Origin of the sequence: Microbacterium helvum, assembly GCF_014779795.1 — a bacterium.
Lineage (GTDB): Bacteria > Actinomycetota > Actinomycetes > Actinomycetales > Microbacteriaceae > Microbacterium > Microbacterium helvum.
Genome location: NZ_JACXZS010000005.1, coordinates 1 through 114,650 on the forward strand (window position 1 = coordinate 1; position 114,650 = coordinate 114,650).

Consider the following 114,650-nt stretch of genomic DNA (forward strand, 5'->3'; position numbering starts at 1 on the left):
TATGGTGAGACACGTCGAGGTCCTCGTGATGGAACAGCAGTTGGCGCTACTGATCCTCGGGGACCTCGACCCCTACCCGCCGACCATCACCCGGCGAGCCTCACCCCCACCGGATGTCCGAAGAGCCCGATAACGACCCAACGACGACCGTGTGTACGTCGCACTCGTCCAGAAGTCATTTCGTGGGTGCGTTCTCTGCGACCGCACGGAGCAGCCGGCGTTTGTCATCTTTGAGTTCGCTGCGGATTCGGACGAGACGATCTGCGTTCTCAGCGATGAAGTCGATCTGGCGACTCCAATTGGCCTGGTAGAACGCCTCTGACCATCCGCTGCTTTCTGCGCAGTCGGCGTCCGCCGTCGCCATCGCGATCTCGTCCGGCGCTGGAGTGCTCCCCGGTATCCCGACTTGCCATTGCTCCTCCAGCGCGTCGGACGGCCATTCCAGCGGGTTGGTCGGCACTCCGTCGTAACCCTTGCTCGACATGCACGCGGCCCATTCTTTCCCTGGTTGAGCGACAGCCTCGTCCGTCTCGGCCTGTGCACTCAAGGTCAGTGCGGCCTCAGTCGCGTAGTACAACGCCTCATTTGACGGTGTAGGCAGCGCTTTTCGACTTCTTGCCTGGCAATCGTCCATGATCGAACCGAAGTCAGGAGTTGTGTTCGCAATCTCGCTGGCCCGAGCAACGAATTCGCGCCACTCCGATACGCCGTTATAGGTGTTCGGTGCGGTGTGATAACCGAACTCGGTCGCCAGCGTGGAAGTGAAGAGTCGGTGTTCTCCCGCGCTGAATGATGGGCCCGCACCCACATCGGTTGGTTGCCAGGGGACGAGCCATTCGATGCCATGCTCGGCATAGCAGTCTCGCTCCAGCAGCGCCTCAGCATAGTCACGCAGATGGGCATCGTTCGAGACGAACTCGTCGAGCGGCATTGTCCACTCAGATCGGTTCTGCGGCGGCGGCTCTATGGGGCTTTCGGGCTCTGCCGCGCAGGCCGTACTGGTGAGGAGAAGGGGCACCAGCCCGAGGGCTGCGAACATCGTCCGCAGCCCTCGGGTCCCTCGTGTCTGCTGGGTGCTCAATTGAACGAGTGGTAGTAGCCGGACTCGATGTTGTCGCCCTGATTGCCGCCGAGTGCCCAGTTGGAGTTGCCCCTGGGGATGTCGAACAGCAACGTGTCCTTGTTGTCCTCGGCGTACATGTACGCCGTCTCGGTGACGCCGTGGTTGTAGATTGAGGTCGCCGAGTTGTTGGCGTCGTACGACGTGCCCGCGTAGTCCCACGTGGCGTAGTCGGGGATGTACTGCTGGAACTTCACATAGGCGGTTCCGGATCCCGCGGTGGCGAAGCTCGCGTCCTTCCAGATGCAGAGGTAGGACGAGGGGCAGTCGCTCAAGGCGGCCGAGGCGGGGCCGGCGATACCCGCGACGGATGCGGACACGAGAGCGGCCGCGCCGATCGCCGCGACGGTCACGCGCTTGCGCGCCCCGTCGCGGCGGGAGGTGATCTGGTCCATGTATTCCCTTATGCTTCATTGCAGTTGAGGCTCGGGCGACTCGAAGTGAGTGCCGGTAGCCCGTCGTAGAGATATGTCCGGTATCGCCCAGACTGGGACAGGTTCGTTCATGTTCGTTATCTGTTCGTTATGAACGCCCAGGCTGCTGAAACCCTGCTACGAGCAGTTGAGTTTGTCGGTACCCGCCGCCACGGAAGGCGCCCCAGTGTTGGGCGCGAGCGTCGCGACGGTCGCCCAGCCGTCGTACGCGCGGACAGTACCCGAACTACGCGAGTTGGCGAGCGAGCGCACACTGCTGAGGGCGGCTACGGAGTTGCCGGTCGTGCAGCTGAAGAAGGTCAGCTTGTTGCCGGTGTAGCTGACACCGTCGAAGGCGCAGAACGCACCGCTTGGACAGGTGCCGACGGCGAGGGGCTGGGCGCCGTCAGCGGTCAATGTCAAGACGACGGCGCCGTCGTCCCAGGACACCTCGTTGGCTGCGGTCTGCGTACCGCCGAACTCGGCGATGACGGCATCCACCCGCAACTGGAGCGGCTCGTCGGCTGCATTTGCAGGCGTGGCGGAGAGGGCAAGTGCGGCCGCGAGGACGGTCATCCCCAGCAGCGCGAATGACAAGCGGGTCATTGATCTCTTCTTTCGAATGCGTAGTACGACATGACGGACGGGGAAGGGATGTCGGTGCGGTCGTGGCCGACCCACACGGTCTCGGTCGCGAGGACGTGTCCGGAGAGACTCACGAGGATGCGTTCGACGAAGTCGGAGTCGCCCGGCGGGCTCTCGAAGACGTACGCCTCGCGACCGAGGCGGTCGGTCGTCGTGCCGGCGAGCTCGAGGTCGAGGCCGGCGATCACTTCGAGCAGCGCCGCCTCTTCGGCGGGGCGGAGCACCCGCTCCATCAGCAGCGCCTCCACCTGCGACAACCAGTCGCTGACTGTCGAGTCCTCGGAGAGCCCTGCGTCGAGCATCAACTGTCGCAGCTCGCCGGCGTCTTCGGGTACCGGATCGGGGAACAGGTAGGTGTGCTGGCCCGCTTCTTCGTCGAACCGGTACAGCTCGGTGCCCGGCGGCGTCGCCTTCGGATCGTCCACGGGCTTGCCCTGCGTGTCGTACGGCGTGCCGGCGACCGCGACCTGCGACCACACGCCATCTGGGTAGCGGGTCAGCGTCAGGTTCTCGGGCGCGATATACGGCGGGGGAACGTCCTCGCCCTCGGCGCCCACCGTCGTCACGAGTCCCCAGGTCTGCAGGTCGATCTGCTGCGGTTGCCCGGGCGGGGCGGGATCGGGCGCATCGGAGGCCCGCAGCTGCTCAGCGAGGTCGGCGAGCAGCTCGGCCGCGTCGCCGGTTCCGGTCTGCGCCGCCGTGATCTGCAGCATCGGCGGCGTCGCCGCGTAACTCGGTGTGGGGGCCGCGAGCATCGACACCGTGATCGCCACGACCGCGACGACAGCCGCGGTGGCGGACGTGATGATCGACCACCCCGGAACCCCGAGCCGGCGACGCCGGCGGGTGCGATCGGCGCGCAGATCGTCGCGCATCTGCGCGATGACGAGGTTCTCCATTGCGTCGCCACGGGGCATCGGGCGCTGATCGCTCATGATTCGCCCTCGACGGTGTGAGGAGCGTGGTGGGCGAGCGTCTTGCGCAGCCGCTCCTTCGCGCGGGTGAGGCGCTTGCGCACCGTGGATTCGGAGGCTCCGATGACGACCGCGGCATCGCGCGGCGGCATCCCTTCGAGAAGGCACAGCGCGATGACCTGGGCGTCCGCGGCGCTCGCCGTGCGGAGCGCTGTCTCGATGTCGTGCGACAGCGAGGTGCGGTCGACGTGGCGCGCGACCTCGTCGGCGTGGTCGGGCACCTCTTCTGCTGCAGGGACGCTTGCGATCAGCCGCTCATACCGGCGCTGGCCCCGCAGCTGGTTCTTTGCGGCCAGGGCGACCGTCTTCAGCAACCAGGGCAGGAGCGAACCGTCCACGCCGCGCACCTCGTCGCGCTTGCGCCACAGCGCCAGCTGCGTGATGCCGACCGCGTCCTCGGCATCGGCCGCGTTGCGCGTCATCGTCAGCGCGAGCGCGTACATCTTCTTCTCGTGCCGGCGCAGGAGCGTGCGCATCGCGGACTCGTCGCCCTCGCGGGCATGCCGAAGCAGCGTCTCGTCCGAGACGCTCGACTCAGAGGCCGCGGCGATCGGGATGTCGCCGTCCAGCGGGGCGGGCACCACGGCATCATAAGCGGGCCCCTGCGCGTATCCCGAACTGCGCCCGGTGGCCGCAGCGACCGGGCCGAGTGATCAAGGCTCACGTAGAGATATGTCCGGCATCAGGGTTTTTGGGACAGGTTCCGGCGTTTCTCTTCCGGATCAGTGGATGCCGGCGGTCTGGCGACCAGCAGGTGGTGGTGGGCGAGGCGCCGGAGTGCGAGCATGACGGGCTCGTAGAGGGCAGTCCCGAGCACGGCGTACGTCACGGCCTCGTCGAGGCGCATCCCGGGCAAGAGAGCGAGCTCTGCGCTCGCGACCTGGAGCATCGCATCGCCGTACCGACGCAGCGCGGCGGGTGAGGCATCCAATCCCGCCGCTTCGAGCGCGCGCAGCGCCTCTTCGAGTTGCGCGACCGCGGTGAAATCTGCGTCGTAGGTGAGGCCGAGCTCGGCGATCGCGGCGCGGGCGAGGGGATGGTCGCCGCGCAGTTCGTCGACGTAGGGCGGCAGGGCGCCGACGGCGCGACCGAGGATCTCGACGGGATCGCCGGTGGGGGCGTCGATGAGGGCCAGGATGTCGCGCACCCGCGCGAGCGGAAGGCCACGCACGCCGGTCAGGGCGGCGATCACGCGCAGGCGGGCGAGGTGCCCTTCGTCGTACTCGGCTCGTGTCGCCGACACCGTCTCGCCGCGGGGGAGCATTCCCTCGCGGATGTAGAACTTCACGGTCGCCACCGGGACGCCGCTGCGCTCCGACAGTTCCGAGATCTTCATCGCGGCCTCCTGTCTCTTGTCATTGGATACTATAACTATCTAACATTGGAGAGTTGAACTATCCAATCCTCGAGCCCGGGAGGCAAGAATGGACCCGATCCTCACGATCGTCGCGGGCGCGACGATCCTCACCGTCATCGGCATCATGTCGGGCGGCACGTTCCTGTTGCGGATCGCGTCGCGCGGACTGCCGTTCAACGGGCTGCAGAAGTCGTTCTTCCGCGCCGGTCACGCACACGCAGGCGCGCTCGTGCTGCTCGGACTCGTGAGCCTGCTGCTCGTCTCGGCGGTCGGAGTGCCCACACCGTGGCAGTGGGCGGCCGTCGGCGTTCTGGCGAGCGCGCTCCTGATCCCCGGCGGCTTCTTCCTGTCGGTGCTCGGTCATGACCCGCAGCGGCCCGGCCGTGCGATCGCCCTGCTGTGGACGGGAGTGGTCGTGCTGGCGGCATCCCTTCTCGCCGTCGGCGTCGGGGTGATCCTGGCGGGCGTCACCGCGCTGGGGTGAGGTTAGTCTCGAGCAATGGCATTGTTCTCGCGCCGTCCGAAGAAGCCCGCCGAGCCGTCGGGTGACGCCGTCGACACCCCGGCCGACGCGACGGCGGCCGACGCGACGGCGGCCGGGGACGCTCCGGCCGCGCAGGCGACGGCGGACGCGACGGGAGAAGTGGATGCCGCAGCCGCCCCGTCCGTGTCGATCTCGGTGTCGTCGTACGGAGGTCTCGGGGCGGCTCCCGCGCCCGCGCGCCCGGACGCCGACCGCGCGCCGGCGGCCGATGCGGAGCCGCCGGCCACGCTGCCGCGCATGGGCGGACGAGAATGGATGCACACGGCGCCCGAGCAGACCGAGACGATCCCCGGCCTGCGCGACAACGCGCTGCTGCGCGACGCACTGGGCCGGGTGGGCGACGCACCCGCATCGCAGGCACTGCTCGACGTCGCGCGTCAGCTGATGCAGGGCCATGTATTCCTGCGTGTGAAGGGTGACGCCCGCACGCTGCTCGCCGAGGGCAAGCCGCTGCCGCTCGGCGTCGCGAACCTGGGCGACCGGGTGTTCGCCCTCGCCTTCTCGAGCGGCGCCGCGCTGCAGGCGAGCCTCAAGGCCGACGGCGACGCCGACACCTCGGCCATGGGGCAGCCGGTGCTCACGGTGCTGCAGCATGTGTTCGCGAGCAACTACGACGGCATCGTGCTCGACCCCGCTTCGACGCCCTCGCGCGCCGTGCTTCCGGCCGAGCTGCTCAAGCGTGCGGTCGAGCAGGCCGACCCCGAACTGACCGTCAAGACCCTGCTCGCCGCCGAGCGCACGCCCGAGATCTCGGCGCAGGTCGCCGACGCGCTCACGCGCGTGCCGCTGTGGGTGGCCGCGGGGCTCGCCGAAGGCGGAGTGCCCGGTCTCGCCGAAGGGCGCACGCCCGACGGCTCGCGGTTCCTCGAGGTGTACTCGCACCCGCTCGAGGTCGCCGTCATGGGACGCGGCGACAACGCCGTGCCGATCACGGCGGTGCAGCTGGCGAAGGCGCTGCGGTCGGACGACGCCATCACCGGCGTCGTCGTGGACCCGGCGGGTCCCTGGATCCGCCTGACGCGCGACGAGCTCGCGCCGGTGCTCGCGCTCGGGCAGTAGCGCGCATCCTGGCCGCGGCGGAGTTCGCGAGAAGCCGCACTTTCGCGTGGGACGCCGCAGCGTGTGCGCCGGAGTGTGGCGTGTCGGACACGAGCGCGGCGGCTCGCGCGCCGAGACGACGGCGGCGATGGCGTGCGCGGGGTGACGGATGTCGTGGCCGCCCGCTAGCGTCGGAACATGGCGTCGGAGCGCATCACCCTCACCGTTCCCGGTCCCGACGGCGACCGCGAGGTCGGCCTGTCGAGCCCCAACCGTGTGATCTGGCCCGAGCTCGGCATCACGAAGCACGAGCTCGCCGAGTACCTCATCGCGGTGCAGGGACCGTTCCTCGCCGCGAACGGCGATCGGCCGGTGTCGCTCGAGCGCTTCCCCGAGGGCGTCGACGGCGAGCGGTTCTATTCGAAGAACCCGCCCAAGGGGGCCCCGGCCTTCGTCGAAGCGCGCACTGTCACGTACAACAGCGGCCGGCGGCATCCTCAGCTCGTCCTCACCGAGATCGCGGCGGCGGTCTGGGCGGTGCAGATGAACACCGTCGTCTTCCACCCGTGGGCGTCGTTGACGGCGAACACCGACAACCCCGTCGAGCTGCGGATCGATCTCGACCCGCAGCCGGGAACGGATTTCGCGGATGCCGCAGCCGTCGCTCCCGCGCTGCGAGATGTGCTGGCCGAGGCGGGGCTGACGGCGTTCCTCAAGACCAGCGGCAATCGGGGCATCCACGTGTTCTGCCCGATCGAGCCGGAGTGGGAGTTCCTCGACGTGCGGCACGCGGTCATCGCGGCGGGGCGCGAGCTGGAGCGCCGCATGCCCGACAAGGTCACGATGAGCTGGTGGAAGGAGGAGCGGGGCGAGCGCATCTTCATCGACTTCAACCAGGCGAACCGCGACCGCACGATGGCGGGCGCGTACAGCCCGCGCGCGCTGCCGACGGCGACCGTGTCGACGCCGCTCACGTGGGACGAGCTGGCCGCGGGCGTCGACCCGGCGGCGTTCACCGTGCGCACGGTGCCCGGGCGTCTCGCCGACGCCGGCGATCCGTGGGCGACGCTGCTCGAGAAGCCGGGACGCATCGACACCCTGCTGGAGTGGTGGCAGCGCGACCTCGACGCGGGACTGGGCGAGCTGAACTTCCCGCCCGACTTCCCCAAGATGCCGGGGGAGCCGCCGCGTGTGCAGCCGAGCCGCATCAACCCCGAGAACTGGCCCAAGGACGACGAATGAGGCGGGGGACATGACCGAGTCGGCGACCGATCCCTGGCGCGTCGTTCCGTCCGAGCCGCGGCCGCGCCGCGCCGGCCTTCTCGACCGACTGATCGAGAAGGTGCTGCGCACGCAGTGGATCGTCCGGGCACCGATCGCGCTGTACCGCGCGGGACTCGGATGGATGTTCGGAGAGCGGCTCGTGATGATCGAGCACCTCGGCCGCGTGTCGCACGATAGGCGGTTCGTGGTCGTCGAGGTCGTCGATCGTCAGCGCAACGTGATCCGCGTGGCCTCGGGGTTCGGCACGCGGGCCCAGTGGTACCGCAACCTGAAGGCGAACGGCGTGGCGTATCTCAGCACCGGCGGCGCCCGGCACGTGCGCGCCGCGGTGCGGCTGCTCGATCGCGCCGAGTCCGAGGCGCATCTGGCTGTCTACGCCGCGCGCTACCCGCGGGCGTGGCGGCACCTCAAGGCCGCGATGGACGACGCGGCCGGCGGCGACGCGTACATCCCGATCGTGGAGTTCATCCCGCCGCCACGCTGACCAAGAGCGGATCTTCAGATCAGGACGTCGGCCAGATCGTAGGCGGCGACGACCTCCAACTGCTCGTAGGTGCACGAGGCGGGGTCGCGGTCGGGACGCCAGCGCTCGAACTGCACGGTGTGGCGGAAGCGCCAGCCTTCGAGCTGGTCGTAGCGCACCTCGAGCACGCGCTCGGGCCGCAGCTTCACGAATGAGGAATCCGCACGCCCGGCCTGGAACCGCGACTTCTCGCCGTCGCCGCGCACGGCCTCGCCGTCGGCATCGCGCACGACCAGCGGCGCGAGCTCGTCGATCAGCTCGAGCCGGCGCTCGTTGCTCCACGCCGCGACGCCGCCGACGGGGTACAGCGTGCCGTCCTCTCCGTACAGGCCGACGAGGAGGGATCCGACGCCCTGGCCAGACTTGTGGATGCGGTAGCCGAGCGCCACGACGTCGGCGGTGCGGGAGTGCTTGATCTTGAACATCGTGCGCTTGCCCGGTGCGTACGGCTGGTCGAGCGGCTTGGCGACGACGCCGTCGAGCCCGGCGCCCTCGAATTCGGCGAGCCAGCGGCGCCCGAGGTCGGGGTCGTCCGTCGTGCGCGTGACATGGACGGGATCGGGTACGTCGCGCAGCAGCTCCACGAGTGCGGCCCGCCGGGTCGCGAACGGCTCGCCCTGCAGGTCACGGTCGCCGACCGCGAGCACGTCGAACGCGATGAACATCGCGGGTGTCTGCTCGGACAGCATGTTGACCCGCGACGCCGCGGGGTGGATGCGCTGCGACAGCGACTCCCAGTCGAGTCGGCGCCGGCCGTCGCGCTCGATCGGCACCACGATCTCGCCATCGAGCAGGCACGGCCCGGGCAGCAGCCGCGCGAAGGCCTCGACGAGCTCGGGGAAGTACCGGGTCAGCGGCTTCGCTCCGCGCGAGCCGATGACCACCTCGGCGCCGTCCCACGACACCAGTGCGCGGAAGCCGTCCCACTTGGGCTCGTAGCTGAGCCCGCCCGGCACCTTGGCGGGGTCGGGCACGTCGGGCACGGACTTCGCCAGCATCGGCGCGGGGATCTCGTACGGCATGCGCCCATCCTGCCGTGCCCTGCCGACACCCGACACCCCGGCACCCTCTGTACCGGACACCGACCGCCGGGTCGCGAGTACGAGAGGGCAAGAGCGCGAGAAGGGGGCGGAGCCCCCCAGGCTCCGCCCCTGACGATCCGACTGCACAGGTCCGGGTCGTCCATCCCCGCAGGAGGGAGCGGGTCAGTGACTCGAGGCCACCGTGGCGGCGCGGGATCCCGACGGAGTGCCACGGCGTCCGACCGCGCGGGCCAGGGCGATGAGCGAGAAACCGCGGTGCGACGCGACGGGAGCGCGGTCGCTGCGGTCGCGCTGCGCGACGACGATCCGGTTCTCGCGGGCGAGGGTCGCGGCGCGCTGCGAAGCGGTGAGCTGGGCGGTGTAGAGGTTGGTGTCCATCGGTCTCTCCTGTCGGGAGCGGAGCCTCGGTCGAGGTTCCGATTCGTGCTGACAGGAACGACTTTCGTCTCTAAGGGGGGTGCTTCTCATCGGGCGGATGCCTCGTCTTGGGGCGGGATCGATGCCTTAGGCGGCAGCGATCGGCGCCTAAGGCGCACTCAGAACCGGCGGCGGACGCCTAAGCCGACTCAGGCACGCCGGCGGCGTATTGCGCAGCGGCCTCCGCACGATTTGCGGCGCCGATCTTGCCCAGGATCGCCGACACGTGCACGGATGCCGTCTTCGGCGAGATGAACAGGCGCTCGCCGATCTGCGGATTCGTCAGGCCTTCGGCGACGAGCGCCAGCACCTGCAGCTCGCGAGGCGTCAGCGCGGTGACGCCCGATCCCGACGCGGTACCGCGGCCGCCGGCATCCATCCCCTCCCACGCGATCCCCGCGCGCGCCGCGAGTTCCCGCGCCCACCGGGCGATCAGCGCGGCGCCCTGGCCCGGCGCCTCATCGACGATGAGGCTCAGCAGATCGGATGCCGCCTCGCGCTGCCCGTCGACGATCAGCGACTGCGCGAGTCCGAGCCGGGACGTGTGCACGTAGCGGTTCGGGATGCTGCCGGCCTCGGCGTGCGCCAGCGCCGCCGTCCACGAGGCCACGTCGTCGTCGAGGTACGCCCGGGTCACCGCGAGGATCGCCGGCGCGGAGCCGTCGACGCTGCGCCGGCTGAGCCGCTCGATCGCCGGCAGCAGAGTGTCGCCGGCCTCGGGCGAAAGCCGGCACAGCCACGCGGCGACGGGGAGCATGCGCTGGCTCAACCCCGGATAGTCGCCCTCGAGCAGCTCTGCCGTGCGCGGCGCGAGCGCGATCAGTCCGGTGGCGGCCGCCCCGTCACAGACCTCGCGGGCGGCGGCCACGCCGGCGACGAGGGCCCAGCCGATCTGCTCGTCGGGATCCGCGTCGATGCGCGAGAGCAGTGACTCGGCGCGTTCGCGGTAGCCCGCCGCCGTCGCAGGATCGTCGTCGTACAGTGCGGCGAGGGCCAGCAGGCGCAGCGTGAAGCTCTGGAAGAACGGATTCGCCGGAAAGAGCGAGAGGCACCGCTGCGCGCGCGCCACACCGGCGGACGCGTGACCGAGGTGCATGTCGATCTCGGCGACGTTCGCGTTGATGTGGGCGCCGAGCCCGCGTTCGCGCCCGGCCAGCACCGTCTCGTCGAACGCGGCGCGCCCGAGCTCGAGCGCCTCGTCGTACCGGCCCAGTCGTCCCAGCAGGTCGACGAGGTTGTTGACCGCGGTGTGATGCGTGCTGATGTCGGCGCTGACGTCGACGGCGCGCCGCAGATCCTCGACGGCGGCCTCCAGTCGGCCGTGGTCGGAGACGAACCACGCGCGCAGATACAGCGTCTGTGCCAGGGCGTCATCGTCACCCGATCCCTCGGCGAGCGTCACGGCACGGTCGAGCAGGGCTTCGGACTCGGCCGCCGGCTCGGCGACGGCCAGGATCGCGTCGATCTTCGCGAGGAGCGCGCGCTCGCCGGCGTCGCCGGAGTCGTCCAGCAGCGTCCGGGCGGCACGGAAGGTCTCGGCCGCGGCGTCGTCGCGCCCCGCAGTGCGCTGTCGCGCGCCGACCAGTCGCAGCAGCTCGGCGCGCAGGAGTCGCTCCTCCGGGCGCGCGAAGCGGGCGCCGGCCTCAGCGGACCGCAGCGAGCGCTCGTTCTCGCCGATGCCGAAGTAATCCTCGGCGATCCCGCGCGACAACGCTGCACGCGACAGCCCCACACGCTCGTCCGCGTCCGGCACCTGGCCCCACAGCTCGAGGAGCTGCTCGCCGAGCTTGACCGACGCCGCGGGCGCGTTCGCGGCGTTCGACCACTCCCGCGCGACCGCAGTCGCATCGAAGGCGCGGATCAGGTCGCGTGCGGCGAGCCAGTGCACCGCGGCTTCAGCCGCGAGCGTCGCATCGCCGTCGTCGACGCGCCGCTGCAGCGCCTCGGCGTAGGCCCGGTGCGCTTCGACGCGGTCGTTCGGCAGCAGGTCGTCGTGCACCGCCTCTTGGATCAACGCGTGCCGGAACGTGTAGCCGTGCTCGTCGCTCACGAGCACGGAGCCGGCCACCGCCTCGCGCAACCCTTCGCGCAGATCGCGCGGGTCGCCGTCATGCACCTCGTTCAGCAGGTCGTCGTCGACGTGGACCCCGCCCACTGCAACCAGACCGACGACCTCCTGGGCGTGCGGGGTCAGGCGCTCGAATCGCGCGAGCACCACGTCGCGCAGCGTGTCGGGCAGTTCGCCGTCCTTCAGGTCGACGAGTTCCTCGACGAAGAACGGCACGCCTTCGCTGCGGGCGGTCACGGCCTCGAGGTGATCGGTCGACACGGCTCCGCCGGTGAGCGAACGGATGTGCTCGGCGACATCCTCCGGGCGCAGGCGCGTGATCTCGACGCCGGTGACGACGCGACTGCGGTCCAGCTCGGCGAGCACCGCGCGCAACGGATGCCCGCGGCCGACGTCGTCGGAGCGGTAGGTACAGATGAGTGTCACGTGCCGGCCTCGGAGCGTCACGGCCAGCGTCTTCAAGAGCGCGAGGGTGGCAGCATCCGCCCAATGCAGGTCTTCGATGACGATCAGCAGGTGGACTTCTGCCGACAGGTTCTCGATGATCCGCTCGATGGCCTCGGCCACATAGTCCCCGCCGCTCGAGGGGACGAGCGAGGCGTCGGCGAGTTCGGGGATGAGCGACGCCAGCGTGGCCACCACGGCCGGGCTGCCGGCCGCCGCACGGAACCTCTCGTCGCCGACGGCGGTGTAGATCTCGTGCAGGACCCGCCGGATCGGCGTGAACGGCGCGCCGATCGGACCGAGGTCGACGCACTGGCCGCACGCGGCGACGACCTGTGGGCCCGGTCGCGAGGAGCGGAGCGCGGCCGCGCGGAACTCTTCGAGCAGCCGCGTCTTGCCGATGCCGGCCTCGCCGCGGATGACGACGGCTCGCGGACTGCCGGCACGCCCGGCCGCATACGCCTCGAGCAGCACCTGCAGCTCGGCCTCGCGGCCCACCATCGGTGCCACCGTCGCCGGAGTCATCGCGCTCCTCTCGCGCGGGCGCCCGCTCCCCAGCGGCTGGCGCCTCGTGACCATCGTGGCATCAGGCGCCGACGGTGCGCCACTCTACTGCCCGTCGCGAGGGTTCCTCGACGACATGCAGGGACCGCGGCAGATGGTGAACAACATCATCGTGGCGCCGTCCGGAACGCTGCGCACGCAGGGTGCCGAGTACCGCACCAACGCGTACTTCGGGGGGATCCAGCCGCCGGCGACCGAGACCGGTGCCGTCGTCGCCGACACCCTGCTCGTCGCCGGCGGCAGCGGTCAGGCCGGTGCGGACCTGGCCGGCTACCGGCTGCGGGCGGGATCGCCCGCGCTCGGTGCGGGCACGGCGCTGCCGCAGCTCGGCGACCGCGACTGCTTCGGCAACGCGGTCCCGGCCGCGGCCCCGAACATCGGCGCGTACCAGGGCCCGGACGCCCTGGCGCGGGTCGAGATCGCGGTCGAACGCGGGCTGCGGGTGCCCGACGACCTCGCCATCGTCGCCTACGACGACGAGATCGCCGCGCTGGCGCACATCCCGTTGACGGCCGTCGCGCCGCCCAAGACGGAGCTGGGCGAGACCGCCGTGAGGAAGTGCCTGGAACGCCTGCGCCGACCCGCCGGTGACGCGCGCGGTCTGGCGCGGGCGACGCTGCTGCCGACGCTCGTGGAGCGCTCGTCGACGCGCGGCGCGTGAACAGCTGCGGCGGGCGTGCCGCGCGGGGGTGCCACGTGCGTCGCGAGCTGATCCCGCGCGTCTCGCATGATCGTGCTAGGTTGTAAAACCGACCAGCCGGTATGTAGCCGGACGGTGCGCAAGGAGGCGCCATGACCCACGATCCCGCCCGCCGCTTCGACGGCACGGTCACACTCGTCACGGGCGCCAGCCGCGGCATCGGCTTCGCGATCGCGCAGCGACTGGTGGCCGAAGGCGGTTCCGTCGTGATCACCGGCCGCAAGCAGGACTCGCTCGACGCGGCGGTGGCCGAACTCGGCGAGGCAGCCAGCGCGGTCGCCGGCCGTGCCGACGACGCCGAGCATCGCGCCGCCGTCTACGCGCACATCGCCGGGCGCCACGGGCGTCTCGACCACCTCGTCAACAACACCGGCATCAATCCCGTCTACGGGCCGATCGTCGACGTCGACGCCGAGGCCGCCCGCAAGATCCTCGAGGTGAACGTCGTCGCCGCGCTCGAGTGGACCCGCGCCGCCGTCGCCGCCGGGCTGTCGCGGTCGGTCGTGAACATCGCCTCCGTCGCGGGGCTCGGCGCGAGCCCCGGCATCGCGTTCTACGGGATCTCGAAGGCCGCGCTCATCAACCTCACCGCACAGCTCGCGTACGAGCTCGCCCCGGCCATCCGCGTCAACGCGGTGGCGCCGGCGGTGGTGAAGACCGCGTTCGCCCGCGCCTTGTACGAAGGTCACGAGGACGAAGCCTCCGCCGCGTACCCGCTGCACCGCCTGGGCGAACCGGACGACGTCGCCGGGCCCGTCGCGTTCCTGCTCTCGCAGGACGCCGCCTGGATCACGGGTCAGACGCTGCCGATCGACGGCGGTGCCGGCATCCGTCCCCTCGTCTGAACCTGCTCACGACAGGATGAGGGTATGAAGGATTCCCACGTCGCAGACGACGTCGCCCGCGCCGCCGTCGAGCTGTTCGCCCGGCAGGGCTACGCCAACACCAGCGTGCAGCAGATCGTCGACGCCGCGGGCGTCACCAAGGGCGCGATGTACCACTACTTCGAGTCCAAGGACGACCTGCTCTTCGGTATCTACGAGCGGCTGCTCACGCTCCAGAAGACGCACCTCGACGAGATCATCGCCCGCGGCGGAGCGACCGAGGATGTGCTGCGAGCCGTGTGCGTCGACGTCCTCGAGACCTCGATCGACCACATGGAGGAGGGGGCGGTGTTCTTCCGCAGCCTCAACATGCTGTCGGCGCCGCGCGCCCAGGAGGTCACCCGCCGGCGCCGTGCGTACCACGACGAGTTCGCCGAGCTGATCTCGCGCGGGCAGACCGAGGGGCGCTTCCGCACCGACATCCCGCTCGCGATGCTCGTCGCCCACTTCTTCAGCGACGTGCACTACCTGTCGCACTGGTACTCGCCCGAGGGCCCCGAAGACAAGACGCTCGTCGCAGAACAGCTCACCGACCTGTTCCTGACCAGTCTGAGGAGAGTGGATGCCGCACCCTGACGCCCCCGCGAACGCCGAGGCCGCCGCGCCCGCCGTCGCGACCCCCGCCGCCTTACCGGACTCGATGCGCGCGTGGCGCGTGACGGAGCTGGGCGAGCCGGCTGACGCCCTGTCGCTCGACACGGTGCCGACGCCCGAACCCGGCGAGGGCGAGGTGCTCGTGCGCATGCGCGCGGTGGCCGCGAACTTCCCCGACGTGCTGCTGTGTCGCGGGGAATACCAGGTCAAGCCCGAGCTGCCGTTCTCGCCCGGCATCGAGCTCGTCGGCACAGTCGCAGGGCTCGGCGCCGGCGTCACGGGCTTCGCGCTCGGCGACCGCGTCGTCGGGTCGAAGATCGGCGTGCTCTCGGAATACGCCGTGCTTCCGGCATCCGATGTCTGGGCGGCGCCGGACGCGCTCACCGATGCCGAGGCCGCAGGCCTGACGGTCGCCTATCAGACGGCATGGTTCGGGCTGCACCGGCGAGCCGCGCTGCAGGCGGGGGAGTGGCTGCTCGTGCACGCCGCCGCCGGCGGTGTGGGACTCGCGGCCGTGCAGCTGGGGGCCGCCGCAGGTGCGCGGGTGATCGGCGTCGTGGGTTCCGAGGCCAAGGCGGCGGTGGCCCGTTCGGCGGGTGCCGAGGTCGTGCTGATCCGCGGAGTCGACGACACCGTCGCCGGCGTGAAGGCCGCCACCGGCGGGCACGGCGCCGACGTGGTGTTCGACCCGGTCGGCGGCGCGGCCTTCGACGCGTCGACGAAATGCATCGCGTTCGAGGGACGCATCGTCGTGGTCGGCTTCGCGGGCGGTGCGATCCAGGCCCTGCCGGCGGGGCACGTGCTCGTCAAGAACTACTCGGTGCTCGGCCTGCACTGGGGGCTGTACCCGCGGGTGCGCCCCGATCTCATCGACGACGCACGAGCGGAGCTGACACGGTCGGCCGCGGCCGGCGGCATCCATCCCGTCGTCGACCACGTCGTGCCGTTCGAGCGCGCGCCCGAAGCGCTCACCGCGCTCGCGTCGGGCTCGACCGTGGGCCGCGTCGTGATCGAGGTGGCGTCGTGAGCCGGGTGTGTCGAGAACGTGCGGTCTCGCCGAGCACGCACGATATCCACGTCGATGACATGCGGTCTCGGCGACAAACCGCGTACTCGACAGGGTGGGCATGGACCAGGGAGATGGGCGAGTGAACCCGTTCGACCTCGAGGGCAAGGTCGCGTTCGTCACCGGCGGCGCCCGCGGCATCGGTGAGGCGTATGCGCGGGCGCTGCACGACGCGGGCGGACGGGTCGTCATCGCCGACATCCTCGACGACGAGGGAACCGCGCTCGCCGAAGAACTCGGCGCCCGCGCGCGCTACGTCCACCTCGACGTGACGAACGAGGGGGAATGGGATGCGGCGGTGCAGGCATCCCTCGACGCCTTCGGAGCGCTGGACGTCCTCGTGAACAACGCGGGCATCGCGAACGCCGCGCCCATCGAGCACTTCACGACCGAGAAGTGGAACGCCGTCATCGCCGTGAACCTCACCGGCGTCTTCTTCGGCTGTCGCGCCGTCGTGCCCGTCATGAAGGCGCAGGGTCGCGGCTCGATCATCAACATCTCGTCGGTCGAAGGCATGCGCGGCAGTCCCGGACTGCACGGCTACACCGCCGCCAAGTTCGGCGTGCGCGGGCTGTCGCAATCGCTCGCCGTCGAGCTCGGCCCCTCAGGAATCCGGGTCAACTCGGTGCATCCCGGCTTCATCAGCACGTCGATGACCACGCGGATCGATCCCGCGCACCTCGACATCCCACTCGGCCGCCCGGGCGAGCCGTCCGACCTCGCCGGCACGATCGTCTTCCTCGCTTCCGACGCGTCGGCGTTCACCAGCGGCGCAGAGTTCGTCGTCGACGGCGGCATGATCGCCGGCATCCCGCACCGGTAGGCCGAGTTCGCGACCCGCGCCGCGCGCTGTGCGCGGCGCGGCGCGGCGCCCAGCGCGCAGCGCGCAGCGCACTGTGCGCTGCCCGGTCTGGTCCCGGTCTTGGCGGCGGGTGCTCGCGGGCATTCCGCGGCCAACGGTGCGGGTCCGAATATCGGATGATCGCGCCGTTTCCGGAGCGGCGGCGCCCGATCCTCCGGAAAACGCGGGATTGTCCGATATTCGGAGCGCGAGGATGCCGGCGGCCGGGGTGTTCACAGCGTCAGGGATCCGCGGGTCGGGGCAGCATCCGTTCGCCGACGTCGTGGGGACCGCGCTCGCCTTGGGTGCGGGGCCGAATATCGGACGATCGCGACGTTTCCGGAGCGAGCGCCGCCACATTCTCCGGAAAACGCGCGAATCTCCGATATTCGGACCGCGGAGTTGGGGTGGATGCCGCACGCACGGCCCGTCCGGGCGAGGCCGCATCACGATCATGCAACAGGGACATACCGCCCGGTCGGTTTCTGCGCTAGGGTGAGGACACCCGACACGAAGAGGTGCCGATGTCTGCACGAACCACCGCCCCCGAGGGCTCCGCCGCCCGGCTCGAACTGCGCTCCGTGAGCGTCGCGTTCGGTGGGCTCACTGCGCTCGACGATGTGTCGTTCGACGTGCAGCCGGGCGAGATCGTGGCGCTGATCGGCCCGAACGGAGCCGGCAAGACCACGGTGTTCAACGCGGTGTGCGGGCTCGTCCGCCACCGCGGCGCGGTGCGCATCGACGGTGCGCCCGCACCGCGGCGCACGGCGGACCTGACCGCGCGGGGCGTCTCGCGCACGCTGCAGGGACTGGGGCTCTTCGCCGGCCTCACCGTGCGCGAGAACGTGCTGCTTCCGGTCGCCGGGCGTCGCGACGCCGCTGACCGGGTCGCCGCGCAGCTGCGGGCGCTCGACCTGGAACCGCCGGCGGATCGTCCGGTCGCGGCGCTGCCCTACCCCGACCGCAAGCGCGTCGCACTCGCGCGCGCCCTGGTCACCGACCCGCGACTGCTGCTGCTCGACGAGCCCGCGGGCGGGCTGGGCTCGGACGACATCGCCGCCCTCGGCGACGTCGTGCGCGCCGCGACCTCGACGGGGTGTGCGGTCCTGCTGGTCGAGCATCACGTCGATTTCGTCATGGGACTCTCCGACCGCATCGTCGTGCTCGACTTCGGCCGCGTGATCGCGCACGGCGCTCCGGACGAAGTGCGTGACGACCCGCGCGTCGAAGAGGCCTACCTCGGTGTGAAGGCGACGGCATGACCGCGCCCGCGGTCACCGGCACGCGCGGCGGTGCGCTCGCGATCGATGCTCTCACCGTCGGCTACGGCGGCGCGCCCGTGCTCCACGGCGTCGGCTTCGACCTCGCACCCGGCGAGGTCGTCGCACTGCTCGGCGCGAACGGCGCCGGCAAGACGACGCTGCTGCGGACGATCGCGGGGCTGGTGGCCCCGGCATCCGGCGACATCCGTCTCGACGGCCGCGACCTCACCGCACTGCGCACCGAGGACCGTGCCCGACGCGGACTCGCCCTGGTGCCGGAGGGGCAGAGCGTCGTCGCCGAGCTCACCGTCGACGAGAACCTGCACCTGGGTGCCCTGTGGCGTCATCGCGGGGCCGCCCGCGAGCGCGCCGTCGCCGACGTGTACGAGATGTTCGAGCCGCTCGCCCGCCGCCGCACCAGCGCCGGGCACCAGCTGTCCGGCGGCGAGCGGCAGATGCTGGCCCTCGGCCGCGCGCTCGTCGCCGACCCTGTGCTGCTGGCGCTCGACGAGCCGTCGCTCGGGCTCGCGCCGCTCGTCGTCGCGCACCTCATGTCGACCCTCCGCGACGCCGCCTCGAGCCGCGGGCTGACCGTGCTGCTCGCCGAGCAGAACGTGACGAGCGCGCTGTCGATCGCCGACCGCGGGATCGTGCTCGACCTCGGCCGCGTCGTCGCCGATGCGTCCGCGGCGGCCCTCGCCGCCGACGACACCCTCCGCCACGCCTACCTGGGATTCTGATGGACCGACTGCTCTTCCTCTTCGCGACGGGCCTCGCGCGCGGCGCGATCTTCGCGCTGTTCGCGCTGTCACTCGCGCTGATCTGGCGCGCCGCGCGCATCGTCAACTTCGCACAGGGCGCGATGGCGCTCGTCGCCGCGTACATCGCCTTCGCCGTCACCGGCCTCACCGGCTCGTACTGGGTGGGCCTGGTCTCGGGGATCCTCGCAGGCGCGGCGATCGGCTTCTGTGTCGAGCGGGGGCTCATGCGCTTCGCCCCGCACAGCAGCCCGCTCGCCGGAGTGATCGTGGCGATCGGGCTCGTGATGGTGCTGCAATCGCTGCTGGGCGTCCTCTTCGGCGCGCAGTACCGCCCGATGCGCGCGCCCTTCGACGACAGCCCGATCATGGTGAGCGGCGTCCCGCTGCTCTCGCCGTACGACGTGTTCGTGCTCGTCGTCGCGCTCGTCGTGATGGCCGCGCTGGCGCTGCTGTTCACCCGCACGTCGCTCGGCCTGCAGCTGCGGGGTGCCGCCTTCGCTCCCGAGGTCTCGCGGGTGCTGGGCGTGCGCGTGGACCGCATGGTGACGATCGGATGGATGCTGTCGGCCGCGGTCGCCGCGCTCGCCGCGCTGCTGCTGGTCCCCACCGAGCTCGGCCTCAACCCGCACGCCACCGACATGCTCTTCGTGTACGCGTTCGCGGTGGCGGTGGTGGGCGGGCTCGATTCACCCGTCGGTGCGCTGCTCGGCGGACTCGTGGTCGGCGTCGCGATGACGCTCGTCACCGGCTACCTCGGTGCGACGGTCGCGCCGATCGGCGTCCTGGTGCTGCTCGTGGCGGTGCTGCTGCTGCGCCCGGGCGGGCTGTTCTCGCTGCGAGAGGCGCGCAGCGCATGAGCGGGCGGATGAGGCCGCTGCGCGGCATCCCTCGCATCCTCGTCCTCGGCGCGGGGCTCACCGTCCTCGCGATCGGCGGCACCTTCCTGCTGGACCCGTACCGCAACTTCCAGCTCGCGACGATCGCCGCGTACTTCTGCGCGACCGCGGGGCTCACCGTCCTCATCGGCCGCTCGGGCCAGCTCTCGCTCGGTCATGCCGCGCTCATGGCCGCGGGCGGCTACGGCTTCGCGCTGACGGCCAATGCGATGACGGATGCCGGGGCCACCGGCATCCCGCGATTCCTGGTCTCTCTGCTCGTGGCCGCGCTGGTCGCCGGCGTGATCGGCTGGCTGCTGGGTCTTGCGGCAGCGCGGCTGCGGGGACCCTACCTCGCCGGGGTCACGCTCGCGCTCGTGATCGCGCTGCCCGCGGTCGCGGCGGTGTTCTCGGGCGTGCTGCGCGGAGATCAGGGCGTGCAGATCGCCTACGACGGCGTGTCCCCGCTGCTGGAACGGCTGATCGCGGTCGAGCAGTGGCAGGCGTGGGTCGCGATCCTCGTGACCGGTGTCGTGGTGACCGCGCTCGTCGTGCTCACGAAGGGCCCCACCGGACTGCGCATGCGGGCCGTGCGCGACGACGAGACCGCGGCGCGGCTGAACGGCGTGCGGCCGGGGCGCGTCAAGGTCGGCGCGTTCACGGCGAGCTCTCTCGCCGCCGGTGCGGGCGGCGCCGTGCTGTGCTTCGTGACGCAGTCGGTCAGCCCCGGCGCGTACACGCTCGCCTTCTCGCTGCTGCTCGTCGTGGCCGTCGTGCTCGGTGGCCTCAGCAGCATCGGGGGAGCGGCGATCGGCTCGGCGCTCATCGTGATGCTGCCGTGGATGCTGGGCGTCGCCGCCGATGCGCTGCCCCTTCCCGCCGAGGTCGAGCAGCGTCTCTCGGGCAACCTCTCGATCCTCGTCTTCGGGCTGCTGCTGATCGTCGTGACGCTCGCCCGGCCGGGCGGGCTGGCGGGCATCGGCCGGCAGTGGCGGCGGCGCAGGAGCGGCGCCGGGGCGCGGCATCCCGAACCCCCGCGTGAAGCCGCGCCGCCCGAACCCGCACCTGAGCTCGAAACCGCACCACCCACATCACACAGAAAGAGGTGACCATGTCACAGCACACCCTCACCCGCCGCCTCGCGGCGACCGTCGGCGCCGCCGCCGTCGCCGTTGCGCTCGCGGGATGCAGCACACCCGCTGCCACGAGCGCCGGCGACGAGGACGTCCCCGGCGTCAGCGACGACACCGTGACGATCGGCACGCACACTCCGCTGACCGGTCCGGCCGCGGCCGGGTACTCGTCGATCTCGGCGGCGGCGACCGCGTACTTCGCGTACCTGAACGAGAAGGGCGGCATCCACGGCCGCTCGATCGACTACATCGTGAAGGACGACGGCTACAACCCGGCGACCACGCAGACCGTGGTGCGCGAGCTCGTGCAGGAGGACGACGTCTTCGCGATCGTCAACGGGCTCGGCACCCCGACCCACACGGCGGTGCTCGAGTACCTGAACCAGAACAAGGTGCCCGACCTGTTCGTCGCCTCCGGCTCGACCAGCTGGAACCAGCCGGAGACGTACCCGTACACGTTCGGGTTCAACGCCGACTACATGGTCGAGGGCGCGGCGCTCGCGCAGTACGCGGCCGACGAGCACCCCGACAAGGTCGTGTGCCTGCTCGGGCAGGACGACGACTTCGGCGACGAGATGATCGAGGGTGCAGAGCTGGCGCTCGGCGCCGACGGGCTCGCCCACGTGGAGCGGTACTCGGTGTCGAACCAGGACGTGTCGGCGCAGATCGGCGCGCTCAAGGCGGCCGGCTGCGAGATCAACATCCTCGGCACCATCAACGGGTTCACCGCACTGGCCCTCGGGACCGCGGCCAAGATGGGGTGGTTCCCGATGTGGTTCTCGTCGTCGTCGGGCGCGGACTACCCCACGCTCGTCGGGTACCTCGGCGAGGACGTCGGCCCCAAGCTGCTGCAGGGCCTCGTCGGCACCAACTACCTGCCGTCGCTCGGCGGGGACTCCGACTGGGTGTCGCTGTTCCGCCAGGTGAACGACGACTACAACGACGGCGCGCCCTTCGACGGCAACACGATCTACGGCATGAGCGTCGCGTACCTGTTCGCCGAGGCACTGGAGGCCGCCGGCGAGAACCCGACGCGGGAATCGCTGGTTTCGGCCGTGACCTCGGGCGACCTCGCCGGCAACGGCATCCTTCCGCTCTCGTTCGGCGAAGACAGCCACGCCGCCTACCTCGGCGTCGGCATCACCGCCGTCGACCAGGGTGTGCAGGACTACGTCGGCGCCACCTACGCCGTCGACGGCGGCAGCGTGACCTCCGTCGACCCGGCGCCCGTCGACCTGTCGGGCGAGGGCATCCCCGGCAGCTGATCCCCCCCGGCGACACGGCCCGGACCCCGCGGGGTCCGGGCCGTGTCGTTGTGCGGAGGAGGGACGAAACGTCGCAAGCCGCCCATCGGACCAGGCTGCGCCCGCGCTGGGCCGGGTTGTCGAGGGCGGCTTGCGGCGTTTCGTCTTCGCTCGTTCCTCGCTTCGCTCAACGACCACGTTCTGGTCGTTGAGCGAGCGGAGCGAGTCGAAACGCCGCACACCGCTCGTCGGACCCTGCCACGTCTGCGACGTCGGCGTCGGCGTGGGTTCGCGAGAGCGTCTCGCCGCGTTTCGTCTTCGCTCGTTCCTCGCGTCGCTCAACGACCGAGTTCTGGTCGTTGAGCGAGCGGAGCGAGTCGAAACGCCGCGAGCCGCCGATCGGACGATCGCGCGGCGACCACTGCTGGCCGAGTCCATGAGAGTGGCTCCAGGCGGCGTGAACTCGAACTCGCGTCAGCGCACCGGGGTGAACTGCGTCACGAGGTCGCGCTTGAGCACCTTGCCGCTGGCGCCGAGTGGCAGCGACGGCACGATGTGGACGACGCGCGGGTACTTGTACGCGGCGATGCGGTCGCGGGCGAAGGCGACCACCTCGTCGGCGTCGAGGGTGACGCCCTCATGCGGCACGACGGCGGCGTGCACCTCTTGTCCGCGTACGTCGTCGGCCACGCCGAAGACGGCCGCGACGGCGACACCGGGGTGCCGCGCCAGCACGGCCTCGACCTCGGTGGGGTACACGTTGTAGCCGGAGCGGACGATCATGTCCTTCTTGCGGTCGACGATCGTGAGCACGCCGTCGACGTAGGTGCCGAGATCGCCCGTGCGGAACCACCCGTCGACGACGGCGTCGGCGGAGGCGTCGGCTCGTCCGAGGTATCCCTTGAACAGGTTGTGGCCGCGCACCACGATCTCGCCGAGCGCGTCCGGCGCGTCGAGCAGCGCCACGGCGCCCTCGTCGTCGGGGTCGGCGATCGCGACGTCGACGCCCCACAGTGTGCGCCCGACGGTGCCGGGCCGGATCGGCCGCCCGAGCGGGTTGGACGACACGGTCGGCGCGGTCTCGGTGAGGCCGTACCCCTCGTGCACATCGGCGCCGAACGTGTCGCGGAACGCCTCGAGCACGGCGACGGGCAGTGCCGCGCCGCCCGAGACCGCGTAGCGGAGGGGCGGGCGGGCCGCGGACCGCCGGGAAGCCTCGAGCATGCCGACGTACATCGTCGGCACTGCCGTGAACACGGTCGCCTCGAGCGATGTCATGAGCGCGAGCGCCTCGTCGGCGTCGAAGCGGGGGAGCAGGATGACGGATGCCCCCACCCGCAGCGCGATGTTCATGACGGCCGTCTGCCCGAACGTGTGGAACAGCGGCAGCCCTCCGAACACGATGTCGTCCGCGCGCAGGTCGAACGCGTCGATGAGCGTCGTGTGCACCTGTTCGACGATCGACAGGTGCGAGCCGACGGCGCCCTTGGGTGTGCCGGTGGTGCCGCTCGTGTACAGGATCGTGGCGGCGTCCAGCGGGCCCACCGATTCGTGCCGGGCGATCGGGGTTGCAGCGGCCGCCTCGGCTTCCAAGCGCGGGAGCCCGGCGTCCGACGACACCGGCAGCAGCACCGTCACGAGTGGCACGCCGGCCGCGGCCGCGGCCGGAACGGCCTCGCCGAGCAGCGGCGCCGCGACCACCAGCAGGTCGGCGTCGGCGTCGCTCAGCACGTACGAGATCTCGTCGGACTTGAAGAGCAGGTGCACGGGCACGACGATCGCGCCCAGCGACAGCACGGCGTAGTAGACGCGCGCGAAGTCCGGCACGTTCGGCATGAGCATCGCCACGCGGTCGCCGCGCCCGATGCCGCGCTCCCGCAGCGCGCCGGCGTACGCGCGCGTCTGGTCCCACAGTTCGCGGTAGCTCGTCGTCCCACCCGCGAAGTGGAAGGCGACGCGGTCGGCGTGGCGCTCGGCCGATTCGGCCAGGATGCTCGCGACCGACATCGTCGCGAATCCGGGCCCGTCGATCGCGGGGTCGGTGGGGTGGGTCATCACGGTCTCCTTCGACCTCTGAGTGGGGGAGGTGGATGCCGGCGCCCGGGGCCGTCGGTCATGCCCGGGTGGCGGCATCCGTCGTCATGAGCGCAGCTGCGCCCGGCCGAGGCTCGCGAGATGCACCTCGTCGGGACCGTCGGCGATGCGCAGCGACCGGATGCCGGCGTAGAGCTCGGCGAGCGGGGTGTCGGACGAGACACCCGCGCCGCCGTGCAGCTGGATCGCCCGGTCGATGATCTGCTGCACCGCCCGCGGCACGGCGATCTTGATCGCCTGGATCTCGGTCATCGCGTGGCGATTGCCGACGGTGTCCATCAGCCACGCCGTCTTGAGCACGAGCAGGCGAAGCGACTCCAGCTGGATGCGCGCTTCGGCGATCCACTCGCGCACGACGCCCTGTTCCGACAGCGACCCGCCGAACGCGTGGCGCTCGCCGGCGCGCGCGACCATGAGCGCGAGCGCCCTCTCGCCCATGCCGAGCGCGCGCATGCAGTGATGGATGCGGCCGGGGCCCAGGCGCGCCTGCGCGATCGCGAAGCCCTCGCCCTCGCCGGCGATCAGGTTGCTCGCCGGCACGCGCACCTCGTCGAAGGCGATCTCGGCGTGCCCGCCGTGATCGCGGTCGTCGTAGCCGAACACGGTGAGGGGTCGCACGATGCGCACACCCGGCGTGTCGCGGGGAACCAGGATCATGGACTGCTGACGGTGGCGTGCGGCATCCGGATCCGTCTTCCCCATCACGATGAAGACCGCGGCGTCCGGGTTCATCGCGCCCGTCGACCACCACTTGCGGCCGGTGATCACGTAATGGTCGCCGTCGCGGCGGATCCGGGTGCCGATGTTCGTGGCGTCCGACGAGGCGACGTCGGGCTCGGTCATGCAGAACGCCGAGCGGATGCGGGCCTCCAGCAGCGGCTGGAGCCACTGCTCCTGCTGGGCGGGCGTGCCGAAGTCGTTCAGCACCTCCATGTTGCCGGTGTCGGGCGCGGCGCAGTTGAACGCCGGCGGCGCCAGGCGGGGACTCCACCCGGTGACCTCGGCCACGGGCGCGTACTGCAGGTTGCTGAGGCCGGCGCCGCGCTCGCCGGGCAGGAACAGGTTCCACAGGCCTCGGGTGCGGGCCTCGCTCTGCAGCTCGCGCACGATGGGGCGCACACCCCATTCGTCGGGCGTCGCGGTCAGCTGCGCGTCCAGCACCGGCTCGGCGGGCAGGACCCGCTCGTCGACGAAGGCGCGGGCGCGCTCGGTGTGGTCCTGGGCTGTGGCGTCGGGGGCGAAGTCCATCAGTGCACCTCTCTGCGGGGCTCGGCAGTGCGTGTGTCGGGTGTGCGGGCGTCGAGCGTGCGGCGGCCGAGCCCCGCGAGCGGCTCGACCAGGGCTCCCATCCGCTCGAACCCCTCGCCGACGGTCGCGCCGGCCTGGTAGCGGAAGTGGATGCCCTCGAGGATCACGGCGAGCTTGTACGCGGCGAAGGCGCGGTACCACCGCAGGTCGGGCACGGCGATGCCTGCCTGCTCGGCGTACGCGTCGACGAGCTCGTCGAAGGTCGCATAGCCCGCGTCCGGGTCGACGGCGCTCGGCACGGCGCCGTCGCCGCCGGGGAGCTCCGCGATGTTCCAGTACAGCGCGAGGATGCCGAGGTCCACGAGCGGGTCGCCGAGCGTCGCCATCTCCCAGTCGAGGATGGCCGAGATGCGCGGGCCGTCGGCGTCGTCCACGACGAGCGCGTTGTCGAGGCGGTAGTCGCCATGCACGATCCCCGTGCGCGTGGAAGAAGGGATGCCGCCGGCCAGGCTCTCTTGCAGGGCATCGAGCTGAGGCGTCTCGCGCGAGCGCGACGCCTCCAGCTGTCGGCGCCAGGTGGCGAGCTGGCGGTCGAGGTAGCCGTCGGGGCGGCCGAAGTCGGCGAGGCCCACTGCGGCGGGGTCGACCGCGTGCAGGTCGGCGAGGTGACGCGCGAGGTCGAGGCTCAGCCGCCGCAGGGCTTCTGGCGGGTACGCGGCGTTCTGCGCGCGGTGGGCGAGCACGCGCCCGGGCGCCCGCTCCATCACGAAGAACACCGTGCCCGTGACGCGGGCTTCGGCGGTGTCGTCGACGACGTCGATCACGCGGGGGACCGGGACGGCGGTCTGGGCGAGGGCGGAGATCACGCGGTGCTCGCGCCGCATGTCGTGCGCGCTCGAGAGCACATGGCCGAGCGGCGGCCGGCGCACGATGAGCGGCATCGTCGCTCCGTCGACGGCGTACGTGAGGTTGCTGCGGCCGCCGGCGATCACGGTCGCGATGAGCTCGTCCCGCGCCAGGTCGGGGTGCGCCTCGGCCAGCCAGGCGCTCAGGCCGCCGGCATCCAATCCCGGAACTGCGGTCATCGTCGACTCTCTCCACGTCCCGTCGGCGGGCCGTGGATAACAGCATACCGGATGGTCGGTTTGTTTGTCGCGGCCGCGAGGCCGCCCGCGTCAGCCGGCGAGGCCGCGCGTCGCGAGCGCGCGGCGGATGGATGCCGGCACCGCCCTCGGACGCCGGGTCGCGGCATCCACGAACACGTGCACGAAGCGTCCGGCAGCGATCTGGTCGTCGGTCCCGGCGCGCAGGATCGCGAGCGCCCAGGTGATGCTCGTGGTGCCCAGGCGCTCGACGCCGATGCCGACCTCGAGCGGCTCGGGGAAGCCGGCCGAGGCGCGGAACTCGCACGACGAGGCCGCGCACAGCGCGATGGCGTCGCCGCCCACGGGTTCCAGGCCGCCCTCGCGGATCATGAACGCGTTGACGGCGGTGTCCATCGCGGCGTAGTAGACGGTGTTGTTGAGGTGGCCGTACTGGTCGTTGTCGTTCCAGCGCGTCGCGAACGGGACCCGCACGGCGGCGCTCATGCGTCCGCCCGCAGCAGCAGGCGGAAGGCGACCCTCGCCCGCTCGGCGCTCGGCACGTCACCCGAGATCAGATCGGCGTAGGTGAACGACTCCGACAGGCGCACCAGGATGTACGCGAGGTCGGCCGGGGCGATGGCGCCGTCGAGCGGTTCGTCGCCGAGATCCCGGCGCACCAGCCACTCGGCGGTCGCGACGTAGCGACGCTGGATCGGGCTCTCTTTCGTCGTGAGCAGACGCAGGGCGCGGGCGGGCTCCCGGCGCAGGAACGCGCGGAAGTACTCGGCCGTGTTGAGGTCGTCGACGAAGTGCGTGAGGATCGCGGCGATGCGGTCCGCGCCGCTCGTGCCGGCGGCCGCATGCTCGGCCTGCACCAGCGTCGGGATCGCGAGAGACCACAGCACCTCTCCCAGCAGCGCGTCACGGTTGCCGACCCAGCGGAACAGCGAGGTGCGATCCACACCGAGGGTCGCCGCGAGCGCGGTCATATCGATGCGTCGCCCTGCGATGAACGTCTCGCGAGCCGTGTCGAACGCGCGCTGCGCGTCGGAATGGATGCCGTCGGCCAGGCGCTCCGAGAGCCACGAGGGGGCGGCATCCGTCCCCACTGTCGCAATCGTCGCGCGGGCGGTGTCGGTCGCCGTCCGGGTCATGCCGGAACTCTACCCGCGATCGCCCACCGAGATGCAACAGATTCGAAAGTGTTGCATACTCGTTCGCACAACCCCTGACATCGAGGAGAGACGATGACGTTCACCTTGACCCCGACCACCCTCCCCGAGTCGCATGCTGCGCCGGCCGACGTCCTCGACGCGGACTTCTACGGCTTCCAGACACTGCTGTCGGACGCCGAGCAGCGGGCGCTGCGCGGGATCCGCGACTTCCTCGAGACCGAGGTGCGCCCGTTCGCCGACGACCACTGGGATCGCGCCGAGAGCCCGCGGCACCTCGTGCCGCGGATCGCGGAGCTCGGCCTGTACGGCAACGCGTTCGACGAGACCCGCGAGTTCGAGAACAGCAACGTCTTCCGCGGGTGGGTCGCGATGGAGATCTCGCGCGCCGATCCGTCCACCGCGACCTTCATCGGAGTCCACTCCGGGCTCGCGATGACCTCGATCGCCGTCGGCGGGTCGGATGAGCAGCGCGCGGAATGGCTGCCGGTGCTCGCCCGCGGCGAGCAGATCGCGTGCTTCGGGCTCACCGAGCCCGGCCACGGCTCCGACACGGCGAAGGGACTGGAGACCACCGCCGAGCGCCGCACGCGTGCCGACGGTGCGGACGAATGGGTGCTCAACGGCGCCAAGCGCTGGATCGGCAACGGCGCGTTCGCCGACCTCGTCGTCATCTGGGCACGCGACGTCGCCGACCAGCAGGTCAAGGGGTTCCTGGTGCGCACGCCCACGCCCGGCTTCACCGCGACCAAGATCGAGCGCAAGCAGTCGCTGCGCACCGTCGAGAACGCCGACATCGTGCTGCAGGACGTGGTGGTGCCCGAGAGCGACCGCCTGCAGCGCATCGACGGCTTCCGCGACCTCGCCGTCGTGCTGCGCCTGACCCGCGCGCAGGTGGCGTGGCAGGCGCTCGGCGTCGCCGTCGGCGCCTACGAGTGCGCCCTCGCGTACGCTGCGGCGCGGGTGCAGTTCGGCAAGCCCATCGCCTCGTTCCAGCTCGTGCAGCAGAAGCTCGCCGATGCGCTCGCGAACATCACGGCCTGCATCGGCATGTGCGTGCGGGTGTCGCAGCTGCAGGACGCGGGGGAGCAGCAGGACCACCACTCGGCGATGGCCAAGGCGTTCGTGAGCGCGCGCGTGCGCGAGACCGTGGCCCTGTGCCGCGAGATCTGCGGCGGCAACGGCGTGCAGCTGGGCGGTCAGGAGCAGCTCGGCATCCCTGCCGGGTACGGCATCGCCCGCTACTTCGCCGACGCCGAGGCCGTCTACACGTTCGAGGGCACGTACGACATGAACTCGCTCATCGTCGGCCGCGCCATCACCGGCATCCCCGCGTTCGTCTGACCCCCGGCATCCACCCCGCCCACCTCGTCGACACCGCGGTTACTCGCCGAACGACCACGTCCTCCCCGTCGAGAACGGGGTCGTTCGACGAGTACGCGGTTGCTCGACACCAGAAGAGAGGGAACGAAACCCATGACCGAGGCCTACATCGTGGCCACCGCGCGCTCGCCGATCGGGCGCGCGCGCAAGGGATCGCTCGCAGACGTGCGACCCGACGACCTCGCCGCGCGCATGGTGCGCGCCGCGCTCGACCGCGTGCCCTGGCTGGACCCCGCGCGCATCGATGACCTGCTGGTCGGGTGCGGCCAGCCCGCCGGCGAGCAGGGCTTCAACCTGGCGCGCATCGTCGCGGTGCTGCTCGGCTTCGACACCGTGCCGGGCACCACCGTCAACCGGTACTGCTCGTCGTCGCTGCAGACGACGCGCATGGCCTTCCACGCCATCAAGGCGGGCGAGGGCGACGTGTTCGTGTCGGCGGGTGTCGAGTCCGTGTCGAGATACGGCGCGGGCCTCTCGGATGTGGTGGATGCCGTCAACCCGGCGTTCGCCGGCGCGCTGCAGCGGACGGCGGCGCGGGCCGGCGGCGGCACGCCGCCGTGGACAGACCCGCGCGCCGACGGGGCGCTGCCCGACCCATACATCGCGATGGGACAGACGGCCGAGAACGTCGCGCAGCTGCGCGGCATCACGCGCGACGAGCAGGACGCGTTCGCCGTGCGCTCGCAGCAGCGGGCCGAGACGGCGATCGCGTCGGGGTTCTGGGCGAGCGACATCACCCCCGTGACACTCGCCGACGGGACGGTGGTCGACGCCGACGACGGCCCGCGCCCGGGCGTCACGGTCGAAGCACTGGCCGCCCTGGACCCGGTCTTCCGGCCGGACGGCACCGTGACCGCCGGCAACTGCTGCCCGCTCAACGACGGCGCTGCGGCGGTCGTCGTGGTGTCGGATCGCGTCGTCGACGAACTCGGGCTGCAGCCGCTCGCCCGCATCGTGTCGACGGGAGTGTCAGGACTCTCGCCCGAGATCATGGGCCTCGGGCCCGTCGAGGCGTCGCGCCGTGCGCTCGCGCTCGCCGGCTTGTCGATCGACGACATGGACCTCGTCGAGATCAACGAGGCGTTCGCCGCGCAGGTGATCCCGTCCGCACGCGAGCTCGGCGTCGACCCCGACCGGCTCAACGTGCACGGCGGCGCGATCGCGGTGGGGCATCCCTTCGGCATGACCGGGGCCCGCATCACCTCGACGCTCATCAACGGCCTCGCGTCCATCGGTGGCCGCTACGGCCTGGAGACGATGTGCGTCGGCGGCGGTCAGGGCATGGCAATGGTGCTCGAGCGCGTGTGACCTCGGGTCCGGATGCTCGCCGGCGCCATGATGCCTTCGCCCGCCTGGCGGCTGGGGCGAATCCTCAGCCCTGTGGATGCCGGCGGCCGCGGCCGCCGGCATCCATCGGTCCTATCCCTCGGGGACGAAGAGCGCGAGCGTCTCGGCGACGAGCGCCGGGCGTGATGCGCCCTCGAGCTCGACCGTCGTGCGCAGGCCCGCCCGCCAGCCCTGCGGCGTCGGCTCGACCGAGGCGATCTCGGTCACCGCGCGCACGCGCGAACCGGCCGTCACCGGCTGCAGGAAGCGCACCTTGTCGAGGCCGTAGTTGACGACCATCCCGGTGCCGCCGACCTCGAGCAGCCCCTGGGTCAGACGGGGCAGCAGCGACAGCGTCAGGTAGCCGTGCGCGATCGTGGCGCCGAACGGGCCGGCGGCGGCGCGTTCGGCATCGAGGTGGATCCACTGCCAATCCTCGGTGGCGTCGGCGAACGCGGCGATGCGGTCCTGGTCGATGGCGAACCACTCGCCGGTCGCGGACGCGCCGACGGCCTCGCGCAGCGCTTCGGGGGAGGCGACGGCGATGCTCATGCGCGCGGTCCGCCCGCCACATACAGCACCTGTCCGGACACGAACCCCGCCTCTTCGGAGCAGAAGTACGAGGCGGCCGCCGCGATGTCGTCCGGGGTTCCGGCGCGCTGGACCGGGATCTCGGCGGCCGCGTGCTGGACGAAGTCCTCGAACGGCACGCCCATGCGCTCGGCGGTCGACCGCGTCATGTCGGTCACGATGAAACCCGGTGCGATCGCGTTCGCGGTGATCCCGTAGCGACCGAGCTCGATCGCGAGCGTCTTGGTGAAGCCCTGCATCCCCGCCTTGGCCGCGGCGTAGTTCGCCTGCCCCCGGTTGCCGAGTGCCGACGTGCTCGACAGGTTGACGATCCGGCCCCAGCGGGCGGCGACCTGGTGCTCCTGCACGGCGCGTGACATGAGGAAGGCTCCGCGCAGGTGCACGGCCAGCACCGCGTCCCAGTCGTCCTCGGTCATCTTGAACAGCAGGTTGTCGCGGATGATCCCGGCGTTGTTCACCAGCACGGTGGGTGCGCCGAGCTCGTCGACGACGCGCGCGACGGCGCGTTCGACCGACGCCGCGTCGGCGACGTTCGCGCCGACGGCGATCGCCCGGCCGCCGGCATCCAGGATCGACCCGACAGTGGCCGCGCACGCGGCGTCGTCGAGGTCGAGCACGGCGACGGCGAACCCGTCGGAGGCGAGACGCTGGGCGGTGGCGGCGCCGATGCCGCGGGCGGCGCCGGTGACGATGGCGGTTCTGGTCATGCGAGGTTCCTCTCGGGGGTGGGGTGGTCGAAGACGATGAGCTGCCGCAGCTCGCCGCCGGCGGCGAGACGGTCCATGGCGGCGTCGAGTTCGTCGAGTCCGATGCGCGACGACACCAGGCGCTCCAGGGGCAGCCGGCCGGCACGCCACAGCTCGACGTAGCGGGGGATGTCGCGGCCCGGCACCGCCGAGCCGAGGTAGCTGCCGACGATCGTGCGAGCCTCGGCGGTCAGCTGCAGGGGCGACACGCTCGCGCGCGCGTCGGGTGCGGGCAGCCCCACGGTCACGGTGGTGCCGCCGGGAGAGGTGAGAGCGAGGGCGGTCTCGAACGCGCGGGCGGAGCCGGCCGCCTCGACGACGAGCGGAGCGTGGATGCCGTCGCGCAGCGCGTGCTCGGGCGTCAGGGCCGCCGCAGCACCGGATTCCCGCGCGGACGCCAGCTTCGCCGGTACCGGGTCGACGCCCACGACCTCGTGCCCGAGCGCCACGGCGACCAGCAATGCCGCCATTCCGACACCGCCGAGGCCCACCACGACGATGCGGTCGGCGGGGGCCGGGCGACCGGCGTTGATGACGGCGCCGCCGCCGGTGAGCACCGCGCAGCCGAGCAGCGCGGCGATGTCGGGCGGCACATCCGGGTCGACGCGCACCACCGAGGCGCGGTTCACGACAGCGTGCGTTGCGAACGCCGAGACGCCGAGGTGGTGGTGCACGTCCTGCGGCGCGCCTGCGGCGGCGGCCGAGGCATCCGGATCCTGCCGATGAATGCGGATGCCGCCGCCCAGCAGCGTCCCGGCGCTGTTCGCGGCCGAACCGGGAGCGCACGGCAGCCGGCCGTCGGTGCGGCATCCTTCGCAATCGCCGCAGCGGGGGAGGAAGGTCATGACGACGCGATCGCCGGGCTGGAGGTCGTCGACGCCGTCGCCGGTCTGCTCGACGATGCCCGCGGCCTCGTGGCCGAGGAGCATCGGGACGGGGCGCACCCGGTTGCCGTCGACCACGCTGAGGTCGGAATGGCAGACACCGGCCGCTTCGATGCGCACCAGCAGCTCGCCGCGCCGCGGCGGGTCGAGGTCGACCTCGCCGACGGTGAACGGCCGCGATGTCTCGAACGGCGGCTGGGCGCCCGAGACCTCGAGCACGGCTCCGGTGATCCTCATCCGACCTCCTCGTCGTGATGTGCCCGCCCGGTCGGCGGATTCCCATCCTGTCGCGCATCGTGCGACATCACATCGCTGATGTGTGCGGGTGGTGACAAGCATACCGACCGCGCGGTATGTTCAAGCAATCCGACGAACGGATGCCCAGCGGACCGTTCGTGCCACACCAGTCGAAGGAGACGGGATGACCATCGAGGCCGCAGGCATGACGACCGTGCAGGGCGAGGCCGACGAGCGCTTCGCCGGGCTCATCGGGGCGTTCCGCTCGAACCTCGCGGACGGGCAGGAGCTCGGCGGCTCGCTGTGCGTGCTCGTCGACGGCCGTCCCGCGGTCGACGTGTGGGGCGGATGGAGCGACGCCGCCCGCACCGCTCCGTGGGGGCGCGACACCCTCACGAACGTGTGGTCGCTGTCCAAGACGGTGTCGTCGCTCGCGCTTCTGCTGCTGATCGACCGGGGTCTCGTGGACCCCGATGCTCCTGTCGCCACGTACTGGCCCGAGTTCGCCGCCGCCGGCAAGCAGGACGTGCTCGTGCGTCACGTGATGACTCATTCGTCCGGGGTGTCAGGCTGGGATCAACCCGTCACCCCCGACGACATCCTCGCTGTGGATGCCGCGACCGACCGGCTCGCGGCGCAGGCGCCCTGGTGGCCTGCCGGCGCCGCGTCCGGCTACCACCTGCTCGACTACGGGCATCTCGTGCACGGCATCGTCCGTGCGGTGACCGGTCTCAGCCTCGGCGCATTCGTCGCCGACGAGCTCGCCGGTCCCCTCGGCGCCGACTTCTGGCTGGGCCTTCCGGCCGCCGAAGACGCTCGGGTGTCGCCCGTCGTGCCGCCGCCGCCGTCGCGGCTCGACCTGTCGGCCTTGCCGCCCGAGTCGCCCGCGGTGCGCACCTTCGCGGGGCCGGTGCTCGGGGCCGAGATCACCTGGACGCGCGCCTGGCGCGCCGCCGGCGTGGGCGGCGCAGGTGGTCAGGGCAACGCGCGCTCGGTCGCGCGGCTCAACGCGCTCGTGTCGGGTCGCGGCGTCGTCGACGGCAAGCGGATGCTGTCGGCCGAGACCGTCGACCGCGTCTTCGCCGCGCCGATCGAGGGGACCGATCTCGTCCTCGGCCTGCCGCTGCGGTGGGGCCTCGGGTGGGGACTGCGTCACGAGCTGTCGACCGCGTACATCCCGGAGGGGCGCGTCGCGTTCTGGGGCGGGTGGGGCGGATCGCTCGTCACCGCCGACGTCGACCGGGGCGTCACCTTCGCGTACGTCATGAACCGGATGTCTGATGGCATCCTCGCGTCCGAACGGGGCCGCACCTACCTGCGGGCCGTGTACGACGCCCTCTGAGGCCGCGTTCACCGTTGGGGTCGCGGATTGGGAGAACGTGCCGAGATTCTCCTTGTCAGTGTCGTATCTCTGTTCTAGACTGGGGGGAGATCGAACTCGTGCCCACGTTTCGTTTGATCCTTCGTCGCGCTGACGCGCGTTTCGACGGGAGACAGGGTGGGGCACCAGATCGGCACCGGCGAGAGCACCTGGGGTGCGCTGGAGCGTGTGGTCTCGGGGGTGCAGGCGACGCGCGAGCGGATCGCGCGGCTGCAGGCGGAAGAGGCTCGGCTGTTGGCGGATGCCGCCGATATCGTGCGGGCTCGCGAGGGTGAACGGCGCGTGATGGGCCGCAGTGTCGTGCATGATCTGGCGTTGCGGGAGGTGTCGAGCGAGCTGGGTGCGGTGATGCGGCTGAGTGACCGGTCGGTGCAGGCGCGGATGTCGGCCTCCAGTCGTCTGGTCGGCGGGTTCGCTGAGACGCATCGGGCGTTCGCTGAGGGGCGGATCGATCAGGCGCATGCGGCGGCGATCGTGGAGTGTGGGACGGGGTTGCTCGACGATGCGGTTCGCGCCGAGTATGAGCGGATCCTGCTTGAGGCGGCCGGATTCGAGACACCGCCGCGGCTGCGGGCGATCGCCCGCGTGGTCGCGGCGCGTATCGACCCCGAGATGGCGGCCGAACTGCAGCAGCGTGCTGCGGGGGAGCGCCGGATCCGCGTGGTCGATCTGGGGGATGGCATGGCGCGGCTGCTCGCCGACCTTCCGGCCGTGCTTGCGTACGCGATCTTCGATCGGCTGACGCAGATGGCGCAGATCGAGCAGGCCGCCCAGCGCGACGCTACCGCGGAGGAAGAACCGGTGGATGCCGCGGCGAAGGGTGAGCCCGGGACCGGAGCCGGAGCCGGAGCCGGCACCGGGACCGGCGCCGGAGCCGGGGCCGCGGCCGAAAGGGCTGCCGCTGCCGACGGCGCTGCCGCTGCCGCTGCTGACCGCGCCCATGCTGACGGCGTTGCTGACGGTTCGGCCGGTTCCGGAATCCCACGGCCTGATCTGTCGACCGGGCCGTGCGGGGAGCAGCGATCGCTCGATGAACTGCGGGCCGACCTGTTCGCCGACCTCGTCCTCACCGGCGCGCCCGCCGCGCACGGCGTAGGCGACACGCTCGCCGCGATCCGCGCACAGGTGCAGATCACGATCCCCGTGCTCACCGCCGCCGGGGTGGGTGACGAGCCCGCACTGCTCGCCGGCTACGGTCCCATCGACGCGGAGACCGCGCGCCGGCTCGCGGCGGACGCGCCCGGGTGGGACCGGGTGATGTACCACCCGTACTCGGGGCTGCCGCTCGCAGTGGACCGGTACCGCCCGACCGCGCACCTTCAGAGATTTCTTCGAGCACGCGATGAGCGGTGCCGGTTCCCGGGCTGCACGCGTTCGCCGATCCGCTGCGACATCGACCATACGCACGACCACGCGAAAGGCGGCCGCACCGAGGACGGAAACCTGGCTCACTTCTGTCCCCGGCACCACACCCTCAAGCACGCGTCCGCGTGGCGCGTCCGCCAACGCGGGAACGGTGTACTCGAGTGGACCAGCCCCACCGGGCGCCGCTACCTCGACAAACCGCCCGCGACAGTCCAGTTCGTGCCATCGTCGGTGTTCACCCTGTATCTGGACGCGGAGTACACCGGAGGCGCCCCGTTCTGAGACGGAGTCCATCGGGGCGCAGCGGTCGTCAGGAGTCCAGCTGCTCGCGAAGCAGGCGCGTCAGCTCGGCGGTCGGGGTCGAGCGCGGGAACACCGCGATCACCACGTCGTCGTCGCGCGCCGTGGCGTCTTCGCCGGGCAGCACGCCGAAGCGGCGACGCGCGTCGTCGAGCGCCGTGCGCAGCACCGACGCCGGCACCTTCTTCGCGCTGCGGATGAGGCGGCGCAGCACGTGATTGTGGATCGCCGTCACGAGCGCCGAGAAGCCGACCGCGTCGAGCGGATCGAGGCCCGGCAGTGACGCGCGCAGGTACTCGTCGAACAGGCGCTCGTAGCGGAACACCGTGACGATCTCGCGGTCGCGCAGTGCGGGGACCTGCCGCACCACCTGATAGCGGCGACGGGCGAGCTCGGGGTCGGCGGCGAAGTGCGCATAGACCAGGACCGATGCCTCGCACACCGCTGCCCACGGGTCGCGGTGCTGCTGCGCGAGGAAGTCGCGCAGCATGTCGAGCAGTTCTTCGTGGTCGGTGAAGACGACGTCGTCCTTGCCGCCGAACTGGCGGAAGAACGTCGAGCGCGAGACGCCGGCCGCCTGCGCGATCTGCTCGACCGAGGTCTGATCGAACCCCTGCTCGGCGAACAGCTCGAGTGCGGCGGCCACCACCGCGGCGCGCGAAGCGGCCTGGGCGGCGGTGAGGCCCTGGGCGGCGGTGGTGTCGGACATCTTGAAGAGAGCCTAGTCCGACGCGCCGCGCTGCGAATCCGGCGTCCTCGCACCCGCGTCGGCTGCGCTGTCAAGCGGGTCGACGCGACTCTGATCATCGGCTTGCGTGGAGCGATGACGCCGATCTGGAAGCGGGACGCCGAGACCCTGGCGGGAACGCCCTTCGAACCCGGCCGCCGGCGTGACGTCGTGGTCGTGGGAGCGGGGCTGACGGGTCTGAGCACGGCGCTCATGCTCGCCCGCGAAGGACACGACGTCTCCGTCCTCGAGGCCGGGGAGGTGGGCGAGCTCGCGTCGGGGGCGAACACCGGCAAGCTGACGGTGCTGCAGGGGTCGGTGCTGTCGACGCTGCGCCGTCATCACCCTGCGCGGCTCGCCCGCGCCTATGTCGAGGCCAACCTCGACGGCGCGCGCTGGCTGACCGGCATCGCCGATGAGCTCGGCGTGCCGTACTCGCGGCGCACCGCCTACTCGTACGCGCAGACTCCCGAGGGCGCTGCGTGCGTCGACGCGGAGCTGCGCGCCGCGTCCGAGGCGGGCCTCGCCGTGCGTCGGGTGTCGGCGCAGGAGCTCGCGCTCTCGCCTTTCCCGATGGTGGATGCCGTCGCACTCGACGGTCAGGTCGCGATAGACCCGCAGCGCCTGCTCCTGGCCCTCGGGCGGGCCTTCCTGGCAGCCGGGGGCGTGCTGCACACGGGCGTGCGGGTGACGCGGGTGCACGCGGTGCCCAAGGCAGGGGTGGAGACGACGGCGGGCTACGCCGAGGCGGGCCAGGTGGTGCTCGCCACTGCCACGCCCATCGTGGATCGAGGGCTGTACTTCGCGAAAGTCCGTGGCCTGCGTTCGTCGTGCGTCGCGTTCGAGCTGGATGCACCGCCGCCGTCGGGCCTCTACATCTCGGTCGACGGCCGGACGAAGTCGGTGCGATCGGTGACCGCCGACGACGGCCCGGTCGATCTCGCCCAGCTGATCGTCGCGGGCAATGGATTCGCGGTGGGCCGCAGCGATTCGGTGCGCGCCGAGATCGACGATCTGGTCTCGTGGACGCAGCGGCACTTCCCGGGCGCGCGCACGGTCGCGTCGTGGTCGGCCCAGGATTACGAGTCCCACGACCTGGTGCCGTTCGTCGGCGCGATGCCGCGCGGGCTCGGCCGCATCCGCTTCGCCACCGGGTACGCGAAGTGGGGACTCTCCAATGCCCCGGCCGCCGCACTGCGCATGACCGCCGAGATCGGGAAGGTTCCGCACAAGGAGCGTCCGGAGTGGATGAACGTGATCGCGACGCGGTTCACGGTGCCCGCCGACCTCGCCCGCGGCGGCGTCGAGAACCTGCGGGTGGGGTGGGAAGCCGCGTCCGGCTGGATCGGTGCGCAGGCCGCCGCGACGCCGGTGCGCCGGCCGGCAGAAGGCCAGGGGGTGGTCGCGAACCGCGGCGGGCACCCGGTCGGCATCGCCACCGTCGAGGGGCGCACCTGCGCGGTGAGCGCGGTCTGCACGCACCTCGGAGGCGTGCTGCGGTGGAACGACGCCGACTCCTCGTGGGACTGCCCGCTGCATGCGTCGCGGTTCACCGCGGACGGGTGTCGCATCGAGGGACCGGCGCTGTGCGATCTCGCGCGCCTGCCGCGCGTGCCGGGCGAGGAGATCCCCGATCCCGCAGGAGCATGATCACCCCGGCGCGTCGCTCACGTCAGAACCGGACAGCAAGCGGTAGTAGGCTGGGGGATTGGTCGATATCTCGACGTCGAGACGCTTTTGAGCGTCATCCCCACCCCATTCGCCACCTGCGAAGGAAACAACTGTGGATCTGTACGAGTACCAGGCACGAGACCTTTTCGAGAAGTACGAGGTGCCGGTGCTCGCCGGCATCGTCGCGGACACGCCGGAGGAGGTGCGTGCCGCAGCCGAGAAGATCGGCGGTGTCGTTGTCGTCAAGGCTCAGGTCAAGACCGGCGGTCGCGGCAAGGCCGGCGGTGTGAAGGTCGCCAAGACGCCCGATGAGGCCTACGAGGCCGCGAAGGCGATCCTCGGCCTCGACATCAAGGGCCACGTCGTCAAGCGCGTGATGGTCGCCCAGGGTGCCCGCATCGACAAGGAGTACTACTTCTCGGTGCTGCTGGACCGGGCCAACCGCTCCTACCTGTCGCTCGCGTCGGTCGAGGGCGGCATGGAGATCGAGGAGCTCGCCGTCGAGCGCCCCGAGGCCCTCGCCCGCGTCGCCGTCGACCCGCTGCAGGGCATCGACAAGCAGAAGGCCGTCGAGATCGCACAGGCCGCCGGCTTCGGCGAGGACCTCGTCGACAAGGTGAGCGACGTCTTCGTCAAGCTCTTCAACGTCTACAAGGGCGAGGACGCGACGCTCGTCGAGGTGAACCCCCTCGTGCTGACCGAGGAGGGCGACATCATCGCCCTCGACGGCAAGGTCTCGCTCGACGAGAACGCCGACTTCCGCCACCCGGGCCACGAGCTGCTCGAAGACAAGGCCGCGGCCGACCCGCTCGAGGCCAAGGCCAAGGCGAACGACCTCAACTACGTCAAGCTGGACGGAGAGGTCGGCGTCATCGGCAACGGTGCGGGCCTGGTCATGTCGACGCTCGACGTCGTCGCGTACGCCGGCGAGAACCACGGCGGCGTGAAGCCCGCCAACTTCCTCGACATCGGCGGCGGCGCCTCGGCCGAGGTCATGGCCGCGGGCCTCGACGTCATCCTGGGCGACCCGCAGGTCAAGAGCGTGTTCGTGAACGTCTTCGGCGGCATCACCGCGTGCGACGCGGTCGCCAAGGGCATCGTCGGCGCGCTGGCCGAGCTCGGCTCGAGCGCCTCCAAGCCGCTCGTCGTGCGCCTCGACGGCAACAAGGTCGAAGAGGGTCGCGCGATCCTCCGCGACGCGAACCACCCGCTCGTGACCCTGGCAGAGACGATGGACGAGGGCGCCGACAAGGCCGCCGAGCTCGCCAACGCCTGACCCCTCAGCATCCGGAACTAGGAAAGAACAGACATGTCGATCTTCCTCAACAAGGACTCCAAGGTCATCGTCCAGGGCATCACCGGCGGCGAGGGCACCAAGCACACCGCGCTCATGCTGAAGGCGGGCACGCAGGTCGTCGGCGGCGTGAACGCGCGCAAGGCCGGCACCACGGTGCTGCACACCGACGCCGACGGCAACCCCGTCGAGCTGCCCGTCTTCGCATCGGTCGCTGAGGCGATCGAGAAGACCGGCGCCGACGTCTCGATTGCGTTCGTGCCGCCGGCGTTCACGAAGGATGCCATGGTCGAGGCCATCGACGCCGAGATCCCGCTGCTCGTCGTGATCACCGAGGGCGTTCCCGTGGGCGACACCGCCGAGGCGTGGGCCTACGCCCAGTCGAAGGGTGACAAGACCCGCATCATCGGCCCGAACTGCCCCGGCATCATCACGCCCGGCGAGTCGCTGGTCGGCATCACTCCCGCCAACATCACCGGCAAGGGCCCCATCGGCCTCGTGTCGAAGTCGGGCACGCTGACCTACCAGATGATGTACGAGCTGCGCGAGATCGGCTTCTCGACGGCCATCGGCATCGGCGGCGACCCGATCATCGGCACCACGCACATCGACGCGCTCGCCGCGTTCGAGGCCGACCCCGAGACCAAGGCCATCGTCATGATCGGCGAGATCGGCGGCGACGCCGAGGAGCGCGCGGCCGACTTCATCAAGGCGAACGTGACCAAGCCGGTCGTCGGCTACGTCGCGGGCTTCACCGCCCCCGAGGGCAAGACCATGGGCCACGCCGGCGCCATCGTGTCGGGCTCGGCGGGCACCGCGCAGGCGAAGAAGGAGGCCCTCGAGGCCGCCGGCGTCAAGGTCGGCAAGACGCCGTCCGAGACCGCGTCGCTGATGCGCGAGATCATCGCGGGCCTGTAAGGGCCGAAAAAGAGGGGTGGATGCCGGCGGCCGAGGCCGCCGGCATCCACCCCTCTTCGTTCTCACTGGCCGGACGGCACGCGCTGGTCGCCCTCTCCGAAGGGTTCGCCGAAGACCGGAGCTCCGTCCTTCCAGGTGAACCGCTGCGCGTTCATCACCCGGTCCCAGCCAGCGCCGGAGTAGCGGGCAGAGTGATAGACCATCCAGCTCTCCGTGCCGTCGGGCGACGTGGTGAATGATCCGTGTCCTGGCCCGAACACCTCGCCGGTCCGCTCGAAGACGGGGCCGGGGGACTTGGTCCATGCGGACGGATCCAGCAGGTCCTTCCCCGCGCCGGTGAGCAGCCCGTACGCGTAGTCGTCGGTCCAGCTCGCGCTCGCCGAGTAGACGAGGAAGACGCGGTCCTCCGTGACGAGCGCTTGCGGCCCCTCGTTGATGGGCATGGTGTGTCGCTCGAAATCGAGCGTGGGCTCAGAGATCAGGACCCCGGTGCCGGCAAGAGTGGTGGGGCTCGTCATCTCGGCGATGTACAGGTTCTGCTGTCCGTCGGCGGTTCCCGGCCAACCGGACCAGGCGAAGTACGCGCGGTCCTGGAACTCGAACCGTGTGCCGTCGATCGCCCAGCGATCGGCGGCATCGGTGATCTTGCCGAGATCGGTGTAGGGCCCGAGCGGGTCGTCGCCCGCGCTCTCCAGGACGAACATCCGATGACCGGCGTTGTCTTCGTCGCACGTGGTCGCCGCGTAGTAGACGTACCACCTGGTGTCGATGTGATGGAGCTCGGGTGCCCACACGTCGCGACAGTTCGGTCCGTCACTCGGAGCGGTCCAGACCTTCGTGCGGACACCCTGCGCGATGTCGGTCAGGTTCTTCTCCGGCGAGGCGGTCACCCAGATCCCATCCTCGGCGCTCTCGATCAGCAGGTAGTGCGAGCCGTCCTTGACGACGTACGGGTCGTTGGCGACGTCTTTGATCGGGTTGTTGAACGTGGGGGCGCAGCCGGCAAGGGCAGCGGCCGTCAGAGCGGTCGCGGTCAGAGCGGTCACACCGAGCCAGAAGGAGCGCATGGGCTCTCCGGCTCAGGAGGAAGCACCGGCGGCGCCGGACATGATGGCGCGCAGGCGCTCCAGCGGCAGCTTGGGCGTGCGGTCGGCACCGACGAGTCCGTTGGTCTCTTGCAGGGTGTCGGTGAGCTGCGTGTAGCAGAAGCCGGCCAGCGCGCGGCTGTCGTGGACAGCAGCCATGAGGGCGCTCAGGCGCGCGTCGAAGTCCGACGCCGAGGACGCGGACGAGTAGCCCCACGCATCGGCGGCCGAGTCCACGTCGAACGAGATGCCCCCGAACTCGGTGAGCATCACGGGTGCGTCGTCCACGTCGCCGCTCAGCACGAGGACGCGTCCGGCCGGGCCCACGCCGTCGACCAGCTCGTCGATCGCGGCACGGGTGCGGTACCGGTCGCCGACGACGCCGGCATCAGCCTCGTAGTCGTGGATGGCGACGATGTCGGTGTCGACCTGCTCCCACCCGTCGTTCGAGACGACCGGCCGCGTGCCGTCGAGCGCCTTCGTGAGCGACACGAGAGCGCGCGCGTAGTGCTGCATGCGGGCGTCCGTCGCGATGTGCTGCACGCCCCAGCTCTCGTTGAGCGGCACCCAGGTCACGATCGACGGGTGCGAGAAGTCGCGGCGCACGATGTCGAGCCATTCCCGGACGGTGCGCTCGACGGCGACGGGCGTGAACGTGAAGCTCGCAGGGGCCTCGCCCCACACCAGCAGTCCCAGGCGGTCGGCCCAGTAGAGGAACCGAGGGTCCTCGAACTTCTGGTGCACGCGGGTGGCGTTGAAGCCGAGGTCCTTGATGAGCTGCGCCTCGTCGCGCAGCGCCTGCGCCGAGGGCGCCGCCAGGTGCGACTGCGGCCAGTAGCCCTGGTTCAGCACCGAGCGCACGTAGTACGGCCGGTCGTTGAGGAAGAAGCGGCCGCGGGCGACGTGCGCCGTGCGGATGCCCAGGTAGGAGCGGGCCAGATCGTCGCCGACGCGGATCTCGGCGTCGATGAGGCGCGGGTGCTCGGGCGACCACAGCAGCTCTTCGTATGCCTGCCCGTTGGCGAGGGCGGCGACCGGGATGACGAGGGATGCCTCGTCGTCGTCGATCATCGTCTTCACGGTGCCCAGCTGCCGGCCCTGGTACGACAGGTCGACGCGGACCTCGACGGGCTGGACGGGCACAGCCGAGAGCTCCAGTCCGGCCGTGACGAGGCCGGTGCGCGGATCGGCCATCCACCGGACACCGGTCGTCGAGATCGCGGGGACCGCCTCCAGCCACACGGGCTGCCAGATGCCGCTCGTGCGGTGGTACCAGATGACGTGCGGCTGCTCGCGCCAGTCCTGCTTGCCGCGCGGCTGGCCGATGTCGTGGGGGTCGTCCTCGGCGCGGACGACGACGGTGTGCTCATCGCCGGGCGCGAGCGCGTCCGTGACGTCGAACGCGAACGGCGTGTGCCCGCCCTCGTGGCCGCCGACGGCGCGCCCGTCCACCCACACGCGGCAGCGGTAGTCGACGGCACCGAAGCGCAGCATGAGGCGCGTGCCGTCGCCGTGGCCGGCGCTCTCCAGCTCGGCCGCGCCGAAGCCGCGGGCGTACCAGACGATGCGGTGGTGCGCGGTGTCGGCCACGCCCGATGCCTCCGACTCGGGCGGGAACGGGACCAGGATCTCGCGATCGAACGCACGCCGCTCGTGCCAGCCCTCGCCCAGCCCAGCATCGGCGTCGTCGAACGCGAACGTCCACGTGCCGGACAGGTCGGTCCACGAGGGCCGGACGAGCTGCGGGCGGGGGTAGGTGCCGTCCTGGTCGCTCGCGGACCAGAGGGCGCTGTCGTCGTCGATCATGCCGACTAGCATGCCCGACAAATACAGCGCTGTAAATTCCTGATTCAGAATCCAGCGCTGCAACCGGTCGTCACGTCGATGCGGCCGGCGCGCTCTCGCGCGTCACGATGCGGTGCGGCACGATCTCATGGCGCCCCACGCCGTCGTAGCCCTCGATACGCTCGATCAGCAGCTCCAGGGCGCGGCCGACCAGCGCGGGCAGATCCGGGCTCACCGTCGTCAGGCTCGGGAAGGTCACCGCGCTCAGCCGGGTGTCGTCCCACCCGGTCACCGCCACGTCGAGGGGCACGCGGATGCCGCGCTCCTGCAGGGCGCGCAGCGTTCCGAGCGCCGCGAGATCGTCGCGGCACACGATGCCGTCGGCGTCGAGCCCGTCATCCAGCGCGCGGCGCACGGCATCGACGGCGTCGGCGGCCGACACCGAGTCGGTGGCCACCAGCAGACCGGGATCCGGCGTGATGCCGGCATCCTGCAGCGCCTCCTGGTAGCCGAGGATGCGCTGGCGCGAGGTCTCGCTGAGGGCTCTGGCCTCGTGGCCGACGAACGCGATGCGCCGCCGACCCGGCTCGATCATGTGCCGCGTGATCTCGCGGGCCGCAGCCACGTTGTCGATCATCACGCGGTCGATGGTCAGGGGTGCCGGCGTCTCGCCGAGCAGGACGATGGGGATGTCGGAGCGGTGCTGTGCGATCTCGCTGGAGGACATCGCGCTCGGCTGGAACAGCATCCCGTCCACCAGTCCCGCCTCGGAGCTCGCCATCAGGGCGCGCTCGCCGTCAAGGGTTGCGTCCGTCTCTTCGAGCAGCACGCGGTAGCCGTACGACTGCGCCGCGCGCGAGGCCACGCGCGCGAGCTCGGCGAAATACGGGATCCCCACGTCGGCGAATGCGAGCGCGATGAGGCCGGTGCGCCCGGTGGCCAGGCGCCGCGCCATCACGTTCGGCTTGTAGCCGAGCTCGTCGATCGCCCTCTGCACCCGTTCGCGCATCTGCGGCGACACGTGGGCGTAGTTACGCACCACGTTCGACACCGTCTTCATCGAGACGCCGGCCCGCTCGGCCACATCCTGCAGTCGCGGTCCGCGCATCGAAGCTCCTCCTGTCGGTGTCGGACAGCCTCAGACTAGCGCTCGTCGAGGCGGTTGACATCGAATTTCTAGCGCTGTACATTCGACCGCACTTGCACAAGTCGACGCCCGGACGGCTCCGGGCGGGCTTCACCTCAAAGGAGAGCGATCACATGAAGAAGGCAATCGCGCGCGGGTTGGGAGTGGGTCTCGCGGCAACCGTCGCACTGGCCCTCGCCGGCTGCGCGGGTTCGAACGGAGGCGGCGGGTCGGTCTCGGGCGACGACTACGACGGACCCAAGGTCGAGATCACCTTCTGGCACGGGTGGACCGGCGGCGCCGCGCCGACGATCGTGCCCAAGCTCATCGAGGAGTTCAACTCCGAGCACGACAACATCGTCGTCAAGAACGTCCCGCAGGAGTGGGCCGACATCGCGGCCAAGATGCCGCTGGCGATCAAAGCCGGGAAGGGTCCGGATGTCGCGGTGCTGCACGGCGACGACCTGGCGACCTACGCCGCCCAGAAGCTGCTGCTCCCCGCGGACGACATCGTCGACAACCTCGGATACAGCGCCGACGACTTCCCGCCCGGTGTCTACGACAAGGGCAACTACGACGGGTCGCAGTACGCGGTGCCGTGGAGCGTCACGCCGCTGGGCCTGTTCGTGAACAAGGAGGTGCTCTCGAAGGCGGGCATCACCGACATCCCCGCCGACAAGGACGGCTACGTCGCCGCCCTCGACGCGCTCAAGGGCGCCGGCGTGCAGGGCGAGTGGGTCGACGGCTACGTCTTCACCGGCACGTTCGAGTTCGAGAGCCTGGTGTGGCAGTTCGGCGGCGACCTCTACAACAAGGACGTCACCGAGGCGACGTTCAACTCGGATGCCGGCGTCCAGGCCCTCACCTGGATGACAGACCTCGTCAAGAACGGCTACAGCCCGGCGAACGTGGCGCAGGACGGAAACATCAAGGCGCTGCTGGCCGGTGAGACCGCGTTCAACTGGAACGGCGTGTGGCAGACGACGAACTCGGCGTTCGGCGACCTCGACTGGGCTGCCGCTCCGGTGCCCCAGATCGGCACCGAGAAGGCCGTGTGGTCGAGCTCGACGCACTGGGTGTTCCCGGCGAACAAGGGGCAGGACGACGACAAGACGGCCGCCGCGGCCACGTTCGTGAAGTGGATGAACGACCACTCGCTCGGCTGGGCCGAGACCGGCGAGCTCCCCGCCGCCAACACGGTGCGCGAGGACCCCGACCTGCTGTCTACGTACCCGGCTCTGGAGCCCTTCATCGACGAGCTGGACTACGCGCACTACGAGACCGTGTCGCCCGGCATCAACGAGGCCAACGCGCTGATCACCACGGCGATCAACGAGGCCCTCACCGGCAAGAAGACGCCGAAGGAGGCTCTGGACGACGCCAAGAAGAAGGCCGACGCCATCCTCGAGCAGAACCAGGCCAAGTATGGCGGCTGACATCGCCGGCACGGTGGCCGTCCCGACCGAGCGCGCGAGCGCCCGGTCGGGCGGCCGCCCCGCGTCCGGGCGTCACGCCGCGCGACGGCGACGCACGCTCGTCGCCTACCTGTTCCTCGCGCCCTTCCTGATCCTGTTCGGCACGTTCGTCATCGCCCCGGCGATCTTCGGCCTGTGGATCAGCGTCACCGACTGGAGCCCGTTCCGCGACACGCAGAACTTCGTGGGGCTCACCAACTACCTGAACCTCTTCACCCCCGGCAGCACGACCTTCGACGACTTCTGGCAGTCGATGGGGGCGACGGCGATCTTCGTCGTGGCGAGCGTGCCGTTCCTCGTGGTGATCCCGCTGTTCGTGGCCGTGCTGCTCAACCGCAGGCTGAAGGGCGCGACGGTGTTCCGCACCGTGTTCTTCGCGCCGTACGTGCTCGGCGTCGCGATCGTCGGCGTGATCTGGAGCTACATCTTCGACACGCAGTCCGGAATCCTCAACCACGTCCTCGGGCTGCTGGGCCTTCCCGACGACATCCCGTGGGTCGTCGACGTGCCGTGGGTGTGGGTGTCGCTCGTGGGTGTCACCGTCTGGTGGACGGCGGGCCTGAACACCGTCATCTTCCTCGCCGGCATGAAGGGCATCAACGGCGACCTCTACGAGGCGGCCTCGCTCGACGGCGCCGGCGCCTGGCGCTCGTTCTGGAGCGTCACCATCCCGGGCCTGCGCCCGGTCATGCTCTTCATCACGACCACGACGATCCTGGCGTCGGCGAACATGTTCGGGCAGTCCTACCTGCTCACGGCGGGCGGGCCGGGCAACGCGACCCGCACCGCGATCATGTACATCGCCGACCAGGGCCTGTCGCAGAACAACATGGCGCCGGCCGCCGCGATGAGCTACATCCTCTTCGCCATCCTCGCGGTCATCAGCGTCATCAACTTCCGGCTGCAGCGCGAGCGCTCCGAGAAGGGAGCTTCATGACCACCTCGCTCGCGGCCGCGCGCCGGCCATCGCCCCGCCGCACCGCCTCCCGCACGCTGCTGTACGCGGTGCTCGGGTTCCTGACGCTCGTCGTGGTGTTCCCGCTCGTGTGGATGGTGCTGACCTCGTTCAAGACCGACGCCGATGCCGTGCGCAATCCGTACTCGCTGCCGAACCCCTTCTCGACCGAGGCGTACCAGACGCTGCTGCTGAGCGGTCAGCAGCCGATCTTCCTGTGGCTGTGGAACAGCTTCGCCGCCGCGACGATCCAGACGGTGCTGATCCTCGCGACCGCGTCGATGGCCGCCTACGCCCTGGCACGCCTGGACTTCGCCGGCAAGAAGGTCGTGTTCGGGCTCATCATCGCGACGCTGCTGGTGCCGCCGGTTGTCTTCCTGATCCCGAACTACCTCATCGTCGAGAACTTCGGCTGGCTCGACACCATCCTCGCGATCACGGTGCCCGGCGCCGCCGGCGCCTTCGGTGTCTTCTTCCTGCGACAGTTCTTCCTCGGGCTGCCGGTCGAGGTCGAAGAGGCGGCGCGCATCGACGGCGCGGGCGAGTTCCGCATCTTCTTCCAGGTCGCCCTGCCCCTGGCCAAACCGGCCCTCGCCACCCTCGCGGTGCTGTCGTTCCTCGGCAACTGGAACGACTTCCTGTGGCCGGTGTACGTGCTGCTCTCTCCCGAGAACATGACGCTCCAGCCGGGCCTCGCGATGCTGCAGGGCGCCTACCGCACCCACTTCGCCATCGTGATGGCGGGCGCGGTGATCGCGTCGGTCCCGGTCCTCGTGCTGTTCGCATTCGCACAGCGCCAGATCGTCGACTCGGTCGCCGGCGCCGCCGTCAAGGGGTGATGGACGGGTGGATGCCGGCGGCCGAGGCCGGCGGCATCCACCATCCAGCGTCGTCAGCCGTGGAAGCGGGCGACCTGGCCGGCGCGGTCGGTGTCTTCGCTGGCGAGCACGCCGCCGTTCGCGACGAAGTCGGCGGCGACCTCCTCGAACATGATGCGGACGTCCTGACGCCGGGCGCCGAGAGCCTCGACGGCCGCGTCCGTCACGAGTTCGGCGAAGCGGCGGCGCTGATCGACGGTGCGCCCGGGCAGAAGTTCGACTCTCATGTTCGGCATACCTCGACGATAGGGGAGCGGCCCGGACCCCGCCGCGGCGCCTTTACGCTGGGGGCATGCCGTTGACCGGGGAGTATCAGCCGTCCACATCCGAATGGGCACGCACGCAGGCCGAGAAGTACGAGGCCTCCGGCGGTGCCGAGGCGAACACGCTGCGCGGCGTGCCGATCATCGTGCTCACGACCGTCGGCGCCAAGACCGGCGGGCTGCGCAAGACGGCCCTCATGCGCGTCGAGCACGACGGCCGCTACGCCGTCGTCGCGTCGAAGGGCGGCGCGCCCGACGAGCCGAAGTGGGCCGAGAACATGCGCCGTCACCCGCATGTCGAGCTGCAGGACGGCGACGTCAGGCGCGACTACGACGCCCGCGAGCTGTCGGGCGACGAGCGCGCCGAGTGGTGGGAGCGTGCGACCGCCGTGTGGCCGGACTACGCGAACTACCAGACGAAGACCGATCGGCTGATCGCGGTCTTCGTGCTCGAGCCGCGCGAGGCGTGACCGACATCGACCTCGCCCGCATCGCGGGCGGGACGGTGACGCTCCACGACGCGCGGCGCAAGGTGCGCTGGGACGTGGAGCTCGAGCCGTACGAGCTCGGTGTCTACGCGGTGACCGAGGAGCAGCTCGCCGAACTGTTGGGCGAGTCCGCCCGTCACCCACGGCGACCCGCCGTCGATGTCAGCTGGCTGCGGGCGGTCCGCTTCTGCAACGCAGCCTCGGAGTGGGAGGGCCTCGACCCCGCGTACACCTTCGAGGGCGAGGACGTCACGTGGCACGTCGACGCCGACGGCTACCGCCTCCCCACCGAGGCCGAGTGGGAGCACGCGTGCCGCGCCGGTTCGACCGGTCCGCACTACGGTCCGCTCGCCGAGGTCGCCTGGACGAGCGCCGACGGACTCACCGCTCCTGCCGAGGTCGGCGGACGCCTGCCCAATCTCAACGGCCTGTTCGACACCCTCGGCAACGTGTGGGAATGGTGCTGGGACCTGCTGGACCCCGCACGGTACGCCGACTACCGCGTCTTCCGCGGCGGCGGCTTCGCCGACGACGCGTGGAGCGTGCGCGCCTCGACCCGCCGCGGCGGCCCGCCCCGCTCGCACCACGACGACGTCGGCTTCCGCGTCGCGCGGGGCGGCTTCGACGCCGAGGGCGCCGCACAGGGCTGGTCAGCGCGGGCCGACGCCGAGCGTGCCGACCCCGACGGCCCGCTGCCGCTCGGCTGGACGCCGCTGCGCTGACCCCTAGAACAGGTGGATGCCGGCGGCCGAGGCCGCCGGCATCCACCGTCATCTCGGTCTCAGCTCGCAGGCGGAGCGAACAGCATCTCGATCGGACCGCGCGCGAAGTACAGCAGGAAGCCGGCGGCCACCACCCACAGCAGCGGGTGGATCGTCTTCGCCTTGCCCGAGAACGCGTTCACCACGACCCACGAGATGAAGCCCGCGCCGATGCCGTTGGCGATCGAGTAGGTCATCGGCATGACGGTGGCCGTCAGGAACACCGGCAGCAGCACGCGGAAGTCGCTGAGGTCGATGTTCTTGATCTGGGTGAGCATCATGGCCCCGACGAGCACCAGGGCGGCGCCGGCGACCGATCCGGGCACGAGCGAGGCCAGCGGCGTGAAGAACATCGCCAGCAGGAACAGCACGCCGGTCACCACGTTCGCGAGGCCCGTGCGTGCGCCCTCGCCGATGCCCGCGCCCGACTCGACGAACACCGTCGCGGACGACGACGAGGTCGCACCGCCCGCGATGGCGCCGACACCCTCGACGATCAGCGCCGACTTGATGCGCGGGAAGTCGCCCTTGCTGTCAGCCAGGCCCGCTTCTTCCGACAGGCCGGTCATCGTCCCCATCGCGTCGAAGAAGTTCGAGAACACGAGGGTGAAGATGAACATGATGAGGGTGAGCGCACCCACCTTCTCCCAGTCGAACACGAAGTCGACATTGCCGATCAGGCTCAGATCGGGCAGGGCGAACACGCTGCCCGAGAAGCCGAAGTCGAGTCCGAACGGCCAGATCGCGTTGACGATCGCTGCGAGCACGGTGCCGCCGATGAGGGCGATCAGGATCGCGCCCTTGAGCTTGAGCGCCATCAGGATGCCGCCCAGCAGCAGCGTGATGACGAACATCAGGGTGCCGAGCTCGGTGATCGAGCCGCCGACGCCCAAACCCACCGGCGGGTCTTCGCTCGAGGTCACGAAGCCGGCGTTGACGAACCCGATGAACGCGATGAACAGACCGATACCGACGGTGATCGCCAGCTTGAGCTGGTACGGCACGGCGTCGAACACCATCTTGCGCAGGCCGGTGGCCGACAGCAGCACGATGATGACACCGTTGATGATGACGAGCGCCATCGCCTCGGGCCAGGTCACTGATCCGACGATGGTGAACGCGAGGAGCGCGTTGATGCCCAGACCCGCGGCGAACGCGAAGGGCAGTCGCACCACCAGGCCGAACAGCAGCGTCATGACGCCGGCGGTCAGCGCCGTGGCCGCGGCCACGGCGGGACCGGGAAGCGTCGTGCCGTCGATGTCGGGGGTGGAGAGGATGATCGGGTTCAGGATCACGATGTAGGCCATCGTGACGAACGTCACGATGCCGCCGCGCACCTCGGTGCCGACGGTCGAGCCGCGCTTGGTGATCTCGAAGAACCGGTCGAGGCCGTTCTTCGGCTCGGGCGTCGGCGCGCCGGACGCGGGGGCGGATTCGGGCGCGGTGACGCTCTCGGATGCGGGCGAGTCTGTGCTCATCTGTGGGGACCTCCGACCAGAAACGTTAGTCGCTCGCGCGGCAAGCTGGGTATTGGCTGAATGGATGCCGCCCCCTTCCGCGCGGGCGACGCAGGCCCGCAGGCGCGGCGGTTAGGGTCGACTGCGCATGCATCGCCTCATCGTCGCCCTCCTCTCCGCCGTCGACGCCGCCATCGCGGTCGCCGTCGGCCTTGCGGCGACCCTCGCGCCGCTCACGCTGCTGTGGGTGTTCGGGTTCGGCGGGGGAGCGGACTGGGGAGTGCTGTGGCCGGCGGCGGTGTCGGCGTGGCAGCTGGGCAACCTCGTGCCGCTGCACATCACGCTGCCGCCCGAGTATCTCGCCGCGACGGGGATCGACGCGTCGGCGGCATCCTTCGTCCTCTCGCTCGCGCCGCTCGCATTCGCGACGTTCACCGCGATCTTCGCCGCGCGCTCGGGTGCGCGCGCTTCGCACGCCGACGCCTGGATCGTCGGCGTCGTGACCTCGACTGCGGTGTTCGCCGCCCTGGCCACCGCGGCCGCGTTCACCGGCGAGAACGAGGTCGCCGCCGTCGCGCGGTGGCAGGCGATCCTGATCCCCACGCTCGTCTTCGCGCTGCCGGCGCTCGTCGCGGCGGTCGTCACCGAATGGCGTGAGGCGGGCTCCGGCGTGGTCGCCCAGGTGCGCGACCGCGTCGAGGGGCAGCCCCACGGCTGGAGCGAAGCGCCCGCGCTGATCGCGCGCGGTGTCGCGGTGAGCGTCGTCGCCCTCATCGGCGCCGGCGCACTGGTACTGGGCGTGTCGCTGTTCGCGCGCGCCGGTCAGATCGTGGCGCTCTTCCAGGCGTCGAGCGTCGACCCTGCCGGCTCCGTGGTCATCACGCTCGGTCAGCTGGCGTATCTGCCGACGCTGGTGGTGTGGGCGCTCTCGTTCGTCGCCGGCCCGGGCTTCGCCGTCGGCACCGGCACCGCCGTGTCGCCCGCCGGCACCCAGGTGGGTGTGCTGCCGGGCATTCCCGTGCTGGGTGTCGTGCCCGAGACCACCACGACCTGGCTGCTGCTGCTCGCCCTGATCCCGGTCGGCATCGGCGCGCTCGCCGGGTGGGTCGCACGCTCGCGCCTGGTCCGCTCTGCGGGCGTGCCGGTGGTCGCCCGCACCGAGCCCGCGTCGTCGCGGTTCGACGACGACCGCACCGCTACGCTGTCGGGCCTGGTCGGGACCTCGGGCGGAGAAGACGAGGCCCCTGATGCGGACGGCGTCGATCAGGATGCCGGCGGCCATGGCCACGGCGATGAGCCGATGGGCGCACGTCTGGTGATCGCGCTCGGGATCGCGGTGGTCAGCGCGGCCGCGGCCGCGCTCCTCGCGTTCGCGGCCTCGGGGTCGCTCGGCCCGGGGCGCCTCGCGGAGTTCGGCCCCGCGCCCGGCCCCGTCGCGCTCGCCGTCGGCCTGGAGGTGCTGATCGGCGCCGCGATCCTGCTGCTCGCGCCGGTCGGGCGTCGCAGTGTGCACGGGAGCGGCTGGGAGGCGGCATCCACATCTCCGCAAGAGGGACGCGGCGACGAGACGGGCACGCCGCTCGCGGCGACGGGGCGGGCCGATGACGCGGCCGACGAGCCGCCGCGGATCCCCGACCTCGACGACACCGCCGATCTCGCCGCGATCGCCGCCGCCTGGAGCGGAGTGCGCGCGACATCCGCGCGAGCTGCGGCGGAACGTGACGGCGAGGCAGAGCGGGGCGAGTCCTCCGGCGACGCCACGACCGAGCCGATCGACCTGCCCCCGTCGGCCTGACGGGCCGGTCGGTCGCGCCGGCCGCAGCACCTGACGAACGGAAGACCCGGACGAGGGTCGGGTCCATGCGCGGGCGGCGCCGACACACGCCGTAGCCGCACCTGGCGGGTCACGTAGACTGACCGGGTGCTCACGGTCGCCGTCCTCATCTCGGGCACAGGGTCGAATCTGCGCGCTCTGCTCGACGCGGCGGCCGACCCCGAGTTCCCCGCCCGCATCGTCGTCGTCGGCGCCGATCGCGAAGCCGAGGGCTTCGCGCACGCCGAGGAGTACGGCATCCCCACCTTCATGGTGCCGTTCGCGCGCTTCGACACCCGCGAGGAGTGGGGCGCCGAACTGGGTGAGCAGCTGTCGGTCTGGCAGCCCGACCTCGTCGTGCTTAGCGGCCTCATGCGGTTGTTGCCCGCGGGCCTAGTCGACGCGTGGTCGCCGCGCATCGTCAACACCCACCCGGCCTACCTGCCCGAGTTCCCCGGTGCCCACGGGGTGCGCGACGCGCTCGCCGCCGGCGCCGCGCAGACCGGCGCCAGCGTCATCATCGTCGACAACGGGGTCGACTCGGGGCCGATCCTCGCCCAGGAGCGCGTGCCCGTGCTCCCCGGCGACGACGAGCACGCCCTGCACGAGCGCATCAAGCCCGTCGAACGGCGCCTGTTGATCGACGTGGTCCGCCGCGTCGCGACGGGCGACCTCGACCTCGCAGCGGCGTCCGCGGACGCCCAGCTCTGACCCCCCACCCCGCGATCTGACGCCCACAAGGAGAACCGACATGGCCGGACCGAGCCACGACCCCGCCCTGTATCGTCCCCGCGATGTCGTCCCGGTGCGCCGGGCGCTCGTGTCGGTGAGCGACAAGACCGATCTGCTCGCGCTGGGCGAGGCGCTCGCCGCCGCCGGTGTCGAGATCGTGTCGACGGGCGGCTCGGCCTCGCTGCTGCGCGACGCGGGCTATGAGGTCACCGACGTGGCGGCGGTCACCGGCTTCCCCGAGTCCCTCGATGGGCGTGTCAAGACGCTGCACCCCGGCGTGCACGCCGGCCTCCTCGCCGACCTGCGCCTCGAAGACCACGAGCGCCAGCTCGCCGACCTCGACATCGCACCGTTCGAGCTCGTCGTGGTGAACCTGTACCCGTTCGTCGAGACCGTGGCCTCCGGCGCCCAGGGCGACGACGTCGTCGAGCAGATCGACATCGGCGGCCCCGCCATGGTGCGCGCGTCGGCCAAGAACTTCGCCAACGTCGCGATCGTCGTGTCGCCCTCGTCGTACCCGGCCGTCATCGACGCGGTGAAGAACGGCGGCACCACGCTCGTGCAGCGCCGCGAGCTCGCCGCCCGCGCCTTCGCCCACACCGCCGAGTACGACCGCGCGGTCGCGACCTGGTTCTCGGAGGGCACGCTCCTCGAAGAGGACCTGCCCGCCCACCTCACCATCAAGGCCGAGCGGCTGGCGACGCTGCGCTACGGCGAGAACTCGCACCAGCGCGCCGCGATCTACACCCGCAACGGCGGCCACGGCATCGCCCAGGCCACGCAGCTGCAGGGCAAGGAGATGTCGTACAACAACTACGTCGACGCCGATGCCGCCCTTCGGGCCGCGTTCGACATGGTCAAGCCGGCCGTCGCGATCATCAAGCACGCGAACCCCTGCGGCATCGCGGTGACCGCACCCAACGCGCTCGACCCGATCGCCAGCGCTCACCTGCGTGCACACGAATGCGACCCGGTCTCGGCCTACGGCGGCGTCATCGCCGCGAACGGCACCGTCACGCTCAAGATGGCCGAGAACCTCAAGGACATCTTCACCGAGGTCATCGTGGCCCCCTCGTTCGAGCCGGCGGCGCTGGAGGTCTTCAAGTCGAAGAAGAACCTGCGGCTGCTGCAGCTGCCCGAGGACTGGCAGCAGGAGCGCATGGACGTGCGCCTGGTGTCGGGCGGACTGCTGCTGCAGGACGCGGACCGCTTCCCCGACGACATCGAGTCGGTCGCGAAGGACTGGCAGCTCGTCTCCGGCGAGCAGCCCGCTCCCGAGCAGATGGAGAACTTCATCTTCGCGTGGAAGTCGTGCCGCGCCGTGAAGTCCAACGCCATCGTGCTGGCCAAGGGCTCGGCGACGGTCGGCATCGGCATGGGCCAGGTCAACCGCGTGGACTCGTGCCGGCTCGCAGTCGAGCGGGCCGGCGACCGCGCCGCGGGATCGGTCGCCGCGTCCGACGCGTTCTTCCCCTTCGCGGACGGTCCGCAGGTGCTGATCGACGCCGGCATCACCGCGATCATCCAGCCTGGCGGCTCGGTGCGCGATGACGAGGTCATCGCCGCGGCGAAGGCCGCCAACGTCACGATGTTCTTCACGGGCGAGCGCCACTTCTTCCACTGAGCTCATCGAAGTGTGACGGCCGCGAGGGCTCGGCCGCCGGCATCCCACAGCCATGTCCGATTTCCGCGAGTCGATGTCGGGGGAGCGTGTCAGGCTAGGGGCATGAGCCTGGCGATGACGTTCGACGAGAGGTACCGCGCGATCGACTCGCGCGACGCGCGCTTCGACGGCCAGTTCGTGACGGCGGTGCGCTCCACAGGCATCTACTGCCGGCCGAGCTGCCCCGCACGCACGCCCAAGCCGTCCAACGTCACCTTCTACCCGACGAGCGCCGCGGCGCACGAGGCGGGGTATCGGGCGTGCAAGCGGTGCCTGCCCGAGGCGGCGCCCGGCTCGCCGCAGTGGAACCTCCGCGGCGACACCGCCGGCCGCGCCATGCGGCTCATCGCCGACGGCGTGGTCGAGCGCGAGGGCGTGCCAGGGCTCGCCGGTCGTCTCGGCTACTCGCCGCGGCACCTGACCAGACTTCTGACGGCCGAGCTCGGCGCCGGTCCGCTGGCACTCAGCCGCGCGCACCGCGCCCAGACCGCGCGGATGCTGCTCGTCGGCACCGACCTCTCGGCCGCCGACGTCGCCTTCTCGTCGGGGTTCGCGAGCATCCGTCAGTTCAACGACACGATCCGTGAAGTGTTCGGGATGCCGCCGACCGAGCTTCGCGCCCGACGTCCTGCTTCGCACCACCAGGCCACGCTCGCGCCGGGGGTCACGATCGACCTCGCCCTGCCCCACCGCGGGCCCCTGGACGCGGACGGCCTCTTCGCGTGGATGGCCGCCCGTGCGGTCGCCGGCGCCGAGGTCGCGACGTCGACGACGTTCGCTCGCACGCTGCGGCTCGCCCATGGGCCGGTGTGGTTCGAGCTCAGGGTGGACGACGCCGGACGTGTGCGCCTGCGCGCGGCCCTGGCGAATCTGGCCGACCTGTCGACGCTCGTCACCCGCGCCCGGCGGCTGTTCGACCTCGACGCCGATCCTGTCGCCGTGGACGAGTCGCTGTCCCGGCAGGTCGAGCTGGCGCCGCTCGTCGCCGGGCTGCCCGGCATCCGCGTGCCGGGCGCGGCCGATCCGCACGAGATGCTGATCCGGGCGATGATCGGACAGCAGATCACGGTGGGTGCCGCGCGCACGGCGCTGACGGCGCTCACGGCCGCGCTCGGCGAGCAGGTGCCGGCATTCGCGGGCATGATCGACGACGGCGCGGGCCCGGCGCCGCTGCTGTTCCCCACGATGGCCGCCATCGCGGAGCACGGCCATGAGGTGCTGCGCGGCCCGGCCGCCCGCATCCGTGCCGTCACCGGTGCCGCCGCCGCCCTCGCCGACGGCACGCTCACGCTGACTCCCGGCGACGATGCGGCGGAGCAGCGCGCGGCGCTGCTGGCGATGCCCGGCATCGGCCCGTGGACCGCCGACTACGTGCGCATGCGCGTGCTCGCCGATCCCGACGTGTTCCTGCCCGGCGACGTCGCGGTGCGCGCGGGAGCAGCGGCGGCCGGGCTGCCGTCCGAGCCTCGCGCCCTCACCGACTGGGCCGTGCGCACCGCGCCCTGGCGCAGCTACCTCACCGCGCATCTCTGGCGCGCGGTCCCGCCGAAGCCGAAGCCGATGCCCGGGCGCCGGGCTGCGGCATCCTCCATCCGAACTCTCGCAACCACCGGAGGCCTCTCATGAGCACCGCGACCATCCAGACCCTCGACACTCCTGACGGCGTCTTCACGCTGCTCGCCGACGAGCGCGGACACGTGCTCGCCTCGGGGTGGACCGCCGACCGCGACGCGATCCTCGCGCGGCTTTCGCCGGGCGCGCGCCCGACCGACGTCCGCGAGGGAGAGACGGATGCCGCCACCGCCGTCGCCGCCTACTACGCGGGGGACCTCGCCGCGATCGACGAAGTGCCTGTCGCACAGCACGGCACCGCCATGCAGCTCGCCGGCTGGGCGGCGCTGCGGAGGATCGAACCTGGACGCCCGCTGACCTACACCGAGTTCGCCACGCTGCTGGGCTCGCCGAGCGCGGTCCGGGCCGCGGCATCCATCTGCGCGCGCAACGCGCCCGCGCTGTTCATCCCCTGTCATCGGGTCCTGCGCACCGATGGGACGCTCGGCGGCTTCGCATGGGGGCTGCCGGTCAAGCAGCGCCTCCTCGATCGCGAGGCGGGGGTGCCCGCACTCGTGTGAGACCTGGAGGGCTGGGCGCAACGGACTTTCCGGGGGAGCGGAAAGCGCTTGTTGCGCTCAGCCTTTTCTCAGGTATACCCTGGAGGGCTGGCGTGTCGTTTCGGCGGCACCCAGCCCTTATCCCACGATCCGAGGAGGAAGCCATGTCTCAGGCCGTCGTCACCACGAAGCCGATTGTCTTCCTCCCTGCCATCGCCGGGACGACGCGCGTCGACTACGCCGGGTAACCCCCGAGCCGACCTCCGCAGATCGGCCGCCCACCGCGGCGCCGCCGCTTGGCGACAAGCAGACGGCATACGATCGCCCGTCCTCGCGTTCTGGCCCTCCAGGACGACGCATCAGCGCCCCCACTGACGTGTTCTCGGCGCGCCCATTCCGCGGCATCCGCTCGCATCTCCGCACCACCACCCACACAAGGATCATGACCTCGTCTTCCGCTGAGAGACTCTCGACCCCGCGGGCGCTCGCCCGCCTCTACCCGTTCGTCAAACCCGCACTGCCGCGGATGATCGGCGGGTTCTTCACCGCGCTCGGCGCCGCGGTGATGACCCTCATCATCCCGCTGGTGCTGCAGGCCGTCGTCGACGGCCCGATCCAGTCCGGCGACCTCACGCTCATCGTGTGGGCGTCGGTCGGCGTGCTCGTCCTGGGCGCTCTCGAGGCGCTGTTCATCTTCTTGCGCCGCGCGTTCGTGCTCACCCCGGGCACCGCCGTCGAGTACGAGATCCGGCAGCAGTTCTACCGGCGCCTGCAGCGCCTGCCCGTCGCGTTCCACGACAAGTGGCAGTCGGGCCAGCTGCTGAGCCGCATGATGCAGGACATCAACCTGATCCGCCGCTGGCTGATCTTCGGTCTCATCCTGCTGGTCGTCAACGTGCTGACGATCATCGTCGGTTCGGCCCTGCTGTTCCGCTGGCACTGGGCTCTGGGCGCCACGTTCCTGGTCGTGTCGATCCCGCTGTGGTTCTTCGGCTACCGGTTCGAGCGCAACTACGGTGTGCTCGCGCGGCAGAGCCAGGACCAGGCCGGCGACCTCGCGACCTCGGTCGAAGAGAGCGTCCACGGCATCCGCGTGCTCAAGGCCTTCGGCCGCGGCAAGCACGCGCTGCAGAAGTTCCAGCGCCAGGTCGAGACCCTGCGCGGCACCGAGCTGCGCAAGGCGCGCGAGGTCGGCGTGCTGTGGTTCTGGCTCGAGGTGATCCCGATGATCGCCTTCGCGCTGTGCCTGCTGCTGGGCATCTGGCTGACCAGCGAGGGCCAGCTCACGGTCGGCGAGCTGTTCGCGTTCTTCGCGATGGCGACCGCGATGCGCTGGCCGCTGGAGTCCCTCGGCTTCCTGTTCTCGTTCCTCGTCGACGCTCGCACCGCGACGGACCGCGTGTTCGAGGTGCTCGATGAAGAGAACACGATCGTCGACCCTGCCGAGCCGAAGACGATCGCCGCTCCGAAGGGCGAGCTCGCGTTCCGCGGCGTGCACTTCCGGTACCAGGATGCCGCCGACACCGAGCGCGACCTGCTCGACGGCGTGGACCTGGTGCTGCGCCCCGGCGAGACCATGGCGCTCGTCGGCCTGACCGGCTCGGGCAAGACGACGCTCACGACCCTGCCCGGACGCCTGTACGACGTCACCGGCGGCGCGGTCGAGCTCGACGGCGTCGACGTGCGCGAGCTGGGGCTCGAAGAGCTGCGGACGCACATCTCGATGGCGTTCGAGGACGCGACGCTGTTCTCGGCCACGGTGCGTGAGAACGTGCTGCTCGGCCGCGACGACCTCGATCCGAAGAGCCCCGAGGCGCAGGCCGTCCTCGACGAGGCGCTGCAGATCGCGCAGGCGCAGTTCGCGTACGAGCTGCCCGACGGCGTCGACACCACCGTCGGCGAAGAGGGGCTGTCGCTCTCGGGCGGTCAGCGCCAGCGTCTGGCCCTGGCCCGCGCCGTCGCCGCGAAGCCCGCCGTGCTCGTGCTCGACGACCCGCTGTCGGCGCTCGACGTCGACACCGAGGCGCTCGTCGAGGCCGCGCTGCGTCGGGTGCTGGCCACCACGACCGCGCTCATCGTCGCGCACCGCCCGTCCACGGTGGCGCTCGCCGACCGCGTCGCGGTGCTCGAGGGCGGGCGCATCACGGCCGTCGGCACGCACACCGACCTGCTGCGCGAGAGCGAGCACTACCGCCACGTCATCTCGAGCCTCGAGGCCGCTGCGGCGGAGCACGCGGCCGATCAGGCGGCCGAGCAGGCGGCGGACCAGCTGGAGCAGGACCGCGCCACCGAGCGCGCAGAGCGCGAGGCGGAGCTGCTGCTGGTCGATCAGGAGCAGGGAGAGCAGACCCATGCGCGAGAACGCGTCGCGACCGAAGAAGCGGAGGTGAACCGATGAGCACCGTCACCGGAACCCAGGGCGAGGACCGCCACGACTACACGAAGGCCGAGAGCCGGGCGATCCGCCAGCGCTCGCTGCGCCTGCTCGTCTCGCTGCTGAAGCCGAAGCGGCCGCTGGTGGTCCTCACCGCTGTGGTGATCGTCGCATCGACTGCGCTGCGCGTGCTCGGCCCGTGGCTCATCAGCTACGGCATCAACGAGGCCCTGCCGGTCGCCGTCGAGATGTCCGATTGGATGCCGGCGATCGGCGTGACCGCCGTCTACATCGTGTCGGGTGTCTCGGGCGCGGCCCTCATCGGCTGGTTCGTCGTGCTCTCGGCCAAGCTCACCCAGGCCGTGCTGATGGACCTGCGGCTGCGGATCTTCCGCCACACCCAGCGGCTCAGCCTCGAGTTCCACGAGACGTACACGTCAGGTCGCATCATCTCGCGCCAGACGAGCGACCTGGAGTCGATCCGCGAGCTCATGGACGGCGGCCTCAACCAGCTCGTCCAAGGCACCCTGTTCGGCGTCTTCACGCTGGTGATGCTGCTGCTCACCGATCCGCTGAGCGCGCTGGTCATCCTGGTGATGGTCATCCCGCTGTCGTTCCTGATGCGCTGGTTCTACATCCAGTCGCAGAAGGGCTTCCGTGAGTCGCGAGTGGTCAGCGCCCGCCTGATCGTCCAGTTCGTCGAGACCATGACGGGCATCCGCGCGGTCAAGGCGTTCCGCAAAGAGAAGCGCAACGACGTCGAGTTCGGAGAGGTGTCGGCGGACTACCGCCGCGTGAACCTGCGGCTGGTGAAGCTGTACGGCATCTTCGACCCGGGCCTCATCCTGCTCGCCAACATCACGATGGCCGTCGTGCTGCTCTGGGGCGCGTTCCGGGTGGTCGACGGCACGCTCCTCATCGGAACGCTCCTGGCATCCGTGCTCTATGTGCGCAACTTCTTCAGCCCGCTGGAAGAGGTCGCGATGTTCCTGAACTCCTACCAGTCGGCCACGGCCGCGCTGGAGAAGGTCTCGGGCGTGCTGGAGGAGGAGCCCACGGTTCCCGACCCGCAGCAGCCGGTCGACCTGTGGGAGGCGAAGGGGCATCTGAGCTTCGACGAGGTCGAGTTCGGGTACGGCAACGGCAAGGTGATCCTGCCGGACTTCTCGCTCGACATCCCCGCGGGGCAGACGATCGCACTCGTCGGAACGACAGGTGCCGGAAAGTCGACTCTGGCCAAGCTGGTTTCGCGGTTCTACGACCCGACGAAGGGCGCGGTGACGCTGGACGGCGTCGACCTGCGGTCGCTGCACCCCAAGGACCTCCGCCGCGCGATCGTCATGGTCACGCAGGAGGCGTACCTGTTCAGCGGGACCGTCGCCGACAACATCGCGCTGGGCAAGCCCGACGCGACGCTCGACGAGATCAAGGCGGCGGCTCGCGCGGTGGGGGCGGATGCCTTCATCGAGGACCTTCCCGACGGCTACGACACCGACGTGAACAAGCGCGGCGGCCGCGTGTCGGCGGGTCAGCGTCAGCTGATCTCGTTCGCACGCGCGTTCCTGGCGAACCCGGCGGTGCTGATCCTCGACGAGGCGACGGCGTCGCTCGACATGCCGTCCGAGCGGCAGATCCAGGACGCCCTGCAGACGCTGCTCGCCGACCGCACCGCGATCATCATCGCGCACCGCCTGTCGACGGTGGCGATCGCCGACCGCGTGCTGGTCATGGAGCACGGCCGCATCATCGAGGACGACGCTCCCGACGTGCTCATCAGCGGCACCGGCAAGTTCGCGCAGCTGCATGCCGCGTGGCGCGAGTCGCTCGTGTAGCCCAGCCCCGACCGCGGATGCCCCGGCCCTTCTGTCCACAACACAGGGCCGGGGCATCCGTCCTTCCACGGCGGCGTGCGTCAGAACGAGGCGGAGTGGATGCCGGCGGCCCGACCCGCTCCTTCTGCAGATGCCGCACTCATTGCGCGAGGTGTGCGCCCGCCGCGATCGCGCGGGCGATCGTCCGCTCGACCGTCTCCCAGTCGTGCATCACCTGGAGTCGGGCGGAGTACTCCGGAAAACGTGCGATCGTCCGATATTCGGATCGCGCAGAAGGGGGGTCGCGCTGCCGCGGCGAGCCGAGCCGGCGCCGCACCGCGGGCCCCGGCGAGCCGAGGACCCGCGCGGGTCAGGCGCTGGCGCGCCACACGGCGGGAGCGAGGGGATGCCGGGGGCCGAGGTCGGCGAGGGCCACAGCGCCGTCGATGCCGTGGCCGCGGGGCTCGACGAGCGCGACGTCGAAGTCGCTCGCGGCGATGTGCGACGCGAAGGCCTCATGCAGCTGCGGGGAGCGGAAGACGCCGCCGATCGCGCACACCGAGAAGTGCTCCGACGGGTCGGTGCGCACGCGTCGCAGCGCCGTCTCGACGCTGTGGGCGAGCTCGCCGCCGGCGCGCACCGTGATGTGCTGCGACACGGCGTCGCCCTCGGCCGCGAGGCGTGCGACGTGCGCGGCGAACGACGCCACGACGCGCACGCGGTCGTGGTCGGCCTGCAGGTCGATGTACGCCTGCGTGAGGTCGGGCCAGCGCTCCTCGGCGACCTGGCGCAGCGCGGTGGCCGGTCCGCGTCCGTCGAACTCGCGCATGACGGCGTCGAGCGCTTCGCGGCCGATCCAGTAGCCGCTGCCCGCGTCGCCCATGAGGTACCCCCAGCCGTCGACGCGCGCGACCTGCGTCGCGCCGACGGCCAGGGTGACCACTCCGGTGCCGGCGGCGACGACCGCGCCGTGCACGTCGCCGAGTGCACCGAGGAACGAGGTCGTCGAGTCGTGCGCGAGGATGACCTCATGCACGCGCGGCTCGTCGATCCTGGTGAGCAGGGCGGCGGCATCCGCCTCGCGCGTCGTCAGCCCCGAGACGCCTGCCGTCACCACCGATGCCGGTGTGCCGGTGCCGTCGAGGGCGGCACGCGCGACGGCGGCCAACTGCGGCAGCAGCTCCTCGTGCGTGTCGATGCCGGGGAACACGAGGTCCTGCCCGCCCGCGCGCACCTTGATCCCGGTCTGCCCGGCATCGATCGCCAGAACTGTGCTCATTCGGCTGTCGCCCTTTCTTCCCCCCGAGCCTCGCGCAGTGCCGGTGCTAACGCACCGAGACGGCGTCGAGCTCGTGGTGTCCTTCGTTGAGATAGACGTTGATCCCGCGCACGTCGCCGAGCAGCGCCCGGCAGTCGGCGCTCAGCGTCGTGAGGTCGATCACCACCGCGTCGGCGCCGGTGTGCGCCCCCGAGACCCAGCCGGCCTGCGCGGTCTCGCACCAGGTCCAGTCCGGTCCGAGCTGCAGTGCGGCCTTCGTGTCGAATCCGGTGGTCGCCGGCACGTCCAGCAGCAGCTGCGTGCGTCCGCTCAGGTCGAGGCCGCCCGACCAGCTGACCCAGTTGCCCCCGGCGCCCGGGTCGACGACCAGCCTTCCGTCCGCCGCGGCGGCGACGCCCCCGTTGGTCTCCCATGAGGCGATGTTCCACCCGTCGGCGCCCGACGTGAAGTTCGAGATCACGACGGGCGCCGTGTCGACGCGCACGGCGTCGGCCATGAACAGGGATCGGGCGAGTTCCGCGCGGTCGACCCGCGACGACGCACCGAAGCGCGCGGCGGACGCGGGGGCCATGACGGCGGAGTCGACGGCCCACGAGACGGCGGCGGTGGCGGCATCCGGAACATCCCGGTACGCATGCGCAGCGCCGGTCGCCGGCGACCCGGCCAGCTGCCACAGCGCGACGGCGAGGTCGAGCCGAGACGTGCCAGAGGGGGCGGCGGCCGAGGCGTCGTACGCGGCGAACACCGCGCGCAGGTCTGCGGCCGACACCGCACGCGTCGGGTGGAACCGGCCGTTCTTGTCGCCGAGGTCGTGCACACCGTGCAGCCACTCGATCGCGGCGTAGTCGGGGTGGTCGCGCGACACATCCGCGTACGTCGTGGGCGGCGGAGTGCCGGGCACGGCGCGAAGCTCGTCGAGCGAGACGGAACCGGATGCCGCACCTCCGTCGACCGCGTTGACGAAGATGTTGAACGCCGTGACCTTGGCGAGCGTCTCGGGCGTGAGGCGCCGGTCGGCGTGAGCGGTGTCCCACGGCGCCGGACGCCAGTCCGCGAACGGGATGGTCGCGAGGTACGGGTCGTCGCCGGCCAGCGAAGGGTAGGCCTCGAACGAGACGCCGTCGGCGACGAGCTGCAGCACGAGCTTGTTGTTCGACGCGTCGGGATCGACCCACAGCTGGAAGTCCCAGAACCCCGACCAATCCCCGGCGACCTGCTTGCCGATGCCGGTGTAGCTCTGGGTCGCGAACGAGTAGTCGAACCGCAGCGCCTGCTCGCCGCCGCCGACGGCCGCGCCGTCCGTGGCACGGGCGAGGCCGATCGTGTTGGCGCCGATCTGCGTGTACTCGCTGCGCAGCGCCGTGTCATCGCCGTAGCCCTCGAAGTCGTCGACGGTGCCGGGTTCCAGCTGCGGTCGCTCGCCGGTCACGACCGTGGACGTGCGGGTGGCGACCTCGACCTCGCCCGCGATCACGTGCACCGTCAGCGTGTGCGTGGAGTTGTCGAGCAGCTCGGCCGGCACCGGCCACGTGCCGGTCCACCACAGGCCGCCCGCCGTGGGCGCGGTCAGCTCGATGCCCGCGCCGGCCCCGTCGACCGTGACGTAGACGCGGTCGGCGTCGTAGCCGCGCACCGAGGCTCGCAGCGTGGTCGGGCTGGTCGCGACGCGCGCGCCGTCGGCAGGGCTCGCCAGGTGCACGGTCGGGGCCGCTGCGACGGCATCCGTCGATCCGCCGTACACGTCGGGCAGATCCGACGCGAACAGCGTCCGCGGGTCGTCGAAGTACGCGAGGAAGTCGGGCAGCATCTCGCCGTCGGTGGGGGTGTACGGCGTGGTCGACTCGCCGAAGTTGGCCCACGTGAGCATGTAGGCGGAACGGGATGCCTCGGGGTCGGCCATGATGGCGTCCAGAACGTCGGTGTACCACGACGTGTTCTGGTTCTGCCCGTCGGGCTGCACGCCGCCGGTGATGCCGAATTCGGTGAACGCGCTGATCTTGCCGCGCGCGTCGGCGAGCTCGGCGATCATGCCGAGATCGGCGACGAGTCCGGTGAGGAACGCGGGCGACGCGCCGGCGTCGTACGTGTCGTAGCCAAGGACGTCGATGAAGTCGTCGCCGGGGTAGGTCCGCAGGTACAGCGACGCGTCGCCGCCGAACCCGCCGCCGGGCGAGAACGCGTAGAGCAGGTTGTGCACGTCCTTGACGTCGCGCAGGTACTCGACGGTGTAGCGGTAGAGCTCGGCGTACTCGCCCGGGGTGCCGAACGCGGCTCCCCACCAGAACCACGAGCCGGCGTTCTCGTGCCACGGCCGGAACACGATCGGGATCGGCGTGCCGTCGGAGTCGACCGCGTTCGTCGCAGCCAGTGCGACCAGGTCGAGGTAGGCGGTGAGCTCGGCGTTCTTCGCGCCGCCCGGCAGCACCGCGCGCAGCGTGTCGCCCGAGGTGTCGTAGAAGTCGCCGCTGGTGACGAAGTTCTCGATGTGGGCGCTCAGCGTCGAGATGCCGCCCAGGTCGTGCGCTTCGCGGATCGACTGCGCGAGAGTGAGAGCGTTCTGCTCACGGGTGGCGTCCGCGACGCCCGGCCGTTCGCGACCCTCGATGATGAGGGTGTCGAAGCCGAACAGGGCCGGGTAGTCGCCGGTCGCCGCCTTGACGTCGCTGGCGACGCCGTCGCGTACGGCGAAGCTCTCGCCGTAGTCGGTGGTGTGCTGGTGGCCGAACAGCATGCCCGTGCCGCGCACATCGCGCAGGTACGCGAAGAGGCTGCGCGTCTCGGGGGTCGCGGCGTCGTCGACGAGGTCGACGGGGGCCGTGGTGGCGGCCGCGGGAGCTGCGGCCGGGACGAGCCCGGCCGCGCCCGCTGCGGGCGCGAGTCCGCCGAGCACGAGCGCGGCGGCGGTCACCGTGGCGGCGGCGGTGGTGGTCAACGTGCGTACAGACAACAGGGGGCGGTTCATCGTCGAATCCCTCTCGGTCGGCAGTGCATGGATGGGAAGGTGAGTGAGGCGGACAGGGAAGGGCGCCGATGGATGCCGGAGCCCAGGGCCGGGCGGGCGGCTCAGGCGCCGCCGGCCCGGCGCCGGTAGGCGTCGCGGAGGTACGCGCCGGCGGGCTTTCCGTAGGGGCAGTAGTCGTCGTTGGAATCGGCGTCGGAAGCGGAGTACAGGTGCGGCGGCCAGTCCCACAGCATGAACCCGCGCATCCAGGGCCGCTCGTCGCACGCGGCGAACATGGCTTCGTAGTACCGCAGCTGCTCTGCGCCGGACGGGCCGCCGGGCAGCGCCCAGTCGTTCGGCCGGTCGGGCGATCCCTCACGTGACGGGCATCCCGCCTCCATGAAGAAGAACGGCTTGCCCGAGTCGACCACGACCCGCTCGATCCGGTCGAGCTGCTCGCTCCACGAGTCGATCGGGTAGTACCCGCTCGACGTGATGACGTCGACCGCGTCCCACCAGGTGAGGCGGTCCTCCTGGTACTTGTCGCAGTTGTACGTGACGATGCCCGAGTACACGGCGCGGATGTCGGCGATCAGCGCGCGCCACTCGGCCTCGCGGGCGTCGGCGCGCACCATCTCGCACCCGATGCAGAGCATCTCGCACGCCTCGGCCTCGGCGATGCGCGCCGCGTCCAGCAGGAACTCGCGGTACGACGCGAACCACTCGTCCCACGTCGGTTCGCCGGGCACGTCCTGGTCGAAGAACCCGATGTGGGCGCGCCACGTGCCGTCCGCGACGTTGACGACAGGCTTCAGGCACACCTTCAGCCCGAGCGAGCGGGCCTCGCGGATCGCCCAGACGATCTCGTCGTCGGTGACGGTCGGCGCTTCGCGGAACCGCACCTCGGTCGACTGAGCCGTGTCTTGCAGGGCCGAGTACGCCAGGGCCGTCCAGTTGACGCCGTGGTCGGCCATGAGGCGCATAGACTCGGCCGCGGCCTCGGTCGCCCAGGTTCCGCGCACGCCGGTCCACCCCCAGGTCATTCCGGCCACGTAGGGCCCGAGTGCCTGGGGGAGCGGGACGGTCACGAGACGACCAGTTCGTTGGCGGTCCGCAGCACGCGCGGATCGGAGAGGGTGGATGCCGCCAGCACAGGTCCGTCGTGCCGCACAAGCACTGTCGTGCTCTCGCCGGGCAGCAGCGTCACGAGGGCATCGGACGCGACCGCGTCGGGGTCAACCTTGTCGACGAGGAGCGTCAGCTCGCGCACCAGGGTCTGCGCGGTGAGGGTGGCGAGCGTGCCGCCGTCGCCCGCGGTCGTGCTGACCTCGACCTGCGCGGCGCCGAGCGCGGAGTCCCGCGGCTCGGCGAAGAACCAGAACCCGCGCACCTCCCCGACGCCCGCGACCACCAGCTCGCCGGCGACGTCCTGCGCCTGCGCCACGCCCGCGGGCAGCGCGACCACGACGGTCTCGCGCGGCGCGAGCGAGAGCTCGGCGGTGAAGGCGTCAAGCTCCGCGCCGTCGAACGAGAGTCGCCGCGCCACGAGCTCGCCGCTCCAGGCCTCGGCGGTGTCATTCGACAGCACCGCGGCGAGGCCGCCGTCACGCGGCTGGATCGTCACCGTGCGCGGCGCGAACGCGTTCTTGAGGCCGTAGTACAGCGGCTTCGGTCGCTCGTCGCCGTCGATCGCGGCCCACGACGTGACCGGCCAGCAGTCGTTCAGCTGCCACACGATCGCGCCTTGCGTGCGCGGCGCCCACGAGCGGAAGTGCTCCAGGGCGGTGCGCACCGCGAGGGCCTGATTGAGCTGCATCGCCCAGTGCCAGGTCTCCATGTCTTCGGGCAGGCGGAAGTGCGGGATGAGCCCGTTCGTGAGCTTGGTGTTGCCCTCCATCGCCTTCTGGTGCACGATCATGCCCGGCGACTCGGGGGTCAGCGGCGTGTCCGACACCGACCGCACGAGCGTCGACCACGCCGGCGGACCCTGCCAGCCGAACTCGGCCACGAAGCGCGGCGTGTGCTCGCGGTAGGTCGTCCAGTCCCGCCGGTTCCACTGCTCCCACAGGTGCATCGACCCGTGCAACTCGTCGTTGGGGTGCGGACCGGTCTGCTGCCGGCCGTCCCAGCCCATGCCGGGGCTGAACGGGCTGCCCGGCGCGTACGGCACGTGCGGTGCGAGCTCGGCGACGAGCGCCGGGAAGAGCTCGTAGTAGTAGTGCGCACCCCAGGTCTTGCCGTCCAGGCGCAGCTTCCAGCCCCAGTCCTCGTAGCCCCAGAGGTTCTCGTTGTTGCCGGTGAGCAGCACGAGCGAGGCGTGGTGACCGAGCCGCGTGATGTTCTCGCGGGCCTCGGCCTCGATCTCGGAGCGCAGCGGGTCCTCTTCGGCGTACGCCGCGCAGGCGAACAGGAAGTCCTGCCACACCAGCAGGCCCAGCTCGTCGGCGAGCTCGTAGAAGTCGTCGGATTCGTACAGTCCGCCGCCCCAGACGCGGATCAGGTTGAGGTTCGCGTCGAGCGCCTGCGCGAACCGCCGCCGCAGCCGGTCGCGGGTCACCCGCACGGTCAGGGCGTCGTCGGGGATCCAGTTCACGCCCTTCACGAAGATCGGCTGGTCGTTCACGACGAGCGTGAACGGCGTGCCCGACTCGTCGGGGGTGAGGTCCCACCGCACGTCGCGGAACCCGACTCTGCGCGTGGTGCGGTCGAGCACGGACCCGTTGGATGCCGCAAGCTCGACCTCCACGTCGTACAGCGGCTGCGCGCCGTACCCCGCAGGCCACCAGCGCTTGACGTCGGCGAGGTCGAGTGCGACCCGTGCACGGTCGCCGGAGGCGATGACGGTGGATGCCTCGGCCCCGGCCGCACGAACTGTCAGAGTGACGGCATCCATTCCCGCTCTCTCGACGGTGACGTCGACCGTGACCGTGCCGCCGTCACCCGAGGGCGTCGCGACGACGCGCGTCTCGGCGAGGCGGGCGACCGACCACGACTCCAGGCCGACCGGCTTCACGATGCCGCTCGTGTAGGTCGCGATGCCCCAGTCCCAGCCGAAGCTGCAAGCGGACTTGCGGATCGCGTCGTAGGGGAGCGGGTAGGGGCGCTGGCGCACCCCGAGAGCGACGCTCTGCTCGTTGGCGTACTTGATCGGTGAGCGGAACGCGACGACGAGCTCGTTCTCGCCTTCGACGAGCACGCCCTGCACGTCGAACCGGTACGAGCGATGCTGGTTGGCGGTCGCCCCGATCTCGCGGCCGTTCAGGCGGATGGTCGTCACGGTGTCGAGACCCTGGAAGACGAGATCCGTGCGGTCGGCGGCATCCTGATTCCAGGCGAACGTCGTCGAGTACGTCCAGTCGACGAGGCCGATCCAGGCCAGCGCCGACTCGTTGTCGTCGAGGAACGGGTCCGGGATGAGTCCCGCCGACAGCAGGTCGGTGTGCACGCAGCCGGGCACCGCCGCGGGGATGGCGCCGTCGAAGCCGGTCGGCGCGGGACCGGCGGACGCGCGCAGCGTCCACCCGGTGTCGATCGGACGGAACGTGAGGGCGGTGGTCACTTGACGGCTCCTGAGGTGAGGCCCTTGTAGATCCAGCGCTGCAGCAGCAGGAACGCGATGAGGGTGGGGATGATGACGAGGACGGTGCCCGCCGAGATGACCTCCCATTGCGCGCCGAACGGTCCCTTGAACCGGAACAGCGACGTGGAGATGAGACCTTCGGACGGCAGGTAGAGGAACGGTGCGTAGAACTCGTTGTACACCGCGATGCCCTTGATGATGACGACGGTCGCGATGGCGGGCTTCAGCAGCGGGAGGACGATGCGCCAGTAGATGGTCCACCGGTTCGCGCCGTCGATCATCGCGGCTTCGTCGAGTGAGACGGGGATCGACTGCATGAACTGGATGAACAGGTAGATCGCGATGATGTCGGTGCCCATGAAGAGCAGGATCAGCGCGGCCTTCGTGTCGTACAGACCGAGTCCGTTGATGAGCTGGAACGTCGCGACCTGGCTCGTCACGCTCGGGATCAGCGTCGCGACGAGGAACAGGCCGAACACGAGCTTCTTGCCGCGGAACGCGAACCGGTCGAGGGCATAGGCAGCCATCGTGCCGATGAAGATGGTCCCGGCAAGCGACACCACGAGGACGATCGCCGTGTTGACGAAGCCTTCGAGCATCTTGCCGCTCGTGAACGCCGTGACGAAGTTGTCGAAGTTCAGCCAGTTCGACGGCGGGTCGAAGGGGCCGGACTGCGCGTACTCCGGCGCGGTCTTGAGGCTCGCGAACAACAGCACCGACAGCGGCAGCAGCGTCACCACCGACGCGATGATCAGGCTGAGGTACTTCGCGGTCGTCGCGCTCACGCCGCGCAGGCGCTGCCACGGCGTGAGTCCGCGGATCGGGCGGGCCGGGGTCGTGCGCAGCGGCATCGTGCGCAGGGGCCCGGTGGCGTGCGGGTCGGTGCGGGCCGGATCGGTGGTGGTCATGTCAGATCGACCTTCTCGTCGGGGAACACCTTGCGCTGGATCCAGGTCACGATGAGCACGATGGCCAGCAGCACCACCGCCATGGCCGACGCCAGGCCGACCTGCCGGAAGGTGAACGCGGTCTGCAGGGTCTGGATGACGAACGTCGCCGAGCCGTTGGCGCCGCCGGTCATGATGAACGGGATCTCGAAGACGCTCAGGCTGCCCGAGATCGCGAGGATGAACGACAGTCCGACGACACGCCGGATGCCGGGGAAGATGATCGCCCAGAACTGCTGCCAACGGCTCGCGCCGTCGAGGTCGGCGGCCTCGTACAGCTCGTGCGGGATCGACTGGATCGCTCCGAGGAACAGCACGAAGTTCATGCCCGTGTACCGCCAGACCGAGGTGCCCGCGAGCGACCAGTTCACGACGTCGGGGTTTCCCAGCCACTGCGGCGGATCTGCCACGCCGAACCAACCGAGCACGGTGTCGAGCGTGCCGCCGGGCTGGAAGAGGTAGAGGAAGACGAAGCCGATCGCGACGCCGTTGATGAGGTAGGGGAAGAACAGGATGCCGCGGAACAGGTTCGAGAACCGCGTGGAGAAGCTCAGGATCGTCGCGAAGTACAAGGCGATCGCCATCTGCGCGAACGAGGCGAAGAAGTAGTACAGGCTGACGAAGAACACCGAGAAGATGCGCGGATCCGTGAACACCTCGACGTAGTTGTCGAGGCCGACGAAGTTCTTCTGCAGGTCGATGCCGTCCCAGTCGGTGACGCTGAAGTAGAACAGGTTCAGCGCCGGCCAGTACGTGAACAGCAGGAGCAGGCCCACGGCGGCGGCGAGGAACAGCCACGGCGTGAGGCGCTTCATGACTCCGCGGCCGGCGGGGCCGCCGCGGCGGCCCCGCCGGCCGGCCCGCCGGGTGATCCCGACGAGCCGGCCGCGGGCCGGGGAGGAGAGGGCGGCAGGGGCATCCGCCGGAGCCGCGCCTGGTGTTGCGATGGCCATGTCTCTGTCGCCCCCTCCGTCAGTTCGCGAGCTTCTCGACCGAGGCGCCCCAGCGCTCGTTCAGCTCGGCGAAGTAGCTCGCCTTGTCGCCCTCGGCCGCGCCGCGCGCGATGTCGACGAGCTTCTGACGGTAGATCGGGCCGTAGAGGTCGATCTGCGAGTCGCTGGAGACCTCGTTGAGCAGGCCCTCCTTGCCCGCGGGAGCGGGGTTGATCTCCATGAGCTGCACGCCGGCATCCTCGAAGTCGGTGAGCGAGTCGGGCAGGGGTGCATCCTTGAGCGGCGACACCATGCCCTGGGTCTCGGTGTAGCCCGAGTCCGCGACGACCCACTGGATCCACGCCCACGCCGCGGCCTTCGCCTTGGAGTGCTTGCTGACGGCAAGGTTGTAGTCGCCGCCGATGACCGCGAGCTGTGTGCCGTCGACGTTCGCCGGGAACGCCATGAAGCCGATGTCGTCCGCCGACGCGCCGTTGTCTTCGGCGGCCGCCTGCATCTGCGAGATCGCCCATGAGCCGAGCGGCATGGTCGCGATCTTGCCGGTGCCGAGGTCGACCTTCGACTGCTCCCAGTTCGTGGTGAGCGGGTCGTCCTCGGTCAGGCCGGCTGCCACGGTGTCGTACAGCAGCCCGTCGATCGCGTAGACGTCCGATCCCTCGGTCCAGGGCGCAGGGTCCTCGGCCATCGTGATGGGCGCGTCCGGGTCGTTCGTGATCGCGCCGAGGTTGCCGAAGCTCTGCGTCAGCGGCCAGCCGTCTTTGTAGTTCGTGTACATCGGGATGGCGTCGGTGTTGTCCTTGACCTTCTGCAGGGCGGCCAGCCACTCCTCCTCGGTTGTGGGAAGCGCGGTGACACCGGCCTCTTCGAAGACCTTCTTGTTGTAGACGATGCCGTTCGCGTTGCCGCCGAAGGCGATCCCGTACTGGGTGCCGTCGTAGCTGGCGGCGGGGAGGAACCGATACGTGTCCTCGAAGTCGGCGGTCTCGCCGAGCGGCTCGAGGAACTGCTCGTACTGGTCGGGCTGGATCGCCGGGATGCCGATGACATCGCCGTAGTTGGTCGTCGACATGCGCGTCAGCATCTCGCCCGCGTAGTCGGTGATGCCCTCGAACGTCACCTTCACGTCGGGGTACTTCTTGTTGAACTCGGCGGCGTACTTGTCGAACGTGCCGTCCTCGACCAGGTCGGTGCGCCAGGTCACGACCTTGATGTCGCCCGTGACGTCGCCGTCGATGGTGTTGCTCGCGTCGTCCGATCCGCCGCCGCCTGCGCAGCCGCTCATCGCGACCGCGGCGGTCGCCAGCACCGCGAGGGACGCGATTGCCTTCTTCGCCATGTGATTCTCCTTGTCAGGTTCGCCCTTGAACTGCCGGTGCGGGTCATCGCACCGTCGCGTGGTTCGTCGCGCCGTCAGAGTAGAGCGTTTCGAAACGGTTCCGCAAGTGGGCGATGTCAGCGCTGTCTTATCGTGTCCGTGCGGGAATCGTCACCAAGAAAAGGCACTTGATCAGCCTATTAACACGCAGAGAAGTGGCCAGAAGAATCCTGATGTCCAGCGAATGTCTTACGTAGACATTTCGTCACGATCACTGCTAGCGTGAACCCCGCCCGGCAAGGAGGCCACCGATGAACGTTCAACAGCGCGCTACCCTCGAGGACGTCGCGCGACTCGCCGGCGTGAGCTCGAAGACTGTGTCGCGTGTGTTCACGCACCGTGATCTGGTCGCGCCCGAGACCGTCGAACGCGTGCTGCAGGCGGCGAAGCGTCTGCGGTTCCGCCCGAACCCGCTCGCGCGCAACCTGCGCCGCGGCGGCCCGACCGACACCATCGGGTTCATCATGGGCGAGCTGAACAACCCGTTCTACTACAAGCTCGCCGCCGGGATCGAGCGCGAGCTGTCGGCGCACGGCTTCTCGCTCGTCGTGGCGACCACCGACGACACCGCCGAGGGCGAGGAGCGTGTCGCCGACGCCCTGCTCGGCCAGCGGCTCGGTGCCCTGCTGCTGATCCCGGTCGCCGACGACCAGTCCTACCTCGAGGGCGAGCGGCACCTCGGCACGCCGATCATCGCGATCGACCGCCCGGCACGCAATCTCGTCGCCGATTCGATCGTCCTGGAGAACCATCGCGGGGTCTTCGAGGCGACGACGCGGCTCCTCGAACGCGGCCACCGCCGCATCGGCTACATCTGCAACCCCGCATCGGTGTACACGCAGGCCGAGCGTCTGCGCGGATACCGCGACGCGCTCGTCGCCTACGGCATCGAGGACTCCTCGCCGTGGGAACGGCTGGCCGACGACCTCTCGCGCCCTGCCGACGGGCTGATCGCCGATCTGCTGGACCGCGCCGACGCGCCGACCGCGATCATCACGGGCAACAACCGCGTCACGATCGACGCGCTGCGTGCGCTGCGCGACCTCGACGACGACGGCCGCACGGCGCTCATCGGCTTCGACGACTTCGACACCGCCGACGTTCTGGGGGTGTCGGTCATCAACTACGACCCACTGGCCCTCGGCAAAGCCGCCGCGACGCTCGCGATCGAGCGGATGCAGGACCCGGCAGGCTTCACCCGACAGCTCGAGATGCCCACGTGGCTCGTGGAGCGCGGCACCGGCGAACGACCCCCCGCAGAGAGGACCACGGCATGATCCCCGGTTTCGTCCACCTGGAACGCGACGGCATCGGCATCATCGTCGATAGCCGCGGGCCTGGCCTGCCGTGCGTGCTGCACTGGGGCGCGGCGACCGGTCCGCTCACCGACGCCGATGCCGCCGCACTCGCTCGGGCGCTCAGCCGCCAGAGTCCGCCGGGCACCCTCGACGCCGCCTGGCAGGTGTCGCTGTCGCCACAGGAGGGCGACGGCTGGACGGGACGGCCGGGCATGCAGCTGCGCGCCGCGGGTATCGTGCACCACCCGCGCTGGGTGCTCGACGGCGTCGAGTCGGATGACCGTCGAGCCACGTTCCGAGCCAGGGATGCGGCTGGGACCGCTCTGCTTCTCACCATCGAGATCTCGATCGAGGCGGGCGGCGTGGTCTGGGTGCAGCATGCGCTGCGCCACGAGGGCGGGCTGGATGCGTCGCCCGTCGATGTCGACTGGCTCGAGGCCGCGCTTCCGGTGCCGACGACGACCGACACGCTGCTGACCTTCGACGGGCGCTGGACGCGCGAGAAGCGCCCCGTCGTGACCGCGATGCCCGCCGGTGCGACCGTCCGACAGTCCCGTCGCGGCCGGCCGGGTCACGACAACCCGGTGGCCGCGATCGCCGGCATCGGCGCGCCGCGCTGGCGCGATGGCGAGCTGTGGGGGGTGCATCTGGCGTGGTCGAGCGACCTCACGACCCGCGTCGACCGGGTCACCGACGCGGTCACGCTCATCGGTGCGGGCGAGCTGCTGCGGCCGGGTGAGATCCGACTCTCACCGGGCGACGAGTACGTCGCGCCGCGAGCGGCGTTCGTGCACAGCGGTGCGGGGCTCGACGGCTTCGCCGATCGTGTGCACACCTGGATGCGCGGGCGGCCGCAGCATCCGGCATCCCCTCGTCCCCTCGTGCTGAACACGTGGGAGGCGGTGTACTTCGACCACGACCCGGCACGGCTTGCGGCGCTCGCCGAGCGGGCTGCCGAGGTGGGGGTCGAGCGGTTCGTGCTCGATGACGGCTGGTTCCAGGGACGCCGGGACGACACCACGAGCCTCGGCGACTGGATCGTCGACCGCACCGTGTGGCCGGACGGGCTCGGGCCGCTCGCGGCCCAGGTGCACGGGCTCGGCATGCAGTTCGGGCTGTGGTTCGAGCCTGAGATGGTGAGCCTCGATTCCGACGTCGCGCGCGCTCACCCGGATTGGCTGCTGCACGACGCGGGCCACCTCGACCATGATCCGGGCCTGTCGTGGCGCGGGCAGTACGTCATGGATCTCGCGAACCCCGACGCGCACGCGCATGTGCTCGGCCAGATGGACTCCCTGGTAGGCGAGCTCGGCATCGACTTCATCAAGTGGGACCACAACCGCGATCTCGTCGAGAGCGTGCACGCGGGCCGCCCCGGCGGGCACGCCCAGATGCTCGCGGTATACGAGCTGATGGCCGAGCTCAAGCGGCGGCATCCCGGACTCGAGATCGAGTCGTGCTCCAGCGGTGGCGCGCGCACCGACCTCGGTGTGCTCGAGGTCGCCGACCGGGTCTGGGCGAGCGACTCGAACGACCCCGTCGAACGGCAGGACATCCAGCGCTGGACCGGTCTGCTGCTGCCGCCCGAGCTCGTCGGCGCGCATGTCGGCCCGACGATGTCGCACTCGTCCGGGCGCACGACCGCGCTGTCGTTTCGCATGGCGACCAGCCTCATGGGCTCGGCCGGCTTCGAATGGGACATCCTCTCGTGCGACGCCGACGAGACCGCCGCGATCGCCCGCTTCGCCGCGCTGTACAAAGAGCTGCGCCCCATCGTGCACCGCGGGCGGGTCGTGCACCCCGATCTGCGCGACCCGGCGTGGCGCGTGACCGGGTACGTCGCAGATGACGCGGCCGTGTTCGTGGTCGCCACGGTGGCGAGCCTCGAGGATGCTCGCGCCGAGCGCCTGCGGATGCCCGGGCTCGACCGCGACCGGCGCTACCGGGTCCGGGTGCGCGACGAGATCGGCTCTGCCGAGTACGGCTGGATCGCGCCGGAGTGGTTCACCGCCGGGGGGATCGAGCTTCCCGGCGCGCTGCTGGCCGACGTGGGCCTGCAGCTGCCGACGCTGTGGCCCGTGCAGGCCTTCGTGCTGCACCTCGAGGTGGCCTGACACGCGGCGAGCGGAGCGCGCTCCGGCGTCTGGTCGTTGAGCGAGCGAGGAACGAGCGAGACGAAACGTCGCGAGACGCTCTCGAGAACCTGGGTCGCGCACGAGTCGCGATGTGGCCGGGTCCGATCAGCAGCTCACGGCGTTTCGTCTCGCTGAGCTCGCTCAACGACCAGGTGGTGCGGTTCGGGTGGCGCAGATCGTTGCTTCGCGAGGGAGGATGCCGCAACCGGCGACACCCGAAGGTTGCGTGCGCGCTTCACGAAGGCGTCCAGCCCCGACGGACGAGGGCGGCGCGCACGATTGCCACAGCGGTAGGTCGCGCGCCCCGGATCTGCTTCGAGGTGAGACGCACGACCTCCCAGCCCTCGGCTGCGTAGGAGGCGTACTTGTCGATGTCACGTTCCCACTGCGCGCGCGACGTCCGGTGGTGGTCGCCTTCGACCTCGACGCCCACGCGCTGATCGCGGTAGACGACTTCGGTGATCCCGAGAAGGGTGCCCGCGGCATCCCGGATCTCGACGTCGAGTGCGGGCTCGGGTAGTCCGCCGGCGGCGGCATCGATCCGGAATTCGGTCTCGAGCGGCGACGAGCTTCCGACCCGGATCAGCGGCAAAGCGTCGCGGAGCTTCGCGACGCCCACGCGCCTGCCGGCTTCGACGGCGCGCTCCAAATGGTCGATGGTCGCGAGCTGCAGCCCGGGCTGCAGTCGGCCTCGCTCGTCGCGCGGGACGCGCACGAACCAGTCGCCGAGGGCGACGAGCTCACGTGTGCTCAACTCCGCGCCGAGCATCGCCCACGTCGAGGCAGGGGTGGTCATTCGCAGCCCGTCGTGCGTGTGCACGAAGGCGAGCTTGGATGCGACCTTGACCCCTCGGACGCCCGTCGCGCGCGGCGCACGGTCGGGTGCGAGAACGCCTACCACGATCTGGTCGCCAGGATCGATCGGGGCGCCCTGCAGGACTGCCGCCGTGCGGCCGGCGAAGAACATCTGCGGCGGCATCACCGTCGCGAACGCCTGGGCCTTCAACTTCTCGACGGCCCGGGCGGCGTCCCACCGGGTCGGCGCCGGCTCGTCGTCGCGCCGATCGTCGGTCTTCGGCGCGGGAGGGCGTCCACGCACGCCGTGGAACGGTCGATCGAGATCCGTCGCCCTCATGCGGCCCCGAGACACCCCGGCGTCGCGCGCTGCGCCCACCGAGAAGACGGCGCCGAGCGAATCTGGAAGCGGACGCGGACGAGGCGGCATCCATCGACCATCTCGCAGCCGTCGCCATCGGCGGCGCCTCGCCGGCCGGATTGTGGACAAGCTCGCGGACGCTGCGCTTGTGGGGGAACCTCGCGCGCTGTTCCGCGCCCGTTCGGGTGGCAGATACGGCGGCTTAGCGTCGATGGATGCCGCAACCTCCGCCACCTGAACGACCGGGGAGCGCGGACGCGTCGTTCAGGTGGCGCGATCGGCTGCCGTGGGGCGCGGGATGCCGCACCATGCGCCACTCGAACGGAGGGTGTGCGCGGGGTCCCGAGGCTCGGGTGGCGCGAATGGCGGCTTGGCGGGGGCGGATGCCGCACCCTGCGCCACCCGAACGGGCCCGGCGTGCAGCAGGCGTCAGACGAGCGCCGAGAGGAAGCGGGCCTGCTTCAGGAACTGGAAGGCCTGGCCGCCCTCGTGGCCGTTGTGCGTGTAGACCTCGATCTGCTTCGTGTCGGTCGTGTGGCGGTTGTACGCCGCGTAGACCGTCGACGGCGGGCAGATCGTGTCCATCAGCGCGACCGAGTAGAGGGCGGCGGCATTTGCGCGCTTGGCCATGTTGACGCCGTCGAAGTACGAGAGCGTCTCGAACACGCGGTCGTCGAGTCCGCGGTGCACCGCGAGGTACCGCACGACCTCCTGGTACGGGTCGTCGCCGGTGAAGCCGACGGCGCGCTCGAAGTGGCACAGGAACGGCACGTCGGGCATGGCGGCGACGAGTCCCTCCGACAGACCGGCGGCGGCGATCGCGATGCCGCCGCCCTGGCTCCCGCCGCAGACCGCGACGCGGTCGGCATCGACCTGCGGCAGCGACCGCACCGCGTCGACAGCGCGCACCGCATCGGTGAACACGCGGCGGTAGTAGTAGTCCGCGGGATCCTCGATGCCCCGCGTCATGAATCCGGATGAGGACGGACCCGTGCCGTGCGGATCGGGGGTGTCGCCGCCGGAGCCCCACATCGAGCCCTGCCCGCGGGTGTCCATGAGCAGATGCGCGTAGCCGGCGGCCGCCCAGCCGAGGCGCTCGCCGGGAAGACCCCGGCCACCGCCGTACCCCTGGTACTCGACGACGGCGGGCAGCGGGTCTTCGGCGCCGGCGGGGAGCGTCAGCCATGCCTTCACCGGGTCTCCGGCGAAGCCGGGGAACGTGACGTCGAACACCTCGAGCGCGCTGAACGGGGTGTCTGCGCGCACCACCTCGGGTGCGGCATCCCATCGGCGCGCCTCGCTGAGCGTCGTCGCCCAGAAGTCGTCGAAGTCGGCGGGTTCGCGGACGTCGGGCGCATACGCCTCGAGCTCCGCGGGGGACAGGTCGAATCTCGGCACGCGCCTACCCTAGCGCCTCGCAGAGAAGCGCTTCGACAGTTCTTTGTGAGAAGGCGACGAGGCCTCGATGGGGGAGGGGTATTCGAGGCCCCGCCGCCGGTCTCAGGAGCACCCGGAGGTGCTGATCGTCCGCTCCCCAGATCGGACGCCGGTGCGCCGGATCAGAGTCTGATCTCGGCGATGACTTCACCGTACTCGGTCTCACCGACCGGCGTGAAGCCCACACGCTCGAAGAATGCCTGCGGACCGCCTTCGCCGGCCTCGTAGATGACGTTGACGTGGTCCATGCCGCGGTTGCGCGCCTCTTCGATGAGGCCCTCGACGGCGAAGCGGCCGATGCCCTTGCCCTGGTCGTCGGCGTCGACGTTGATCCGCCACAGGACCGACCGGAAGTGCTCCTGCGGGTCTTCGAGGTCGAAGTTGCCGCTGATGAAGGCGACCACCTGCTCGCCGTCGAGGACGACGCGCTGCCACGTCGTCTGCGGGTTCACGACGGTCGCCGCGATGCCGTAGCTGACGGGCGAGAGGAACTCCTCCTGCCCGGGCTTGAGCGACATATTGTTGACCGCCACGATGGTCGAGGCGGACAGTTCGACGAGTCGCAGATCACCCATGCGCCCCAGGCTAGCCCGGATGGCGGCATCCGGCATCGTGGATTTCGCATGGAAACACAATGTTCACGTGCCGAGATATCTTGACGTCGAGATATCTCACCAGGTGCTTGCGATAGGCTGTGGGCGACCCGTCCGCAGCACCGACAGGACCGATTCAGGTGACCGACTCCACCATCATCTACACCTACACCGACGAGGCTCCGGCTCTCGCGACCGCATCATTCCTCCCGATCGTGCAGGCCGTCGCGGGCCAGGCCGGGGTCGCGATCGAGACGCGCGACATCTCGCTGGCCGGCCGCATCCTCGCCGCGTTCCCGCAGAACCTCACGCCCGAGCAGCAGGTCGGTGACGCGCTCGCCGAACTCGGCGGCCTCGCGACGCTGCCCGAGGCGAACATCATCAAGCTGCCGAACATCTCGGCGTCGATCCCGCAGCTGAAGGCCGCGATCGCGGAGCTGCAGTCGCAGGGCTATGACATCCCGGACTACCCGGACGACGCCGACACCCTCGAGCAGAAGGACGTGCGCGCCCGCTACGACCGCATCAAGGGCTCCGCCGTCAACCCGGTGCTGCGCGAGGGCAACAGCGACCGCCGCGCGCCGCTCTCGGTCAAGAACTATGCGCGCAAGCACCCGCACCGCAACAAGGCGTTCGGCGAGGGCTCGAAGACCCGGGTCGCGACGCTCGGCCACGACGACTTCAAGTCGAACGAGAAGTCCACGGTGATCCCTGCCGACGATGTGCTGACGATCCAGCACGTCGCCGCCGACGGCACCACTACGGCGCTCAAGACCGGTCTCAAGGTGCTGCCGGGCGAGATCGTCGACGCCACGTTCCTCTCGGCCGCGGCGCTCGACGCCTTCCTCGCCGAGACGCTCGAGACCGCCAAGGCCGAGGACGTGCTCTACTCCGTGCACCTCAAGGCCACGATGATGAAGGTCAGCGACCCCATCATCTTCGGTCATGTCGTCAAGGCCTACTACGCCGACGTGTTCGACAAGTACGGCGACAAGATCGCCGAAGCGGGCCTGACCCCCAACGACGGCCTCGGCGCCATCCTCGCCGGTCTCGCCCAGCTCGAGGGCGGCGACGAGATCGCTGCAGCCTTCGCCGCGGCCACGGACTCGCCGCGCCTGTCGTACGTCAACTCCGACAAGGGCATCACCAACCTGCACGTGCCGTCCGACGTGATCGTGGATGCCTCGATGCCGGCGCTCATCCGCAACGGCGGAAAGCTGTGGGGCGCAGACGGCGGCGAGGACGACACCCTCGCCGTCATCCCCGACTCGTCGTACGCGGGCGTGTACCAGACCGTGATCGAGGACGTCATCGCGCACGGTCCGCTCGACCCCGCCACGATCGGCACCGTGCCCAACGTCGGCCTGATGGCCCAGGCCGCTGAAGAGTACGGCAGCCACGACAAGACGTTCGAGATCGCCGCCGCCGGCACCGTCCAGGTCGTGAACCAGGCGGGCGACGTGCTGCTCGAGCACGCCGTGCAGCCGGGGGACGTGTGGCGTGCCACGCAGACCAAGGACGTCGCGATCCGCGACTGGGTGAAGCTGGCCGTCAGCCGCGCCCGCGCCACCGGAGCGCCTGCGGTGTTCTGGCTCGACGAGACCCGCTCGCACGACGCCGCCCTCATCGCCAAGGTGCGCGAGTACCTGCAGAGCCACGACACCGCGGGGCTCACGCTCGAGATCCTCGCTCCCGCCGCCGCGACCCAGTACTCGCTGGACCGCCTGCGCAAGGGCGAAGACACCATCTCGGTCACCGGCAACGTGCTGCGCGACTACCTGACCGACCTGTTCCCGATCCTCGAGGTCGGCACGAGCGCCAAGATGCTCTCGATCGTGCCGCTCCTCGCCGGTGGCGGACTGTTCGAGACCGGCGCGGGCGGCTCGGCCCCCAAGCACGTGCAGCAGCTCCTCGCCGAGGACTACCTGCGCTGGGACTCGCTGGGCGAGTTCTTCGCGCTGGCCGCCTCCTTCGAGCACTTCGCCGACTTCACCGGCAACGCCAAGGCGAAGGTGCTCGCCGACACGCTGGATGCCGCGACCGGCACGTTCCTCGAGAACGACAAGTCGCCCGGGCGCGCGCTCGGCACGATCGACAACCGCGGCAGCCACTTCTACCTGGCGCTGTACTGGACGCAGGAGCTCGCGAAGCAGGCCGACGACGCCGACCTCGCTGCCGCGTTCGCGCCGGTCGCCGAGGCGCTCGCCGCCGCCGAGCAGCAGATCGTCGAGGAACTGATCGCGGTGCAGGGCGCGCCGGTCGAGATCGGCGGGTACTACCGTCCCGACGCCGAGCTCGTCGCCGGCGTCATGCGCCCGTCGGCCACGTTCAACGCGGTGATCGACGCGCTGTAAGGCCGCAGCGACGAAAGAGCGGAGTGGATGCCTCGGGCCGAGGCATCCACTCCGCTCTTCGTCATCGGTCGTCGAGCGGAGCGACGAAGGAGCGAAGACGAAACGTCGCGAGCCGATCTCTGGACTGCGGGAGGCTTCGATCCAGACGCATCAATAGTGGACGGAGACCTCGGTGCCGACGCGTGACCAGTCGTAGATGAACTTCGCGGCGTCGTCCCACATGTTGACGCAGCCGTGGCTCTGCGGGTACCCGAGCGAGGAGCGGAACGCGCTGGCCCCGTGGAACGCGATGTCCGGGTAGAACCAGGTGACCCACGGCACGTCGGGTGTGCAGTAGCTGCCCACGGCGTTCGGGTTATAGCAGAGCGCGCCCATGTCGGTGATCTGCGTGAACGCGTAGATCGTGAAGTTCCCCGTCGGGGTGCCGGTGCCGGCGGCGCCCGACGAGATCACGAAGCTCTGCACGACCTGGTCGTTCTCGAAGAGGGTCGCCTGCTGTGTGCTCAGGTTGACATCGATCCGCCGGGCGAGGGTCGTCGTGGTGAACGGGGCGGCGGTGACCGGAAGCTCGAAGACGCCGTCGCCGTCGGCGAGCTGATCGGCGAACGTGGCCGCAAGGCCGTCGGTGCTGTCGAGCGTGCGGCCCTCGACGCCGGTGGAGACCGGGTTCGGCAGGGCCTTGCCCGCACTGTTCGTCACGACCGTCGCGTTGACGGCCTCACGGTTCACGAGGCCGGGCAGCGTGTCGACGACGCTCTGGATCTTCTGCTGGTCGACGTCGACGGCGATCGCGCCGTCGGTCCCGGGTCCGACGGTGATCCACGATGCCGCCACCGCGCGGTCCACCGGCACGGTGCGCTCGTCACCGACGTAGAAGCCGACGTTCGAGAGCACGCCGTTGAGCTTCGTCGCGGTGTCGGCTGCGGTCTCGGTCGAGATCGTCGCGGGGACCTCGATGATGACGGGATCGACGCTCACGCGGGTCTTTCCCGCTTCGAAGGCGGACTGCAGAGCCTGCTGCACGGTGGCGACGTCGATGCCGCTGCCGGCGGTCGCGGGCGTGGAGACGTAGGAGGCCGAGTCGGCGTCGTAAGCGACCGTGGCGTCGACCGGGTCGGTGAACAGCTCCGGGGCCGCGTCGTGCAGCGCCGCGGTCGCCGCGGCGGTGTCGAGCCGGATCTCGGCGCCTGTCTCGGCGAACCACGCCGTCGGGTTCCACATCGGGTGCTCCGCGAACGCGGCGTCGGCGAGGGCCTGTGCGTCGACCGATGCGCCCAGATCTGCGCCCGTCAGCTCAGCGTCGCCGCCGTCGCCGGTGAGGACGACCGTCGTCTCGGCCAGCCGCTGCTCGATGGCGCCGGCGGCCGCGCCGGGAGTCATCCACCCCACGGGAACACCGGCGACCGTCGTGCCCGGGGCGATCAGCACCAGCGACGACACGACGAGCCCCACTACCGCGACGCCCGCCGCGATGCCGAGCCACAGGCCGGTGCGCTTCTTGCGGGGCGTGGGTTCGGCCTCGGCCCACGCGTACACCGAACCGTCCGGCCCCGACGGCGGCGTTGCGGCCGCGGCTTCGGGGATCTCGGGCAGGGCGGGCGCAGCGGTCGGTGCGTCGTCCACGGCGGCAGGCTCGGCGGCGGGGGAGAGGACGGCGGTCGCGACGGCGACGGTGGCGGCATCGTCGGTGACGGCGGCCGTGCTGTCGTCATCGATCGAGTCGTCCGTGACGACAGCGGCCGCTTCGGCGGCGTCGTCGTCTTCGCCGACCGTTGCGTCGGTCGCCGGTTCGGCGTCCTCAGACGGGGTGCCGGCGTCCAGCGTGCCCGCGTCCTCGGTCGCTGCGGCCTCGGCAGCATCGCCCGCCTCGGCATCGACCGCATCCGCTTCCGGGTCGGCGGACTCGACTGCTTCGTCCTCGCGAGCTGCGGCATCTGCTTCAGCGGTGTCTTCCGCACTGCCGTTCGCCTCGGCATCGGCGTCATCGCCTGCCTCGGTATCGGCGGTGTCGGCCGCATCCTCAGACTCGGCGACGCCCTCGACGTCGTCCTCGGCCTCGATGGGCTCGGCGTCCGTCGGGTCGCCGGCATCCGCGTCAGTCGTTGCCGTCGCGTGCTCGGTCTCTGCCGCGTCGGCCGACGAATCGTCGGCCGGGGAGCCTTCGGCGCCGGCGTCGGCCGCGCGCTCCGCGGTCTCGTCGATCTCGACGTCGTCCTGTGCGGACGCCTTGTCGGCCTGTGGCTGGGTCGCCAGATCCGTCACGCCTTCACCCCCGAATGTGATTCACGCTTCCCCCAATGGTAAGCGACGCACGCGCGCGCGTGGGTCACGGGCTGATCACGCATGAATCGCCGGTCACAGGCTGAAAGCGGTGAGCCCGCAGGCGCCGGTTCGGCGGGCGCGCATCACGGTTTTGTAAACAACCCTCCGAAGATGCCCCGAGGACTTGCGAAAAGTTTGTTCGTAAGGTCTACTAACAAACATGCCTACTTCGGAAGCGCGACGCGGCCCTTCCATTATCGACACGCCGCAGAGTCCCACCGCGAATGCCCGCGCGTTCGCCCCTGGTCGCACCCTGCGCCAGGGTGCGAAGGTGCTCCCCGAGCACGCCCGCGGTCACAACCGCTCGCTGGTGCTGCAGACGTTGTTCCACCAGGGAGCCATGAGCCGCGCCGACCTCTCCCGCGAGACCGGGCTCACCCGCGTCACGATCTCGGACCTCGTCGCCGAGCTCATCGCAGACGGCTTCGTCGCCGAGATCGGCGTGCGTGAGGCATCCGGTCCCGGAAAGCCCGCGATCCTCGTCGATCTCGACCACGCCGGGCACCGCATCGTCGGTCTCGACCTGTCGGGCAGCGACACGTTCATCGGCGCCGTGCTGACGCTCGACGGCAGCATCGTCGCCCGGCACGAGGTGCCGCTTCCCGCAGACGAGGACGTCGTGACGACCGTCGTCGACCTCGCACGCCGGCTCGTGGCCGAGGCGCACGCACCGGTGCTGGGCGTCGGCGTGGGCACCCCCGGTGTGATCGACGACCGCGGTGTGATCCTCACGGCCCCCAACTTCGGCTGGGCCGGATTCGACCTCGAGGGCGCGCTGCGGAGCGCCCTCGAGCTCCCGGTGCTCGTCGCCAACGACGCCAACGCGGCGGTCCTCGCCGAGTACACGTTCGGCGGCGCCCCCGATGACGTGCTGCTCGTCAAGGTCGGCCGCGGTGTGGGCTCCGGCCTGCTGCTGGCCGGCCAGCCGATGCGCGGCAGCCGGTTCGCTGCGGGCGAGATCGGCCACGTGACCGTCGGCACCGACGGCGGTCCGCAGTGCGCGTGCGGGAAGGTGGGATGCCTCGAAGCGTGGCTGTCCGTTCCGTCGCTCACGAAGCGCCTGGCCGAGGCATCCGATCCCGACGCTCACGAGGGGATCCTCCGCGATGCGGGGGAGCGGCTGGGCATCGCCCTCGCACCCGTCGTGGGCACCCTCGACGTCTCGGAGATCGTGCTCTCCGGCCCTGCTGAACTTCTCGGCGGTCCCCTCGCGGACCAGGCCGTCGAGGCTCTCCGCGCGCGCACGCTCGCGCCGTCCAACGACGACGAAGGCGTGCGGGTGCGGATGACGGAGCAAGGCCAGGACATCGTCCTGCGCGGCGCGGCCGTCATGGTCCTGTCCGGACAACTGGGGGTGTCCTAGGCCTCGGCCCGGACCCCGCACCCACTCCGTCGGCCTCCGCGTCGCCGGATCCCCCTGGATGGGCCACCCGGCCCACCCGAACACCAAGAGAACACGAAGGAACACACCATGAAGAAGACGCTTGGAGCGGTGGCGCTCATCGGCGCCTCGGCACTGGTGCTCGCCGGCTGCGCCGGCAGCGGCAACGCGGGCGGCGGTTCGACCGACGACGCTTCCGGGTTCGACCCCGAAGGCGCCAAGGGCCAGAACATCACGTTCTGGGTCATGGGCGGCGACACTCCCGACGAGCTGCGCCAGTACCTGAAGGACGAGTACAAGGCGGCCACCGGCGGCACGCTCACGATCGAGCAGCAGGACTGGACCGACGCGGTCACCAAGCTCGCGAACCAGCTCCCCGACGCCAACAACACCCCGGATGTCACCGAGATCGGCAACACCTGGTCGCCGACCTTCACGACGGCCGGCTCGTTCAGCGACCTGAGCGACATCTACGACGAGCTGGGCGGCGACGACCTGCTGCAGTCGTTCGTCGACGTGGGCACGGTCGACGGTGCGCAGTACGCGCTGCCGTACTACTTCGGCTCGCGCTACATCACCTACCGCAAGGACATCTGGAGCGCCGCGGGCCTCGACCAGCCGAAGACGCTGACCGAGTTCAACGACGACGTGAAGAAGCTCCGCACCGACAGCCAGTCCGGCTTCTACATCGGCGGCGAGGACTGGCGCAACGGCGTCTCGTGGATCTTCGCGAACGGCGGCGACCTGGCCAAGAAGGACGGCGACAAGTGGGTCTCGACGCTGAGCGACGAGAAGACCGTCAAGGGCCTCGAGCAGTTCCAGGACCTGTTCCAGAACGCCTCGAACGCGCCGGCCACCGAGGACGACAGCACCCCGTGGGTCAACATCAACAACGACAAGAACGGCAACCCGCCGACCGCCGCCACGATCATCGCACCCGGCTGGGCGCACTGGTCGATCGGTGACTTCGTCGAGGAGAAGACCGGCGACGACGGCAAGGTGACCGAGGTCCGCGAGTGGAACGACGACACGTTCGGCGTCTTCCCGCTGCCCGGCAACACGGCAGGCGAGGCCGCTCCGGTCTTCGCCGGCGGCTCGAACATCGGCATCTCGGCCAAGAGCAAGAACCAGGCCGGCGCCAAGGAGCTGCTGCGCATCATCTTCTCGGACGAGTACCAGCAGATGCTCGGCGAGAACGGCCTGGGCCCGGCGAACACCAAGTTCGTCGACTCGCTCGGTGACGACATCTTCGCCTCGGCTCTCATCGAGTCGGCCCTGAACTCGAAGCTCACGCCGGCCGCGCCGGGCTGGGCCGCCGTCGAGGGTCAGAAGATCCTCGAGGAGTTCTTCGGCAAGGTGGCCGCCGGTGGCGACATCGAGGCACTGGCCAAGGAGTACGACGAGAAGATCGACGCCATCATCAACGGCTGAGATCCTCTTGACCTGCCGGGGTCGCGGGCAGCGCCCGCGACCCCGGTCCCCTGCGAGACCCCCTGAAGGAGGCGGGCATGGCTGTTCCTGCCCCCACCACCGCCCCACTTGATAGCAAGCTCCGCGGCGGGCACGACCGGAAGCCCGACGAGTCCGTCGGCGCCCGCCGCCGCTCGCCCGTTCCCTACTTCCTGCTGATCCCGGCGATCGCCATCCTGCTGTTCGGCATGGGCTATCCGGTCGTGTGGCAGGTCATCACGTCCTTCCAGAAGTACGGCGCCCTGCAGCAGCTCGGCGGCAAGCCGCCCGAGTTCGTCGGACTCGAGAACTACATCGCTGTCGCGACCAGCCCCACCTTCTGGGAGGTGGCGGTGCGCTCGGTGATCTTCTGCATCGTCACCGCGTTCATCACCGTCGTCATCGGCATGGCGCTGGCCGTCCTCATGACCCGGGTCTTCGGGTGGGTGCGCATCACGCTCCAGATCGCCCTTCTGCTGGCCTGGGCGATGCCCGTGGTCGCCGCCATGACGGTGTGGATCTGGCTCTTCGACCGCCGCCGCGGCGTCGTCAACTACCTTCTCGACCTCATCCCGGGCGTCGACATGAACCAGTACAACTGGATCGGCGGCGACCCGTTCGTCTTCTTCCTCGTGGCGTCGATCATCGTCACGTGGATGTCGGTGCCGTTCGTGGCGTTCTCGGCCTACGCCGGCCTCACACAGGTCTCGACCGAGATGGTCGAGGCGAGCCAGCTCGACGGCGCCACCGGCTGGCAGCGCTTCCGGTTCATCGTGCTGCCCATCATCCGTCCGGTGATCATGATCGTCCTGCTCCTGAACCTCATCTGGGACCTGCGCGTCTTCACGCAGATCACGATGCTGCAGGATGCCGGTTCCAAGACGACCAGCTACGACCTGCTCGGCACCTACATCTACAAGATGGGTGTGGCAGGCCTGAACTTCGGTCAGGGCGCCGCGATGGCGATCTTCGTGCTCGCGCTGACGATCGTCCTCAGCTGGTTCTACATCCGCAGTCTCCTGAAGGAGGACCAGGCCTGATGTCCGCCTCTGCACAGCTCACGCCCACGCCCACCCGCGTGTCGCGGTCGTCCCAGACCTCCGGCGCACCGGCGAACCGGCGGCCCCGCGGCCGCGGCGCCAAGTGGGGGTGGAGCATCCTCGCGATCGTGCTCGCCGTCGCCTGGGTGTTCCCGGTCTACTGGATGGTCAACTCGTCGATGCTCTCGTCGGCGACGCTCGAGTCCACCACCCCCACGTTCCTCCCCTTCGGCGGCGATTTCAGCAACTTCGGCGCCGTCGTCAACGCGGAGTTCTTCAGCGCGCTGGGGATCAGCCTCTCGGTGACCCTGATCGCGGTGTTCTGCTGCCTGCTGTTCGCATTCCTGGCGTCGGTCGCGATCAGCCGCTTCCGCTTCCGCGGGCGCACGACGTTCATCCTCGCGATCCTCATCATCCAGATGCTGCCCGCCGAGGGCCTGTTCATCGCGCAGTACAAGATGATGAGCGAGCTCGGCTTGCTGTCGAACATCTTCGGTCTGAGCCTCCTCTACATCGCGGCGGTCGTGCCGTTCACGGTGTGGATGCTCCGCGGCTTCGTCGCCGGTGTCCCGGCCGAACTCGAAGAGGCCGCGATGGTCGACGGGCTCAGCCGCACCCAGGCCTTCATGCGCATCACGCTGCCGCTGCTCGCACCCGGGCTCGTGGCATCCGGAGTCTTCGCCTTCCTGCAGTGCTGGAACGAGTTCACGGTCGCGCTGGTGATCATGAACGCCGAGAACCAGACCCTCCCGCTGTGGCTGCGCGGCTTCGTGCAGCAGAGTTCGACCCAGGCGATCGACTGGGGCGAGGTGATGGCCGCCTCGACCATCGTGGCGATCCCCGTGATCATCTTCTTCGTGATCGTCCAGGGCCGCATGACCAGTGGTCTCGTCGCGGGTGCGGTCAAGGGCTGATGGGCGGGGTCAGAGACGCCGCCTTCCGCGGGGAGGTCGGCCGATGAAGGTCGGGCTCGACGTCGGCGGCACCAAGACCGATGCGGTGGCGGTCGACGACACCGGCGCGGTCGTCGGCCGGCTCCGCGTGCCCACGGGCTGGGGTCCGGATGCCGTCGGCCAGACGATCGTGGACGCCGTGCGCGCCCTCGGCGCCGAGGCCGGGGTGGACCTCGCCGCGGTCCGCTCGGTCGGTGTCGGCATCCCGGGACAGATCGAGCCCGGCACCGGACGCGTCGTGCACGCGGTGAACCTCGGTGTCGAGTCGCTCGACCTGGTCTCGCTGGTCGCCCCTCAGCTCGGCGTGCCGGTGCACGTCGAGAACGACGTGAAGGCGGCCGCGCTCGGTGCGCACGCGCTGCACACGCGGGACGGCGCCGCCGCGCCAGGCTCGATGGCGTACCTCAACCTCGGCACCGGGATCGCGGCGGGCATCGTGTCGGACGGCGTGCTGTGGCGCGGCGCCCGCGGCACGGCCGGCGAGGTCGGCCACATCTCGGTCGACCCGAACGGGCCGCTGTGCCGCTGCGGTCAGCGCGGCTGCATCGAGTCGTTCGCGGGCGGCGGCGCCGTCGCCGAACGCTGGGGGCGCAAGTCCGCGCTGCCGGTGCGCGACGTGTTCGACGCCGCCGATGCCGGCGACCCCGAGGCGCAGGCGCTGCGCGGCGGACTGGCTCGCGGCGTGGCCGCGGCGATCCGGGTACTGGTGCTGACGGCGGACGTCGATATCGTGGTGCTCGGAGGGGGTGTGACGGCGTTGGGCGATCGACTGATGACTGATGTCGCAGCCGAACTGGCGGCCAGCGCAGAAGCGTCCCCCTTCATGCGCTCGCTGCGCCTGCAGGAGCGGGTCGAGCTGCTGCCGCCGGGTTCGCCGGCCGCCGCTCTCGGCGCCGCGATCGTCGGCGCGCAGGGCGACACCGCACACGACACCGAGGGTGCCCTGATTCATGGTTGAGGAGCTGTTCCATGGCTGAGATCGTCATCGTCCGCGACAAGGCGGAGGCGGGGGCGCTCGTCGCCGACCACATCGCCGCTCTCGTGCGCGACAACCCCGAGACCGTCCTCGGTCTCGCGACCGGTTCGACCCCGCTTCCGGTGTACGAGGCACTGCGCACCCGCCTGGACGGCGTGGACGTGTCGCGCGTGCGCGGGTTCGCCCTCGACGAGTACGTGGGGATCGATCCGGCGCACCCCGAGAGCTACCGCTCCGTGATCACGCGCGAAGTCGTGGAGCCGCTGGGCCTGAACCCGGCGCTGATCCGCACCCCGGACGGCACGCCCGAGGGCATCGAGCATCACGGCGAGGAGTACGACGAGGCCATCCGCGAGGCGGGCGGCATCGACCTGCAGATCCTCGGCATCGGCACCGACGGTCACATCGGCTTCAACGAGCCGGGTTCGTCGTTCGCGTCGATCACGCGTGTCAAGACGCTCACCGAGCAGACCCGCAAAGACAACGCGCGCTTCTTCGACAGCGTCGACGACGTGCCCATGCACTGCATCACGCAGGGCCTCGGCACGATTCTGCGCGCGCGTCACCTCGTGCTGCTCGCGTTCGGCGAGGGCAAGGCGGCCGCGGTCGCCGGCGCCGTCGAGGGGCCGCTGTCGGCGTCTCTTCCCGGTTCGGCGATCCAGCTGCACGCACGTGCCACGGTGGTCGTCGACGAGGCCGCCGCGTCGCAGCTGAAGCGCGCCGACTACTACCGCTACGCATACGCGAACAAGCCTGACTGGCAGGGAATCTGACCCGTATGCTGACGGCATGACACTGCCGTCCGAGACGCCGGCGGCGGGGGATGCCTCATCCTCCGCCGCCGCGTCGTCCGGCGCTGCCGGGGCCGAGCCCACGGCACCCGGACCCGCCGTTCCCGACGTGCCCGCAACGCCTGGCGCCGATGCGGGAGCCGCCGTGCGCGACGCGCGCCTGGCGTGGCTCATCGGCGGGTCGCTGTCCATCGCGTACGCGGTGCTGGTCCTCGTGTCGACCGGCAACCCGCTGCTCTCGTTCACCGGCGGCGGGATCGTGCGGTACGCCCTGTGGGCCGCCGCCCTGCTCGTCTTCGCGTTCGGGGTGCGGCGTCGGGGGAGCGTCGTCGCACGCCGCCCGCTCGGCATCGTGGCGCTCGTGATCGCGGCCGCGGTGCCGCTGCTGTCGTACCTGTGGGGTGCGTTCGCTCCCCTCGGCGCCATGGACACTCTCACGATCGACACCGTGGGGATGGACGCGGCAGCGGCGGACGCCGCGGCGACGGCTGCGATGGTCGGCAACGCGACCACGGTGGTCGCGCTCGGCGCCCTGATCGTGGGCACCGTCGTGATCGCCCGCGCCGGCGCTGTTCCGCGGCGGATCCGGTGGGTGCCGCTGATCGTCCTGGCTGTCGTGGCGGGCGCGCAGATCGCGCTCATGATCGTCGCGGTGTCACTCACGGACGACCTCATCCGCCCCGACATGACGGCTGCGTACTTCGCCGTGACCCTGCTCGGCCCGCTCGGCGTGCTGCTGCTCGGCATCCTCGCGATCGTGTCCGCCCCGCGCGAGGCGCCGCGGCCCGCACCGCCGACGCAGGTCTACCCGCCGGCATCCTGACGCCGTAGTCCCCGCCGTCCCCGCCGTCCCCGTCGTCCCCGTCGTCCCCGTCGTCCCCGTCGTCCCCCACCTGAGACTCTGTTCACTTGCGCTGTTTGTACGCGAAATCCTGCGAAACGCGTACGAACAGCGCAAGTGAACCGATTCAGGGATGCCGGCGGCCGAGCCGTGCGGCAGCGACGAGGGGAGTCAGCGGCCGAAGATCTTGCCGGGGTTGAGGATGCCCTGCGGGTCGAACGCGCGCATGATGGTGCGCTGCAGCTCCCACTGGTCGTCGCCGAGCTCGTCGGCGAGCCAGCGACGTTTGAGCACGCCGACGCCGTGCTCACCGGTGAGCGTGCCGCCGAGGCGCAGCGCCGCGCGGAAGAGGTCGTCGGCTGCGGCCCAGATGTACTCGGGCGCCTCGACGACGCCGAACTCGTCGGGCTGCGCGTCGAAGATGAAGTTGGGATGCAGGTTGCCGTCGCCGGCGTGCGCGACAGTGGGGATCACGACGCCGTGCTCGCGCTCGACGCGCGCGATCTCGTCGAACATGGCGGGGAGGGCGCTGCGGGGGACCGACACGTCCTCGATGAGGGCGGTGCCGAGCGTCTCCATCGCGGGATGCATCGACCGGCGGATCACCAGCAGCCGCTCGCCCTCTTCGGGATCGTGCGACAGGGCGACGGTGCCGCCGGCACCGCGCAGCACCTCCGCGATCGCGTCGGCCTCCGCGGCAGCAGCCGGTCCGTCGGTCTGGATCGTGAGCTGGGCGGCGCCGGGCGTCGGCAGCGGAAGAGACAGCAGCGCGTGCACCGCGGTGAGGGACGCGGCATCCATCAGCTCCATGATCGCGGGCTGGATGCCGGACGCGGTCACGGCGGCAGACGCCTCGGCGGCTGTTCGCACATCGGGGAACGTGGCGGCGATGGTGCACACCTCGCCCGGCACGAGCCGGCGGAGCTTGAGGGTGGCGCCGACGACGACACCGAGCGTCCCTTCGGAGCCGATCACCAGCGAGGTCAGATCGAGGCCCGTGACGCCTTTCACGGTGCGATGCCCGAGGCGCAGCAGTCGTCCGTCGGCGAGGACGAGGTCGACCCCGAGCACCGCGTCTCGCACGACGCCGTACTTGGCGCACAGCAGTCCGCCGGCGCCCGTGGCGATGTTTCCGCCGACGGTCGAGATGGCCCGGCTCGCCGGGTCGGGCGCCCACCACAGGCCGTGCTCGGCGAGGGCCGCGTTGAGGTCGGCGTTGAGGATGCCCGGCTCGACGACGGCCAGCAGGTCGTCGGGGCGCACCTCGAGGATGCGGTCCATCTCACGCAGCGAGAGTGCGATCTCGCCCGTTCCGGCGTTGGCGCCGCCGGCGAGGCCCGTGCCGGCGCCACGGGTCACGACGGGGGTGCCGGTGGCTGTCGCGATGCGCAAGGTCTGCTGCACGTCCTCGACGCTGCGGGCGTGGACGACCGCGAGGGGAACGCCGGCCGCGGCATGACCGGACTTGTCCGCGCGCGCGGCGTGCAGCGCGGCGGGGGAGGTGTCGACCCGGTCGCCGAGGGCGTCGCGCAGCAGCGCCAGTGCGTCGGGGGCGGTCACGCGATGCGCCGGCGACCCGCGATGACGCCGACGGTGACCGCGACCACGCCGAACGCGAGGCCGATCCAGGCGTTGCCCATCAGCCACCACGCGACGGTCGCCGACGCGTAGACCAGCAGCTCGACGATCGCGCGCACGAACGGGTGCACGGCGAAAACTGCGCGCGGCGACACGAACAGCGCCCACACCAGGATCGCGAGCGCGGGCGCGCCGAGACCAGTGAGGATGTTCCACGCGAACGGGAACGCGGTGAAGCCCCACAGCGCCAGCGTCAGGATGGCGAAGATCTCGCACACGAACGCGATGACGTCGATCGCCGACAGCGGGGTCCGCATTCCGGGCGCCGGTTCGGCGGGGCGAGAAGGCGTGACGTGCGGCGTGTCGGACATGGCCTCCAGTCTACGTCGAGTGGATGCCTCGCCCCCGGGCCGCGGGATGCCCGGCGAACCGCGCCCGGTCAGCGCTGCCTGCCGGCCGGCGCCGGCTTGTCGCCGCGTCCGTGGCCGGGCTCGTCGTCCGTCGAGGTCGAGGTCGGCTCGGCGGTCGGGGGCATTGGCGGTTCCGTCGCCGCAGCGGGCGGGGACGTGAGATCGGGCCCCTGCGGCTTGCCGGCGTTGCCGTTGCCGTTGCCGTTGCCCTTCGCCGGCTCACCGTTGCCAGTGGAGCCATCGTTCCCGCCGTTGCCGTTTCCGCCACCGTTCGCGGGGGCGCCGTTGCTGCTGCCGTTGCCGTTCGTGGGGCCGTTGCCAGTGGAGCCGTCGTTGCCGTTGGCCACACCGTTGCCGTTCCCGTTGGCTACACCGTTGCCGTTGCCGTTGCCGTTGCCGTTGCCGTGGTTGCCGTTGCCGCTGGCGACCGCGTCCGTGCCGGTCGGCTCTGCGTCCGGCGCCGTGCTCGCCTCATCGGCGGGGACGACCTCGGTCGACACGACGGCCGTCGCCACGACGAGGCTCTGCGGTACGTTGAGCGCGCCCTTCGCCTTGCCCTTGCTCGTGTTGCCGTTCGCAGCGCCGTTCCCCGTGCCGGTGTTGCCGCCGTTGCCGTTGCCCGTGCCGTTGGTGGGTTGCCCGTTGCCCGTGGAGCCGCCGTTGCCGGTGTCGCCGCCGTTGCCGCTGCCGGTGCCGTTCGTGGGGACGCCGGCGCCCGAGTCGCCGGTGTTGCCGTTGCCGTTGCCGTTGTTGTCGGTGTTCCCGTTCCCGGAGTTGCCCGTGCTCCCGTTGCCCACACCGTTGTTGTCGGTGTTGCCGTTCCCGGAGTTGCCGTTGCCGTTGCCGGAGTTCCCGGAGTTCCCGGAGTTCCCGGAGTTGCCGGTGGCGCCGTCGCCGTCGACGTCGGAGTCGTCCGTGCCGCCAGTGCCTTCATCGTCCTTGCCCTGGCCGCCGTTGCTGCCGGTGCTTCCCTTGCCACCGCCGTTGTTCGAGGTGGCGCCGTCGCCTTGGCTGCCGCCGTTGCTCTGACCATCGTCGCCTTCGTCGTCTTCGCTGCCGGTCGAACCGTCGCCCGAACCGGAGTCCGCGCCCTGGGCGCCGCCACCAGCGGTGTCACCGTCGCCGGCGGTCGCGGTGCCGTCTCCTGTGCCGACGACCCCGCCGTCGGATGCGGACGGGCCCGAGGCCGAGCCGCCGGCTGTGCCGTCACCCGTCGCGGGAGCGACGCTGTAGCCACCTGCCGGCGGGGCCACCGGCAGGTCGGCAGGGTCGGGTCCGGACGCCGTCGGCAACTGCAGTGTGGTGTCGGAGGCATCCGCTTCGGGAACAAGAGCGGGCGAGACCGGAGCGACATCCGACACGGCCGACTGCTCCGCGGGAGCGGGGTCGGCCGACACGGGCGGCATCGCGACCGCGGCGGCGACGACTCCGCCGACCACGACGATGCTCGCCGCCGCGAGGCTCGAAGCCGCCCCGATGCCGACGAGCGCCGTTCCGCCGGCGGCGACGGTCGTGACAGCGGCGGCGCCGGCCGTCGCTCCCGCACCGGCGGCCAGACCCGTTCCCACCCCTGCGGCCGCGCCCGTCCCGGTCGCGGCTCCTGCGCCTGCTGCTGCTCCGGATCCGACCGCCGCGCCGGAGCCGACCGCGGCGCCGCCGCCGGCGGCTCCCGAGCCGGCCGCACTGCCTGTGACGGCGCCCTTCACTACGGATGACGGCATCGCGGCGAGGGCCACGATCGGGGCGCTGCCGCCCTGCAGGGTGGCGAGGTAGCCCGCCGTGCCGACGGCGCCCAGTGCGAGGGGCAGCAGCACGAGTGCGAGCCGGCTCGAGACCTCTTTCGCCTCGCTGGCGACGATCGAGCAGCGCACGCAGGCGGCGAGGTGGGCTTCGACCTTCGCGTGATCGCGGCGGCCCAGGTTGCGGCGCGAATAGGCGCCGAGGCGCTCGATCGTCCACTGGCAGTCCGAGCCGTCCTCGACCGACTGCAGATGTGCCTGGATCCAGGCCTCGCGCAGTCCCTCGCGGGCCCGGAAGGTCAGCTGGGCGACGGCGGTCGCCTTCATGCCGAGCAGCGGTGCGATCTCGGCCGGCTTCATCTGCTCGATCTCGGAGTACCAGAGCACCTCCTGCCAGCGGGTGGGCAGGCTGCGGAAGGCGCGATGGGTGAGGCCGCGGTCGAGGGCGGCCTCGCTGGCGTGCTCGCCGGACGCCGGGTCCTCGACGCCGTCGAGTTCGTCGTAGGGCGTCTCGCGTCGCGCACGACCCCAGGCCGCTGCGGTGTTCCGGATGCTGGTGAAAAGGTACGCGCGGAACGAGCCGGTCGGTCCGCCGCCCGCCGCGATCGATTGGTAGATGCGGGTGTACGCCTCTTGCACGAGGTCGTCGGGGTCGAGGCTCGACGTCATGTTGCGGGCGACGGTGATGCCCGCACGATAGTGCCGGCGCCACAGCTCTCCGAACGCGCCGGAGTCGCCGGAGCGCGTGCGCAGCACGAGATCGGCGTCGCCGAGCGCGACGGGCTCCTGCTGCTCGCGCACGTCGTCGTGGTCCATGTGATTTCCCCAGTTCGCGGGCACCCCGCCCGCTCCGAACTCCCCGGTGCGACGCCCGTGGGCGGCGCGACGACATCCATTCTCGCCGCCGTCGGGGCTTTTGACCAGGGTGGATGCCGCAAGCGCCGCTGAAGGGTCGCCGAAGAAATTCTCAGAACTCGCGTAATAGACCGTGGATCGTGCCGTCTCTTACGTCAGAGTGGCACGCCGCCCGACGTGTGGGGCACGACGGCGGCAGCGCCCCCGCGGTTCGCCCGCGGATCAGGCGGGGCTCGGAAGGATCTCGGGGGAGGGACTTCCGGCCCCGCCTTCGCATGCCCGGTCAGGCGGGACGGCCGTCGATCCACACGCCCTGCACGGCGAGGTCGGCGTCCAGCAGGACGGCGTCGGCGACCGAGCCGATGTCGAGGCGGCCGAGGTCGGGGCGGCCGATCGCGAGCGCGGGGGCCTCGCTCACCGCCCGCAGCGCCACGGCGAGCGGCACCCCGGCGCCGACGACATGACGGACCGCGGCGTCCTGCGTCAGGGTCGAGCCGGCGATCGCGCCGCCCTCGACGAGACGTGCGACGCCGTCGGTCACCTGCACGGCGAGTCCGCCGAGTTCGTATGCGCCGTCGGCCGAGCCGGCCGCGGCCATGGCGTCCGTGACCAGCACGATGCGGTCGCCCGCCGCGGCGAAGAGGGCCGCCACCAGATCGAGGTCGACGTGCACGCCGTCCGCGATGACCTCGAGCCGGACGCGCTCGTCCCGCAGCGCCGCCACGACCGGGCCCGGGGCCCGGTGGTGGATGCCGGGCATCGCGTTGAAGGCGTGCGTGAGCAGCGTCGCACCGGCGTCGAAGGCGCGGCGTGCGGTCGCGGCGTCGGCGTCGGTGTGGCCGACTGCCACCGTGACGCCGGCCGAGGTCAGCCGCCGGATCGCGTCGAACGCGCCGGCCCGCTCGGGGGCGAGCGTCACCTGGCGGATCGTGCCGCGGCCGGCCTCGAGCAGCCGGTCGATCGATGCCTCGTCGGGGGCGCGCAGCAGGGATTCGGTGTGCGCGCCCTTGTGGCCGGGGTCGAGGAAGGGCCCCTCCAGGTGCGAGCCGAGGATCGTCGGGTCGGCCTCCGCGAGGTCGGCGACCATCGCGACGCGCGCCGCGAGATCATCGATCGTCGCGGTGATGAGCGAGAGCACGGCGCGGGTCGTGCCGTGGCGCCGATGCACCTCGCGCGCCGTGCGCACGGCCGACGTCCCGTCGTCGAAGCTCGCTCCGGCGCCGCCGTGGACGTGGATGTCGATGAACCCGGGCGCGAGGCATCCACCTCTTCCATCGACCGTGTCGTCGGCCGCGGGGTGCCCGTCGCCCAGACCGGCCGCCACGACGCGACCGCCGTCGAAGAGCGCCCACCCGTCGGGGGCGTCGCTGTCGACGGCCGCGGAGCCGAACAGGCGGACGGAGTGGACGAGAGTTCTCATACGGTGCTCCGGATCAGGCGGACGGGGTCACTCGGTGACCCACGGGATCTCTTCGGACGGGTGGAACCCGATCCCCATGCTGGTCCACAGCGGGCCGAGCGCGCCCACACGCGCGCGGAAGGACTCCCGCGTGCGCAGGTCGCTCGTGCCGGTACGCGGAGACCAGCCGGCCTCGGCGGCCGCGGCGGCGCGCGGGAAGGCCATCGTGTCGATGTCGGCGGCGGTGCGGATGGTCTCGGTCCACAGCGGCGCCTCGACGCCGAGGATGCCCTCGTCGCCCACACCCGGAACGACCTCGGCGGGCTCCCATGAGTAGGCATCCTGCACGCTCGTCGGCCCGTTCGCCCAGGTCAGGCCCAGCTCTGGCCCGCTCGGGTATTTCATGTCGAGGTAGATCGCGTCGGCCGGCGAGAGGATGAGGCTCGCGCCGTTGTCGACGAACGTCTGCGCCTTCTCGGCGAAGCCCTCCAGCGGCGTCACGTAGCCCCAGTACTGGCCGATCGTGGTGTCGGCGATGTCTTTCGCCGATCCCGCTTCGTGCCAGGCGACCGGCGTCTTGCCGAGGTCGGCGACGAGGGCGCTCACCCGCGTCACGAAGTACGCGAAGTCGTCATCCTGGGTCGCGAGCGACTCGTCGCCGCCGAAGTGCAGGTACGGGCCGGGGGTCATCGCGGCGAGCTCGCCGAACACGTCGGCCACGAACTCGTACGTCGCCTCGTCGTGGATCTTCAGCGACGAGAACCCGACCGCGAGGGCCTCGTACGGCACGCCCGGCACCGGGAGCTCCCCGCCGTACTGGTCGATGACGTCGCGCATGTGGTCCTGGATGACCGGGTCCTCGGCCAGTTCGGGATACGCGAGCCCCACGGCATGGGTGTGGCCGGGCATGTCGACCTCGGGCACCACGATCATGTGGCGGGATGCCGCGTACTCGACGATCTCGCGGTAGTCGTCCTTCGTGTAGAAGCCGCCGGGATCGCCGCCGATCGCGGTGCCCGACGCCTTCACGGTGAGCTCCGGGCGCGAGTCGAGCTGGATGCGCCAGCCCTGATCGTCGGTGAGGTGCAGGTGCAGCGCGTTGAACTTGAGCGACGACGCGCGGTCGATGTAGCCCTTCACGGTGTCGACGCCGTGGAAGTGCCGCGCGACGTCGAGCATGACGCCGCGGTAGGCGAAGCGGGGTGCATCCTCTATCGCGACGGCCGGGATGATCCACTCGCCGGCGTCGCGGGTCAGCAGCTGGCCGAGCGTCTGCACGCCGTAGAACAGCCCCGTCGCGTCCGCGCCGGTGACGGAGACGGATGCCTCGTCCACGGCGATCCGGTACGACTCGGCCGCGCCGCTGGCCCCTGAGCCCGTCGAAGGGTCGATCCGCAGCTCGATGTCGGCCGAAGCCTCGGCGGCCACCGGCGTCAGGCCCGCGCGCGCCGTGAGGATCGAGGCGAGGGCGGTGGCGGCATCCGGTTCTCCCGACACGGTCGTGGCGGACGTGAGCCGGAACGGCGCACCGGAGCCCGCCTCGATCGAGGCGGGCGCGGGGACGACGGCAGGAAGCGACACGGTGTCTCCATTCTGTGCGACCGGGGTGCAGCCGGCCAAGAGCACGGCGGCCAGAACAGCCGCGGCGGCGGTCCGTCCTCGTCGACGGGGCATGTAAAGAGTCCTAACAAAAGGGGTGGGGTCCAGCCTAGCGGGTCGAGTTCCGTTATGCTCGGAGGGTCGCGACTGGCGTTGAGGTGGGACACCACCGGGGAGCGACCGACTACGGCATTCGACCGCACGCCTGGGCCGATGCGGGACCTCTTTTCCGAAAGCCGTGAGTCAGGAGATCGCATGACCGATCAGTTCTTCAACGCCCCCCTCTCGGAGGTCGATCCCGAGATCGCCCAGGTGCTCGAGCGCGAGCTCGAGCGTCAGCGCGGCTACCTCGAGATGATCGCCTCCGAGAACTTCGTGCCCGTGTCGGTGCTGCAGTCGCAGGGTTCGGTGCTCACCAACAAGTACGCCGAGGGCTACCCCGGCCGCCGCTACTACGGCGGCTGCGAAGAGGTCGATGTCGCAGAGGAGCTCGCGATCGAGCGGGCCAAGTCGCTGTTCGGCGCCGAGTTCGCCAACGTCCAGCCGCACTCCGGCGCGACCGCGAACGCCGCCGTGCTGCACGCGATCGCCCGCCCCGGCGACACCCTGCTCGGCCTGTCGCTCGACCAGGGCGGCCACCTGACGCACGGCATGAAGATCAACTTCTCGGGCCGGCTCTACAACATCGTCGCGTACGGCGTCGACCCCGAGACCAGCGTCATCGACATGGACGAGGTGCGCCGTCTCGCGATCGAGCACCAGCCGAAGGTCATCATCGCCGGCTGGTCGGCCTACCCCCGTCAGCTCGACTTCGCCGCGTTCCGCGCGATCGCCGACGAGGTCGGCGCGACGCTGTGGGTCGACATGGCGCACTTCGCCGGCCTCGTCGCCGCGGGCCTGCACCCGAACCCGGTTCCGCACGCGCACGTCGTGTCGTCGACGGTGCACAAGACGATCGGCGGCCCCCGCTCGGGCTTCATCCTCACCAACGACGCCGAGCTCGCCAAGAAGATCAACACCGCGGTGTTCCCCGGTCAGCAGGGCGGTCCGCTCATGCACGTGATCGCGGCCAAGGCGACGGCGTTCAAGCTCGCCGCGACGCCCGAGTTCAAGGAACGTCAGGAGCGCGTGCTCCGCGGCGCGCACATCATCGCCGAGCGCCTGTCGCAGCCCGATGTCGCCGAGGCCGGCATCGCCGTGCGCTCCGGCGGCACCGACGTGCACCTCGTCCTGGTCGACCTGCGCAACGCCGAGATCGACGGCAAGCAGGCCGAGGACCTGCTGCACGAGATCCACATCACGGTGAACCGCAACGCGGTGCCGAACGACCCGCGCCCGCCGATGGTGACTTCGGGTCTGCGCATCGGCACGCCCGCACTCGCGACGCGCGGCTTCGGTGACGCCGAGTTCACCGAGGTCGCTGACGTCATCGCGCTCGCGCTGCAGCCGAATGCCGACGTCGCGGCGCTGCGCACGCGCGTGGCCGCCCTGACCGCCGCGTTCCCGCTGTACCCCGGGCTGCAGCAGTAAGCCCCGTCGGGTGGTGGATGCCGGCGGCCCCGGCCGCCGGCATCCACCACCCTCCGCACCCGGCCGCACCGCCCTGGGTTTCGGCCCTGCCACGCCAGTCCGTGAGACCGGACGGGACGGACGAGACCGTGGGATTTCGCCAGGGTCTCGGCCGGCGCGTACGGTCTCACGGAAAGACTGCGCGGACGTGACCACCAAGACGACAGGAGAACGAGCATGACCGCACAGAAACTCGACGGGCGCGCGGCGTCCGCCGCCATCAAGGACGAGCTGCGCGAGCGCGTCGCGGCGCTCAAGGCCCGGGGTGTCACTCCGGGGATCGCGACGGTGCTCGTCGGCGCCGACCCGGGATCGCAGCTGTACGTGGGTATGAAGCACCGCGAGTCCGAGGCGATCGGCATGAACTCGATCCAGGTCGAGCTGCCGGCCGACGCGACGCAGGAAGACGTCGAGGCGGTCATCGACCGGCTGAACGCCGATCCGGCCTGCCACGGCTACATCGTGCAGCTGCCGCTGCCGAAGCACCTCGACACCGACGCGATCCTCGAGCGCATCGACCCCGCGAAGGACGCCGACGGCCTGCACCCGACCAACCTCGGACGGCTCGTGCTCAACGTCAACGCCCCGATCACCACCCCGCTGCCGTGCACGCCGCGCGGCGTGATCGAGCTGCTGCTGCGCAACGACTACGACCTCAAGGGCAAGCACGTGGTCGTCGTCGGCCGCGGGGTCACGATCGGCCGCTCGATCGGCCTGCTGCTGACGCGCCGCGAGATCAATGCGACGGTCACGCTCACGCACACCGGCACGGTCGACCTGCCGTCGTACCTGCGCCAGGCCGACGTGATCGTGGCAGCCGCGGGCGTCAAGCACATCGTGCAGGCGGCGGACGTCAAGCCCGGTGCGGCGGTGCTCGACGTCGGCGTCACACGCGAGATCGACGCCGAGACCGGCAAGGCGCGCGTCTACGGCGACGTCGCCCCCGATGTGGCAGAGGTGGCCGGCTACCTGTCACCGAACCCCGGTGGGGTCGGCCCGATGACCGTCGCCCTCCTCATGACGAACGTCGTCGAGGCTGCCGAGCTCGCCGCCGGCTGACCCGTGCTCCCCGCGCGCCGGGACCGTGCGCTCACGGTCCCGGCGCGCTTCTCGTGGTGACGCGGGTTCGGGTGGCGTGAATGGCTGTGTCGGCGGGGTGGATGCCGCACTCTGCGCCACTCGAGCGTCCGGGGTGTGCCCGCGCGCGGGGTTCGGGTGGCGTGAATGGCTGTGTCGGTGGGGTGGATGCCGCACTCTGTGCCACGCGAACGTCAGGGGCGTGCCCGCGCGCGGAGTTCGGGTGGCGTGAATGGCCGTGCCGGCGGGGTGGATGCCGCACTCTGCGCCACGCGAACGTCAGGGGTGTGCCCGCCCGCGGAGTTCGGGTGGCGTGAATGGCTGTGTCGGCGGGGTGGATGCCGCACTCTGCGCCACCTGAACATCCGAGTGCGTGCGCCTGCCGAGTTCGGGTGGCGGAATTGGCAGCGTCGGTGGGGTGGATGCCGCACCTTGTGCCACGTGAGCGTCGGGGCGCCCGGCGATCAGGCGTCGCCGGACGGCATCGAGTTGAGCCGCATCCAGTCGTCCCAGCTGGTCGCGATCCCGGCCGTGACCGGGTTCGCGGCAGCTGCGCGAAGGCCGAGGAGGAAGTAGTCCAGGTGCCGCCGGTTCCGTTCGCGGTCCTCGGACGGGTCGACGGCGGCGACCGGTCGCAGGTGCAGGGTCGCCGCCATGATGTCGCCGGCGCTGAAGTCGTGCGGCACCAGCCCACGCGGTCGGTCCAGCTCGATCAGGGCGGTGAGCGCATCGTGCAGCTCGGCCGAGAGCCGCGAGAGCTCGGGCGTGAGTGGCGTGCTGCGATTGAGGACCGATGACAGCCGCGTCCCGGCGGTCTCGAGGTAGCTCGTGAGGAATGCGCCGACGGCGCCGCGCTCGTCGCCGAGCGACGCCTGAGCAGAAGAGCGCGCGGTGCTGACGATGGCGTCGAGGGCGCTGCGACGCAGTTCGTCGATGAGTGCGTCCTTGTTCGCGTATCGCCGGTAGATGCCGCCCACGCCGACCCCCGCGCGCTGCGCGACGGCGGCCATGGGGGCGTCGTAGCCCTGCTCGGCGAACACCTCGCGGGCCGCGCGCAGCACGGCGTCGTCGTTGGCGCGCGCCTCGCGCGCCCGGCCTGGGAGGCGCGAAGCGTCGGCGGTGGTCACGGACGTCACGCTATCAAGGGTACAGTTGAACGGAGCGGAACGTTCCGTTCCGTTTAAATCGTCGTTGGAGATGCCCATGACCACAGCCGCCCATCCGATCGCGCCCGCGCCGACGCCGGCCGCGCCGCAACCCCGACGCTGGTTCGTGCTCGCGCTCGCCGTCGCCGTGCTCACCTACTCGATGATGCAGACGATGCTGGTGCCGGTGCTGCCGGCCCTGGCCTCGGCGCTGCATACCGACCGTGTCGGCGTGAGCTGGGTGCTCACCGCGTACTTGCTTGCCGGCGCCGTGGCTGCTCCGGTGCTCGGCGCGTTCGGCGACCGCTTCGGCCACCGCCGGATGCTGCTCATCACGATGGGCGTGTTCGTGGTGGGAAGCGTCGTCTCGGCGCTGGCGCCGGGACTCGGTCTGCTGCTGATCGGCCGCGTGCTGCAGGGGGCGTCGACGGCGTCGTTCCCGCTCGCCCTCGCAATCGTCGGAACGCATGCCACCGGCGACCGGCGTCGCTCCGCAACGGGCTGGCTGAGCGGCACCGTCGGCTTGGGCGCCGGCCTCGCGCTCGTCGTCGGCGGAGTGCTGGCCGACATCGCGTCGTGGCAGTGGCTGTTCTGGACGGGCGCCGGGTGCGGCATCCTGTCGCTCGTTCTCGTCGCGATCGCGGTGCCGGCGCGCCCTGCTCTCGGTCAGGGGGCCGTGGACCTGCCCGGGATCGGACTGCTGGCCGTGGTGCTCGTCGGGGTGTTGCTCGCGGTGTCGCAGGCGTCCAGCTGGGGGATCGGTTCGCCTGCGGTCCTCGTCGCCCTCGGCGCCGCGATCGTCGCCGGCGTCGCGCTCGTGGTCGTCGAGCGCCGCGCGAAGGCACCGCTGCTCGATCTGCCGGTGCTCGCGCGGCCCACGATCGCGATCAGCAACCTGCTGGGCGTGCTGCTGGGCCTCGTGCCGTACCTGTTCTACGTCGGTCTGCCGATCCTGCTGCAGACCGCCGCGCCTTCCGGGCCGGGACTTAGCACGCAGGCGACCGGCTGGGTGATGTTCCCGGGCACCGTGCTCGCGTTCTTCGGCGGACGCTTCGCCCCAGTGCTGATGCGCCGGAGGAAGGCGTCCTGGGTGGCGGTGCTGTCGATGGTGCTGCTCACTGTCAGCGCGCTCGGCACGGCGTTCGCGGTCGACAGCGTGCCGTGGCTCATCGTCTGGTACTGCGTGATGGGCCTCGGCTGCGGCATCGGCTTCACGGTGGTGGCCGACGTCATCGCGGCCGGTTCACGTCCCGACGAGGTCGGCGGTCTGCTCGGCGTGAACGGTGTCCTGCGCACCGTCGGATCCTCGTTCGGCGCGCCCGTCGCGACGCTCGTGCTCGCCGGGGTCGCCGGCGACGCCGGGTTCACGGTGCTGTTCCTTGTCGCGGCCGTCGCGGCGCTCGCCGGCGGCGTGGCCGCGCTGTTCCTGCGTCCCGCTCGCGTGTGAGCGATGGATGCCGGCGGCCGCGCCTTCGCGAGACGCTCAGGCTGTGACGGCCTCGCGCGGACGGGCGACGGCGGCCGCGGCATCCGTCGCTCCGAACGAGGCCATGCCGCCGATCCAGCGCTCGCGGTCGGCCTCGGCGCGGTGGCGCACCTCGGCGAGCCGGGTGACCCCGCGCACCCTGACGCCGCAGAACTCGAGCGTCGCGGCGCGCAGCGAGCGGACCGCCGAGTCGCGGTAGACGAAGGCGTTCCAGAACGCGGGGGAGTCCATCGTCATCACGATGCGTGCGGTGCGTCCGGTGAGCAGCTTGTCCCAGAGGCGCCCGGTCGGCCGGTACCGGTAGGCGAACCCCGAGACGAACACGCGGTCGATCCACGTCTTGAGCGCGGCGGGCGAGGAGCCCCACCACTGCGGGAAGAAGAACGCGAGGTGGTCGGCCCACTCCACGTCGGCGATGTACGACCGGATCTCGGGCGCGAGCGGACCGTCGGCGTCGGTGCGCGGCATCCGCACCTCTCCCCTCGCGGAGGGATGCCCGGGCACCGGGTCGGCGGCGAGGTCGACGATCCGCACCTCGGCGCCGGCGGTGCGCGCGGATTCGGCGTACGAGCGGGCGAGGGCGTGGTTGAGGGTGCCGGGCAGCGGCGTGCCGATGACGACGAGGATGCGTGGGGCGGGCATGTCACTCCTGGGGTGCGGATCCGGCGGGGCGCGCCGGAAGGCTCTGGATGAAGGCGACGAAGGTGTTCAGCTGCGCGTTCAGCCGCGGCGCGTCGATCGGGTCGGCTGCGAAGGCGGGGGCGGCGAGCATCTCGGCGAAGTCGCGCTCGAGCCGTGCGCCGGCGGTGCGCACCAGCGCGTCCCCCTTCTCGGTGAGCGAGAGCAGGATGCTGCGGCCCGAGCCCGCGGGGGAGTCGGTCGTGATCCAGCCGTCGGCGACGAGTGCCGGGACGCGCTTGCTGACGGCGGCCTTCGTCACGCCCAGGCAGTGCGCGAGCCGCGTCATATCGGTGGGCTCGACGCCGGCGAGGATCGCGAGGAACTGGAAGTGGTTGTAGCCAATGCCGTACTCCGCCTGCAGGACGGCGTCGGCATAGGCGTCGATCTCGGCGACGAGTTCGTGGAGCGTGAAGCTCAGGCGGTCGGACATGGGAATGAGTAAACCAGTTGACTCAGTGTGAGTCAACTGGTTTACATGCGGTAGCCCCGGCCGGGCGACTCAGTCGTCCTACGATGAGCCGAACCCCCGTACGAAGGAGCATCAGGTGCAGCACACAGGTTCGCGGAGCTTACGCGGGATGATCGCGGCGGCAGTCGTCGCCGGCGCGCTCATGCTGGCAGGATGCACGGTGTCAAGCACCGTGGACACGAGCCCTGCGCCCGAGGCCACAACGGCCTCCGCGACCCCGTCGTCACCGACCGCCACTGCTGCTGCTGGGGCGGACTCGGACCCCGCGGCGGTCACGGAGCCGCGACGTGCGAGGCGATCAGCGATGTGATGACGATCCAGGACAACGTCGATGCCGCGGTGCGCCAGGGGCGGATGGGCCTCCAGGAACGGGACGGCTGGTACCGGCTGGCCACGCGCGAGCTGCAGCGGATACCCACCCAGAGCACCAGTCTCCTCAGCCAGCAGCTCGCCGCGTTCCAGGCGACGATTCCGCACACCGACCCGGGGGCGTTCACGACGCCGGTCGTCGGGACGGATGTATGGGGTGCCGCAGCCTCCCAGCTCTCGCAGCTGTGCGCTGCCGCGGGGCACCAGATCATCCTGCAGGGCTTCACCGGCGGGTGACGGGGCGCGGCGGCCGACACGCATGGCGGTGAACCTCGCGGGTCGCAAAGCGGCCCGCAGACGAGGCGTCGGGGTGCAGAATGGGCTCGACGGCCGCGGTGGGCCGCGGATCGACGAGGGGCGGGCGCGTGGCAGGCATCGATGGACACTGGGCGATCGACGTCGTCACCCTGGCGGGATCCCGTCGGTACGACCTCACACTGACCAGCACCGGCACGGCGTTGACCGGCACGTCGGTCGGCGACACCGGGCCGATCGCGATCCGCGACGGCAGCATCACGGGCGACACCGCGTCGTTCCGCGTCGACTTCCTCGCGCCGCTGCCGATGTCGCTGCGATTCGTGCTGAAGGTCGTCGGCGACCGGCTGGTGGGCACGGCGCAGGCGGGGCCGTACCCGCCGACGAACGTGGTCGGCGTGCGCCTGCGCTGAGCGGGCTCTCCTTCAGCTCGCGCCGCGGCGCGCCTCGGCAGCGGCCAGCGCCGCCCGCGCCCCGTCCGTCGGCGCCACTGCCACGAGCCCGCGGTAGAGAGTCACGAGGGTGTCGACGTCGAGCACGCCGGTGCGCGCGCGATCGCAGTGCACGGCCTGGATCGCGGCCTCGAGCTGGAAGCGGCCGATCGGGCGGCCGAGCGCGGACGCACGGCGCAGCAGCGAGGCCGCCTCGGCGATCACAGCGCGGTCCCATTGCGCGGGGTCCTGCTCGTCCAGCGGCGGCCACGGACGCTGCGCGCGGGCAGGCGCGCGCGACTGCGCGTACGTGACCAGCGCGGCCAGCCCCCATGCCTCCGGCTCGTCACCGAGCAGGGTCGCCGTCAGCACGGCGAGCCAGCGGGCCTCGTCGGCGAGCGATTCCCGTGGCTCGTCGCCCTGGTCGAGCCAGCCGATCGCGTACGCGCCGTAGATCGCTTCGAGCACGGCCGGCAGCCGGTCGGGCATGTCTGCGCGCGCGGGGACGCGGAACGGGATGCCGGCGCCGCGGATGCGCCGCTTGGCGCGCACGAGCCGCTGCGCCATGGTCGCCGGTGCCACACCGAAGGCGCGGGCGATGTCGGCCGCCTCGAACCCGAGGACGGTCTGCAGCATGAGCGGCGTGCGCGCGGCCGGATCGATCGCCGGATGCGCGCAGGCGAACAGCAGCTCGAGGCGCTTGTCGGGGATCGCGTCGGCGCGTGAGAGCTCGGCGATCGCGTCCGGTGCACGCTCATCGGCGAGCACGGCGGCCAGAGCCTCGTCGAGCGGCACGCCGGTGCGGCGCGCGGCGGAGCCCAGGGCGTCGCGCAGTCGGTTGCGGGCCACGGTGACCAGCCAGCCTTCGGGATTCGCGGGGATGCCGGCGTCCGGCCACGTCCGCAGCGCGCGCTCGAACGCGTCGCCGAGGGCGTCCTCGGCGGCCGAGACGTCGAGCGTCGTCGCCGCGACGACGGCCAGGATGCGGCCGTACGAAGCCCGTGCGGCGCGCTCGGCGGCCGCGCGGACGTCGGGGACGGAGGGCATCAGCCGGCGAACGGTGTCCAGGCGCCGTCGCGGAAATGCGTGGAGCTGGGGCGGACCTCGACCGGGCCCCACGCGACCGAGGGCGCCTTGCCGGCCCACGCGATCGCGGCGTCGAGATCGTCGACCTCGATCACGAACGAGCCGCCGAGCTGCTCCTTGGTGTCGGCGAACGGACCGTCCTGCACGCGCAGGCCGCCGTCGCCGGCGGTGACCGTGGTGGTCACGCTCGAAGGCTGCAGCACCTCGGCCGAGACGAGCACGCCGGCGTCGTGGAGCGCCCTCGCGTACGCGTCGAACTCGCGCATGCCTTCGGCCAGGGCCTCGGGGCCGAGGTCGTCGGGGGTCATCTCGGGGTAGTGGAGGAGGAGTGCGTACCGCATGGTGTCGTCCTTTCTGGTGGGTATCGACACCGGTATGACGATCCCGCCGCCTTCCGATCGACAGGCGGCAGATGATCCGCCGGAATCAGCCGCCCAGTTCGTCGAGCATCCGGCGCTGCTCATCGGTGAGCCCGTCGTTCAGCTCGCGCCGGCCCGCCGCCGCCTCGGGGCTCGGGACAGACGGGGTCGCGGCATCCGTCGACCCGGTCTTCGAACCGGTGGCCTTGTCGTACAGGGCGCCCGCGTGGGTCTCGACCTTGTCGTCGATGGCCGCGTAGATCGCCCAGCCGATGAGCAGGATCAGCGGTGGCAGCACATAGCCCCAGATCGCGCCGAAGAACCCGCCGCCGATGCGCACGCCCGACAGCAGCACCGTGGCGATCCAGATGAGGAACGCGATCGCGAAGGCGATGAAGAACTCGACGAGCTTCTCGCCCGCCTTCGTGCGGCCGCCTGCCGATTTCGCTGCCGACGACCGGAACCACTTCTCGACGAGCGGCTTGACCCAGATCACGAGCGCGGTCATGACGATGCCGGCCCACAGCGCCGCCCAGCCGACGCGGGCCGGCGTCAGCCAGCCGACGATCAGCAGCACGATGATGTTGAACACCATCAGCGACACGAACCGCACGACCCACTTCTTCATGCGTTCACCATGCCACAGGGGCGATCCCCGGGCGAGCACAGTCGTCCGGCTCCGCAGTCGGTTTGCGCGCGCCGGCGAGCTGCGGTGCGCAGATGGTGACTGCGGAGACGTCGTCGCCTTCTGCTCCGCAGTCAGCTGTCGCGGGTGGAGCGGCGCTTGGCCACGGAAAGCGACTGCGGAGCAGGGGATGCGAGACGAGTGGATGCCGGCGGCCGCGGCCGCCGGCATCCACAGCTCTTCGCGCTCAGTAGGAGGCGCGTTCTGAGCCGGGGTCGGTGGGGATGAAGCGGGCGGCGAGGGACTCGCTGCCGCGGGCGAGGAGCGAGACGTCGGCGGCGACGGCGATGAATGCGGCACCGGCGGTGATGTACGCGTCGGCGGCGGCGGGGTCGAAGGCGTTGACGCCGACGGGCTTGCCGGCCGCACGGACGGCGGTGAAGGTGTGCTCTACGGCGGCGATCACGTCGGGGTGGGTCTGCTGCCCGAGCACGCCGAGCGAGGCGGCCAGATCGGCGGGACCGACGAAGATGCCGTCGATGCCGTCGACGGCCGCCATCTCGGCGGCGTTGTGGACCGCTTCGGCGGACTCCACCTGGACGAACAGCGACACGTGGGAGTCGGCGTCGGCAAGGTAGCCGTCGACGCGGTTCCAGCGGGCCGAGCGCGACAGCGCCGAGCCGACGCCGCGCCGCCCGCGCGGCGGGTAGCGCACCCCGGCGACGAGCTCGCGGGCCTGGTCGGCGGTGGACACCATCGGCACGAGCACGTTCTGCGCGCCGATATCGAGCACCTGCTTGAGGATGACGTCGTCGCCGTACGGCACCCGCACCACCGGGGTGACGGGGTAGGCGGCGACGGCCTGCAGCTGCGCGAGCACGCTGTCGAGGGTGTTGGCGGAGTGCTCCATGTCGATGAGCAGCCAGTCCACACCGGAGCCGGCGAGGATCTCGGCGACCAGCGGTGACCCGGAGCACGCCCACAGGCCGATCAGCGGCCGGTCCGACGCGTCGAGGCGCTCGCGGAAGGTCGGGTTCAGACGAAGCGGCATTCGATCACTCCCATGGGCCCATAGTCGCAGTGCACGGTGTCACCGGCGTGGACCCACATCGGGCGCGTGAACGATCCGGCGAGGATGATCTCGCCGGCCTCGAGGCGGGCGCCGTGCTGGTGGAACTTGTTCGCCAGCCACGCCACACCGGTCGCGGGGTGGCCGAGCACGCCGGCGGCGACGCCGGTCTCTTCGATCTCGCCGTTGCGGGAGAGCACGCCGGGCACCCAGCGCAGGTCGATCTCGTCGGGGCGCTTGTGCACGGTGCCGAGCACCATGGCGCCGTAGGCGGCGTTGTCGCTGATGGTGTCGACGATGGTGCGGCCCTCCAGCTCGATGTGGGAGTTCAGCACCTCCAGCGCGGGCACGGCGTAGTCGATCGCCGCGAGGGCGTCCTCCAGCCTGCAGTCCGGGCCCTCCAGCGGCGTCTTCAGCACGAACGCGAGCTCCACCTCGATGCGCACGTTCGAGAAGCCGGCGACCGGGATGTCGGCGCCCGAGTGGTACACGGTGTCGTCGAACATGACGCCGTAGTCCGGCTCGGTGATCCCGGTCGCCTGCTGCATCGCCTTGGAGGTCAGCCCGATCTTGCGGCCGACGAGGCGCCGCCCGGACGCGATCATGCGGTCGCGCCACATCCCCTGGATGGCGTACGAGTCCTCGACCGTCGCGTCGGGGTAGCGGGCGGTGATCCGCGGGATCACGCTGTGTGTGCGGTCGGCCTCGGCCAGCTCGGCCGCGATCTTCTCGATCACCTCGGGGGGCAGCATCCACTCATCTCCTCAGGGTCGTTCGCCGGTCGGGGCGTTTCGTCTTCGCTCGTTCCTCGCACTGCTCAACGAGCAGGCGGAGTCACAGCTGGTGGCCGAGCTTGTACTCGCCCTGCTTGTACTCGGGCATCGAGTCCTCGCCGGGGCGCGTGTACGAGAAGCCGTCGGCGCCGATCGTGACCGCCATCTCGGACGAGTCCGTGCGGGCGACCACCGGCTGCGGGTTGCCGTCGAGGTCGAGCACGAGAGATGCCTCGGTGTACCACGACGGGACCACGGGGTTGCCCCACCAGTCGCGGCGCTGGTTGTCGTGCACGTCCCACGTGACGACCGGGTTGTCGGGGTCACCCGTGTAGTAGTCCTGCGTGTAGATCTCGACGCGGTGGCCGTCGGGGTCGCGCAGGTACAGGTAGAACGCGTTCGAGACGCCGTGGCGGCCCGGGCCGCGCTCGATCGCGTCGGAGCGGCGGAGGGCGCCCAGCTTGTCGCAGATCGCGAGGATGTTGTGCTTCTCGTGCGTGGCGAACGCGACATGGTGCATGCGCGGGCCGTCGCCGCCGGTCATCGCGGTGTCGTGCACCGTGGGCTTGCGGCGCATCCACGCGGCGTACACCGTGCCCTCGCCGTCCTGGATGTCTTCGGTCACGCGGAACCCCAGCGACTGCATGAAGTTCACGGCGCGGGGCACATCGGGCGTGACCTGGTTGAAGTGGTCCAGGCGCACGAGTTCGCCCGGGGTGTGCAGGTCGTAGCGCCACGACAGGCGCTCGACGTGCTCGGTGGCGTAGAAGAACTCGTACGGGAAGCCGAGCGGGTCGGTCACACGTACCGAGTCGCCGATGCCCTTGGTGAAACCGTCGGGGTTGCGGCGCACGTCGCAGCCGAGCTCCTCGTAGAACGCGACGGCCTTGTCGAGCTCTTCGGCCGAGCGCACGCGGTACGAGAAGGCCGCGACCGCGGCGACCGGACCCTGGCGGAGCACGAGGTTGTGGTGGATGAACTCCTCCGTCGAGCGGAGGTAGATGGTCGACTCGTCCTCTTCGGTGACGTAGAGGCCCAGCACGTCGACGTAGAACGTGCGGGATGCCGCCAGGTCGGTGACCACGAGCTCCATGTACGCGCAGCGCAGGATGTCGGGCGCCGGCGCGCTGGGCGTCGGGATCGGGTTGTCGGAGAGGATCGGCGCCTCCTGGCTCACGTAGAAGCCCGAGGAGGTGAGGGTCATGTCGTCACGGTGGGTCATTTCGCGTCCTTGCGTTCGTGCGGTCGGCCTGGGGTGAGAAGCGGGATGGATGCCGGCGTCAGTGGCCGCCGGCATCCCCCTTGCCGAAGGTCGGGTTGTGGGCGGGGCCGAGCGTGATGTGCACGGCCTGCTGGTCGGTGTAGAAGTCGATCGAGCGGTAGCCGCCCTCGTGCCCGAGGCCCGAGGCCTTGACCCCGCCGAAGGGGGTGCGCAGGTCGCGGACGTTGTTCGAGTTGAGCCACACCATGCCGGCCTCGATGGCCTGCGAGAAGTTGTGGGCCCGCTTGAGGTCGTTGGTCCACACGTAGGCGGCGAGACCGTACTTCACGCCGTTGGCGAACTCGAGCGCCTCTTCGTCGGAGTCGAACGGCGTGATCGCGACGACGGGGCCGAAGATCTCCTCCTGGAAGATGCGGGCATCGGGGGCGACGTCGGCGAACACGGTGGGGCGCACGAAGTTGCCGGTCTCGAAGCCCTCGGGGCGGCCGCCGCCGGCGACCAGGCGCGCCTCGGTCTTGCCGATCTCGATGTACGAGACGACCTTGTCGTAGTGCTCGGGGTGAACCAGCGCACCGACCTCGGTCGCGGGGTCGTGCGGGTAGCCGACGACCACGCGCTCGGCCTGCGCCGCGTAGCGCTCGACGAACTCGTCGTAGATCGAGCGCTCGACAAGGATGCGCGAGCCCGCCGTGCAGCGCTCGCCGTTCAGCGAGAAGACGCCGAAGATCGTCGCGTCGATGGCGGCCTCGAGGTCGGCGTCGGCGAACACCACGGCGGGCGACTTGCCGCCGAGCTCCATCGACAGGCCCTTCAGGAACGGCGCCGCGTTGCCGAAGATGAGCTGGCCGGTGCGGCTCTCGCCGGTGAACGAGATGAGCGGGACCTCGGGATGCTTCACCAGCGCGTCGCCGGCATCCTCTCCCAGTCCGTTCACGAGGTTGAAGACGCCCTTCGGCAGCCCCGCCTCTTCGAAGATGCCCGCCCACAGCGAGGCCGACAGGGGAGTGAACTCGGCGGGCTTCAGCACCACGGTGTTGCCGGTCGCGAGCGCCGGGCCGAGCTTCCACGACTCGAGCATGAACGGCGTGTTCCACGGCGTGATGAGCCCGGCGACGCCGATCGGCTTGCGGTTGACGTAGTTCATCTGGCGGCCGGGCACCTTGTAGGCGTCATCGGCCTGCGCGACGATCAGGTCGGCGAAGAACCGGAAGTTCTCGGCGGCCCGGCGCGCCTGGCCGAGCGCCTGGGTGATCGGCAGGCCCGAGTCGAAGGACTCCAGTTCGGCGAGCCGGGCGTCGCGGGACTCGACGATGTCGGCGATGCGGTGCAGCACGCGCGAGCGCTCGCGCGGCAGCATCCGCGGCCATGGGCCCTCGGTGAACGCGCGCCGCGCGGCCGCGACGGCGCGGTCGATGTCGGCCTTCTTGCCGGCGGCGGCCTGCACGTAGGTCTCATTGGTGACCGGGTCGAGCACGTCGAACGTGTCGCCGTCGACCGAGTCGACGAATTCGCCGTCGATGTAGTGCTGGATGCGCGCGGGCAGGCCGTCCGGCACGTGCCGCGTGGCCGCGGCGCTCTGCGTCTTGCTTTCAGCGCTGGCGGTGTCTGTCATGGTGTCTCCTTCGTCGGAGGGGTCTGGCGGATGAACGTCGGGGGGAGTGGATGCCGGGCGCCCGGCATCCACCCATCAGAAGGCGGGAAGGCCCAGGGCCTCGTCGGGATGCTCGTGGATCATGTACGCGTCGAGCGTCGCCGCGCGATGGCGACGGGCGGCCTTCTCGATCTCGCCGAGCGGGGCGCCCACCTCGATGAGCTGCACGATGTTCTCGTGCTCGCGGACCGACTCCTGGGCGCGGCCCGGCACGAAGCTGAACGTCGAATCGCGCAGGTGGCCGAGCCGGCTCCACTCCGCGTTGACGAGCTCGAGCATGCGCGGGTTGGCGCACTTCGAGTACAGCGTCGAGTGGAACTCCTGGTTGAGCGCAGTGAAGGCGCGCGGGTCGAAGTGCTCCAGCGTCTCGATCATGAGCTCGTTGATGCGGCGGGCGGCGCGCAGGTCGTCGGCGGTGAGCCGGCGCGCTGCGAGCGCGGTCGCCGTGCCCTCGAGGATCGACAGCGCCTGCATGCTGTAGCGGTAGGCCGAGTCGTCGACCATCGACACCCGGGCGCCGACATTGCGCTCGAAGGTCACGAGTCCCTCGGCCTCGAGCTGGCGGATCGCCTCGCGCACCGGCACGACGCTCATGTCGAGCTCGCCGGCGATGCTGCCCAGTACGAGGCGGTAGCCCGGGGTGAACTCCTGGTTCGCGATGCGCTCCTTGACCCAGTGGTACGCGCGCTGCGACTTGCTGAGCTCATCGGCCGGCCCCTGAGCCTGTCGAAGGGCGGGGGTCATCGTCCCTGCTCCGCGTCGTAGCGGGCGCGCCACTCGGCGTTCATGGGGAAGAGCCCGTCGACAGCGTGCCCCTCCGCGACCCGCTCGGCGATCCAGGCGTCCTCGGCCTCCTGCGCGAGGGCCGCATCGGCGACCTCTTCGGCCAGTCCTGGCGGGATGACGATCACGCCGTCGCCGTCGCCGACGATGATGTCGCCGGGCTGAACGGTGGCGCCGCCGCAGGCGATCGTCACATCGTGCTCCCACGGGACGTGCCTGCGGCCGAGCACCGACGGGTGAGCGCCCTTCGAGAACACCGGAAGCCCGATCTCGGCGACGGCGTCGAAGTCGCGCACGCCGCCGTCGGTGACGACACCGGCCGCACCGCGGACGTGGGCACGCAGCGCGAGGATGTCGCCGAGAGTGCCCGAGGTGTCGTCGCCGCGGGCCTCGATCACGATGACCTCGCCCTCGCCGACCGCGTCGAAGGCCCGCTTCTGCGCGTTGTAGCCGCCGCCGTGAGTCTGGAACAGGTCCTCGCGGAAGGGCACGAAGCGGAGGGTCCTCGCGGTGCCGACGATCTTGGCTCCGTCGAGGTTGGCGAAGACGCCGTCGATGAAGCAGGAGTGGTGCCCGCGCTTGCGCAGCTGCGCCGAGAGCCCCGCCGTCGGTGCGGCGACCAGCTTGGCGCGCAGGCCCTCGCTGAGAACAGGAGATCTCGCGGGGGCAGGGGATTCTGCGCCGGAACGTCCTGTGTCGGCGAGATCTCCTGATTCGGACGACGGCGCGGGCAGTCCCGCTGCCTCGCGCGAGCCCCACGCCTCGGTGCGCTGCAGGTCGTCGACGGCGGGCAGCGAGCCCAACGCGGCGTCGAAGCCCGCTTCGCCCTGCACCACGGTGGTGACGAGACGGCCTGAGCTCGGCCCGCCGGGCACGTCGACCTCGACCTCGACGACGTCGCCGGGGACGGCGACCGACGAGCCCGCCGGCGTACCGGTGAGGATCACGTCACCGGTCTCCAGCGTGAAGTGCTGCGACAGGTCGGCGACCAGCTGGGCGAGGGGGAAGATCATGCCGGCGGAGCGGTCGTCCTGCACCGGTTCCCCGTTCAGCCACGTGCGCACCCGCAGGTCGGCGGGGTCGATCTCGCGGGCGTCGATGAGGCCCGGGCCGACGGGCGTGTAGCCATCCCCGCCCTTCGACCGCACGTTCGATCCCTTGTCGTTCGCGCGCAGGTCGTAGAGGCCGAAGTCGTTCGCGGCGGTGACGGCCGCGACGTGCGACCA

At 70.8% G+C, this 114,650-nt stretch carries 99 protein-coding genes and 1 riboswitch (1 of these 100 running past the window's edge); of the genes, 48 read left to right on the top strand and 51 right to left on the bottom strand.

What is annotated here, in order from left to right:
• Nucleotides 1-175: 175 nt before the first annotated feature.
• The 6 genes from IF188_RS08655 to IF188_RS08680 form a co-directional block, all read right to left on the bottom strand.
• Nucleotides 176-1,039, bottom strand: coding sequence for a hypothetical protein (locus IF188_RS08655; protein ID WP_191171393.1), 864 nt, complete (start codon nt 1,037-1,039; stop codon nt 176-178).
• Between the two features lie 38 nt (nt 1,040-1,077).
• Nucleotides 1,078-1,515, bottom strand: a complete 438-nt coding sequence (locus tag IF188_RS08660) for a peptidase inhibitor family I36 protein (protein ID WP_191171394.1) — start codon at nt 1,513-1,515, stop codon at nt 1,078-1,080.
• Nucleotides 1,516-1,671: 156 nt separating this feature from the next.
• Nucleotides 1,672-2,139: a peptidase inhibitor family I36 protein gene (locus tag IF188_RS08665; protein ID WP_191171395.1), complete on the bottom strand. Its 468-nt coding sequence runs from the start codon at nt 2,137-2,139 to the stop codon at nt 1,672-1,674.
• Nucleotides 2,136-3,113 carry a hypothetical protein gene (locus IF188_RS08670; RefSeq protein ID WP_191171396.1) on the bottom strand — a complete coding sequence of 326 codons (978 nt, stop codon included), beginning with the start codon at nt 3,111-3,113 and terminating at the stop codon, nt 2,136-2,138. Before IF188_RS08670 ends, IF188_RS08665 begins: the two co-directional genes overlap by 4 nt.
• The gene (locus IF188_RS08675; protein WP_191171397.1) at nt 3,110-3,733 is read right to left on the bottom strand and encodes an RNA polymerase sigma factor; all 624 of its coding nucleotides are present in this window, start codon (nt 3,731-3,733) and stop codon (nt 3,110-3,112) included. Before IF188_RS08675 ends, IF188_RS08670 begins: the two co-directional genes overlap by 4 nt.
• 101 nt (nt 3,734-3,834) lie before the next feature.
• Entirely contained in the window at nt 3,835-4,488 is a 654-nt protein-coding gene (locus IF188_RS08680; RefSeq protein WP_191171398.1) for a MerR family transcriptional regulator, read from the bottom strand.
• A gap of 88 nt (nt 4,489-4,576) precedes the next feature.
• Here IF188_RS08680 and IF188_RS08685 point away from each other — a divergent pair, with 88 nt between their 5' ends.
• From IF188_RS08685 to IF188_RS08700, 4 genes are all read left to right on the top strand, one after another.
• Nucleotides 4,577-4,993: a hypothetical protein gene (locus IF188_RS08685; RefSeq protein WP_191171399.1), complete on the top strand. Its 417-nt coding sequence runs from the start codon at nt 4,577-4,579 to the stop codon at nt 4,991-4,993.
• Nucleotides 4,994-5,008: 15 nt separating this feature from the next.
• On the top strand, nt 5,009-6,112 hold the full coding sequence (locus IF188_RS08690; RefSeq protein ID WP_191171400.1) for an SseB family protein: 1,104 nt from the start codon (nt 5,009-5,011) through the stop codon (nt 6,110-6,112).
• A gap of 177 nt (nt 6,113-6,289) precedes the next feature.
• On the top strand, nt 6,290-7,333 hold the full coding sequence (gene ligD / locus IF188_RS08695) for a non-homologous end-joining DNA ligase (RefSeq protein ID WP_191171401.1): 1,044 nt from the start codon (nt 6,290-6,292) through the stop codon (nt 7,331-7,333).
• Nucleotides 7,334-7,343: 10 nt separating this feature from the next.
• Nucleotides 7,344-7,859, top strand: a complete 516-nt coding sequence (locus IF188_RS08700; protein ID WP_191171402.1) for a nitroreductase family deazaflavin-dependent oxidoreductase — start codon at nt 7,344-7,346, stop codon at nt 7,857-7,859.
• Nucleotides 7,860-7,873: 14 nt separating this feature from the next.
• Here IF188_RS08700 and IF188_RS08705 read toward each other — a convergent pair whose 3' ends face one another.
• The 3 genes from IF188_RS08705 to IF188_RS08715 form a co-directional block, all read right to left on the bottom strand.
• Nucleotides 7,874-8,920 carry an ATP-dependent DNA ligase gene (locus IF188_RS08705; protein ID WP_191171403.1) on the bottom strand — a complete coding sequence of 349 codons (1,047 nt, stop codon included), beginning with the start codon at nt 8,918-8,920 and terminating at the stop codon, nt 7,874-7,876.
• Between the two features lie 183 nt (nt 8,921-9,103).
• Nucleotides 9,104-9,319: a hypothetical protein gene (locus tag IF188_RS08710; protein WP_191171404.1), complete on the bottom strand. Its 216-nt coding sequence runs from the start codon at nt 9,317-9,319 to the stop codon at nt 9,104-9,106.
• A 178-nt stretch (nt 9,320-9,497) separates the two neighbouring features.
• Entirely contained in the window at nt 9,498-12,395 is a 2,898-nt protein-coding gene (locus IF188_RS08715) for an ATP-binding protein (protein ID WP_191171405.1), read from the bottom strand.
• Between the two features lie 46 nt (nt 12,396-12,441).
• Between IF188_RS08715 and IF188_RS08720 the strand changes: the two genes are divergently transcribed.
• The 10 genes from IF188_RS08720 to IF188_RS08765 all read left to right on the top strand — a co-directional run bounded on the left by IF188_RS08720 (nt 12,442) and on the right by IF188_RS08765 (nt 21,815).
• Nucleotides 12,442-13,095, top strand: a complete 654-nt coding sequence (locus IF188_RS08720) for a substrate-binding domain-containing protein (protein ID WP_318152841.1) — start codon at nt 12,442-12,444, stop codon at nt 13,093-13,095.
• A gap of 131 nt (nt 13,096-13,226) precedes the next feature.
• Entirely contained in the window at nt 13,227-13,979 is a 753-nt protein-coding gene (locus IF188_RS08725) for an SDR family oxidoreductase (RefSeq protein ID WP_191171406.1), read from the top strand.
• Nucleotides 13,980-14,003: 24 nt separating this feature from the next.
• Nucleotides 14,004-14,594, top strand: a complete 591-nt coding sequence (locus IF188_RS08730; protein WP_191171407.1) for a TetR/AcrR family transcriptional regulator — start codon at nt 14,004-14,006, stop codon at nt 14,592-14,594.
• Complete coding sequence (locus tag IF188_RS08735) at nt 14,581-15,639, top strand: NADPH:quinone oxidoreductase family protein (protein WP_191171408.1); 1,059 nt, start codon at nt 14,581-14,583, stop codon at nt 15,637-15,639. Before IF188_RS08730 ends, IF188_RS08735 begins: the two co-directional genes overlap by 14 nt.
• Nucleotides 15,640-15,739: 100 nt before the next feature.
• Complete coding sequence (locus IF188_RS08740; protein ID WP_191171409.1) at nt 15,740-16,501, top strand: glucose 1-dehydrogenase; 762 nt, start codon at nt 15,740-15,742, stop codon at nt 16,499-16,501.
• Between the two features lie 542 nt (nt 16,502-17,043).
• Complete coding sequence (locus IF188_RS08745; RefSeq protein ID WP_191171410.1) at nt 17,044-17,781, top strand: ABC transporter ATP-binding protein; 738 nt, start codon at nt 17,044-17,046, stop codon at nt 17,779-17,781.
• Nucleotides 17,778-18,521, top strand: a complete 744-nt coding sequence (locus tag IF188_RS08750) for an ABC transporter ATP-binding protein (protein ID WP_191171411.1) — start codon at nt 17,778-17,780, stop codon at nt 18,519-18,521. The genes IF188_RS08745 and IF188_RS08750 overlap by 4 nt, the downstream gene beginning before the upstream one ends.
• Entirely contained in the window at nt 18,521-19,399 is an 879-nt protein-coding gene (locus tag IF188_RS08755; RefSeq protein ID WP_191171412.1) for a branched-chain amino acid ABC transporter permease, read from the top strand. The genes IF188_RS08750 and IF188_RS08755 overlap by 1 nt, the downstream gene beginning before the upstream one ends.
• Nucleotides 19,396-20,526: a branched-chain amino acid ABC transporter permease gene (locus tag IF188_RS08760; RefSeq protein ID WP_191171413.1), complete on the top strand. Its 1,131-nt coding sequence runs from the start codon at nt 19,396-19,398 to the stop codon at nt 20,524-20,526. Before IF188_RS08755 ends, IF188_RS08760 begins: the two co-directional genes overlap by 4 nt.
• A 2-nt stretch (nt 20,527-20,528) precedes the next feature.
• The gene (locus tag IF188_RS08765) at nt 20,529-21,815 is read left to right on the top strand and encodes an ABC transporter substrate-binding protein (RefSeq protein WP_191171414.1); all 1,287 of its coding nucleotides are present in this window, start codon (nt 20,529-20,531) and stop codon (nt 21,813-21,815) included.
• A 453-nt stretch (nt 21,816-22,268) separates the two neighbouring features.
• On the opposite strand, the gene IF188_RS08770 is transcribed toward IF188_RS08765, so the two are convergent.
• From IF188_RS08770 to IF188_RS08790, 5 genes are all read right to left on the bottom strand, one after another.
• Nucleotides 22,269-23,849: an AMP-binding protein gene (locus IF188_RS08770; RefSeq protein ID WP_191171415.1), complete on the bottom strand. Its 1,581-nt coding sequence runs from the start codon at nt 23,847-23,849 to the stop codon at nt 22,269-22,271.
• Between the two features lie 84 nt (nt 23,850-23,933).
• Nucleotides 23,934-25,136: an acyl-CoA dehydrogenase family protein gene (locus tag IF188_RS08775; protein ID WP_191171416.1), complete on the bottom strand. Its 1,203-nt coding sequence runs from the start codon at nt 25,134-25,136 to the stop codon at nt 23,934-23,936.
• Nucleotides 25,136-26,221, bottom strand: coding sequence for a phosphotransferase family protein (locus IF188_RS08780; RefSeq protein WP_191171417.1), 1,086 nt, complete (start codon nt 26,219-26,221; stop codon nt 25,136-25,138). The genes IF188_RS08775 and IF188_RS08780 overlap by 1 nt, the downstream gene beginning before the upstream one ends.
• A 90-nt stretch (nt 26,222-26,311) precedes the next feature.
• Nucleotides 26,312-26,725 (bottom strand): acyl-CoA thioesterase, encoded by a 414-nt coding sequence (locus IF188_RS08785; protein WP_191171418.1) that lies wholly within the window; start codon nt 26,723-26,725, stop codon nt 26,312-26,314.
• Nucleotides 26,722-27,375 (bottom strand): QsdR family transcriptional regulator, encoded by a 654-nt coding sequence (locus IF188_RS08790; RefSeq protein ID WP_191171419.1) that lies wholly within the window; start codon nt 27,373-27,375, stop codon nt 26,722-26,724. Before IF188_RS08790 ends, IF188_RS08785 begins: the two co-directional genes overlap by 4 nt.
• A gap of 93 nt (nt 27,376-27,468) precedes the next feature.
• On the opposite strand from IF188_RS08790, the gene IF188_RS08795 reads away from it, so the two are divergent.
• Both IF188_RS08795 and IF188_RS08800 read left to right on the top strand, forming a co-directional pair.
• Entirely contained in the window at nt 27,469-28,737 is a 1,269-nt protein-coding gene (locus IF188_RS08795; protein ID WP_191171420.1) for an acyl-CoA dehydrogenase family protein, read from the top strand.
• A gap of 132 nt (nt 28,738-28,869) precedes the next feature.
• Entirely contained in the window at nt 28,870-30,084 is a 1,215-nt protein-coding gene (locus IF188_RS08800; RefSeq protein WP_191171421.1) for an acetyl-CoA C-acetyltransferase, read from the top strand.
• A gap of 111 nt (nt 30,085-30,195) precedes the next feature.
• Here IF188_RS08800 and IF188_RS08805 read toward each other — a convergent pair whose 3' ends face one another.
• The 3 genes from IF188_RS08805 to IF188_RS08815 are packed head-to-tail and all read right to left on the bottom strand — an operon-like array spanning nt 30,196 to nt 32,560.
• Nucleotides 30,196-30,654, bottom strand: coding sequence for a MaoC family dehydratase (locus tag IF188_RS08805; RefSeq protein ID WP_191171422.1), 459 nt, complete (start codon nt 30,652-30,654; stop codon nt 30,196-30,198).
• On the bottom strand, nt 30,651-31,400 hold the full coding sequence (locus tag IF188_RS08810; protein ID WP_191171423.1) for an SDR family oxidoreductase: 750 nt from the start codon (nt 31,398-31,400) through the stop codon (nt 30,651-30,653). The genes IF188_RS08805 and IF188_RS08810 overlap by 4 nt, the downstream gene beginning before the upstream one ends.
• Nucleotides 31,397-32,560, bottom strand: a complete 1,164-nt coding sequence (locus IF188_RS08815; RefSeq protein ID WP_191171424.1) for an alcohol dehydrogenase catalytic domain-containing protein — start codon at nt 32,558-32,560, stop codon at nt 31,397-31,399. The genes IF188_RS08810 and IF188_RS08815 overlap by 4 nt, the downstream gene beginning before the upstream one ends.
• A gap of 184 nt (nt 32,561-32,744) precedes the next feature.
• Here IF188_RS08815 and IF188_RS08820 point away from each other — a divergent pair, with 184 nt between their 5' ends.
• Nucleotides 32,745-33,902: a serine hydrolase domain-containing protein gene (locus IF188_RS08820; protein WP_224751662.1), complete on the top strand. Its 1,158-nt coding sequence runs from the start codon at nt 32,745-32,747 to the stop codon at nt 33,900-33,902.
• A gap of 219 nt (nt 33,903-34,121) precedes the next feature.
• Nucleotides 34,122-35,588, top strand: coding sequence for an HNH endonuclease signature motif containing protein (locus IF188_RS08825; RefSeq protein ID WP_318152855.1), 1,467 nt, complete (start codon nt 34,122-34,124; stop codon nt 35,586-35,588).
• 28 nt (nt 35,589-35,616) lie between these two features.
• On the opposite strand, the gene IF188_RS08830 is transcribed toward IF188_RS08825, so the two are convergent.
• A complete protein-coding gene (locus tag IF188_RS08830) occupies nt 35,617-36,315 on the bottom strand; it encodes a TetR family transcriptional regulator (protein ID WP_191171426.1) in 699 nt (232 codons plus the stop codon).
• Between the two features lie 114 nt (nt 36,316-36,429).
• Between IF188_RS08830 and IF188_RS08835 the strand changes: the two genes are divergently transcribed.
• From IF188_RS08835 to sucD, 3 genes are all read left to right on the top strand, one after another.
• Nucleotides 36,430-37,983, top strand: a complete 1,554-nt coding sequence (locus IF188_RS08835) for an FAD-dependent oxidoreductase (protein ID WP_191171427.1) — start codon at nt 36,430-36,432, stop codon at nt 37,981-37,983.
• 133 nt (nt 37,984-38,116) lie between these two features.
• The gene (gene sucC, locus IF188_RS08840) at nt 38,117-39,280 is read left to right on the top strand and encodes an ADP-forming succinate--CoA ligase subunit beta (protein WP_191171428.1); all 1,164 of its coding nucleotides are present in this window, start codon (nt 38,117-38,119) and stop codon (nt 39,278-39,280) included.
• Between the two features lie 33 nt (nt 39,281-39,313).
• A complete protein-coding gene (sucD, locus tag IF188_RS08845) occupies nt 39,314-40,216 on the top strand; it encodes a succinate--CoA ligase subunit alpha (protein WP_191171429.1) in 903 nt (300 codons plus the stop codon).
• 62 nt (nt 40,217-40,278) lie between these two features.
• Here the strand turns inward: sucD and IF188_RS08850 are convergent, their stop codons facing one another.
• From IF188_RS08850 to IF188_RS08860, 3 genes are all read right to left on the bottom strand, one after another.
• Nucleotides 40,279-41,283: a glycoside hydrolase family 43 protein gene (locus tag IF188_RS08850; RefSeq protein WP_191171430.1), complete on the bottom strand. Its 1,005-nt coding sequence runs from the start codon at nt 41,281-41,283 to the stop codon at nt 40,279-40,281.
• A 12-nt stretch (nt 41,284-41,295) separates the two neighbouring features.
• Nucleotides 41,296-43,107 carry a glycoside hydrolase family 2 protein gene (locus IF188_RS08855; protein ID WP_191171431.1) on the bottom strand — a complete coding sequence of 604 codons (1,812 nt, stop codon included), beginning with the start codon at nt 43,105-43,107 and terminating at the stop codon, nt 41,296-41,298.
• 70 nt (nt 43,108-43,177) lie between these two features.
• Nucleotides 43,178-44,194, bottom strand: coding sequence for a LacI family DNA-binding transcriptional regulator (locus IF188_RS08860; protein ID WP_191171432.1), 1,017 nt, complete (start codon nt 44,192-44,194; stop codon nt 43,178-43,180).
• Between the two features lie 152 nt (nt 44,195-44,346).
• On the opposite strand from IF188_RS08860, the gene IF188_RS08865 reads away from it, so the two are divergent.
• The 3 genes from IF188_RS08865 to IF188_RS08875 are packed head-to-tail and all read left to right on the top strand — an operon-like array spanning nt 44,347 to nt 47,481.
• Nucleotides 44,347-45,648, top strand: a complete 1,302-nt coding sequence (locus IF188_RS08865; protein WP_191171433.1) for an ABC transporter substrate-binding protein — start codon at nt 44,347-44,349, stop codon at nt 45,646-45,648.
• Nucleotides 45,638-46,624 (top strand): carbohydrate ABC transporter permease, encoded by a 987-nt coding sequence (locus tag IF188_RS08870; protein WP_191171434.1) that lies wholly within the window; start codon nt 45,638-45,640, stop codon nt 46,622-46,624. Before IF188_RS08865 ends, IF188_RS08870 begins: the two co-directional genes overlap by 11 nt.
• Nucleotides 46,621-47,481, top strand: a complete 861-nt coding sequence (locus IF188_RS08875) for a carbohydrate ABC transporter permease (RefSeq protein ID WP_191171435.1) — start codon at nt 46,621-46,623, stop codon at nt 47,479-47,481. The genes IF188_RS08870 and IF188_RS08875 overlap by 4 nt, the downstream gene beginning before the upstream one ends.
• Nucleotides 47,482-47,534: 53 nt before the next feature.
• On the opposite strand, the gene IF188_RS08880 is transcribed toward IF188_RS08875, so the two are convergent.
• Nucleotides 47,535-47,747: a tautomerase family protein gene (locus IF188_RS08880; protein WP_224751663.1), complete on the bottom strand. Its 213-nt coding sequence runs from the start codon at nt 47,745-47,747 to the stop codon at nt 47,535-47,537.
• A 65-nt stretch (nt 47,748-47,812) separates the two neighbouring features.
• Here IF188_RS08880 and IF188_RS08885 point away from each other — a divergent pair, with 65 nt between their 5' ends.
• Nucleotides 47,813-48,253: a nitroreductase family deazaflavin-dependent oxidoreductase gene (locus IF188_RS08885; RefSeq protein ID WP_191171437.1), complete on the top strand. Its 441-nt coding sequence runs from the start codon at nt 47,813-47,815 to the stop codon at nt 48,251-48,253.
• Entirely contained in the window at nt 48,250-48,993 is a 744-nt protein-coding gene (locus tag IF188_RS08890; RefSeq protein WP_191171438.1) for a formylglycine-generating enzyme family protein, read from the top strand. The genes IF188_RS08885 and IF188_RS08890 overlap by 4 nt, the downstream gene beginning before the upstream one ends.
• 59 nt (nt 48,994-49,052) lie before the next feature.
• Here IF188_RS08890 and IF188_RS08895 read toward each other — a convergent pair whose 3' ends face one another.
• The gene (locus tag IF188_RS08895; protein WP_191171439.1) at nt 49,053-50,510 is read right to left on the bottom strand and encodes an NCS2 family permease; all 1,458 of its coding nucleotides are present in this window, start codon (nt 50,508-50,510) and stop codon (nt 49,053-49,055) included.
• A gap of 127 nt (nt 50,511-50,637) precedes the next feature.
• On the opposite strand from IF188_RS08895, the gene IF188_RS08900 reads away from it, so the two are divergent.
• The 7 genes from IF188_RS08900 to IF188_RS08930 all read left to right on the top strand — a co-directional run bounded on the left by IF188_RS08900 (nt 50,638) and on the right by IF188_RS08930 (nt 61,014).
• Nucleotides 50,638-52,284: a cell division protein PerM gene (locus IF188_RS08900; RefSeq protein ID WP_191171440.1), complete on the top strand. Its 1,647-nt coding sequence runs from the start codon at nt 50,638-50,640 to the stop codon at nt 52,282-52,284.
• Between the two features lie 126 nt (nt 52,285-52,410).
• On the top strand, nt 52,411-53,013 hold the full coding sequence (gene purN / locus IF188_RS08905) for a phosphoribosylglycinamide formyltransferase (protein WP_191171441.1): 603 nt from the start codon (nt 52,411-52,413) through the stop codon (nt 53,011-53,013).
• A gap of 40 nt (nt 53,014-53,053) precedes the next feature.
• Nucleotides 53,054-54,658 carry a bifunctional phosphoribosylaminoimidazolecarboxamide formyltransferase/IMP cyclohydrolase gene (gene purH, locus IF188_RS08910; RefSeq protein ID WP_191171442.1) on the top strand — a complete coding sequence of 535 codons (1,605 nt, stop codon included), beginning with the start codon at nt 53,054-53,056 and terminating at the stop codon, nt 54,656-54,658.
• A gap of 102 nt (nt 54,659-54,760) precedes the next feature.
• A complete protein-coding gene (locus tag IF188_RS08915) occupies nt 54,761-56,323 on the top strand; it encodes a DNA-3-methyladenine glycosylase 2 family protein (RefSeq protein WP_191171443.1) in 1,563 nt (520 codons plus the stop codon).
• Nucleotides 56,320-56,829: a methylated-DNA--[protein]-cysteine S-methyltransferase gene (locus IF188_RS08920; RefSeq protein ID WP_191171444.1), complete on the top strand. Its 510-nt coding sequence runs from the start codon at nt 56,320-56,322 to the stop codon at nt 56,827-56,829. The genes IF188_RS08915 and IF188_RS08920 overlap by 4 nt, the downstream gene beginning before the upstream one ends.
• A 421-nt stretch (nt 56,830-57,250) precedes the next feature.
• A complete protein-coding gene (locus IF188_RS08925; RefSeq protein ID WP_191171445.1) occupies nt 57,251-59,206 on the top strand; it encodes an ABC transporter ATP-binding protein in 1,956 nt (651 codons plus the stop codon).
• A complete protein-coding gene (locus tag IF188_RS08930; RefSeq protein WP_191171446.1) occupies nt 59,203-61,014 on the top strand; it encodes an ABC transporter ATP-binding protein in 1,812 nt (603 codons plus the stop codon). The genes IF188_RS08925 and IF188_RS08930 overlap by 4 nt, the downstream gene beginning before the upstream one ends.
• Nucleotides 61,015-61,363: 349 nt before the next feature.
• On the opposite strand, the gene IF188_RS08935 is transcribed toward IF188_RS08930, so the two are convergent.
• The 7 genes from IF188_RS08935 to IF188_RS08965 form a co-directional block, all read right to left on the bottom strand.
• The gene (locus IF188_RS08935; RefSeq protein WP_191171447.1) at nt 61,364-62,272 is read right to left on the bottom strand and encodes an N-acetylglucosamine kinase; all 909 of its coding nucleotides are present in this window, start codon (nt 62,270-62,272) and stop codon (nt 61,364-61,366) included.
• A gap of 46 nt (nt 62,273-62,318) precedes the next feature.
• Entirely contained in the window at nt 62,319-65,234 is a 2,916-nt protein-coding gene (locus tag IF188_RS08940; RefSeq protein WP_191171448.1) for a glycosyl hydrolase, read from the bottom strand.
• A 101-nt stretch (nt 65,235-65,335) separates the two neighbouring features.
• A complete protein-coding gene (locus IF188_RS08945) occupies nt 65,336-66,301 on the bottom strand; it encodes a glycoside hydrolase family 113 (protein ID WP_396652752.1) in 966 nt (321 codons plus the stop codon).
• The gene (locus tag IF188_RS08950; RefSeq protein WP_318152842.1) at nt 66,298-68,772 is read right to left on the bottom strand and encodes a glycoside hydrolase family 2 protein; all 2,475 of its coding nucleotides are present in this window, start codon (nt 68,770-68,772) and stop codon (nt 66,298-66,300) included. Before IF188_RS08950 ends, IF188_RS08945 begins: the two co-directional genes overlap by 4 nt.
• Nucleotides 68,769-69,644 (bottom strand): carbohydrate ABC transporter permease, encoded by an 876-nt coding sequence (locus IF188_RS08955; protein ID WP_191171668.1) that lies wholly within the window; start codon nt 69,642-69,644, stop codon nt 68,769-68,771. The genes IF188_RS08950 and IF188_RS08955 overlap by 4 nt, the downstream gene beginning before the upstream one ends.
• A gap of 53 nt (nt 69,645-69,697) precedes the next feature.
• Complete coding sequence (locus tag IF188_RS08960) at nt 69,698-70,693, bottom strand: carbohydrate ABC transporter permease (protein WP_191171450.1); 996 nt, start codon at nt 70,691-70,693, stop codon at nt 69,698-69,700.
• A 19-nt stretch (nt 70,694-70,712) separates the two neighbouring features.
• Nucleotides 70,713-72,029, bottom strand: coding sequence for an ABC transporter substrate-binding protein (locus IF188_RS08965; RefSeq protein ID WP_191171451.1), 1,317 nt, complete (start codon nt 72,027-72,029; stop codon nt 70,713-70,715).
• Between the two features lie 290 nt (nt 72,030-72,319).
• Here IF188_RS08965 and IF188_RS08970 point away from each other — a divergent pair, with 290 nt between their 5' ends.
• Complete coding sequence (locus IF188_RS08970) at nt 72,320-73,345, top strand: LacI family DNA-binding transcriptional regulator (protein ID WP_191171452.1); 1,026 nt, start codon at nt 72,320-72,322, stop codon at nt 73,343-73,345.
• Entirely contained in the window at nt 73,342-75,480 is a 2,139-nt protein-coding gene (locus IF188_RS08975; RefSeq protein ID WP_191171453.1) for an alpha-galactosidase, read from the top strand. Before IF188_RS08970 ends, IF188_RS08975 begins: the two co-directional genes overlap by 4 nt.
• Nucleotides 75,481-75,736: 256 nt before the next feature.
• Here the strand turns inward: IF188_RS08975 and IF188_RS08980 are convergent, their stop codons facing one another.
• From IF188_RS08980 to IF188_RS08990, 3 genes are all read right to left on the bottom strand, one after another.
• Nucleotides 75,737-76,636, bottom strand: coding sequence for a hypothetical protein (locus IF188_RS08980; protein WP_191171454.1), 900 nt, complete (start codon nt 76,634-76,636; stop codon nt 75,737-75,739).
• 450 nt (nt 76,637-77,086) lie between these two features.
• Nucleotides 77,087-78,055, bottom strand: coding sequence for an acetylxylan esterase (locus tag IF188_RS08985; protein WP_191171455.1), 969 nt, complete (start codon nt 78,053-78,055; stop codon nt 77,087-77,089).
• A 161-nt stretch (nt 78,056-78,216) separates the two neighbouring features.
• Nucleotides 78,217-78,669, bottom strand: a complete 453-nt coding sequence (locus IF188_RS08990; RefSeq protein ID WP_141892828.1) for a GNAT family N-acetyltransferase — start codon at nt 78,667-78,669, stop codon at nt 78,217-78,219.
• Between the two features lie 158 nt (nt 78,670-78,827).
• Between IF188_RS08990 and IF188_RS08995 the strand changes: the two genes are divergently transcribed.
• On the top strand, nt 78,828-81,041 hold the full coding sequence (locus tag IF188_RS08995) for an NADP-dependent isocitrate dehydrogenase (RefSeq protein WP_191171456.1): 2,214 nt from the start codon (nt 78,828-78,830) through the stop codon (nt 81,039-81,041).
• A 150-nt stretch (nt 81,042-81,191) separates the two neighbouring features.
• Here IF188_RS08995 and IF188_RS09000 read toward each other — a convergent pair whose 3' ends face one another.
• Nucleotides 81,192-83,303 (bottom strand): L,D-transpeptidase family protein, encoded by a 2,112-nt coding sequence (locus tag IF188_RS09000; RefSeq protein ID WP_191171457.1) that lies wholly within the window; start codon nt 83,301-83,303, stop codon nt 81,192-81,194.
• 220 nt (nt 83,304-83,523) lie between these two features.
• Here IF188_RS09000 and IF188_RS09005 point away from each other — a divergent pair, with 220 nt between their 5' ends.
• The 7 genes from IF188_RS09005 to IF188_RS09035 all read left to right on the top strand — a co-directional run bounded on the left by IF188_RS09005 (nt 83,524) and on the right by IF188_RS09035 (nt 90,776).
• Entirely contained in the window at nt 83,524-84,726 is a 1,203-nt protein-coding gene (locus tag IF188_RS09005; RefSeq protein WP_224751665.1) for an ROK family transcriptional regulator, read from the top strand.
• Nucleotides 84,727-84,834: 108 nt separating this feature from the next.
• The gene (locus IF188_RS09010) at nt 84,835-86,175 is read left to right on the top strand and encodes an extracellular solute-binding protein (RefSeq protein ID WP_191171458.1); all 1,341 of its coding nucleotides are present in this window, start codon (nt 84,835-84,837) and stop codon (nt 86,173-86,175) included.
• A 77-nt stretch (nt 86,176-86,252) separates the two neighbouring features.
• Entirely contained in the window at nt 86,253-87,233 is a 981-nt protein-coding gene (locus IF188_RS09015; protein ID WP_191171459.1) for a carbohydrate ABC transporter permease, read from the top strand.
• The gene (locus IF188_RS09020) at nt 87,233-88,147 is read left to right on the top strand and encodes a carbohydrate ABC transporter permease (protein ID WP_191171460.1); all 915 of its coding nucleotides are present in this window, start codon (nt 87,233-87,235) and stop codon (nt 88,145-88,147) included. The genes IF188_RS09015 and IF188_RS09020 overlap by 1 nt, the downstream gene beginning before the upstream one ends.
• Before the next feature lie 43 nt (nt 88,148-88,190).
• Nucleotides 88,191-89,144 (top strand): ROK family protein, encoded by a 954-nt coding sequence (locus IF188_RS09025; protein ID WP_191171461.1) that lies wholly within the window; start codon nt 88,191-88,193, stop codon nt 89,142-89,144.
• A gap of 11 nt (nt 89,145-89,155) precedes the next feature.
• On the top strand, nt 89,156-89,935 hold the full coding sequence (locus IF188_RS09030; RefSeq protein WP_191171462.1) for a glucosamine-6-phosphate deaminase: 780 nt from the start codon (nt 89,156-89,158) through the stop codon (nt 89,933-89,935).
• Nucleotides 89,936-89,951: 16 nt separating this feature from the next.
• Nucleotides 89,952-90,776, top strand: a complete 825-nt coding sequence (locus IF188_RS09035; RefSeq protein WP_191171463.1) for a hypothetical protein — start codon at nt 89,952-89,954, stop codon at nt 90,774-90,776.
• Between the two features lie 189 nt (nt 90,777-90,965).
• On the opposite strand, the gene IF188_RS09040 is transcribed toward IF188_RS09035, so the two are convergent.
• The 5 genes from IF188_RS09040 to IF188_RS09060 all read right to left on the bottom strand — a co-directional run bounded on the left by IF188_RS09040 (nt 90,966) and on the right by IF188_RS09060 (nt 98,356).
• On the bottom strand, nt 90,966-92,354 hold the full coding sequence (locus tag IF188_RS09040) for an FAD-binding oxidoreductase (RefSeq protein ID WP_191171464.1): 1,389 nt from the start codon (nt 92,352-92,354) through the stop codon (nt 90,966-90,968).
• Nucleotides 92,351-92,743, bottom strand: a complete 393-nt coding sequence (locus tag IF188_RS09045) for a YrdB family protein (protein WP_191171465.1) — start codon at nt 92,741-92,743, stop codon at nt 92,351-92,353. The genes IF188_RS09040 and IF188_RS09045 overlap by 4 nt, the downstream gene beginning before the upstream one ends.
• Before the next feature lie 68 nt (nt 92,744-92,811).
• Nucleotides 92,812-95,337 carry a sigma-70 family RNA polymerase sigma factor gene (locus tag IF188_RS09050; protein ID WP_191171466.1) on the bottom strand — a complete coding sequence of 842 codons (2,526 nt, stop codon included), beginning with the start codon at nt 95,335-95,337 and terminating at the stop codon, nt 92,812-92,814.
• A 322-nt stretch (nt 95,338-95,659) separates the two neighbouring features.
• On the bottom strand, nt 95,660-96,796 hold the full coding sequence (nagA, locus tag IF188_RS09055; RefSeq protein ID WP_191171467.1) for an N-acetylglucosamine-6-phosphate deacetylase: 1,137 nt from the start codon (nt 96,794-96,796) through the stop codon (nt 95,660-95,662).
• Between the two features lie 27 nt (nt 96,797-96,823).
• Entirely contained in the window at nt 96,824-98,356 is a 1,533-nt protein-coding gene (locus tag IF188_RS09060) for a beta-N-acetylhexosaminidase (protein ID WP_191171468.1), read from the bottom strand.
• A gap of 151 nt (nt 98,357-98,507) precedes the next feature.
• Nucleotides 98,508-98,592, top strand: a riboswitch (ZMP/ZTP riboswitch).
• A gap of 37 nt (nt 98,593-98,629) precedes the next feature.
• Between IF188_RS09060 and glyA the strand changes: the two genes are divergently transcribed.
• Both glyA and IF188_RS09070 read left to right on the top strand, forming a co-directional pair.
• The gene (glyA, locus tag IF188_RS09065) at nt 98,630-99,904 is read left to right on the top strand and encodes a serine hydroxymethyltransferase (protein WP_191171469.1); all 1,275 of its coding nucleotides are present in this window, start codon (nt 98,630-98,632) and stop codon (nt 99,902-99,904) included.
• Nucleotides 99,905-100,120: 216 nt separating this feature from the next.
• Nucleotides 100,121-101,002, top strand: coding sequence for a bifunctional methylenetetrahydrofolate dehydrogenase/methenyltetrahydrofolate cyclohydrolase (locus tag IF188_RS09070; protein ID WP_191171470.1), 882 nt, complete (start codon nt 100,121-100,123; stop codon nt 101,000-101,002).
• 482 nt (nt 101,003-101,484) lie between these two features.
• Here the strand turns inward: IF188_RS09070 and IF188_RS09075 are convergent, their stop codons facing one another.
• Nucleotides 101,485-102,147, bottom strand: coding sequence for a TetR/AcrR family transcriptional regulator (locus IF188_RS09075; protein WP_318152843.1), 663 nt, complete (start codon nt 102,145-102,147; stop codon nt 101,485-101,487).
• A gap of 76 nt (nt 102,148-102,223) precedes the next feature.
• Here IF188_RS09075 and IF188_RS09080 point away from each other — a divergent pair, with 76 nt between their 5' ends.
• Nucleotides 102,224-103,612 carry an MFS transporter gene (locus IF188_RS09080; RefSeq protein WP_191171472.1) on the top strand — a complete coding sequence of 463 codons (1,389 nt, stop codon included), beginning with the start codon at nt 102,224-102,226 and terminating at the stop codon, nt 103,610-103,612.
• Between the two features lie 36 nt (nt 103,613-103,648).
• Here IF188_RS09080 and IF188_RS09085 read toward each other — a convergent pair whose 3' ends face one another.
• A complete protein-coding gene (locus tag IF188_RS09085) occupies nt 103,649-104,293 on the bottom strand; it encodes an NAD(P)H-dependent oxidoreductase (protein WP_191171473.1) in 645 nt (214 codons plus the stop codon).
• A gap of 1 nt (nt 104,294) precedes the next feature.
• Nucleotides 104,295-104,762, bottom strand: a complete 468-nt coding sequence (locus IF188_RS09090; RefSeq protein ID WP_191171474.1) for a MarR family winged helix-turn-helix transcriptional regulator — start codon at nt 104,760-104,762, stop codon at nt 104,295-104,297.
• A gap of 192 nt (nt 104,763-104,954) precedes the next feature.
• Here IF188_RS09090 and IF188_RS09095 point away from each other — a divergent pair, with 192 nt between their 5' ends.
• Together IF188_RS09095 and IF188_RS09100 are read left to right on the top strand one after the other, a co-directional pair.
• A complete protein-coding gene (locus IF188_RS09095) occupies nt 104,955-105,407 on the top strand; it encodes a hypothetical protein (RefSeq protein ID WP_191171475.1) in 453 nt (150 codons plus the stop codon).
• Nucleotides 105,408-105,535: 128 nt separating this feature from the next.
• A complete protein-coding gene (locus IF188_RS09100) occupies nt 105,536-105,838 on the top strand; it encodes a hypothetical protein (protein ID WP_191171476.1) in 303 nt (100 codons plus the stop codon).
• A gap of 12 nt (nt 105,839-105,850) precedes the next feature.
• Here the strand turns inward: IF188_RS09100 and IF188_RS09105 are convergent, their stop codons facing one another.
• From IF188_RS09105 to IF188_RS09145, 9 genes are all read right to left on the bottom strand, one after another.
• Entirely contained in the window at nt 105,851-106,903 is a 1,053-nt protein-coding gene (locus IF188_RS09105; protein WP_191171477.1) for an RNA polymerase sigma factor, read from the bottom strand.
• The gene (locus IF188_RS09110; protein WP_191171478.1) at nt 106,903-107,283 is read right to left on the bottom strand and encodes a YciI family protein; all 381 of its coding nucleotides are present in this window, start codon (nt 107,281-107,283) and stop codon (nt 106,903-106,905) included. Before IF188_RS09110 ends, IF188_RS09105 begins: the two co-directional genes overlap by 1 nt.
• A gap of 85 nt (nt 107,284-107,368) precedes the next feature.
• Nucleotides 107,369-107,929 (bottom strand): hypothetical protein, encoded by a 561-nt coding sequence (locus tag IF188_RS09115; RefSeq protein WP_191171479.1) that lies wholly within the window; start codon nt 107,927-107,929, stop codon nt 107,369-107,371.
• Between the two features lie 244 nt (nt 107,930-108,173).
• A complete protein-coding gene (locus IF188_RS09120; protein WP_191171480.1) occupies nt 108,174-108,977 on the bottom strand; it encodes an HpcH/HpaI aldolase family protein in 804 nt (267 codons plus the stop codon).
• The gene (locus tag IF188_RS09125; RefSeq protein ID WP_191171481.1) at nt 108,962-109,747 is read right to left on the bottom strand and encodes a 2-keto-4-pentenoate hydratase; all 786 of its coding nucleotides are present in this window, start codon (nt 109,745-109,747) and stop codon (nt 108,962-108,964) included. Before IF188_RS09125 ends, IF188_RS09120 begins: the two co-directional genes overlap by 16 nt.
• Before the next feature lie 82 nt (nt 109,748-109,829).
• The gene (gene hpaD, locus IF188_RS09130; protein ID WP_191171482.1) at nt 109,830-110,990 is read right to left on the bottom strand and encodes a 3,4-dihydroxyphenylacetate 2,3-dioxygenase; all 1,161 of its coding nucleotides are present in this window, start codon (nt 110,988-110,990) and stop codon (nt 109,830-109,832) included.
• A gap of 58 nt (nt 110,991-111,048) precedes the next feature.
• Nucleotides 111,049-112,602: a 5-carboxymethyl-2-hydroxymuconate semialdehyde dehydrogenase gene (hpaE, locus tag IF188_RS09135; protein WP_191171483.1), complete on the bottom strand. Its 1,554-nt coding sequence runs from the start codon at nt 112,600-112,602 to the stop codon at nt 111,049-111,051.
• A 75-nt stretch (nt 112,603-112,677) separates the two neighbouring features.
• Nucleotides 112,678-113,385, bottom strand: a complete 708-nt coding sequence (locus IF188_RS09140) for a GntR family transcriptional regulator (RefSeq protein ID WP_191171484.1) — start codon at nt 113,383-113,385, stop codon at nt 112,678-112,680.
• A protein-coding gene (locus tag IF188_RS09145) for a fumarylacetoacetate hydrolase family protein (protein WP_191171485.1) crosses the window boundary here: on the bottom strand, nt 113,382-114,650 show its 3' portion. It continues 282 nt past the right edge of the window; 1,269 of the gene's 1,551 nt are visible here — the last part of the coding sequence; its start codon lies beyond the right edge, outside the window — the gene reads right to left on this strand; the stop codon is at nt 113,382-113,384. The genes IF188_RS09140 and IF188_RS09145 overlap by 4 nt, the downstream gene beginning before the upstream one ends.

Coding starts and splice junctions, on each gene's coding strand:
- IF188_RS09005 (WP_224751665.1), top strand. CDS start 83,524: ATGCCTACTTCGGAAGCGCGACGCGGCCCTTCCATTATCGACACGCCG.
- IF188_RS08810 (WP_191171423.1), bottom strand. CDS start 31,400: ATGACCAGAACCGCCATCGTCACCGGCGCCGCCCGCGGCATCGGCGCC.
- IF188_RS08730 (WP_191171407.1), top strand. CDS start 14,004: ATGAAGGATTCCCACGTCGCAGACGACGTCGCCCGCGCCGCCGTCGAG.
- IF188_RS09085 (WP_191171473.1), bottom strand. CDS start 104,293: ATGCCCGCCCCACGCATCCTCGTCGTCATCGGCACGCCGCTGCCCGGC.
- IF188_RS09020 (WP_191171460.1), top strand. CDS start 87,233: ATGTCCGCCTCTGCACAGCTCACGCCCACGCCCACCCGCGTGTCGCGG.
- IF188_RS09120 (WP_191171480.1), bottom strand. CDS start 108,977: ATGCCGCTTCGTCTGAACCCGACCTTCCGCGAGCGCCTCGACGCGTCG.
- IF188_RS09140 (WP_191171484.1), bottom strand. CDS start 113,385: ATGACCCCCGCCCTTCGACAGGCTCAGGGGCCGGCCGATGAGCTCAGC.
- IF188_RS08725 (WP_191171406.1), top strand. CDS start 13,227: ATGACCCACGATCCCGCCCGCCGCTTCGACGGCACGGTCACACTCGTC.
- IF188_RS09110 (WP_191171478.1), bottom strand. CDS start 107,283: ATGCGGTACGCACTCCTCCTCCACTACCCCGAGATGACCCCCGACGAC.
- IF188_RS08980 (WP_191171454.1), bottom strand. CDS start 76,636: ATGAGGGCGACGGATCTCGATCGACCGTTCCACGGCGTGCGTGGACGC.
- IF188_RS08785 (WP_191171418.1), bottom strand. CDS start 26,725: ATGAGCGCCGCCGTGCGGGTCCCGTTCGCGACGCGCTGGAACGACAAC.
- IF188_RS09035 (WP_191171463.1), top strand. CDS start 89,952: ATGACACTGCCGTCCGAGACGCCGGCGGCGGGGGATGCCTCATCCTCC.
- IF188_RS08820 (WP_224751662.1), top strand. CDS start 32,745: ATGACCATCGAGGCCGCAGGCATGACGACCGTGCAGGGCGAGGCCGAC.
- IF188_RS08800 (WP_191171421.1), top strand. CDS start 28,870: ATGACCGAGGCCTACATCGTGGCCACCGCGCGCTCGCCGATCGGGCGC.
- IF188_RS08970 (WP_191171452.1), top strand. CDS start 72,320: ATGAACGTTCAACAGCGCGCTACCCTCGAGGACGTCGCGCGACTCGCC.
- hpaD (WP_191171482.1), bottom strand. CDS start 110,990: ATGACCCACCGTGACGACATGACCCTCACCTCCTCGGGCTTCTACGTG.
- nagA (WP_191171467.1), bottom strand. CDS start 96,796: ATGAGAACTCTCGTCCACTCCGTCCGCCTGTTCGGCTCCGCGGCCGTC.
- IF188_RS09025 (WP_191171461.1), top strand. CDS start 88,191: ATGAAGGTCGGGCTCGACGTCGGCGGCACCAAGACCGATGCGGTGGCG.
- IF188_RS08835 (WP_191171427.1), top strand. CDS start 36,430: ATGACGCCGATCTGGAAGCGGGACGCCGAGACCCTGGCGGGAACGCCC.
- IF188_RS08700 (WP_191171402.1), top strand. CDS start 7,344: ATGACCGAGTCGGCGACCGATCCCTGGCGCGTCGTTCCGTCCGAGCCG.
- IF188_RS08920 (WP_191171444.1), top strand. CDS start 56,320: ATGAGCACCGCGACCATCCAGACCCTCGACACTCCTGACGGCGTCTTC.
- IF188_RS08690 (WP_191171400.1), top strand. CDS start 5,009: ATGGCATTGTTCTCGCGCCGTCCGAAGAAGCCCGCCGAGCCGTCGGGT.
- IF188_RS09045 (WP_191171465.1), bottom strand. CDS start 92,743: ATGTCCGACACGCCGCACGTCACGCCTTCTCGCCCCGCCGAACCGGCG.
- IF188_RS08750 (WP_191171411.1), top strand. CDS start 17,778: ATGACCGCGCCCGCGGTCACCGGCACGCGCGGCGGTGCGCTCGCGATC.
- IF188_RS08895 (WP_191171439.1), bottom strand. CDS start 50,510: ATGAGCACAGACTCGCCCGCATCCGAGAGCGTCACCGCGCCCGAATCC.
- IF188_RS08955 (WP_191171668.1), bottom strand. CDS start 69,644: ATGCCGCTGCGCACGACCCCGGCCCGCCCGATCCGCGGACTCACGCCG.
- IF188_RS08775 (WP_191171416.1), bottom strand. CDS start 25,136: ATGGACTTCGCCCCCGACGCCACAGCCCAGGACCACACCGAGCGCGCC.
- IF188_RS08930 (WP_191171446.1), top strand. CDS start 59,203: ATGAGCACCGTCACCGGAACCCAGGGCGAGGACCGCCACGACTACACG.
- IF188_RS08765 (WP_191171414.1), top strand. CDS start 20,529: ATGTCACAGCACACCCTCACCCGCCGCCTCGCGGCGACCGTCGGCGCC.
- IF188_RS08740 (WP_191171409.1), top strand. CDS start 15,740: ATGGACCAGGGAGATGGGCGAGTGAACCCGTTCGACCTCGAGGGCAAG.
- IF188_RS08870 (WP_191171434.1), top strand. CDS start 45,638: ATGGCGGCTGACATCGCCGGCACGGTGGCCGTCCCGACCGAGCGCGCG.
- IF188_RS08805 (WP_191171422.1), bottom strand. CDS start 30,654: ATGAGCATCGCCGTCGCCTCCCCCGAAGCGCTGCGCGAGGCCGTCGGC.
- IF188_RS09090 (WP_191171474.1), bottom strand. CDS start 104,762: ATGTCCGACCGCCTGAGCTTCACGCTCCACGAACTCGTCGCCGAGATC.
- IF188_RS08705 (WP_191171403.1), bottom strand. CDS start 8,920: ATGCCGTACGAGATCCCCGCGCCGATGCTGGCGAAGTCCGTGCCCGAC.
- IF188_RS08735 (WP_191171408.1), top strand. CDS start 14,581: ATGCCGCACCCTGACGCCCCCGCGAACGCCGAGGCCGCCGCGCCCGCC.
- IF188_RS08755 (WP_191171412.1), top strand. CDS start 18,521: ATGGACCGACTGCTCTTCCTCTTCGCGACGGGCCTCGCGCGCGGCGCG.
- IF188_RS08900 (WP_191171440.1), top strand. CDS start 50,638: ATGCATCGCCTCATCGTCGCCCTCCTCTCCGCCGTCGACGCCGCCATC.
- IF188_RS09095 (WP_191171475.1), top strand. CDS start 104,955: ATGCACGGTGTCAAGCACCGTGGACACGAGCCCTGCGCCCGAGGCCAC.
- IF188_RS08990 (WP_141892828.1), bottom strand. CDS start 78,669: ATGGGTGATCTGCGACTCGTCGAACTGTCCGCCTCGACCATCGTGGCG.
- IF188_RS09030 (WP_191171462.1), top strand. CDS start 89,156: ATGGCTGAGATCGTCATCGTCCGCGACAAGGCGGAGGCGGGGGCGCTC.
- IF188_RS08670 (WP_191171396.1), bottom strand. CDS start 3,113: ATGAGCGATCAGCGCCCGATGCCCCGTGGCGACGCAATGGAGAACCTC.
- IF188_RS08710 (WP_191171404.1), bottom strand. CDS start 9,319: ATGGACACCAACCTCTACACCGCCCAGCTCACCGCTTCGCAGCGCGCC.
- IF188_RS08685 (WP_191171399.1), top strand. CDS start 4,577: ATGGACCCGATCCTCACGATCGTCGCGGGCGCGACGATCCTCACCGTC.
- IF188_RS09115 (WP_191171479.1), bottom strand. CDS start 107,929: ATGAAGAAGTGGGTCGTGCGGTTCGTGTCGCTGATGGTGTTCAACATC.
- IF188_RS08790 (WP_191171419.1), bottom strand. CDS start 27,375: ATGACCCGGACGGCGACCGACACCGCCCGCGCGACGATTGCGACAGTG.
- IF188_RS08655 (WP_191171393.1), bottom strand. CDS start 1,039: ATGTTCGCAGCCCTCGGGCTGGTGCCCCTTCTCCTCACCAGTACGGCC.
- IF188_RS08865 (WP_191171433.1), top strand. CDS start 44,347: ATGAAGAAGGCAATCGCGCGCGGGTTGGGAGTGGGTCTCGCGGCAACC.
- IF188_RS08660 (WP_191171394.1), bottom strand. CDS start 1,515: ATGGACCAGATCACCTCCCGCCGCGACGGGGCGCGCAAGCGCGTGACC.
- IF188_RS08880 (WP_224751663.1), bottom strand. CDS start 47,747: ATGAGAGTCGAACTTCTGCCCGGGCGCACCGTCGATCAGCGCCGCCGC.
- IF188_RS08855 (WP_191171431.1), bottom strand. CDS start 43,107: ATGATCGACGACGACAGCGCCCTCTGGTCCGCGAGCGACCAGGACGGC.
- ligD (WP_191171401.1), top strand. CDS start 6,290: ATGGCGTCGGAGCGCATCACCCTCACCGTTCCCGGTCCCGACGGCGAC.
- IF188_RS08965 (WP_191171451.1), bottom strand. CDS start 72,029: ATGGCGAAGAAGGCAATCGCGTCCCTCGCGGTGCTGGCGACCGCCGCG.
- IF188_RS08885 (WP_191171437.1), top strand. CDS start 47,813: ATGCCGTTGACCGGGGAGTATCAGCCGTCCACATCCGAATGGGCACGC.
- IF188_RS09105 (WP_191171477.1), bottom strand. CDS start 106,903: ATGCCCTCCGTCCCCGACGTCCGCGCGGCCGCCGAGCGCGCCGCACGG.
- IF188_RS09125 (WP_191171481.1), bottom strand. CDS start 109,747: ATGCTGCCCCCCGAGGTGATCGAGAAGATCGCGGCCGAGCTGGCCGAG.
- IF188_RS08850 (WP_191171430.1), bottom strand. CDS start 41,283: ATGCGCTCCTTCTGGCTCGGTGTGACCGCTCTGACCGCGACCGCTCTG.
- sucD (WP_191171429.1), top strand. CDS start 39,314: ATGTCGATCTTCCTCAACAAGGACTCCAAGGTCATCGTCCAGGGCATC.
- IF188_RS09050 (WP_191171466.1), bottom strand. CDS start 95,337: ATGGACCACGACGACGTGCGCGAGCAGCAGGAGCCCGTCGCGCTCGGC.
- IF188_RS08940 (WP_191171448.1), bottom strand. CDS start 65,234: ATGAACCGCCCCCTGTTGTCTGTACGCACGTTGACCACCACCGCCGCC.
- IF188_RS08745 (WP_191171410.1), top strand. CDS start 17,044: ATGTCTGCACGAACCACCGCCCCCGAGGGCTCCGCCGCCCGGCTCGAA.
- IF188_RS08780 (WP_191171417.1), bottom strand. CDS start 26,221: ATGACCGCAGTTCCGGGATTGGATGCCGGCGGCCTGAGCGCCTGGCTG.
- IF188_RS08875 (WP_191171435.1), top strand. CDS start 46,621: ATGACCACCTCGCTCGCGGCCGCGCGCCGGCCATCGCCCCGCCGCACC.
- glyA (WP_191171469.1), top strand. CDS start 98,630: ATGACCGATCAGTTCTTCAACGCCCCCCTCTCGGAGGTCGATCCCGAG.
- IF188_RS08925 (WP_191171445.1), top strand. CDS start 57,251: ATGACCTCGTCTTCCGCTGAGAGACTCTCGACCCCGCGGGCGCTCGCC.
- IF188_RS08715 (WP_191171405.1), bottom strand. CDS start 12,395: ATGACTCCGGCGACGGTGGCACCGATGGTGGGCCGCGAGGCCGAGCTG.
- IF188_RS08770 (WP_191171415.1), bottom strand. CDS start 23,849: ATGACCCACCCCACCGACCCCGCGATCGACGGGCCCGGATTCGCGACG.
- IF188_RS08760 (WP_191171413.1), top strand. CDS start 19,396: ATGAGCGGGCGGATGAGGCCGCTGCGCGGCATCCCTCGCATCCTCGTC.
- hpaE (WP_191171483.1), bottom strand. CDS start 112,602: ATGACAGACACCGCCAGCGCTGAAAGCAAGACGCAGAGCGCCGCGGCC.
- IF188_RS08680 (WP_191171398.1), bottom strand. CDS start 4,488: ATGAAGATCTCGGAACTGTCGGAGCGCAGCGGCGTCCCGGTGGCGACC.
- purH (WP_191171442.1), top strand. CDS start 53,054: ATGGCCGGACCGAGCCACGACCCCGCCCTGTATCGTCCCCGCGATGTC.
- IF188_RS09010 (WP_191171458.1), top strand. CDS start 84,835: ATGAAGAAGACGCTTGGAGCGGTGGCGCTCATCGGCGCCTCGGCACTG.
- IF188_RS08815 (WP_191171424.1), bottom strand. CDS start 32,560: ATGAGGATCACCGGAGCCGTGCTCGAGGTCTCGGGCGCCCAGCCGCCG.
- IF188_RS09070 (WP_191171470.1), top strand. CDS start 100,121: ATGACCGCACAGAAACTCGACGGGCGCGCGGCGTCCGCCGCCATCAAG.
- IF188_RS09015 (WP_191171459.1), top strand. CDS start 86,253: ATGGCTGTTCCTGCCCCCACCACCGCCCCACTTGATAGCAAGCTCCGC.
- IF188_RS08915 (WP_191171443.1), top strand. CDS start 54,761: ATGAGCCTGGCGATGACGTTCGACGAGAGGTACCGCGCGATCGACTCG.
- IF188_RS08860 (WP_191171432.1), bottom strand. CDS start 44,194: ATGCGCGGACCGCGACTGCAGGATGTGGCCGAGCGGGCCGGCGTCTCG.
- IF188_RS09080 (WP_191171472.1), top strand. CDS start 102,224: ATGACCACAGCCGCCCATCCGATCGCGCCCGCGCCGACGCCGGCCGCG.
- IF188_RS08975 (WP_191171453.1), top strand. CDS start 73,342: ATGATCCCCGGTTTCGTCCACCTGGAACGCGACGGCATCGGCATCATC.
- IF188_RS08830 (WP_191171426.1), bottom strand. CDS start 36,315: ATGTCCGACACCACCGCCGCCCAGGGCCTCACCGCCGCCCAGGCCGCT.
- IF188_RS08795 (WP_191171420.1), top strand. CDS start 27,469: ATGACGTTCACCTTGACCCCGACCACCCTCCCCGAGTCGCATGCTGCG.
- IF188_RS08960 (WP_191171450.1), bottom strand. CDS start 70,693: ATGGCCATCGCAACACCAGGCGCGGCTCCGGCGGATGCCCCTGCCGCC.
- IF188_RS08665 (WP_191171395.1), bottom strand. CDS start 2,139: ATGACCCGCTTGTCATTCGCGCTGCTGGGGATGACCGTCCTCGCGGCC.
- IF188_RS08935 (WP_191171447.1), bottom strand. CDS start 62,272: ATGAGCACAGTTCTGGCGATCGATGCCGGGCAGACCGGGATCAAGGTG.